This is a genomic window from Maribacter algarum (ex Zhang et al. 2020), from assembly GCF_005885635.1.
Classification (GTDB): domain Bacteria; phylum Bacteroidota; class Bacteroidia; order Flavobacteriales; family Flavobacteriaceae; genus Maribacter_C; species Maribacter_C algarum.
In genome coordinates, this window is sequence record NZ_VATY01000004.1 from 57,672 (window position 1) to 173,014 (window position 115,343).

The 115,343-nt window shown below is 38.1% G+C and carries 108 protein-coding genes and 1 riboswitch (2 of these 109 cut by a window edge); of the genes, 54 read left to right on the forward strand and 54 right to left on the reverse strand.

Annotated features, from left to right (window positions below; translation table 11 throughout):
* Both FEE95_RS17345 and FEE95_RS17350 read right to left on the reverse strand, forming a co-directional pair.
* Positions 1 to 429 carry the 5' portion of an SRPBCC family protein gene (locus FEE95_RS17345; protein ID WP_138659289.1) on the reverse strand. The gene continues 99 nt to the left of window position 1, outside the view, so only the first 429 of its 528 coding nucleotides appear in the window; the start codon lies at positions 427 to 429; its stop codon lies beyond the left edge, outside the window.
* Between the two features lie 44 nt (positions 430 to 473).
* Entirely contained in the window at positions 474 to 1,130 is a 657-nt protein-coding gene (locus FEE95_RS17350) for a TrmH family RNA methyltransferase (RefSeq protein WP_138659290.1), read from the reverse strand.
* Positions 1,131 to 1,166: 36 nt separating this feature from the next.
* Between FEE95_RS17350 and FEE95_RS17355 the strand changes: the two genes are divergently transcribed.
* On the forward strand, positions 1,167 to 1,862 hold the full coding sequence (locus tag FEE95_RS17355; RefSeq protein ID WP_138659291.1) for an SIR2 family NAD-dependent protein deacylase: 696 nt from the start codon (positions 1,167 to 1,169) through the stop codon (positions 1,860 to 1,862).
* On the opposite strand, the gene FEE95_RS17360 is transcribed toward FEE95_RS17355, so the two are convergent.
* Positions 1,825 to 2,298 (reverse strand): heme-binding domain-containing protein, encoded by a 474-nt coding sequence (locus FEE95_RS17360; protein ID WP_138659292.1) that lies wholly within the window; start codon positions 2,296 to 2,298, stop codon positions 1,825 to 1,827. The genes FEE95_RS17355 and FEE95_RS17360 overlap by 38 nt on opposite strands.
* 36 nt (positions 2,299 to 2,334) lie before the next feature.
* Here FEE95_RS17360 and FEE95_RS17365 point away from each other — a divergent pair, with 36 nt between their 5' ends.
* Entirely contained in the window at positions 2,335 to 2,898 is a 564-nt protein-coding gene (locus tag FEE95_RS17365; RefSeq protein WP_138659293.1) for an adenylosuccinate lyase, read from the forward strand.
* A 104-nt stretch (positions 2,899 to 3,002) separates the two neighbouring features.
* Complete coding sequence (gene purB, locus FEE95_RS17370; protein ID WP_138659294.1) at positions 3,003 to 4,346, forward strand: adenylosuccinate lyase; 1,344 nt, start codon at positions 3,003 to 3,005, stop codon at positions 4,344 to 4,346.
* Between the two features lie 73 nt (positions 4,347 to 4,419).
* Here purB and FEE95_RS17375 read toward each other — a convergent pair whose 3' ends face one another.
* The 6 genes from FEE95_RS17375 to FEE95_RS17400 all read right to left on the reverse strand — a co-directional run bounded on the left by FEE95_RS17375 (position 4,420) and on the right by FEE95_RS17400 (position 8,221).
* Complete coding sequence (locus FEE95_RS17375; protein WP_138659295.1) at positions 4,420 to 5,235, reverse strand: mechanosensitive ion channel family protein; 816 nt, start codon at positions 5,233 to 5,235, stop codon at positions 4,420 to 4,422.
* A 159-nt stretch (positions 5,236 to 5,394) separates the two neighbouring features.
* The gene (locus FEE95_RS17380; protein ID WP_238474612.1) at positions 5,395 to 5,952 is read right to left on the reverse strand and encodes a DUF4252 domain-containing protein; all 558 of its coding nucleotides are present in this window, start codon (positions 5,950 to 5,952) and stop codon (positions 5,395 to 5,397) included.
* Between the two features lie 77 nt (positions 5,953 to 6,029).
* On the reverse strand, positions 6,030 to 6,572 hold the full coding sequence (locus FEE95_RS17385) for a DUF4252 domain-containing protein (protein ID WP_138659296.1): 543 nt from the start codon (positions 6,570 to 6,572) through the stop codon (positions 6,030 to 6,032).
* 136 nt (positions 6,573 to 6,708) lie between these two features.
* A complete protein-coding gene (locus tag FEE95_RS17390) occupies positions 6,709 to 7,257 on the reverse strand; it encodes a DUF4252 domain-containing protein (protein WP_138659297.1) in 549 nt (182 codons plus the stop codon).
* A gap of 33 nt (positions 7,258 to 7,290) precedes the next feature.
* Positions 7,291 to 7,725: a hypothetical protein gene (locus tag FEE95_RS17395; protein ID WP_138659298.1), complete on the reverse strand. Its 435-nt coding sequence runs from the start codon at positions 7,723 to 7,725 to the stop codon at positions 7,291 to 7,293.
* On the reverse strand, positions 7,712 to 8,221 hold the full coding sequence (locus FEE95_RS17400) for an RNA polymerase sigma factor (protein WP_138659299.1): 510 nt from the start codon (positions 8,219 to 8,221) through the stop codon (positions 7,712 to 7,714). The genes FEE95_RS17395 and FEE95_RS17400 overlap by 14 nt, the downstream gene beginning before the upstream one ends.
* A gap of 276 nt (positions 8,222 to 8,497) precedes the next feature.
* Here FEE95_RS17400 and FEE95_RS17405 point away from each other — a divergent pair, with 276 nt between their 5' ends.
* The 3 genes from FEE95_RS17405 to FEE95_RS17415 all read left to right on the forward strand — a co-directional run bounded on the left by FEE95_RS17405 (position 8,498) and on the right by FEE95_RS17415 (position 13,306).
* Positions 8,498 to 10,072 carry a S41 family peptidase gene (locus FEE95_RS17405; protein ID WP_138659300.1) on the forward strand — a complete coding sequence of 525 codons (1,575 nt, stop codon included), beginning with the start codon at positions 8,498 to 8,500 and terminating at the stop codon, positions 10,070 to 10,072.
* Positions 10,073 to 10,220: 148 nt separating this feature from the next.
* Positions 10,221 to 11,759: a S41 family peptidase gene (locus FEE95_RS17410; RefSeq protein WP_138659301.1), complete on the forward strand. Its 1,539-nt coding sequence runs from the start codon at positions 10,221 to 10,223 to the stop codon at positions 11,757 to 11,759.
* Positions 11,760 to 11,809: 50 nt separating this feature from the next.
* Positions 11,810 to 13,306 (forward strand): S41 family peptidase, encoded by a 1,497-nt coding sequence (locus tag FEE95_RS17415; RefSeq protein ID WP_138659302.1) that lies wholly within the window; start codon positions 11,810 to 11,812, stop codon positions 13,304 to 13,306.
* Between the two features lie 78 nt (positions 13,307 to 13,384).
* On the opposite strand, the gene FEE95_RS17420 is transcribed toward FEE95_RS17415, so the two are convergent.
* Positions 13,385 to 14,443 (reverse strand): YncE family protein, encoded by a 1,059-nt coding sequence (locus FEE95_RS17420; RefSeq protein WP_138659303.1) that lies wholly within the window; start codon positions 14,441 to 14,443, stop codon positions 13,385 to 13,387.
* 3 nt (positions 14,444 to 14,446) lie between these two features.
* Positions 14,447 to 16,285, reverse strand: coding sequence for a TonB-dependent receptor plug domain-containing protein (locus FEE95_RS17425; protein WP_138659304.1), 1,839 nt, complete (start codon positions 16,283 to 16,285; stop codon positions 14,447 to 14,449).
* 34 nt (positions 16,286 to 16,319) lie between these two features.
* Positions 16,320 to 16,571, reverse strand: a riboswitch (cobalamin riboswitch).
* Between the two features lie 54 nt (positions 16,572 to 16,625).
* Between FEE95_RS17425 and FEE95_RS17430 the strand changes: the two genes are divergently transcribed.
* From FEE95_RS17430 to FEE95_RS17455, 6 genes are all read left to right on the forward strand, one after another.
* A complete protein-coding gene (locus tag FEE95_RS17430; RefSeq protein ID WP_138659305.1) occupies positions 16,626 to 17,789 on the forward strand; it encodes an ABC transporter substrate-binding protein in 1,164 nt (387 codons plus the stop codon).
* A gap of 2 nt (positions 17,790 to 17,791) precedes the next feature.
* Positions 17,792 to 18,823, forward strand: a complete 1,032-nt coding sequence (locus FEE95_RS17435) for a FecCD family ABC transporter permease (protein WP_138659306.1) — start codon at positions 17,792 to 17,794, stop codon at positions 18,821 to 18,823.
* Positions 18,820 to 19,602: an ABC transporter ATP-binding protein gene (locus tag FEE95_RS17440; protein ID WP_138659307.1), complete on the forward strand. Its 783-nt coding sequence runs from the start codon at positions 18,820 to 18,822 to the stop codon at positions 19,600 to 19,602. Before FEE95_RS17435 ends, FEE95_RS17440 begins: the two co-directional genes overlap by 4 nt.
* 65 nt (positions 19,603 to 19,667) lie before the next feature.
* Entirely contained in the window at positions 19,668 to 21,035 is a 1,368-nt protein-coding gene (locus tag FEE95_RS17445) for a DNA recombination protein RmuC (RefSeq protein ID WP_138659308.1), read from the forward strand.
* Positions 21,032 to 21,397 carry a 6-phosphogluconate dehydrogenase gene (locus tag FEE95_RS17450; protein WP_138659309.1) on the forward strand — a complete coding sequence of 122 codons (366 nt, stop codon included), beginning with the start codon at positions 21,032 to 21,034 and terminating at the stop codon, positions 21,395 to 21,397. Before FEE95_RS17445 ends, FEE95_RS17450 begins: the two co-directional genes overlap by 4 nt.
* A gap of 3 nt (positions 21,398 to 21,400) precedes the next feature.
* Positions 21,401 to 21,946, forward strand: coding sequence for an acyl-CoA thioesterase (locus tag FEE95_RS17455; protein ID WP_212748454.1), 546 nt, complete (start codon positions 21,401 to 21,403; stop codon positions 21,944 to 21,946).
* Here the strand turns inward: FEE95_RS17455 and pgl are convergent.
* On the reverse strand, positions 21,927 to 22,649 hold the full coding sequence (gene pgl / locus FEE95_RS17460; RefSeq protein WP_138659310.1) for a 6-phosphogluconolactonase: 723 nt from the start codon (positions 22,647 to 22,649) through the stop codon (positions 21,927 to 21,929). The two genes, FEE95_RS17455 and pgl, sit on opposite strands and share 20 nt — an antisense overlap.
* 79 nt (positions 22,650 to 22,728) lie before the next feature.
* On the reverse strand, positions 22,729 to 24,258 hold the full coding sequence (zwf, locus tag FEE95_RS17465) for a glucose-6-phosphate dehydrogenase (RefSeq protein WP_138659311.1): 1,530 nt from the start codon (positions 24,256 to 24,258) through the stop codon (positions 22,729 to 22,731).
* A 188-nt stretch (positions 24,259 to 24,446) separates the two neighbouring features.
* Between zwf and gndA the strand changes: the two genes are divergently transcribed.
* Together gndA and FEE95_RS17475 are read left to right on the forward strand one after the other, a co-directional pair.
* Positions 24,447 to 25,856 (forward strand): NADP-dependent phosphogluconate dehydrogenase, encoded by a 1,410-nt coding sequence (gene gndA, locus FEE95_RS17470; protein ID WP_138659312.1) that lies wholly within the window; start codon positions 24,447 to 24,449, stop codon positions 25,854 to 25,856.
* Positions 25,857 to 25,870: 14 nt separating this feature from the next.
* Positions 25,871 to 26,221, forward strand: coding sequence for a GIY-YIG nuclease family protein (locus FEE95_RS17475; RefSeq protein WP_138659313.1), 351 nt, complete (start codon positions 25,871 to 25,873; stop codon positions 26,219 to 26,221).
* A 75-nt stretch (positions 26,222 to 26,296) separates the two neighbouring features.
* Here the strand turns inward: FEE95_RS17475 and carB are convergent, their stop codons facing one another.
* Together carB and rpmH are read right to left on the reverse strand one after the other, a co-directional pair.
* Complete coding sequence (gene carB, locus FEE95_RS17480; protein WP_138659314.1) at positions 26,297 to 29,149, reverse strand: carbamoyl-phosphate synthase large subunit; 2,853 nt, start codon at positions 29,147 to 29,149, stop codon at positions 26,297 to 26,299.
* 116 nt (positions 29,150 to 29,265) lie between these two features.
* Positions 29,266 to 29,433, reverse strand: a complete 168-nt coding sequence (gene rpmH / locus FEE95_RS17485; RefSeq protein ID WP_138659571.1) for a 50S ribosomal protein L34 — start codon at positions 29,431 to 29,433, stop codon at positions 29,266 to 29,268.
* 181 nt (positions 29,434 to 29,614) lie between these two features.
* On the opposite strand from rpmH, the gene FEE95_RS17490 reads away from it, so the two are divergent.
* On the forward strand, positions 29,615 to 30,499 hold the full coding sequence (locus tag FEE95_RS17490; protein ID WP_138659315.1) for a DUF6263 family protein: 885 nt from the start codon (positions 29,615 to 29,617) through the stop codon (positions 30,497 to 30,499).
* A 3-nt stretch (positions 30,500 to 30,502) separates the two neighbouring features.
* Positions 30,503 to 31,018, forward strand: coding sequence for a DUF2892 domain-containing protein (locus FEE95_RS17495; protein WP_138659316.1), 516 nt, complete (start codon positions 30,503 to 30,505; stop codon positions 31,016 to 31,018).
* An 87-nt stretch (positions 31,019 to 31,105) separates the two neighbouring features.
* Here the strand turns inward: FEE95_RS17495 and FEE95_RS17500 are convergent, their stop codons facing one another.
* Entirely contained in the window at positions 31,106 to 32,053 is a 948-nt protein-coding gene (locus FEE95_RS17500) for a lytic transglycosylase domain-containing protein (protein WP_138659317.1), read from the reverse strand.
* 69 nt (positions 32,054 to 32,122) lie between these two features.
* Positions 32,123 to 32,785 (reverse strand): alpha/beta fold hydrolase, encoded by a 663-nt coding sequence (locus tag FEE95_RS17505; protein ID WP_138659318.1) that lies wholly within the window; start codon positions 32,783 to 32,785, stop codon positions 32,123 to 32,125.
* Between the two features lie 164 nt (positions 32,786 to 32,949).
* Here FEE95_RS17505 and FEE95_RS17510 point away from each other — a divergent pair, with 164 nt between their 5' ends.
* Positions 32,950 to 33,243, forward strand: coding sequence for an N-acetyltransferase (locus FEE95_RS17510; RefSeq protein ID WP_138659319.1), 294 nt, complete (start codon positions 32,950 to 32,952; stop codon positions 33,241 to 33,243).
* Positions 33,244 to 33,287: 44 nt separating this feature from the next.
* Here FEE95_RS17510 and mtaB read toward each other — a convergent pair whose 3' ends face one another.
* The 3 genes from mtaB to FEE95_RS17525 form a co-directional block, all read right to left on the reverse strand.
* Entirely contained in the window at positions 33,288 to 34,616 is a 1,329-nt protein-coding gene (gene mtaB, locus FEE95_RS17515; protein ID WP_138659320.1) for a tRNA (N(6)-L-threonylcarbamoyladenosine(37)-C(2))-methylthiotransferase MtaB, read from the reverse strand.
* A 9-nt stretch (positions 34,617 to 34,625) separates the two neighbouring features.
* A complete protein-coding gene (locus tag FEE95_RS17520) occupies positions 34,626 to 35,801 on the reverse strand; it encodes a GlmU family protein (protein WP_138659321.1) in 1,176 nt (391 codons plus the stop codon).
* Between the two features lie 88 nt (positions 35,802 to 35,889).
* Positions 35,890 to 36,222, reverse strand: coding sequence for a type B 50S ribosomal protein L31 (locus FEE95_RS17525; RefSeq protein WP_238474613.1), 333 nt, complete (start codon positions 36,220 to 36,222; stop codon positions 35,890 to 35,892).
* A 180-nt stretch (positions 36,223 to 36,402) separates the two neighbouring features.
* On the opposite strand from FEE95_RS17525, the gene FEE95_RS17530 reads away from it, so the two are divergent.
* From FEE95_RS17530 to FEE95_RS17565, 8 genes are all read left to right on the forward strand, one after another.
* Positions 36,403 to 36,927: a DUF4199 domain-containing protein gene (locus tag FEE95_RS17530; protein WP_138659322.1), complete on the forward strand. Its 525-nt coding sequence runs from the start codon at positions 36,403 to 36,405 to the stop codon at positions 36,925 to 36,927.
* Positions 36,928 to 36,961: 34 nt separating this feature from the next.
* Positions 36,962 to 37,936, forward strand: a complete 975-nt coding sequence (locus tag FEE95_RS17535) for a glycosyltransferase family 2 protein (protein ID WP_138659323.1) — start codon at positions 36,962 to 36,964, stop codon at positions 37,934 to 37,936.
* 31 nt (positions 37,937 to 37,967) lie between these two features.
* A complete protein-coding gene (locus FEE95_RS17540; protein WP_138659324.1) occupies positions 37,968 to 39,677 on the forward strand; it encodes a phospho-sugar mutase in 1,710 nt (569 codons plus the stop codon).
* Positions 39,677 to 41,500: an ABC transporter ATP-binding protein gene (locus FEE95_RS17545; protein ID WP_138659325.1), complete on the forward strand. Its 1,824-nt coding sequence runs from the start codon at positions 39,677 to 39,679 to the stop codon at positions 41,498 to 41,500. The genes FEE95_RS17540 and FEE95_RS17545 overlap by 1 nt, the downstream gene beginning before the upstream one ends.
* Positions 41,501 to 41,693: 193 nt before the next feature.
* Positions 41,694 to 42,236: an RNA polymerase sigma factor gene (locus FEE95_RS17550; protein WP_138659326.1), complete on the forward strand. Its 543-nt coding sequence runs from the start codon at positions 41,694 to 41,696 to the stop codon at positions 42,234 to 42,236.
* 33 nt (positions 42,237 to 42,269) lie between these two features.
* The gene (locus FEE95_RS17555; protein ID WP_138659327.1) at positions 42,270 to 42,782 is read left to right on the forward strand and encodes a hypothetical protein; all 513 of its coding nucleotides are present in this window, start codon (positions 42,270 to 42,272) and stop codon (positions 42,780 to 42,782) included.
* Complete coding sequence (locus tag FEE95_RS17560) at positions 42,775 to 43,230, forward strand: hypothetical protein (protein WP_138659328.1); 456 nt, start codon at positions 42,775 to 42,777, stop codon at positions 43,228 to 43,230. Before FEE95_RS17555 ends, FEE95_RS17560 begins: the two co-directional genes overlap by 8 nt.
* Before the next feature lie 110 nt (positions 43,231 to 43,340).
* Positions 43,341 to 43,694 carry a DUF6515 family protein gene (locus FEE95_RS17565; protein WP_138659329.1) on the forward strand — a complete coding sequence of 118 codons (354 nt, stop codon included), beginning with the start codon at positions 43,341 to 43,343 and terminating at the stop codon, positions 43,692 to 43,694.
* Positions 43,695 to 43,739: 45 nt separating this feature from the next.
* Here the strand turns inward: FEE95_RS17565 and FEE95_RS17570 are convergent, their stop codons facing one another.
* The 12 genes from FEE95_RS17570 to FEE95_RS17625 all read right to left on the reverse strand — a co-directional run bounded on the left by FEE95_RS17570 (position 43,740) and on the right by FEE95_RS17625 (position 52,361).
* Positions 43,740 to 44,765 (reverse strand): WD40/YVTN/BNR-like repeat-containing protein, encoded by a 1,026-nt coding sequence (locus FEE95_RS17570; RefSeq protein WP_138659330.1) that lies wholly within the window; start codon positions 44,763 to 44,765, stop codon positions 43,740 to 43,742.
* A gap of 21 nt (positions 44,766 to 44,786) precedes the next feature.
* The gene (locus tag FEE95_RS17575; protein WP_138659331.1) at positions 44,787 to 45,449 is read right to left on the reverse strand and encodes an SCO family protein; all 663 of its coding nucleotides are present in this window, start codon (positions 45,447 to 45,449) and stop codon (positions 44,787 to 44,789) included.
* Positions 45,436 to 45,996: a toxin-antitoxin system YwqK family antitoxin gene (locus FEE95_RS17580; protein ID WP_138659332.1), complete on the reverse strand. Its 561-nt coding sequence runs from the start codon at positions 45,994 to 45,996 to the stop codon at positions 45,436 to 45,438. Before FEE95_RS17580 ends, FEE95_RS17575 begins: the two co-directional genes overlap by 14 nt.
* 4 nt (positions 45,997 to 46,000) lie before the next feature.
* Positions 46,001 to 46,813, reverse strand: a complete 813-nt coding sequence (locus FEE95_RS17585) for a YHYH protein (protein ID WP_138659333.1) — start codon at positions 46,811 to 46,813, stop codon at positions 46,001 to 46,003.
* A 75-nt stretch (positions 46,814 to 46,888) separates the two neighbouring features.
* Positions 46,889 to 48,238 (reverse strand): sulfatase-like hydrolase/transferase, encoded by a 1,350-nt coding sequence (locus FEE95_RS17590; RefSeq protein ID WP_138659334.1) that lies wholly within the window; start codon positions 48,236 to 48,238, stop codon positions 46,889 to 46,891.
* Positions 48,239 to 48,347: 109 nt separating this feature from the next.
* Positions 48,348 to 49,043: an SCO family protein gene (locus FEE95_RS17595; RefSeq protein ID WP_138659335.1), complete on the reverse strand. Its 696-nt coding sequence runs from the start codon at positions 49,041 to 49,043 to the stop codon at positions 48,348 to 48,350.
* Positions 49,018 to 49,626, reverse strand: coding sequence for a toxin-antitoxin system YwqK family antitoxin (locus FEE95_RS17600; protein ID WP_138659336.1), 609 nt, complete (start codon positions 49,624 to 49,626; stop codon positions 49,018 to 49,020). The genes FEE95_RS17595 and FEE95_RS17600 overlap by 26 nt, the downstream gene beginning before the upstream one ends.
* Before the next feature lie 8 nt (positions 49,627 to 49,634).
* Positions 49,635 to 50,408: a YHYH protein gene (locus FEE95_RS17605; RefSeq protein ID WP_138659337.1), complete on the reverse strand. Its 774-nt coding sequence runs from the start codon at positions 50,406 to 50,408 to the stop codon at positions 49,635 to 49,637.
* Between the two features lie 55 nt (positions 50,409 to 50,463).
* Positions 50,464 to 50,754: an EF-hand domain-containing protein gene (locus tag FEE95_RS17610; protein ID WP_171037080.1), complete on the reverse strand. Its 291-nt coding sequence runs from the start codon at positions 50,752 to 50,754 to the stop codon at positions 50,464 to 50,466.
* Between the two features lie 127 nt (positions 50,755 to 50,881).
* Entirely contained in the window at positions 50,882 to 51,391 is a 510-nt protein-coding gene (locus tag FEE95_RS17615; protein ID WP_138659338.1) for a hypothetical protein, read from the reverse strand.
* Between the two features lie 5 nt (positions 51,392 to 51,396).
* A complete protein-coding gene (locus FEE95_RS17620; protein WP_138659339.1) occupies positions 51,397 to 51,726 on the reverse strand; it encodes a hypothetical protein in 330 nt (109 codons plus the stop codon).
* Positions 51,727 to 51,779: 53 nt separating this feature from the next.
* Complete coding sequence (locus FEE95_RS17625) at positions 51,780 to 52,361, reverse strand: RNA polymerase sigma factor (RefSeq protein WP_138659340.1); 582 nt, start codon at positions 52,359 to 52,361, stop codon at positions 51,780 to 51,782.
* Positions 52,362 to 52,438: 77 nt separating this feature from the next.
* On the opposite strand from FEE95_RS17625, the gene FEE95_RS17630 reads away from it, so the two are divergent.
* Positions 52,439 to 53,650, forward strand: coding sequence for an RsmB/NOP family class I SAM-dependent RNA methyltransferase (locus FEE95_RS17630; protein WP_138659341.1), 1,212 nt, complete (start codon positions 52,439 to 52,441; stop codon positions 53,648 to 53,650).
* A gap of 88 nt (positions 53,651 to 53,738) precedes the next feature.
* Here FEE95_RS17630 and FEE95_RS17635 read toward each other — a convergent pair whose 3' ends face one another.
* Positions 53,739 to 55,337, reverse strand: coding sequence for a zinc-binding metallopeptidase family protein (locus tag FEE95_RS17635; protein WP_138659342.1), 1,599 nt, complete (start codon positions 55,335 to 55,337; stop codon positions 53,739 to 53,741).
* 102 nt (positions 55,338 to 55,439) lie between these two features.
* Here FEE95_RS17635 and FEE95_RS17640 point away from each other — a divergent pair, with 102 nt between their 5' ends.
* The 9 genes from FEE95_RS17640 (at position 55,440) to purL (ending at position 65,739) form a co-directional block, all read left to right on the forward strand.
* Positions 55,440 to 56,252: an alpha/beta fold hydrolase gene (locus tag FEE95_RS17640; RefSeq protein WP_138659343.1), complete on the forward strand. Its 813-nt coding sequence runs from the start codon at positions 55,440 to 55,442 to the stop codon at positions 56,250 to 56,252.
* Between the two features lie 7 nt (positions 56,253 to 56,259).
* Positions 56,260 to 56,667: a hypothetical protein gene (locus FEE95_RS17645; protein ID WP_138659344.1), complete on the forward strand. Its 408-nt coding sequence runs from the start codon at positions 56,260 to 56,262 to the stop codon at positions 56,665 to 56,667.
* A 54-nt stretch (positions 56,668 to 56,721) separates the two neighbouring features.
* Complete coding sequence (locus FEE95_RS17650; protein ID WP_138659345.1) at positions 56,722 to 57,783, forward strand: serine hydrolase domain-containing protein; 1,062 nt, start codon at positions 56,722 to 56,724, stop codon at positions 57,781 to 57,783.
* 187 nt (positions 57,784 to 57,970) lie between these two features.
* Positions 57,971 to 58,300, forward strand: a complete 330-nt coding sequence (locus FEE95_RS17655) for an ArsR/SmtB family transcription factor (RefSeq protein WP_138659346.1) — start codon at positions 57,971 to 57,973, stop codon at positions 58,298 to 58,300.
* Positions 58,293 to 58,751, forward strand: coding sequence for an SRPBCC family protein (locus FEE95_RS17660; RefSeq protein ID WP_138659347.1), 459 nt, complete (start codon positions 58,293 to 58,295; stop codon positions 58,749 to 58,751). The genes FEE95_RS17655 and FEE95_RS17660 overlap by 8 nt, the downstream gene beginning before the upstream one ends.
* Before the next feature lie 218 nt (positions 58,752 to 58,969).
* Positions 58,970 to 60,994 carry a serine hydrolase gene (locus FEE95_RS17665; protein WP_138659348.1) on the forward strand — a complete coding sequence of 675 codons (2,025 nt, stop codon included), beginning with the start codon at positions 58,970 to 58,972 and terminating at the stop codon, positions 60,992 to 60,994.
* A gap of 25 nt (positions 60,995 to 61,019) precedes the next feature.
* On the forward strand, positions 61,020 to 61,586 hold the full coding sequence (locus tag FEE95_RS17670) for a hypothetical protein (protein WP_138659349.1): 567 nt from the start codon (positions 61,020 to 61,022) through the stop codon (positions 61,584 to 61,586).
* Positions 61,583 to 61,954 (forward strand): hypothetical protein, encoded by a 372-nt coding sequence (locus tag FEE95_RS17675; protein ID WP_138659350.1) that lies wholly within the window; start codon positions 61,583 to 61,585, stop codon positions 61,952 to 61,954. The genes FEE95_RS17670 and FEE95_RS17675 overlap by 4 nt, the downstream gene beginning before the upstream one ends.
* A 119-nt stretch (positions 61,955 to 62,073) precedes the next feature.
* Complete coding sequence (gene purL, locus FEE95_RS17680; protein WP_138659351.1) at positions 62,074 to 65,739, forward strand: phosphoribosylformylglycinamidine synthase; 3,666 nt, start codon at positions 62,074 to 62,076, stop codon at positions 65,737 to 65,739.
* A 60-nt stretch (positions 65,740 to 65,799) separates the two neighbouring features.
* On the opposite strand, the gene FEE95_RS17685 is transcribed toward purL, so the two are convergent.
* On the reverse strand, positions 65,800 to 68,406 hold the full coding sequence (locus FEE95_RS17685) for a T9SS type A sorting domain-containing protein (RefSeq protein ID WP_138659352.1): 2,607 nt from the start codon (positions 68,404 to 68,406) through the stop codon (positions 65,800 to 65,802).
* A gap of 153 nt (positions 68,407 to 68,559) precedes the next feature.
* Here FEE95_RS17685 and FEE95_RS17690 point away from each other — a divergent pair, with 153 nt between their 5' ends.
* Entirely contained in the window at positions 68,560 to 69,012 is a 453-nt protein-coding gene (locus tag FEE95_RS17690) for a GNAT family N-acetyltransferase (RefSeq protein WP_138659353.1), read from the forward strand.
* A 76-nt stretch (positions 69,013 to 69,088) separates the two neighbouring features.
* On the opposite strand, the gene FEE95_RS17695 is transcribed toward FEE95_RS17690, so the two are convergent.
* Both FEE95_RS17695 and FEE95_RS17700 read right to left on the reverse strand, forming a co-directional pair.
* Positions 69,089 to 70,399, reverse strand: coding sequence for a DUF6623 family protein (locus FEE95_RS17695; protein WP_138659354.1), 1,311 nt, complete (start codon positions 70,397 to 70,399; stop codon positions 69,089 to 69,091).
* A gap of 10 nt (positions 70,400 to 70,409) precedes the next feature.
* Positions 70,410 to 70,799 (reverse strand): hypothetical protein, encoded by a 390-nt coding sequence (locus FEE95_RS17700; protein WP_138659355.1) that lies wholly within the window; start codon positions 70,797 to 70,799, stop codon positions 70,410 to 70,412.
* Between the two features lie 334 nt (positions 70,800 to 71,133).
* On the opposite strand from FEE95_RS17700, the gene FEE95_RS17705 reads away from it, so the two are divergent.
* The 13 genes from FEE95_RS17705 (at position 71,134) to FEE95_RS17765 (ending at position 88,184) form a co-directional block, all read left to right on the forward strand.
* A complete protein-coding gene (locus tag FEE95_RS17705) occupies positions 71,134 to 72,906 on the forward strand; it encodes an AMP-dependent synthetase/ligase (protein ID WP_138659356.1) in 1,773 nt (590 codons plus the stop codon).
* Between the two features lie 106 nt (positions 72,907 to 73,012).
* Positions 73,013 to 73,417: a hypothetical protein gene (locus tag FEE95_RS17710; protein ID WP_138659357.1), complete on the forward strand. Its 405-nt coding sequence runs from the start codon at positions 73,013 to 73,015 to the stop codon at positions 73,415 to 73,417.
* A gap of 179 nt (positions 73,418 to 73,596) precedes the next feature.
* On the forward strand, positions 73,597 to 74,046 hold the full coding sequence (locus tag FEE95_RS17715; protein ID WP_138659358.1) for a MarR family winged helix-turn-helix transcriptional regulator: 450 nt from the start codon (positions 73,597 to 73,599) through the stop codon (positions 74,044 to 74,046).
* 14 nt (positions 74,047 to 74,060) lie between these two features.
* Entirely contained in the window at positions 74,061 to 76,466 is a 2,406-nt protein-coding gene (locus tag FEE95_RS17720) for a 3-hydroxyacyl-CoA dehydrogenase/enoyl-CoA hydratase family protein (RefSeq protein ID WP_138659359.1), read from the forward strand.
* A gap of 5 nt (positions 76,467 to 76,471) precedes the next feature.
* The gene (locus FEE95_RS17725) at positions 76,472 to 77,662 is read left to right on the forward strand and encodes an acetyl-CoA C-acyltransferase (protein WP_138659360.1); all 1,191 of its coding nucleotides are present in this window, start codon (positions 76,472 to 76,474) and stop codon (positions 77,660 to 77,662) included.
* A gap of 20 nt (positions 77,663 to 77,682) precedes the next feature.
* Entirely contained in the window at positions 77,683 to 79,494 is a 1,812-nt protein-coding gene (locus FEE95_RS17730) for an acyl-CoA dehydrogenase family protein (RefSeq protein WP_138659361.1), read from the forward strand.
* Positions 79,495 to 79,632: 138 nt separating this feature from the next.
* Positions 79,633 to 80,418 (forward strand): hypothetical protein, encoded by a 786-nt coding sequence (locus FEE95_RS17735; RefSeq protein WP_138659362.1) that lies wholly within the window; start codon positions 79,633 to 79,635, stop codon positions 80,416 to 80,418.
* A 63-nt stretch (positions 80,419 to 80,481) separates the two neighbouring features.
* Complete coding sequence (locus tag FEE95_RS17740) at positions 80,482 to 81,924, forward strand: pyridoxal phosphate-dependent decarboxylase family protein (protein WP_138659363.1); 1,443 nt, start codon at positions 80,482 to 80,484, stop codon at positions 81,922 to 81,924.
* 6 nt (positions 81,925 to 81,930) lie between these two features.
* Positions 81,931 to 83,454, forward strand: a complete 1,524-nt coding sequence (locus FEE95_RS17745; RefSeq protein WP_138659364.1) for a nuclear transport factor 2 family protein — start codon at positions 81,931 to 81,933, stop codon at positions 83,452 to 83,454.
* Entirely contained in the window at positions 83,420 to 84,622 is a 1,203-nt protein-coding gene (locus FEE95_RS17750) for an MFS transporter (RefSeq protein ID WP_138659365.1), read from the forward strand. Before FEE95_RS17745 ends, FEE95_RS17750 begins: the two co-directional genes overlap by 35 nt.
* A 62-nt stretch (positions 84,623 to 84,684) precedes the next feature.
* Positions 84,685 to 86,016, forward strand: a complete 1,332-nt coding sequence (locus FEE95_RS17755) for a M28 family metallopeptidase (protein ID WP_138659366.1) — start codon at positions 84,685 to 84,687, stop codon at positions 86,014 to 86,016.
* A gap of 104 nt (positions 86,017 to 86,120) precedes the next feature.
* Positions 86,121 to 87,734, forward strand: coding sequence for a M1 family metallopeptidase (locus tag FEE95_RS17760; protein ID WP_138659367.1), 1,614 nt, complete (start codon positions 86,121 to 86,123; stop codon positions 87,732 to 87,734).
* A 30-nt stretch (positions 87,735 to 87,764) separates the two neighbouring features.
* Positions 87,765 to 88,184 (forward strand): DUF2147 domain-containing protein, encoded by a 420-nt coding sequence (locus tag FEE95_RS17765; protein WP_138659368.1) that lies wholly within the window; start codon positions 87,765 to 87,767, stop codon positions 88,182 to 88,184.
* A gap of 11 nt (positions 88,185 to 88,195) precedes the next feature.
* Here the strand turns inward: FEE95_RS17765 and FEE95_RS17770 are convergent, their stop codons facing one another.
* Positions 88,196 to 89,149 (reverse strand): phosphoribosylaminoimidazolesuccinocarboxamide synthase, encoded by a 954-nt coding sequence (locus FEE95_RS17770; protein ID WP_138659369.1) that lies wholly within the window; start codon positions 89,147 to 89,149, stop codon positions 88,196 to 88,198.
* A gap of 100 nt (positions 89,150 to 89,249) precedes the next feature.
* Positions 89,250 to 90,203 (reverse strand): PhoH family protein, encoded by a 954-nt coding sequence (locus FEE95_RS17775; protein WP_138659370.1) that lies wholly within the window; start codon positions 90,201 to 90,203, stop codon positions 89,250 to 89,252.
* A gap of 138 nt (positions 90,204 to 90,341) precedes the next feature.
* Here FEE95_RS17775 and FEE95_RS17780 point away from each other — a divergent pair, with 138 nt between their 5' ends.
* The 3 genes from FEE95_RS17780 (at position 90,342) to dnaN (ending at position 92,889) form a co-directional block, all read left to right on the forward strand.
* On the forward strand, positions 90,342 to 91,172 hold the full coding sequence (locus FEE95_RS17780) for an SAM hydrolase/SAM-dependent halogenase family protein (RefSeq protein WP_138659371.1): 831 nt from the start codon (positions 90,342 to 90,344) through the stop codon (positions 91,170 to 91,172).
* Complete coding sequence (locus FEE95_RS17785) at positions 91,173 to 91,469, forward strand: putative quinol monooxygenase (protein ID WP_138659372.1); 297 nt, start codon at positions 91,173 to 91,175, stop codon at positions 91,467 to 91,469.
* A 301-nt stretch (positions 91,470 to 91,770) separates the two neighbouring features.
* Positions 91,771 to 92,889, forward strand: coding sequence for a DNA polymerase III subunit beta (dnaN, locus tag FEE95_RS17790; RefSeq protein WP_138659373.1), 1,119 nt, complete (start codon positions 91,771 to 91,773; stop codon positions 92,887 to 92,889).
* 71 nt (positions 92,890 to 92,960) lie between these two features.
* Here dnaN and FEE95_RS17795 read toward each other — a convergent pair whose 3' ends face one another.
* Both FEE95_RS17795 and FEE95_RS17800 read right to left on the reverse strand, forming a co-directional pair.
* Complete coding sequence (locus FEE95_RS17795) at positions 92,961 to 93,323, reverse strand: DUF4870 domain-containing protein (RefSeq protein ID WP_138659374.1); 363 nt, start codon at positions 93,321 to 93,323, stop codon at positions 92,961 to 92,963.
* A gap of 68 nt (positions 93,324 to 93,391) precedes the next feature.
* Complete coding sequence (locus tag FEE95_RS17800) at positions 93,392 to 93,838, reverse strand: hypothetical protein (protein WP_138659375.1); 447 nt, start codon at positions 93,836 to 93,838, stop codon at positions 93,392 to 93,394.
* Between the two features lie 68 nt (positions 93,839 to 93,906).
* Between FEE95_RS17800 and mnmE the strand changes: the two genes are divergently transcribed.
* Positions 93,907 to 95,304: a tRNA uridine-5-carboxymethylaminomethyl(34) synthesis GTPase MnmE gene (gene mnmE / locus FEE95_RS17805; RefSeq protein ID WP_138659376.1), complete on the forward strand. Its 1,398-nt coding sequence runs from the start codon at positions 93,907 to 93,909 to the stop codon at positions 95,302 to 95,304.
* Between the two features lie 5 nt (positions 95,305 to 95,309).
* Entirely contained in the window at positions 95,310 to 96,167 is an 858-nt protein-coding gene (locus tag FEE95_RS17810; RefSeq protein ID WP_138659377.1) for an aminotransferase class IV, read from the forward strand.
* Here FEE95_RS17810 and FEE95_RS17815 read toward each other — a convergent pair.
* From FEE95_RS17815 to FEE95_RS17880, 14 genes are all read right to left on the reverse strand, one after another.
* Complete coding sequence (locus FEE95_RS17815; RefSeq protein ID WP_138659378.1) at positions 96,145 to 96,528, reverse strand: pyruvate kinase; 384 nt, start codon at positions 96,526 to 96,528, stop codon at positions 96,145 to 96,147. The genes FEE95_RS17810 and FEE95_RS17815 overlap by 23 nt on opposite strands.
* Before the next feature lie 78 nt (positions 96,529 to 96,606).
* Positions 96,607 to 97,065: a COG2426 family protein gene (locus FEE95_RS17820; RefSeq protein ID WP_138659379.1), complete on the reverse strand. Its 459-nt coding sequence runs from the start codon at positions 97,063 to 97,065 to the stop codon at positions 96,607 to 96,609.
* A 121-nt stretch (positions 97,066 to 97,186) separates the two neighbouring features.
* Complete coding sequence (locus FEE95_RS17825; RefSeq protein ID WP_138659380.1) at positions 97,187 to 98,941, reverse strand: hypothetical protein; 1,755 nt, start codon at positions 98,939 to 98,941, stop codon at positions 97,187 to 97,189.
* Positions 98,934 to 101,159 (reverse strand): tryptophan-rich sensory protein, encoded by a 2,226-nt coding sequence (locus FEE95_RS17830; RefSeq protein WP_138659381.1) that lies wholly within the window; start codon positions 101,157 to 101,159, stop codon positions 98,934 to 98,936. Before FEE95_RS17830 ends, FEE95_RS17825 begins: the two co-directional genes overlap by 8 nt.
* Positions 101,156 to 102,442 carry a BatA domain-containing protein gene (locus tag FEE95_RS17835; RefSeq protein ID WP_138659382.1) on the reverse strand — a complete coding sequence of 429 codons (1,287 nt, stop codon included), beginning with the start codon at positions 102,440 to 102,442 and terminating at the stop codon, positions 101,156 to 101,158. The genes FEE95_RS17830 and FEE95_RS17835 overlap by 4 nt, the downstream gene beginning before the upstream one ends.
* The gene (locus tag FEE95_RS17840; RefSeq protein WP_138659383.1) at positions 102,443 to 103,339 is read right to left on the reverse strand and encodes a DUF58 domain-containing protein; all 897 of its coding nucleotides are present in this window, start codon (positions 103,337 to 103,339) and stop codon (positions 102,443 to 102,445) included.
* Positions 103,340 to 103,348: 9 nt separating this feature from the next.
* Positions 103,349 to 104,350, reverse strand: coding sequence for an AAA family ATPase (locus FEE95_RS17845; protein WP_138659384.1), 1,002 nt, complete (start codon positions 104,348 to 104,350; stop codon positions 103,349 to 103,351).
* A gap of 11 nt (positions 104,351 to 104,361) precedes the next feature.
* On the reverse strand, positions 104,362 to 104,982 hold the full coding sequence (locus FEE95_RS17850) for a DUF4159 domain-containing protein (protein ID WP_138659385.1): 621 nt from the start codon (positions 104,980 to 104,982) through the stop codon (positions 104,362 to 104,364).
* 101 nt (positions 104,983 to 105,083) lie between these two features.
* Positions 105,084 to 106,397 (reverse strand): TldD/PmbA family protein, encoded by a 1,314-nt coding sequence (locus FEE95_RS17855; RefSeq protein WP_138659386.1) that lies wholly within the window; start codon positions 106,395 to 106,397, stop codon positions 105,084 to 105,086.
* Between the two features lie 28 nt (positions 106,398 to 106,425).
* The gene (locus tag FEE95_RS17860) at positions 106,426 to 108,066 is read right to left on the reverse strand and encodes a TldD/PmbA family protein (protein WP_138659387.1); all 1,641 of its coding nucleotides are present in this window, start codon (positions 108,064 to 108,066) and stop codon (positions 106,426 to 106,428) included.
* Positions 108,067 to 108,191: 125 nt separating this feature from the next.
* The gene (locus tag FEE95_RS17865) at positions 108,192 to 108,914 is read right to left on the reverse strand and encodes a 4'-phosphopantetheinyl transferase family protein (protein ID WP_171037081.1); all 723 of its coding nucleotides are present in this window, start codon (positions 108,912 to 108,914) and stop codon (positions 108,192 to 108,194) included.
* Between the two features lie 8 nt (positions 108,915 to 108,922).
* A complete protein-coding gene (locus tag FEE95_RS17870) occupies positions 108,923 to 110,251 on the reverse strand; it encodes a nucleotide disphospho-sugar-binding domain-containing protein (protein WP_138659389.1) in 1,329 nt (442 codons plus the stop codon).
* A gap of 26 nt (positions 110,252 to 110,277) precedes the next feature.
* Positions 110,278 to 114,285 carry a non-ribosomal peptide synthetase gene (locus FEE95_RS17875; RefSeq protein WP_138659390.1) on the reverse strand — a complete coding sequence of 1,336 codons (4,008 nt, stop codon included), beginning with the start codon at positions 114,283 to 114,285 and terminating at the stop codon, positions 110,278 to 110,280.
* An 11-nt stretch (positions 114,286 to 114,296) separates the two neighbouring features.
* Positions 114,297 to 115,343, reverse strand: partial view of a HupE/UreJ family protein gene (locus FEE95_RS17880; protein ID WP_138659391.1) — the 3' portion only. 225 nt of this gene lie beyond the right edge of the window; only the last 1,047 of its 1,272 coding nucleotides appear in the window; its start codon lies off the right edge, out of view; the stop codon is at positions 114,297 to 114,299.

Here is a 115,343-nt window from a genome sequence, read left to right on the forward strand (position 1 = left end):
AAATTTATTCTGTCCAGAAAAACCCCAAATTACTTTTGTGCCGCTGACTCCAGCATCTTCAACTTTCATATAACAATCTGAAGTTGATTTAAACGGCTTAAAAAACCGCAATTCTGAATCTATACGCTCGCCATCTATAATCTTTTTTATTTCCTGCTCCCCTTCTCCAACATCCTTATTACCGTTCCAATAGCTAACGCAGCCTATTTCACCATCGGTTCCCGTAAATTTTTTTTCCATATTTGGGTCTTTTTTGGCCCAAGGCGACCAATCATCCATATTTTTTAAAGACCTTAAATAATTAAAAACCTCACTTTTAGGCTTTGAAATCTCAATAGAACGAAAGACATCATAAGTTTTAGGGGCAATAAGGGATAAAATAAGTACAAGAATAACTATCCCAGCTAGGATGTAAAGTAGTGTATACATTTGTTTATCAATTGATTGGTTGTCCTTAAATGTAATGAAAAAAATTATTCAGATGCTTCGTATCGTGTTAAAATATCATTGATACTTTTGATGCTTTTTTTAGACCAATCCAAACGTTTTTCCAATTTTTCAGCTGGAGTTAAACCCCAGTCTATATCAGTCTTTCTAAGTTTAGTGACCAATTGTTGTAATATAATAGCGGCTGAAACAGAAATATTCAAGCTCTCTGTAAAGCCATGCATTCCAATTTTAAGAAAACCATCGGCTTGCTTTAAAACGGATTCGCTGAGTCCATCTTTCTCCGTACCGAAAAACAATGCAGCTCTACCATCTATCTTGAAATCAGGTAATAAACAATCGTCAGCATGTGGTGTGGTGGCTATTATTTTATAACCCTGTTTTCGAAGTGTTTCGATACAACTGCCTGAATTGGGATAACTATACACATCAACCCATTTTTCCGCACCCATAGCAATTTCCTTGTCCAGTATTTTTGCATTTTTATTTTCGATAACATGGGCTTCCTGAATTCCGAAAACTTCACAACTTCGTATGACCGCACTAGTATTGTGTTTTTGATATACATCCTCAATAGCAACGGTAATGTATTTTGTGCGCTCCTCGAGAACCTCTAAAAATCGCTCTTTGCGCTCTTCAGAAATAAAACCTTCCAAATATGCCAAAAGTTGCTGGTCAATCATCTTTCGAATATAATCAAAATGGCTATTTTTAAACTAATGAAGAAAAAAATTGTAATACTTACTGGCGCTGGAATCAGTGCCGAAAGCGGAATCAACACATTTCGTGATGCTGGTGGTTTATGGGAAGGTCATGATGTGATGGAAGTTGCTTCACCGCAAGGGTTTTCTAGTAACCCAGAACTAGTACTTGACTTTTACAATCAAAGAAGAAAACAGTTATTCAAAGTAGAACCGAATCCCGGACATCAATCTTTAGTAAAACTAGAAGAACATTTTGATGTTCATATTGTGACTCAGAATGTAGATGATTTACATGAAAGGGCCGGCAGTTCAAATGTACTCCATCTGCATGGTGAGCTCCTCAAAGTCCGCAGTACAAAGAATGAAAACGAAATTCTAAGATGGAAAAAAGACTTAAAACTAGGTGACACTTGTTCGAATGGCCACCAATTGCGACCTCATATTGTTTGGTTTGGAGAACAAGTTCCTTTGTTAGACGAAGCTATTAAGATTACAGAGATCGCAGATATCCTAATTATTATTGGAACTTCAATGCAAGTATATCCTGCTGCGAGCTTGATAAATTTTGTTTCCTTAGAGACACCAATTTATTTCGTTGACCCTAAACCAAGCGTGAATGCATCCCAGTACCAGAACCTAAGCGTTATTGAAGAAACCGCTGCAAGGGGATTGCCTACTTTGGTTGCTGATTTAATTGGTACAAGGCTCTAGTTTGTTGAACCCAAGCTACTATTGCGTTTCGTTGCTCAGCTGTCAATTTGGCCTCCTCATGAGTCCAAGTATATTCTTTTAATGGCATTTCTTCTTCTTTCACCTCCTCGGCGATTTCCTCGAGCTTATGGTCCTTTTTCTTTATATCGTAAGTCTCCCAATCCGAAAAATTCAGATGTTTTTTACCATCTTTGATATGATTTGACAACCAATATGAAACTGGGGCTACATTGTTATACCATGGGTACTCCGTATGGTTACTATGACAATTATAACAAGTCTGTTGTAAAATAATTTTAATCTCAGCCGCAGGATTAGTTTCTGTTAAAAATTGAGCCGTATGATCGCCCTGTGCTTGATTTTTTTCAGGTCTGTAAAATTGCATCGCAATGAATGCAATCAAAAGAGCGACTGCCACTTTTTTTACTATTTTCATCTTTAAAATTTGAGGTGTTCTAAATTACAGATTTTTATGAACAAAGAACAATTGTATGATGCATTAGATTACGTAAACCATTCACGAGAAAAGCGAATGGAAATGGCAATGCTGATTTCAGAAAACCCACAATTAATAAAACCCTTATTGGAAATTGCTTTTGAGGACAAAAATCCGATTTCTTCAAAAGCCTGTTGGGTAATGGAGTTTACCGCTAAGGAGAACCTTCCTTATTTATTTCCGTATCTAAACCAATTTACAAAAGCTATCGGTTTACTTAAGCTAGACTCATCTGTGCGACCCATGGCTAAAATATGTGAGTATTTAATAAAAGGGTATTTTCAAAAAAAACATGAAGACGTTAGAACGGCCTTAAACGAAGTACATCTTGAAGAAATTACGAGCGCTTGTTTTGATTGGCTCATCGGAAATCATAAAGTCGCAGCACAAGCCTACTCCATGACTTGTTTACTTTTACTGGGGAGAAAATTCGACTGGATTCATCCTGAACTTAAAATGACTCTAGAGAAAAACTATGCAGCAGGAAGTGCCGCATATAAAGCCAGAGCAAGAATGACTTTAGAAAAGATTAAGAATTAGTAGTTATTTCAAGAGTTTTTAAAAGGTTAAACGAGCTTTTTAAACTTGAACTTTTTTTAATCCTTATCTTTGCATCTTTCGAAAAATAACCAATTCCGCATAAAATGTCATTAGACCCATTGAACGCTATTTCTCCTATTGATGGACGTTACCGCAGCAAAGTAGACAATTTGGCTCCTTTTTTTTCAGAGGAAGCTTTAATCAAATATCGGGTCAGGGTAGAGATTGAATATTTTATTGCGCTTTGCGAAATTCCATTACCTCAGCTTGAGACTTTTGACAATTCAAAATTTGGAGTATTACGAAAGATTTATGAAAATTTTAATTCTGAGGATGCGCAAGCCATAAAAGACATTGAAAAAGTGACCAATCATGATGTCAAAGCCGTAGAGTATTTTATCAAAGAAAAATTTGACGCTTTAGGATTTGAGAAATTCAAGGAATTTATTCATTTCGGATTGACTTCTCAAGACATTAATAATACCGCGATTCCTCTTTCTTTAAAGGAAGCAATGAACGAAGTTTACGTTCCTGCATATTTTCAAATTCTAGAAAAATTAAAAGAATTAGTTTCTGAATGGGCTGACGTTTCCATGCTGGCTCGCACACATGGCCAACCGGCATCCCCTACTCGATTAGGAAAGGAGATTGATGTTTACGTCCAGCGATTAATAGAACAATTCAATTTATTAAATGATATCCCAAGTGCTGCGAAATTTGGTGGGGCGACTGGCAACTATAATGCGCACAAAGTTGCTTATCCCAATATAGATTGGAAAGCTTTTGGTCAACAATTTGTTCAAGAGAAGTTAGGATTGCATCACTCCTTCCCTACCACACAAATTGAGCACTACGATCATATGGCCGCTTTGTTTGATACTTTAAAGCGTATTAATACCATTATTCTAGATTTAGACCGTGATTTCTGGACTTACGTTTCCATGGACTATTTTAAGCAAAAAATTAAAAAAGGAGAAGTTGGTTCTTCAGCCATGCCGCACAAGGTAAATCCGATTGATTTTGAGAATTCCGAGGGAAACCTTGGTTTGGCAAATGCTATTTTTGAACATTTATCAGCCAAACTACCTGTTTCAAGACTACAACGAGATTTAACGGACAGTACTGTTTTGCGTAATGTAGGTGTGCCCTTCGCCCATACTATGATTGCTTTCCAGTCAACTTTAAAAGGACTGAACAAACTGCTTCTGAATGAAGAAAAGTTCAAGCAAGATTTAGAGAATAACTGGGCCGTTGTAGCAGAGGCAATTCAAACTATCTTAAGAAGAGAAGGCTACCCTAATCCCTACGAAGCTTTGAAAGGGCTAACACGTACAAATTCAAAAATCAATCAAGATTCAATTGCAGATTTTATAGATACATTAGTGGTATCCGAGGAGATTAAAGCAGAGCTCAAAGTGATTACTCCGAGTAATTATACAGGTATATAGATTACTCAAATTCAAAAATAAAAAAGACCGCATCAAAGCGGTCTTTTCATTTTATATAAATTCATCAAGGTAATTATCCTTCTTTCTGAATTTCAACAGCATGTGGATAAGGAATTTCGATACCAGCTTTATCAAGGGCTAACTTGCTACCTTCAACTGTTGCGAAGAAAACATCCCAATAATCTTCTGGTTTACAAAAAGGCCGAACCGCTAAATCAACAGAGCTTTCGCCAAGGTTTGCTACATTTACAGAAGGCGCGGGGTCTTTGAGTACTTTAGGGTTTGAAGTAAGCACTTCTAGTAATACTTCTTTCGCTTTTTTCATATCCTCATCATACCCAATGCCTACCATCGTATCTACTCGAATTTTACCTTCTGCCGTGTAATTGACGATATTTCCATTACCCATTGCTCCATTCGGAATAATAGCCAATTTATTATCAGGTGTTGTCAACTTTGTAGTAAAGATTTCGATTTCTTTGACCACTCCTGTTACTCCTTGTGCCTCAATAAGGTCTCCAATTTTAAAAGGTTTGAAAATAATTAAGAGTACTCCTCCAGCAAAATTTGCCAAGGACCCTTGAAGTGCCAAACCAATAGCCAAACCTGCCGCGGCAATTATAGCAGCAAAACTAGTGGTTTCTACCCCAAGTTTGGAGATTACCATTATAATTAGGAAAATTTTAAGTGCCCAGCTTACTAGGTTTAACAGAAACTTTTGGAGCGCTTCATCGTATTCTTTTTTCAGCATGACCTTCCTCAATACTCCGGTTAATTTTTTGATTACCCATGAGCCAATAATGTAAATGAGAATTGCTCCAATAATTTTGGGGCCATATTCTGTTGCAAAATTAATTGCTTTGTCAATCCATACCTGTGTGTCTTTCATAATGAGGGAATATTAGTTAATGTTTATACCCACAATATAAGGATTAGATTGATTAATACTAAGCGTAAATGAATGTAATCTTCCCTAAAAAAAATTAAAACAGAAAAACCCGCCTACAGTATTCGCGACGGGTTCTTATTTTATTCTTATTTGATACTATTATCCTTTCAGCAAGCCTTCTAATTTTTCAAATCCTTCTCCTTTATAATCTGATTTTTGAATTGCCTGAAGTAATTGCATCATATTTGCCGGGTTCATGTCTTTGCCTAACACACGAATTAGGGCAAAGCCTTTTTCTTTATTGTCTCCATAGATGATTACTTCATCAATGGCATCTTCGTCACCTAAGTACTTTACTGTGGCCTTACCATAAGGCGTATTCATTTTCATAAGCTCTGTAAAGTCAGGGTTTTTCAAGATTGTCTTAACACTTGTTTTCTGCGCACTATACTCTGAAGTGTTTTCAGTTGTCTTTTTAAAAGCCAAAACATCTAATTTCTTTAAAGAGGATATCGCCTCTTTTTCTTTAGTGGATAATTCAACTTCTTCAAGATTCAGTAGACTGACTGGTACATCAAACGACAAAAAATTCGGATTTTCCGAATTGTCAACATAATATTCTTGAAGGCTTTGTGTGCTAGAACAACTGGCCATTGTCACTACTAGGGTCAACACTAATAATCGTACAATATTTTTCATCTTAATTCTTCTTTTCATTAGCAAACAGTTTGCAGTTGCAGTGCACAGTTTTTAATCTGTTTACTACAACTGTTAACTGAATATCTTATTAGTTTCTAATTACGTTCTGCTTTCTTCAAATCATCAGGCAAATTCATTTTATTGGTGATTGCCCCAATTTTGTTCAAATCGATATCACCCGTCATTGAAACTAAGACAGTTTCAAATTTTCTACCGTTGACATCTAAATCTACATCTTTCATGCCTGAAACGAACATCAATAACTCTCTAACGTGATCTTCATCTTTACCACTTTTGATATAGAACTTTACGTTTACATCTTTGTCTTTAACACGCATTAGTTCCTCCATTGAAGATGATTTCAAGTATTTTTTCACTGTAGATGCCATACTAGAGGAAACTCCTTTGTCTTCTGTGATAAATACCTTAATTCCATTGATACCTTTAGCTACCTCGGCAAATTCCCGTGCTTCTTCGTCATCAGTCATGCTTCCTATTTTGCTGACCAGGTCTATCATTCCTTTGTTGACCACTACTGTGCCTACATTATCCATATCCTCGTACTTGTCGAAGATAGATTGTGAAAATCCAAATAATGGTAAAATTGCGATTGCTACTACTAAACTAAGTTTTCTCATGACTGTTTTGTTTTTTGCCCTGCCCCGATGCTTCTGGGGTTTCAAGGTCTGATTAGGATTAAATTAGATGCCGAAACCAGTTCGGCATGAATTGATTGATGATAATTATATACTGCTCACAGCAGCTATTTACGGTTTACTTGTTATTCTTACCGGCTTTATTCAATTCTTCCGGAAGGTTCATTTTTTTGGTAAGTGACCCAATTTTATTCAAATCAATATCTCCCGTTAAGGATAATAATACAGTTTCGAACTTTCGCCCATTCACCTCAACATCTACATTCTTCATACCTGTAACGAACATCAATAATTCGCTTACATGATCTTCATCTTTTCCATTTCTTATGTAAAACTTGACATTGGCATCTTTGTCCTTTACACGCATTAACTCTTCCATCTTAGAAGATTTCAAATACTTCGTAACCTCGCCTTTCATATCTGCTGAAATCTTTGGGTTTTCAGTGATAAAAACTTTGAGACCACTTAAGCTTTGGGCCATATCCATATATTCTTGAGCTTCCGGATCGTCCACGTCAACATCCATCTTAGCTAAAAGATTGAACATGCTCTTACTTACTACCACGGCACTCACATCATCTAAATCTTCGTATTTATCGAAAATGCTCTGTGAGAACCCCGTTAAGGGGATAAAGGCCATCACTATTATTACTACTAACTTTTTCATTTTTTTAATTTTAATTGTTTCTGAGGGATTTTACTATTTGTTATATACTTTTTGTTTTGTTTCTTCAAATTGATTCAGGTATGCCACTTTTTCAGTACCACGATTGAAATTTTGTGCCAATAGGGTCATTGCCTTCTTTGTTTCTTGATAGGCATATTCTGCTTCTCGCTTTTCTTGGTAACTCTTACCAAAATAGATGCCAAACATGAGAAGCCCTACTGCAGCTACCGATAACCATTTATAGTTGAATCGTCTTTTTGTAACGCTAGCGATCGTATCTAAGGGGACTTGCTTGGTGAATTTCTCCTCTTTAGCATTAGAAAAATATTGAAACATGGGCACATACTGCTCTAACTCAGGAGTAACACCTCCTTTTGAGAAATAAGCCCGAAGTGTATCTTCTTCCGCAACCGTGGTAGTTGCTTCAAAATACTTTTCTACTAGTTCTTTAATGTTATCCGATTCCATAACTATGTTTTTGTGTCAATTTTTCTCTAACTGTTTTTCTTGCTCTAGATAAAGCTACTCGTACTGCTGTTGGTTGCATATCAAGCATTTCTGCAATCTCGTCATAATCATATTCCTCTACATCCCGCAATTGCAAAACCATTTTTTGTTGTTCAGGTAGCTCTTCCATAATCCGTTCTACCCAGCTTACACTGTCTTTTGCCTCTATTTGTTTTTGTAAAAGGCTTCCCTTTTCTTGGTAATTGCTATGAACTAATTTTAAATTCCCCGCTTGCTTAGATTTCAATCTGTCTAGGCAAAAGTTCTTTGTCATAGTCATTGCAAAAGCCTCAACGTTTTTATACTTCTCGAAAGAGGCGTTTTTGTTCCAGAGTTTCAACAGAATTTCTTGTGTTGCATCTTCAGCTTCCTCAGTAGAAACAAGCAGACGCTTTGCTAGCCTATAGAGCTTATCCTTAAAAGGCATTACTACATTTAAAAATTCTGACTGCTGCATTTTAGTTGGTATAGTTTTGCAAGCTGTTTTAACCGTTTACATAAGGAAGACGAAGTACAACGATTTTTGTTACAATAAATTTTTTATTCTTGTCAATGTCCCTATTTTAGGGACATATTATAACAATTCTAAAAGTACCTTTTGTAAAAACCAAAATCAAAATTAAGCATGAAGAAAATGTGGTAGGGTATTTGTTATGTAAATTGTTAATTTATTGAGTAAACCATAAGCTGCTTGTAATTTTTAGTCACAGTAGCGACTTAACTAAAAAAGAAAATGAAAAAGTACTTCCTCCTATTGTTGGCCTTGGGGCTTATTATTTTTAGCTGTGAAACAAATGATGATCCTATATCTCCTCCTGAAACTTCAGAGGAGATGCCAGAAGAAGAAACCCCGGTTGTAAAAACGGTCGCCGATTATCCTGTACAAGATTTTATGTGGAGAGCTATGAACATATATTATTTTTGGCAAGAAGATGTTGCTGATTTAGCTGACAATAGATTTACAGGTCCATCAGACCCGGCCTATGTTAATTTTCTAGGTTCATCAACAGACCCAGAGGACTTTTTTTTCAACAAACTATGTAATGAGCATGAGAATGTTGTTGGAGGTAACAACGCTGTAGATAGATTTAGCTTCTTAAGTGAAAATTACAAAGATATTGTTCAGGGGTTTGCAGGGGTGTCCAAAAGTAATGGTGTAGAATTCGGACTAGGTAGAATTACTGATTCAAGAGGTCTTTTTGGTTTCGTTAGATATATTGTGAAGGGCTCTGATGCAGATACTAAAGATATTAAACGTGGTGATATTTTCATTGGTGTAAATGGCACGGATTTAACCATAGACAATTACAGAGACCTTTTATTTGGGGAGGAAGATACCTATACCCTAAACTTTGCAACCCTGGCAAATGGTACGATTGCTCCAAACGGGAGAGAATTATCACTTACAAAACAAGAAGGTCTAGTTGAAAATCCAATTCTAGTAAATCAGGTTATTGAACACAATGGAATCAAAGTTGGCTATATGGTTTATAACCAATTTGCAGGGAATTCTGGCGAACCGTTAAACGAAGCTTTTGGAGAGCTAAAGGCGCAGGGTATCAATGAATTAGTACTAGACTTGAGATATAATCCCGGAGGCTTTGGATACATTACTCAAATCTTGGGAAGTCTAATCTATGAGGCTAATCCTGATAAAGTATTTTATAACAGAAGATTTAATAGCAGACTGGAAGAAGCTTGGGATGTAGTAGGCGGTGACAAAACCAATTTCGTTGCGGATACTGGCACCAATGATGGTAATAGTAATATTCCTTTAAATAGTCTTAATTTGAGCAAGGTTTATATTATAGCTACACGGAATTCTGCTTCAGCCAGCGAACTATTAATGAACGGTCTAAGACCTTATGTTGAAGTAGTTCATATTGGTGAAAGGACAGTCGGTAAGAACCAAGGGTCTCTCACCTTAGTTGATAGTCCATCTACTGGTTTTGGCTACGACCGTGATAGAGAAGATGAAATAAACCCCGATAATCAATGGGCTATTCAACCAATTGTAAGTCAAACTGAAAATTCAGAGGGCTTCGGGGATTACTCTGCAGGCCTTGTACCAAATGTTGAAATCAGTGAAGATCTTAGTCAACTGGGTAGTTTGGGTGATCCAAACGAACGCCTATTTGCTAGAGCTTTGGAAGAAATAGATGCGTCAACCAGTAAAAAAGATTTTACATCCGTGTATCCTGTGGACTTGTTTTCTAGCTCATCATTGCAAAAAGCAAAAGGTGGGGAGCTAATTTTTAAAAATATCCCACTCATATCAAAACAAAAGGCTGACACAGGCACCAAATAGGGTAGATTAAAATACTATTCTAAATGGTGTATGACCCTATCAAGGATTTTCGTGTACCATTATTTCAAATTTACCCTAACTTTGAAACATCGGAAAGTAGGGGTTTTGATTTGTATCGGACGGTATTTAGCATTACAAATTATCGAGAATGAAATATTTAAAAATAAGTACGCTCCTATTATGTTTTATTGCGTTCTCATGCAGTAAAAATGATGATAATGCTGTTGCAAACAACCCTGATAGCACGCCTCCTGCCACTCCTACTCCAGTTGTTAAGTCCGTTGCGGACTACCCAGTTCAAGATTTTATGTGGAAGGCCATGAATACCTACTATTTTTGGCAATCAGACGTTTCAGATTTAGCAGATACCAAAGACGATGTGACTTCTGATTATGTTGACTTTTTATCAAAGGAATCGAACCCGGCAGATTTTTTCTTTAAATTATGCAATCAGCATATTGATATTGTAGGAGAAGCAGCAGCAATTGACCGGTTCAGTTTTCTACGAGAAAACTACAAGGACTTAGTGAATGGATTTGCGGGCATTTCGAAAACCAATGGCGTTCGCTTCGGAACAGCTACATACGGTCCAACCAATAATGATGTTTTTGGCTTTGTACGATACATAATACCTGGGTCAAATGCCGATGGAAAAGATATTAAACGAGGTGACATTTTTACAGCAGTAAATGGCATAGACTTAACTCTTGACAACTATATCGATTTACTTGGTAATAGTGGTTCCGAAACCTATACTTTGAATTTTGCCGACTTGGTAGATAACACAATTGTGCCTAATGGGCGTGAACTAAGTTTAACCAAAGAGTCTGGTACACAGAGAGATCCTATTTTCATTAATAAAATTATTGAACAAAATGGATTGAAAATCGGATACTTCATGTACAATCAGTTTATTTCTGAATATAATGAACAATTAAATGAAGTTTTCGAAACCTTTAAAGCGGCTAATATTGATGAACTTATTCTTGATTTAAGGTACAACCCAGGAGGAGCAACAGACTCCGCCCTACAAATGGCTAGTTCAATATACTCTACTGATACGAGCCAATTATTTGCGAAGGACAGAACAAATTCCAAATTGGCAAACACTTTTTGGGCAAGCAGTTTTTATTTTGTGGATGAAACATCAAATGGAACACCTATAAATTCTCTAAACTTAAACCGGGTTTATGTGATTACTACTGGTTCCACAGCCTCTGCCAGCGAATTTTTAATCAATGGTTTAAATCCGTATATGGATGTAATCCAAATTGGAGACGCAACAGCTGGAAAAAATGAGTTTTCTTTCACCTTAGTTGATGATGCGGCATACGACTTCCTGTACAATCCAGATCGAGAATCCAATATCAATCCTAAAAATCAATGGGGTATACAACCTATTTTAGGCAGAGCTCAAAACGCAGCTGGATTCGAAGATTATACCGCTGGTCTAATACCAGATAAGCCAATTATTGAAGATATTGCCAATATGGGCATTCTTGGAGATCCCTCAGAGCGTTTGTTAAATTTTACTTTGAACGAAATTTCTGCAACGAGTTCTAAAACAAACTTCGATGCGGTTTTTCCTGCTAATATAATTAACAGTACTGAAGAAATGGAATATCCTGATGGTATGATGTCATTGAACGGACTAATTAATCCAAAATCAATTTCCGACAACAAATAGCTTTTTTAATTTCGTTACTAATCAAAAATAATTGCTCCAAATTACCAAGAATGAAAGATTTAAAAATTATTTCGCTTTTCTTCTGCTTACTTCTACTTTCCGCCTGTAGTAAAAAGGCTGATGATTTTGCAATCCCAGCAACCGTTGACGCAGAAGCAAACGCTGGTGTCGATGTACAGGATTTTATGTGGAAGGCTATGAATTACTGGTATTTTTGGCAAGAAGAAGTCCCTAATTTAGCGGATGACAAGTTTCCAATTTCTGAAGCTGGCACTAAAGCCTATACCGAATTTTTGAAATCAGAAGCTAACCCTGCCGATTTTCTCACCAATCAGCTACGGTTTTCTGAAGATCGCTTCACTTTCTTTTCAGATGATTATACTACCCTTACGAATTCCTTAGCGGGAATTTCTAAAAGTAACGGTTTAGAATTCGGGCTGATTAACTTCACAGGTAGTGACAGTGTTTTTGGCCTTGTTCGCTATATTATTCCAGGTTCTGATGCTGCAAATAAGGATATTAGTAGAGGTGAAATTTTCACAGCGGTAGATGGGCAAGCACTTACCACGACTAACTTTAGGGATTTGTTATTCGGAGACGTTACCACATATACCCTCAACATGGCAGATTTCGTAGATAATGAATTCACTTTGAATGGTAAGGAAGTTTCATTGACTAAAGAAGAGGGATTGGCCGAAGATCCCATTTTTTTGGATAAGATATTTGAAATCAGTGGCGAGAAAATCGGGTACTTGGTATACAATGGTTTTATAAATGAGTTCGACGAGCAGCTAAACGAGGTATTCAGTCGTTTTAAATCTGGTGGTGTTACAAATCTTGTATTGGATATGAGATATAATCCAGGGGGTGATGTGAATTCTTCCGCTCTTCTTTCAAGTATGGTATATGGTACCAATACCAATGATGTTTTCTTAAAAGCCAAGTACAACAATAAGTATCAAGCCGTTTTACAAAAAAACAATATAGATGTACGACGTTTTTTTAGAGACAAAACACCTGCTGGTACGGGTGTAAATACTTTAAACCTATCTAAGGTTTATATTTTAACAACAAAAGGATCTGCTTCTGCCACCGAGTTAGTTATAAATGGTCTAGAGCCTTACGTAGATGTTATTCAAATTGGCGATGTTACCAGAGGAAAGAACGAGTTCTCTGTAACACTAGTTGATGATCGTGCCAACAGATATATTTATAGTAGGGAAAGGGAAAATCAGATTAAAAGTTCCAATAATTGGGCATTACAACCCTTAGTCGGACGAAATGAAAATGCAGATGGCTTTTCAGAATATACAGCAGGTTTAACACCTGACTTTGAACTCAAAGAAGATCTGACAAATATGGGCGTATTGGGCGATCAAAATGAACCTCTACTTGCAAAAGCAATTGAGCTTATAACAGGAACAGTATCCGGTAAAAGAAATACTGGGGTTCAAGTGCCTGTAAGTGAATTTACTAACTCGAAGATGTTTACTCCAGTAAAGGACAATATGTATGTTACTGATGTGCCATTTATAGAGATTGAGTAGCTTAGACATACAAGGAACATGATAAAAAAAGGCTTGGTAGATCTGATTTACCAAGCCTTTTTTGTTTCATTGGATTTATTAGTTAAAATAAATTCCCCCAGGAATAATACCAAGTTCAAAAGTCTTCACTTCATCTTTTGTACTTAAATCATAAATACTCAAGCTCCCGTTACTAGCAAAATCTTTAGCATCTGTAGTATACAATCTGCCATCTCTAACAGTCATTGCGTAGGTACCTACTCCATCAAAAGTTTTTTCTGTGGGAAGCTGTGTTGCTGATGTAGCAATACTGTAAACTGCTCCGTCCAAAGTATAGTATAAATTAGTACCATCATACCCAAGATGGTTCGGATGTTCAGTAACACTGAAATCTATACTTGATTCAACCTCGTTTGTTGTTGTATTGATTTTCGATAATGAGCCAGCGGTTTCTTCTCCACTAAAAGAAGGCTTTCCAGAAGATAGTACCCAAAGATTTCCAACAGCGTCTAATTGCATAGCTTTAGGTACATCACCAATTTCAATGGTAGTGGAGACCTCATCTGTACTTCCATCAATTACCGAAACTTTGTTATTCTGACCGAAACCACCTTGATGAGCCACATAGATTGTCCTTTGTCGTGAAATAATTTCCTCTGGCCCAAAATCAACAGGAATCGTGCCCTCTACTGTATTGGTCATTAGGTTTATCATTGCAATAAAATCATCCGTGACATCATTCGGGTCTCCCCAATTCGTGACATAACCCTTACCATCAAGTGCTAAAAAGTAACGTGGATTATTTAATCCCTCAGAAATAACCGCAATTTTTCCAAAAGTACTTCGATCTACCACCGTAATCGTATTTGAAACATTTGCAACTACGTAAGCTCTATTTTCATCAAAGCCTATCGATTGTACCACGTTACCTAAATCTGTATTATTAACTTTTTTATAAATTGCATTTTCCGCGCTGCTCAAATCATTTGGGATGAAAGAAACTGTACCCGTTCCATTATTGAAAGGACCTTCATTGCTTACTAAAATGCCTGATGCATAATCTCCAATAAAAATAGGGTCCAAACTTTTAATTCCACTGTCACAAGCTCCGATAAGAAAACCGATAGCAATTACTGATACTACATTTTTAAATCGCATTCTTTAAAATTTAAAATTAAGGTTAAGGTGAATATTTCTGTTGGGCATGGGTCGAAATGCCACGTTTTGATAATTCTCGTTCAATAGATTGTTAATTACAACATGAACTTCTGTCTCAATACCCTTTTTCTTAGGAAAGCCATAGGTCAGTCCGGCATTGAGCACCAGATAAGCTGAAAGATTTTGATTGTTGTCGGTACTTGTAAAAACTTCTCCGTTATAAAGCCCTTGTGTAAAAGCACCCCACTTTTTATAGGAATAGGCAAGATTAGAAGTGATTTTGTGGTAAGGTACGTAAATCAATTGCTGCTTACTTTCATTGTCTATAGCTTTGGTATAAGCGTATCCATTCTTCCATTGCCATTGATGTTCCCCGGATTTCTTTAGGAATTCCGTTTCAAATTCAAGTCCGTAATGAGTGACGTCTTTTACATTAATGGGAGACCAATTACCAGAAACATCAGGTCGCCATTGAATTAAATCAATCGTGGAAATGTAAAACCCGTTTAAGGATAGACTATAATTTTTTCCACTTAAAGTTTGTCCTATTTCACCTTGTAATGAAGTTTCCGGAAGCAGTTCAGAATTTCCAACTGCACCTCCTCCTTCCCAATACAAATCATTAAAAGTGGGAATTCTAAAGTTCTTCGAAGTATTCAAATTGATCGTATAACTTTCTGTAGGCTCGTATTTTATATCTATAGAATACACAAAGGGACTCTCAAAATCACTCACCCAATCTTTTCGAATATCTATGCCGTAACTGAAATTATTAGAAGGTCTATGTGAAATCAATAAGATGCCGGCCAAACGATTTCTGCTTTCCTTATTGATGGATGAGCCTTGCGCATTTATCGTATTTGCTTCAATAATTCCGTTCAACTTCCACTTCTTGTAACGGTACAAATAATCATAGTTTAATAAGAAGCTTCCAGATGTTCCAAAACTAAATTCTTCGCGTTCTTTATTAGCATAATACCGATAGCGCTCCGATAGGTAAGCAGCTTTTACTCTTTGTATGTAATTGGTTTCAAAATTGGTCCACTCTACCAGTGAACGTGTATTTAGGTCGCGATAATTATCATTGGATGGGGCAGTCAGCGTTCCGGAAAAATCGCGATTACCGAAAAACGTATTCTGATACACCTTGAGTAGATTCGATTTTGAAAGCAACTGCCCGATAGCGATATCTAGGTTTTGATTCGAAAAAGCGCCATTTTCGTTTCTTCTATCTGTTCCTAAATATTTAAAATTATTTGTGGAACTAAAATGACCGATGCCTAGGCTGAATGAAGTTTTATTAGTTCCCCATTGAGATTGATACCCAATAGTATTCGTATCAAAACTACCATACCCAATTCGAAATCTATTTTCAAACGGACTGCCAAAGGCCAGATTCTGATTCAAATGAATACTTCCTCCGATAGCACCCGTCCCATACTGGGTGCTTCCGCCCCCACTTCTAACGAATACCTCGCTCAAGTTTTGCGCCATAACCGTATTAAAATCGGTTTGACCCGTAAGTTGTGAATTGATATTGATTCCATTCCAGACAACAGCAGTTTGTGAAGCGGAGGTCCCGCGAAAACTTGCCGATGAAACCATTCCATAGCCATTTTGCCTGAAATAAATGGGTGTATTGAATTGCAGATTATCGGTCAGCATGCCTTGATTTCTCTGCAACACGGAATCATTAAGCTGCGTTACTTTTATACCATCAGCGAACTCTTGTAGTTTACTATCAGATAGCACCACTTCTTGCAAGAAGATAACGGAGTCACGTTGCCCAAAAACCAGATTCACACCTAAAAATGTGAATAAAAGAAGGATTACATTTTTCATATCACGGAAGACCTTTTACCCGAAAGTCTATCGATTTTGGTTATGAATTAAGGCAGGTCTCCTGACTTGCATTTTGTTATTTAACCTTCCCATCCGCTAGCCGGCGGACAGTGGTACTGCAGTAAATAACAAATTCCCTTTTTGGGAGAGACGCTGAACTAAATCAACGTATGCTTACAGTTGCGGGAACAGCTCTGGATTCTCACCAGATTCCCTTTTAATTGACGAAGTCAATACTGAACTCGTTTCAGCATTTGTTCGTCAAACCAAAATTCAAGTCAAAAGTAAACATTTTGTTTAATCTTTCAGACGAAAGATTAAATAATACTACTTTTGAAAAATGCAGATTCTATTCCAATTGAAAAAACTTCTTTTTATTCTTTCACTAGTTTTTCTTTTTTCTTGTAAACAACAGAAAAAAGAAAAGTTTCCGGACATAACTCCCATAAAACAGGGAGAAATTGAATATGCAAAAGGGTTTTCCATAGAAAGGTCCACTAACGGAATTACCATAATAAAAATTACTTCTCCATGGCCTAATGCTGAGTCTGCTTTTACATATGCGCTAATTTCCCGTCAAAAATTGGCTAGTATTAGCTTAAACAAAGATGAATATGATGCCATTATTACTGTTCCAGTAGAAAAAGTCGTTGCTACTTCAACAACCCATATTCCTGCTTTGGAAGCTTTGGGCGTTGAAGACAAACTCATCGGTTTTCCTGATACCAAATATATTTCCTCACAAAAGACTAGAAAACGTATTGATAGCGGATTGATAAAAGAACTCGGTAACAACGAATCGATAAACACTGAAATGGTCTTGGAAATGAATCCTGATGTAGTGGTTGGTTTTAGTATCAACAATCAGAATAAAACATACGAAACCATACAACGCTCAAATATTCCCGTCGTTTATAATGGTGATTGGACGGAAGAAACTCCCTTAGGAAAAGCAGAATGGATTAAATTCTTCGCTCCCTTTTTTGAAAAAGAGGTAATGGCAGATAGCATCTTCAGTCAAATTAAAGATTCCTATCTAGAAGCAAAAATTTTAGCAAAAACAGCCAAACAGCCTCCAACGGTTTTGAGTGGAGCGATGTACAAAGACGTCTGGTACCTGCCCGCCGGAAAGAGCTGGGCGGCACAGTTTTTGGCAGATGCCAACGCCAATTACCTGTGGAAAAATACCTCAGGAACTGGTAGTCTCTCCCTAAGTTGGGAAACGGTTCTAGAAAAAAGTAAAACTGCAGATTTCTGGATTGGTCCTTCGCAGTTTACCACCTACAAAAGCATGTCCGAAGCTAGTCCACATTACCAACAGTTCGATGCTTTTCAAAATAAGAAAGTGTTCACTTTTTCAAGTACAAAGGGCGACACGGGAGGATTACTGTATTACGAACTTGCGCCACAGCGACCTGATTTGGTTTTAAAAGACCTTATACATATTTTTCATCCAGAGCTTTTACCAGAGTACCAAAATTTACTTTTTAAGCCCCTTGAATAAGATTGGAAAACACCACCAAATACCAAAATTCATTTGTACTATTGGGTATCACCTTAGTCATCTGTTTCATCTTGAATATTAGTCTGGGATCGGTTTCCATTCCTTTTAAAAGTACACTTAGCGAACTATTTTCGGGAAATATTGAAAACGAATCTTGGCACTATATTATCTGGAAATACAGAATACCCAAAGCCCTGACCGCAATCTTAGCTGGTAGCGCTTTGGCCTTAAGCGGGTTATTAATGCAAACCCTTTTTCGAAATCCTTTGGCCGGACCTTTTGTACTAGGTATTAGTTCTGGTGCCAGCCTAGGTGCAGCACTTCTCATCATGGGAGCCTCTATTTTTTCAGGCGTCGCTACTTTCGAAATTGCCAATAGTGTATCACTTGCCTTAGGAGCAAGTTTAGGAAGTTTTTTAGTCCTCTTAGCGGTCTTAACCGTCGCCTCAAGAGTAAAAGACACCATGGCCTTATTGATAATAGGTTTAATGTTCGGAAGCATTACGGCAGCCATTGTGAGTGTTCTCTCCTATTTCACCACCTCCGAAAAATTGCAACGCTATGTATATTGGTCTTTCGGTAGCCTTGGGGATTTATCCTGGTACCAACTATCGCTGTTAGGAGGAATAATCTTGATGGGAATACTACTGGGTATTGCTTCCATAAAATCATTAAATGCCTTGCTACTAGGCGAGAATTACGCACGCAGTATGGGCCTACAGTTGAAAAAATCAAGATATATCATCATCATCGCAACAGCGTTACTCGCAGGGAGCGTAACCGCTTTCGCAGGACCCATTGCCTTCGTCGGGCTTGCAGTACCACATTTAACGCGTCAAATATTCAATACAACAGACCATAAAGTTTTGATGCCTGCGGTGCTCCTGTACGGGGCAATTTTAATGTTGCTCTGTGACATCGTAGCACAAATACCAAGCTCGGCAAATGTGCTTCCTATCAATGCAATTACCAGTATAATCGGGGCGCCGGTCGTGATTTGGCTCCTCACCCGAAAAAGAAGAATGCTGTTTTGAGTTCGGATACCCAACATATCACCATTTCTACAAAGGACCTTACAATTGGTTACAAGAATGTTACGGTCGCTAATACCATTAATTTTGATTCCCTTTCAGGGGAATTCATAGGAATTGTTGGCATCAACGGAATCGGGAAATCAACCTTACTGCGCACATTAGCCAAAATTCAGCCTTCCTTATCCGGAAGTATTTCAATAGAAGGAAAAGCTTTAAATACGCTGGATACATCAGCCTTAGCCTCAGAAATCAGTATTGTTTTGACGGAACCCATCGCTTCGAAAAATCTAACGGTTCAGGAAGTAATCGCACTTGGCAGACAGCCCTACACAAATTGGATTGGCACTTTAACGGAACAGGATACATCAAAAATCAAGGAAGCTATTCAAATGCTGCAACTTGAAGATTTAGTCCATAAGAAGTGTTATGAATTGAGTGACGGACAATTGCAAAGGGTTATGATAGCACGGGCTTTAGCACAAGATACCTCCATCATTTTACTAGATGAACCTACCACTCATTTGGACTTATATCATAAAGTGCAAATTTTAAAACTCCTCAAATCCATAACTGAGGAAACGAAGAAAACCATTCTATTTACAAGTCATGAAATTGAAATGGTGATTCAACTCTGTGATAAGCTATTATTGTTAAAGGAAAGCGATAGTTCGTATGGAACGCCCAATGAACTAATAGAAAAAAGAGCTTTTGATACCCTATTCCCCTCTGATACGGTTATTTTTGATGCGAATACGGGTACTTTTCGCATTCAAAAGTAAACACCGTAGTTATTTTATTTTCTAAGGCATTCTTGTATATTTACTGGCTACACTTTTGAACGGGAATGAACGAATATTTGATATATCTTTTAGTAGGATTACTATGCCTTGCAGCTGGCTATTTTCTTGGGAATTACATCCAAAACCTAAAAACAAAATCAAGTCAAAGTGCCTTAGCAGAAAGGCAGCAGCAGCTCACTAATAACTTGGGTGTTCTAGAACAGCGTCTTCGAGATACCGAAGAACACAAAATGTATTTACAAACTGAGAAAGAACAATTAGGCAACCAAATCGTTCGTTACGAAGCAGATATGGAGAACCTCCATTTAAAAAATAAAGAACAAAAAGAGGAGGTTGAAAAACTTCAAGAAAAGTTCACCAAAGAGTTTGAAAACCTAGCAAATAAGATTTTAGAAGAAAAGAGTTTAAAATTTACTGAGCGAAACGAGAAGAACATCAAAGACATTCTTACACCCTTAAATGAAAAGATTCAATTATTCGAAAAGAAGGTTGAAGAAAGTCAAAAAGAGAATATTAGCATTCATTCTGCTTTGAAAGAGCAGCTTTTAAATCTTCAAACGCAAAATCTTAAAATAACCCAAGAGGCTGAAAATCTTACGAAAGCTTTAAAAGGTGATAGTAAAATGCAAGGAAATTGGGGTGAACTCGTCTTAGAACGTGTACTAGAAAAATCTGGACTAGAAAAAGACAGGGAATATTCCGTACAGCAGAGTTTCACGCTTGAAGATGGTTCTCGGGTTCTTCCTGATGTTATTATCAACCTTCCTGACGGAAAGAAGATGATTGTTGATTCGAAGGTTTCCCTAACCGACTATGAGCGTTTTGTAAATGCAGAAAATGATGATGAACAAGCAAAATACCTAAAAGACCATATCAATTCTCTCAGAAGACATGTAGATCAATTATCCGCTAAAAAATATGAGGATTTGTATGAAATGGAAAGTCCTGATTTTGTTTTGCTTTTCATCCCCATAGAACCTGCATTTGCTATTGCAATAAACAATGATAACTTACTGTACAACAAAGCATTCGAACAAAATATCGTCATCGTTACTCCATCTACCCTATTAGCAACATTACGTACGATAGATACCATGTGGAATAATGAAAAACAGCAAAGAAACGCTATTGAAATTGCTCGACAAGCCGGGGCACTTTATGACAAATTTGAAGGCTTTGTAAACGACCTAACCAAGGTGGGTAAAAAGATGGATGACGCCAAAAGTGAATATAAAGGCGCCATGAATAAATTGGTTGAAGGTCGCGGTAACATTATTACGAGTATTGAAAAGTTAAAGAAAATGGGGGCCAAGGCCAAGAAGTCAATTCCTGAACCTATTTTGAGAAGAGCACAAGAAGATGACCTATCTGCTGATGAGACAGGCTTCGAAGAACCGAAATTAAAATTATGAAAAAAACACTAATTAGTATCGTTCTAATAGTTGGCACTCTATTTACATTGGTATATGCCTTTGTTTATTTTGTGCCGTATAGCGAAGGTGCCCGCTCAGGGGAGTTAATTAAATTCAGTAATAAAGGTGTCGTTTTTAACACCTGGGAAGGTGAAATAAGCCAAGGTGTTTCTGGTGCACAGATATTCAAGTTTTCCGTACTGCAGAAAAACCAAGAGGTTATCAAAGATTTGAAAGACTATAACGGACAATATGTAAAACTTGAATACGTGGAACGTTACGCCACCTTCTTCTGGTTGGGCGATACAAAGTATTACATCACCAAGGTAACCAATGTGCCATCGCCACATATAAGAAACTGATTCGTGGAAAAGTTTAAAACAGCCCGAGAATCTCGTCTTTCTATTACGGAACTTATGCTTCCCTCCCATTCCAACTTTGGAGGTAAAATTCATGGAGGGCATATTTTAAATCTGATGGACCAAATTGCTTTTGCGTGTGCGTCAAAACACTCTCAAAAGTATTGTGTAACGGCCTCAGTGAATCGGGTTGATTTCAGGAGTCCAGTAGAAGTTGGTGAACTACTTACTTTAAAAGCTTCCATCAATTATACAGGCAGAACATCAATGGTAGTAGGCGTACGCGTAGAATCGCAAAATATCACCACAGGTAAGCGACGACATTGTAATTCCTCTTATTTTACCATGGTTGCCAAAACAGAAGAAGGCAAAAGTGCTGAAGTTCCTGGACTTCTTATTCAAGATGAGCAAGGTGTTCGCCGATTTGCTCGCAGTAAATTTCGTAAAGAGGCTGCCTTTCTAAGAGATACAAAGTTTGACGAAAGCAACTTTAAAGCCGAAGATTACTTAGATTCTTTATTTGATGATAACATCAAGATTGAGTTGAAGTAATTCCTGCGGCAGATTCATCTAAAAACCATAATAATCTTCCTGAGGATGGATTTACCAGACTTGCTGGGTAATCTTCATAAGCTCCCGATTTATTTTTGATTTCTTTAAACTTTTCAGCTTTACTTTCTCCTGTAACCAGAAATACCACGGTATCAGCATTATTAATGACTTGCCCTGTCAAGGAAACCCGCTTTTGTCCCGAATCTGCGTGGACTGCCACTTCGCAATACTTTTCCGAATGCCATAATTTTATTTCATGCGGAAAAATGGAAGCCGTGTGTCCATCATCGCCCATACCCAAAATAACCAAGTCGAATTTAGGAAGACCATTTGTCTTAGGTAAGTTTTCTTCAAGAAACGCTCCATAGCGCTTCGCCTCATATTCAGGTTCGTTTTCACCTTTAATACGATGTATATTTTCTTCCGGAATGGTAATCTTAGAAATCAAATGTTCCAAAGTCATTCTATAATTGCTTTGCTCAGCTGTAGGTTCAACGCAACGTTCATCACCCCAATACAAATGAACTCCGCTCCAATCAATGTCCGTTTGAAAATTCGCGGCCAATTCGTCAAAAACGATTTTCGGTGTGCTTCCACCTGAAAGTGCAATATGGACTTCTTCCATATTCGCTATCAAAATTGCAAGATACCTTGAAAAGTTCAGCGCTACTTCTTGTTTTGTTTTTGATATTTTAAGTTTCATTTCCTTTTACGCTTATGGCAATTCGCAATGTGCAATTCGCTTTTATATTTTAATTTAATTTTTCCTGACTTCCTAGAACCTAGCAAATCACACAAAACCCAGGATCGTCCGCCAAATTCGGCCCAGGATTTCGCCACATTCCGTAGCCTTCAATTAAGTCATCGGCGTTCTCAGGGCCCCATACTCCGGCGGAATATCCGTAAACCTTAGCTTCTGAATTCTTCCAATATTCTAAAATCGGGTTTACAAACTCCCAAGCGGCTTCCACTTCATCTGCTCTCGCATAAAGGGTCGCATCTCCTTGCATCGCGTCCAACAACAAACGCTCATACGCTTCCATAACATGCGTTTCTGTAAGTCCTGAATAATAAAAGTCTAGATTTGCTCGCTCAACTTTGAATCCCTGTCCCGGAACTTTTACACCAAACTTCACCAAGATTCCCTCATCAGGTTGAATTCGTATTATTAATTTGTTGTCTTTATTGAACATTCCAGAATCTTTAAAAATCTGATGATGAGGCGACTTAAAATGGATGACCACTTCAGTAACCTTAGTCGGCATTCGTTTTGCCGTTCTCACATAAAACGGCACATCTTTCCAACGCCAATTATCCACATAAAACTTAATCGCCGCATAGGTCTCTGTGGTAGATTCTGAATCTACACCATCTTCTTCACGATATCCTTTAACTACTTCTCCATTAATTTTCGAACTAACATACTGCGCTCGAATGGTATGGTCGTGAAGTGTTTTTTCATCTCGCATAATTCGAAGTGAACGCAGCGCCTTGACCTTCTCATTTCTAATTTCTTGTGCATTTGCATCTATGGGTGGTTCCATAACGATAAGCGATACTATTTGTAGTAAATGGTTCTGAAACATATCCCGTAGAGCACCCGACCCATCGTAATAACCACCACGCGAACCTACGCCCCCACTCTCTGCATTTGTAATCTCGACATGGTCTATATAGTTGCGATTCCACAAAGGTTCGAAAATACTATTCGCGAAACGAGTCACCAGGAGGTTTTGAACTGTTTCCTTACCCAAATAGTGATCTATGCGATAAATCTGCGATTCTTTAAAATATTGCTGCAGTCCTTTGTTCAAAGCTTTTGCAGTTTCTAAATCATAGCCAAAAGGTTTTTCCACAATTAAACGCTTACAACCGCTGGTCTCGTCGTTAAGACCTTGGTCAGTCAGGTTTTTTGCAATAGCCTCAAATAAACTAGGCGGAGTCGACAGGTAAAAAATATAATTATTTTCGGTTCGATATTTTGAGTTTAAATCTGAAATTCGTTTTTCCAAACGACTATAATTCACATCGTAGTTCGAACCTAAATCTTCGTAAAAAATTTGGTTTGCAAAATCCTCTACTAAACCAAAATCTTTAACCGTTGCTTGACTTTTTAAATGCTCGCTTTCAAGAGCCACTTTTTTTCGAAACTCAGCATCGGTCATATCACTTCTGCTCACGCCTAAGACCACAAAGTTTTTAGGAAGATGCTTTCCTTTGAAAAGGTTAAACAGGCCGGGGACGAGTTTTCGGGCGGTTAAATCTCCGGAAGCCCCGAAAATAATAAGCATTTGGTTTTCTGTTTTCGTCATGATACGAATATGCGTTTTCTAATGTTTTAAATATAACTATCCTAAGGGAGTTTCCAAGCCCAAGTAGAACCTAAACCGAATATTTTGATTTATTTTTGGGCATATGGAATTTAAATAGGTTTTTATTCAAATTTTATGACGGGAAAAGAGATTCCCTTCGTCAAGGGAATGAAAGTAAATTGATTTATATGAAGGATACATACGATTTCGGATTGGTAGGTTTAGGCGTCATGGGACGCAATTTTATTTTAAATGTAGCAGATAACGGATTTTCCGCTTTTGGTAATGACCTCGATTTAGACAAAGTAAATGCACTTATACAAGAAGGTGGTGACACGCAAAAGGTAAATGCCTCCGACGATGCTAAAACCTTTATTGAAGCTCTTTCTACGCCAAGGAAAATCATGTTGTTGGTCCCTGCTGGAAAAATTGTCGATGCTGTAATTGAGAATTTACTTCCCCTTTTGGATAAAGACGATATTATTATTGATGGAGGAAATTCTTACTTTACCGATACCGATAGACGGGATTCCTATTTAGCGGAAAAAGGAATCCATTTCTTTGGAGCGGGAGTTTCAGGCGGTGCCAGCGGAGCTCGCCTCGGGCCGAGTATCATGCCTGGTGGAAATCGCGAAGCGTATCAACACGTAAAACCGATTTTCGAAGCGGTTTCAGCAAAATATAAAGGTGAGCCCTGCGTAACCTATTTGGGTCCAAAATCTGCAGGAAACTATGTGAAAATGGTGCATAACGGTATTGAATACGGACTTATGCAATTGACCTCGGAAATCTATGATTTGCTTAAAAAAGGTGGAGATTTCAATAATAATGAATTACATCAAACCTATTCGAAATGGAACTCTGGAAGATTACAATCTTTTTTAGTTCAAATCACTTCTGAAATTTTTGCACAAGATGACGAATTAGGAGAAGGCAAGTTAGTCGATAAAATATTAGACAAAGCCAAACAAAAAGGTACGGGCAAATGGACAAGCCAAAATGCGATGGACTTAGGTATACCAGTACCTTCTATTGATATCGCGGTAAGTATGCGTGAGATATCTGCTTTAAAAGATGAACGTATTACTGCCGATAAATTGTATGACCGTCCTGCTATCGAGCATATGGATAAGATTACATTAGAAAAACTAGCGGAAGAAGCTTTGTATTTCTCATTCATCATCACTTATGCGCAAGGCTTGCATCAATTGGCAGATGCTTCTAACGAATATGGCTATGAATTGGAGATTGCCGAAATCGCTAAAATCTGGCGGGCAGGCTGTATTATTAGAGCAGGACTCCTAGCCGATATCACCGAAGCTTTTAATGCGGACAAGAATCTTCCAAATTTGTTGCTCTCCCCTTCTTTTATCAAAAAGGTGCAAAGTACAGTTGATTCAACCCGGAAGTTGGTAGCTTATGCTGCCAAAAATGGTATTCCTACCCCTGGGCTTTCAAATTCATTGACCTATTTTGATGCCTATACTTCCTCAAGATTGCCTTTAAACCTAATCCAGGCACAACGTGATTATTTTGGGTCGCATACCTATGAACGTTTAGACCGTGATGGAGTTTTTCATACGGAGTGGGAGAAATAGCTTAAACATCTAAAATGCCCAAAACCCAATATAAAGTCTATGTCATCGAACTCTATAAAAAGGTATACACAGAGAATAGAAAATTTCGTGAAGCTAATCCACAGTTCAATGGGGTACTGCAATGTTTGTATGTGGGTATAACGAGTAAAACTCCCAAAGAGCGTTTTGAACAGCACAAATCAGGCTATGTCAATAAAAAAGGTCATAAGCTTTCTGCCAACATCGTAGAGAAATATGGTTTGTATTTACGTGGAAGCCTTTTTCAACATATCGACCCCGTTACCAGTTGGGCTGAAGCACTAAAACTTGAGGAAAATTTAGCTCTGGAATTGCGTAGACAAGGTTATGCGGTTTGGTTTAATTGATTATAAAATCAAAATCCCAAATTCCAACAGCAAATTTTGGAATTTGGGATTTAAAATATGGAATTTCAATAAGCTCTACTTACTGAGATACATTTTACGTCTTGCATATAAGTTATAGAACTCATCATCCTTCAAACTATCAATAAACAAGATGCTTTCCCCCGTACTCTTCATTTCAGGTCCTAAGTTCTTATTTACATTAGGGAATTTGTTGAAAGAGAATACCGGCTGTTTAATCGCAAAACCTTCCAGCTCAGGGTTAAAATCGAAATCCTTCACTTTCTTTTCCCCTAACATCACCTTAGTAGCATAGTTCACATAAGGTTCCTTGTAAGCTTTTGCAATAAAAGGAACGGTTCTAGAAGCTCTCGGATTTGCTTCGATGATGTATACCTTATCGTCTTTAATCGCAAACTGAATATTAATTAGACCTACGGTATTGAGCTCTAAGGCAATCTTTTTCGTGTGATCTTTGATTTGCTGCATTACAAATTCCCCTAAGTTAAAAGGCGGAAGCGTTGCATTTGAATCTCCAGAGTGAATACCGCAAGGTTCGATATGCTCCATGATTCCGATAATGTAGACATCCTTTCCATCGCAAATAGCATCTGCTTCAGCCTCAATAGCTCCATCTAAGTAATGGTCTAAGAGTAATTTGTTATTTGGAATTTTACGAAGCAAGTCAACCACATGTGCTTCTAAATCCTCTTTATTAATTACGATTTTCATTCCTTGACCACCAAGAACATAAGAAGGTCTTACCAACAAAGGAAACCCAAGTTCGTCAGCCAAGTGTAAAGCTTCATCAGCAGTTTCGGCAACACCAAACTTCGGGTAAGGAATATCATTTTCTTTCAATAATTTTGAGAAACTTCCCCGGTCTTCCGCTAAATCCAAAGACTCAAAACTTGTACCTATAATTTTGATGCCGTACTTCGAAAGCTTTTCAGCTAACTTCAATGCGGTCTGTCCACCTAATTGCACAATAACTCCTTCTGGCTTTTCGTGACGGATAATATCATAAATATGTTCCCAGAATACGGGTTCAAAATAGAGTTTATCAGCAGTATCAAAATCTGTAGAAACCGTTTCTGGGTTGCAGTTAATCATGATTGTTTCATAACCACATTCCGCAGCAGCCAATACGCCGTGTACACAGCAGTAGTCAAATTCGATCCCCTGCCCAATTCGGTTCGGTCCGGAACCTAAAACGACAATCTTTTTCTTATCAGTAACGACACTATCATTCGCTACGTATCGTTCACCATCTGGCGTTTCAACTTCAGCCTCAAAGGTAGAGTAGTAGTATGGAGTAAGTGCTTCAAATTCCGCAGCACAAGTGTCCACCAATTTGTAAACGCGGTTCACGCTAAGTTCAGTACGTTTGTTATACACTTCACTTTCATAGCAATCCAGCATATGAGCAATCTGTCTATCGGCAAAACCCTTTTGCTTTGCTTCCAGCAGCAATTCTCTGGTAAGGCTAGCAATAGTATATTGTGAAATCTCTTTCTCTAATTGATATAGCTCTTCATATTGTTTTAAGAACCACATATCAATCTTAGTAATGTCATGAATGCGACTCAACGGAATTCCCATTTGAATAGCATCGTAAATCACAAAAACCCTATCCCAACTTGGGATAGTCAACTTGCTTATAATTTGGTCGTAATTCTTATATCCTTTTCCATCTGCTCCTAATCCATTTCTTTTGATTTCTAGGGATTGCGTGGCCTTATGAAGTGCTTCCTGAAAAGAACGACCAATCCCCATTACTTCTCCTACCGCTTTCATTTGAAGTCCTAAAGTTCTATCAGAACCCTCGAATTTATCAAAATTCCATCTTGGAATCTTTACAATTACATAATCCAAAGTTGGCTCGAACAAAGCCGATGTGGATTTCGTAATTTGATTTTCCAATTCGTCAAGCGTATAGCCAATTGCCAATTTGGTAGCGACTTTTGCTATAGGATATCCTGTAGCTTTTGAGGCCAAAGCTGAAGAACGAGAAACTCTAGGATTGATTTCAATAGCAATAATATCTTCATTCTCATCGGGACTAACAGCGAACTGCACATTACATCCCCCTTCAAAATCACCAATGCTGCGCATCATATGAATCGCCATATCTCGCATTTTCTGGTAAGTTTTATCAGAAAGGGTCATTGCGGGCGCTACGGTAATTGAGTCACCAGTATGAATTCCCATTGGGTCCATATTCTCGATAGCACAAATTATAACAACATTGTCGTTTTTATCACGAAGTAGTTCTAATTCAAACTCTTTCCAACCCATCATCGCTTTGTCAATCATTACTTCATGAATAGGCGATATTTCTAATCCCCTACTTAAAAGTTCGTCAAAATCTTCAGGTTTATAAACTATAGAAGCTCCCGCACCACCTAAAGTATACGAAGCTCGAATTACCAATGGAAAACCGAATTCTTGAGCGATTTCCTTTCCCTTTAAAAAAGAGGTTGCAGTCGCTTGAGGTGCCATACCAACACCAATTTTCAACATCAATTCCCTAAATTTTTCTCGATCTTCTGTAATATTGATTGCGTCGATATCAACACCTATCATATCAACCTCAAAGTCTTTCCAAATACCTTTTTCATCGGCTTCGATACATAGGTTCAAAGCAGTCTGCCCACCCATCGTTGGTAATACCGCATCAATTTGTGGATGTTCTTTTAAAATCTCAATGATTGATTTTGTCGTCAAAGGTTTCAAATACACATGATCGGCCATTGACGGATCAGTCATAATGGTTGCAGGGTTACTATTAATCAAGATGGTCTCAATTCCGTCTTCACGTAAGGAACGTAATGATTGTGAACCGGCATAGTCAAACTCGCAAGCTTGTCCAATAACAATTGGTCCTGAACCGATAATCAAAATGGATTTTAAATCTTCTCTTTTTGGCATGTTCTCTATTGTACTTTAATAGTTGATTTATATGGTGTTACGTATAATTACAGCATAAAAAAAAGGTGCTACTTTCGAAAAAGTAACACCTTAAATATTTTAAAAATATGCAATCATTATTTTTTGTGTCTTATCTCAGAGGATACACTTAATTTTTTTCTTCCTTTGGCTCTTCTTCTAGCGAGAACCTTTCTTCCGTTTACAGAAGCCATACGCTCTCTGAAACCATGCTTGTTTCTCCTCTTTCTTTTTGATGGCTGATATGTTCTCTTTTGACCTGGCATTGTTGAATCCTTTTCTTTTTTTGTATACGCTACAGAACGACCTGTAAAACTGGGCGCAAATATACGAAGAGTTTTTGCTTTGCCAAATACAAATGAAAAAATATTTTTACGCATCTCTCCTATCCCTTAAGATTCGTTTTTACTACTTTTGCCACAGCCTAATTTCAGTCAATAGAACACTATGAAACAAGCCATCATACTTTTATGTTTTGTTCTGAGCACATTGTCCTTGCCCGCTCAGACAACACTAGGTTACCATCTCAATACTGGTGATACTTTAATGGTTAAGCAACATGCGCAGCAAACCATTGTGCAAGAACTAGACGGAGCCACCCATGAATTAACCAATGACATGAATGGTATTCTTGAATTTATCGTCTTAGCAGAGAAAGATAGTACCTATGAAATCTCTCTTGCTTTTAAAGATTTAAATCTATTAATGAATTCTAGCATACAGGGTCAGTTAATGGAAGTAAAAGCAAAGGAAGTATCGGAAAATGATGTGCAATCTCAAATTTTTAATAGTCTGTTAAATAATCCTGTTAACTTGACGCTGGCAAAGACAGGAGATATTTTGGAGGTTATCGGTGGAGATAGTTTGGTAACCAAAATGGCTAATGCATCAGGATTAGAAGATGAGTTCTCTAAAAACATGATGAAAAAAGGGCTTGAAAAAGAATTTGGATCCGAAGCGCTTTCGAATAGCTATAAACAACTAACCTATATCTATAGTGACCGTACTGTTACGATAGGAGATTCTTGGCAAAATGAATATCAGGGAAAGCTAAATGCCAAAAATACTTGGACTTTAGAAGCAATCGATGAAACGAATGCCACCATAAGCGGTTCTGCAACTGTTCTTATGGAAACCAATGAATCTGGTACAGTGATGAATTTAGAAGGTACCCAGACCACCAAAATTTTAACGGACGTCCTTTCAGGCTTCATACTAAAAATGACTGTGGACGGTAAGGCCGAGGGCTCATCAACCATGGCCCAACTGGGAGATCAAAAAATACCGACCTCCATAACATCAAAAATTACCTACGAATTAATCAAAGACTAAAACATGTTTAATAAAATTTTCAAACTTATTATTGCCGGGTTGCTAATTGCTTATGCAGGGTATCAATTTTATGAAGGGGGAATTGGCAATGGTATTTTCCTGATACTTCTTTCATTCATATTTATTTTCCTGTATTTCAGAAATGAAATGATTTTATTGGCCTTTCTTCGAATGCGAAAACAGGATATGGTCGGCACCCAAAAATGGCTAAATAAAATCAATGACCCTGAAAAAGCATTGACCACCAAACAGCAAGGCTATTACAATTATTTGCATGGGATTATCTTTTCTCAAACCAACCTTACCCAAGCTGAAAAATACTTTAAAAAAGCCCTCAAATTAGGTTTAACAATGGATTATGATGTGGCCATGGCAAAATTGAGCTTAGCGGGTATAGCTATGCAAAAGCGTCGTAAACGAGAGGCTACTATGCTACTTCAGGAAGCAAAGAAGTTAGATAAGAACAAGATGCTCACTGAACAGATTAAGATGATGCAACAGCAGATGAAGAAGATTTAGTTGGCAATTGGTAAAAATTAGAAACAAAAAGCACTTCTACGTAGAAGTGCTTTTTGTTTTCTTTGTATTCAGCCGTCAGCCAATCACTTATTTGGAGTCTTTATAATATCCCTTGTTTGGTATTTGAATCGTATACTTCTTCCCAGACTGATTATTCAGGTGTGGTTCACGTAACCATGGATTATGTCTTTTCAATACCTTATAATTAATACCGTACTCTTTCGCAAAATCCGCAAAGTTCGCAACTGGCTTATCCACCTCGACGGTAAACGTTGGCACTGCTGAGTAGAGATCTTCCTTTTCAATATCAAAACCATACTTCTCAGGATTACTTAAAATCTCCTTAATAGCCATAATTCTGAAGACGTAACGACCTGTTTCTTGTCCTAATAACAAATCGTAGTAATCATTGACTTTTTGGATTCTTAAATATTTATCTACTGAGCCCGTGCCCGTATTGTAGGCGGCAGCGGCTAAGGTCCAAGAACCATACTTCTTTTTATACTTGTTCAAATATTGACAAGCTACCTCTGTAGATTTTTCTAAATGATAACGCTCATCTACGTTTTGATTGATTTCCAATCCGTATTCTTTACCTGTAGCTTTCATTATTTGCCAAAAACCTGTTGCTCTGGCGCTGGAAACTACATTTTGTAATCCGCTTTCTGCGACTGCTAAATATTTAAAGTCCTCAGGAATTCCGTTTTTTGCCAAAATTGGTTCAATAACAGGAAAATATTTGTGCGCTCTTTTCATTAACAACAAAGCATTTGACTGCCAGTAGGTGTTTACCAGAAACTCGCGGTCGACACGTTCCATAATCTCAGGGTCTTCTTGAGGCACCGGCTCGCCGGCAAAATTCAAATCTTCCGGAATATCAATAGCAGATATTTTATAGCCCTCCGAAACATTCTTCTCAGCTTCATTTTCGGCCAAATCATTTGCATCGTCGGCCTTTGATTGCATAGCAAACAATAAAGTGCTCACAACTAAAAGGACTCCAAGCCCCATTAAAATATTCTTTAAAATTTTCATTCGTATTGATTTAATCTGTTATTCAAAGGTATAGAACGCATTCTAAATTGCATCTTAAATACAACTCATTTATTCTAAAATAATTGCAGGCAAATGCTCATTAAACCACTTCGCACGGTGAATTATCATCGTATGTGTCCCATTTTTAACAGGAATGCAATTCTTGATGTTTCCAATTGGAAAAACGTTGTCCTTATCTCCATGTATATGCACTAGACAATCCGGACAGTAAGTCTGCTTCCAATTCACAATCTGATCTATAGACCAGTCGATGTAATACTTATCTTTTAAAGAGAGATATTCCTCATATAATTCCAAACGTTTATTAACGGTTTCCCCAAATGCATATTTTGCTAAAAGTTCCACATTATTTACCAAACCTGTCGGAAGTAATTTATGTACTTTGGTATACTTTGCAAAAAGCATACGTTTGGGTAATTCTGATTCGTGTTTCACACTTGAAACTACAATTACCTTTCTTGTTTTTATATTTCTCGCCATTTCTTGAACGAGCATTCCCCCGAAAGAAACCCCAACCAATATGATATTTTCGTGACTGATACTCTCGGTCATTTTCAAAGCATATTCTGCAAGTGTCATATTTTTATCAGGAACGAACCATGACAACAAATGCTGCTCAAATTGGTCCTCAGGAAGTTGTATATGCTTAAAAATTGATGGATTTGCTGCCATTCCTGGCATGAAGTAAACATGAATCTTATTGTCGGTCATATAATACAATGCAGGCTTTAACTAGGAAATTCGTAATTTTTTCAGTACTTTTGTATGCTGCTTTTAAAAAAGCCCCTAGAGTTAACTTTTGTAAAAGTATATAAAATTACGGTTCGAGAACCCCGTAATTTTTTTGTCTTAAACCAACTTTAAAATCAGACTATATGAATGAAGTAGAAATTAAAGACAACAGTTTCTTGCGTCAATTCGAAACTAGCGTGGAAGGACACCTTGCTAAAATCGAATATTCATCTCAAGAGCGTAAAGTCTTTTTAACCAAACTGGTAATTCCTGAAGCAATTACCAAAGATGCATTTAAAGAGGATTTTATCAAATCCGTTTTACATCACATTCAAGAGAAAAACCTTAGAGTTGTACCTACCAGCCCGCAGATTGCAGGTTTTCTAAGAAAAAACAGACAGTACAAAGAAATGTTACCAGTTGGAATTCGAATCTAACAAAACCTTTCTGAAAAAATCAACCTCCTTTTAAGGAGGTTTTTTTATGCCTTCACTGAACTTGAAACAAATTCAAATCGAACGACCCCATCTTCATCAATAGCTGTTAGCTCCACTTCGTGTAAAGTATTGACTAATTCAGGATTCCAAGGTGCTTTCACTTTAACATAGTTCTCAGTAAATCCGTGGATATACCCTTCTTTGTTCTCTCCTTCAAACAAAACTGTTCTTGAAGTACCCAATTGACTCTCGTAAAAAGCTCTTCTTTTCTTAACCGATAGTCCCCGTAACATTTTACTACGCTTGCTTCGCACATTTTTAGGTACCACACCAACCATTTCAGCCGCTGCAGTATTATCGCGTTCAGAATACGTAAAGACATGCAAATAAGAAATATCAAGTCCATTCAGGAAATGATAGGTTTCTAGAAAATGTTCATCGGTTTCACCCGGGAATCCGACAATAACATCAACCCCAATACAAGCATGAGGCATAGTTTCTTTGATACGCCTGACTCTATCAACATACAAATTGCTCAAATAGCGGCGACGCATGAGTTTGAGAATAGCATCACTCCCACTCTGCAAGGGAATATGAAAATGTGGCACAAATGAATTGCTATTCGACACAAATTCGATTGTCTCATTTTTAAGAAGGTTGGGCTCTACTGAGGATATACGCAATCGGTGAATACCTTCAACTTGATCCAAAGCCTTTACCAAATCTAAAAAAGTATGTTCGTGCTTCTTGTTTCCAAATTCACCCTTTCCGTAATCTCCTATATTAACTCCTGTTAGTACAATTTCCTTAATTCCTTTAGCAGATATTTCAGCTGCATTCTTCATAACATTTGCTACCGTATCACTTCTAGATATCCCCCTTGCTAAGGGAATCGTACAATAGGTACATTTGTAATCACAACCATCTTGCACCTTTAAAAAGGCCCTTGTTCTATCTCCTATTGCATAACTACCTACGTAGAAATCAGCATCTTCAATTTCACAAGAGTGTACTTCTCCCATGTCATTCTTTGAAAGGTCGTTGATGTAATCGGTAATCTTAAATTTTTCTGTAGCTCCTAAAACCAAATCTACTCCATCAACAGCAGCTAACTCCTCTGGCTTCAACTGTGCATAACAACCAATAGCTGCAACAAAAGCCTCAGGATTTACCTTCTGCGCTTGTTTCACTATGGTTTTGAAACGCTTGTCTGCATTTTCAGTGACTGAACAGGTATTAATCACATACATATCCGCATTTTCAGAAAAGTCCACACGCTCAAAACCTTCTTCTTGAAAACCTCTTGCAATAGTAGAAGTCTCTGAGAAGTTAAGCTTACAGCCCAATGTGTAAAATGCGACTTTCTTTTTCACAACAATTACCTAATAATTTCTCCATTTCTGGGTGAGTTCAAATACGTGCTCTAAAATCCTTGCCTCAACATCATTAAACTCCACTCCCCTTCTAGCCATCATCACTTTAGCAACTTCAAATGCCTTTCTAGGCAGATAACTTGAAAAGCCAGATGCACCGCCCCAGCTAAAACTAGGAACAAAATTTCTTGGAAACCCTGGCACATATATGTTGCAATTTACACCGATAACCGTACCCGTATTAAACATGGTATTGATTGCCGTCTTGCTATGGTCGCCCATCATGAGCCCACAGAATTGTAACCCAGTTTGGTCAAATTTTTCGGTGGCGTAATTCCATATTCGGACTTTCGCATAATTATTCTTTAGGTTAGAATTGTTAGAATCTGCCCCAATATTACACCATTCTCCCAAAACCGCATTTCCAAGATAGCCTTCATGACCTTTACTAGAATAGCCAAAAATTACGGTATTGCTCACTTCTCCACATACTTTCGAATGAGGGCCAATAGTTGTAGCGCCATACATCTTACCGCCCATTTTTACCGTTGCATTATCACAAAGAGCAAATGAACCTCGTATGAGACTTCCCTCCCAAACTTGAGCATCCTTGCCAATATAAATAGGTCCATCAGTAGCATTCAAAATACTAAACTCAACGCTTGCACCTTCTTCTAAAAAGATATTCTCCGGATTAATTAAATTATTGGTACTAGAAATGGGTTGACTTTTTCTTCCCTCGGTGATAAAATCAAAATCTGCCTGAAGTGCCACTTCATTCTTTGAAAAGATATCCCAGGTATATTCTATTCGAATAATATCCCCTGTATATTCCTTCTGATTAAAAGATGAAAGGTCAATATCATTTTGTGTTTCTTTGGAGTAGAAGGCAACTACATCATCTTCATAAAAAATAGCTTCATTCTCTCCAAGTGCCTTCACCATATCGACCAGTTCTGCATTCGGTAAAAACGATGCGTTTATCAAAACATTCTGCTCCATTTCTACCATCGGATACTTTTCAGACAGGTAGTCCTCAGTAATCGTTGTGGTTGTATTGCCTAAATATTTTTCCCATTTCTCTCGAATAGTTAAAATACCAATCCGAATATCAGCAACGGGCCTCGTAAATGTAAAGGGAAGCAGCGCTTCTCGAACGGGACCATCAAAAAGAATGTAATTCATCAATTCTAATTTTGAGCAAAATTAACAAAAAACGCCTCCGATACTAGGTATCAGAGGCGTAAGGTATATTTTATCTGTAAAATACGGTCTATTCTTCTTCTTTGCTAGCTTCAGCCTCAACTTTAGGAGCTTCTTCCACTTTAGGAGCCTCTTCAACAGCAGGGGCCGCCTTCTTTTTAAACTTGTCGTATTTGCTTTTGAACTTGTCAATTCGACCAGCAGTATCCAAAAATTTGGCTTTACCAGTGTAAAACGGATGTGAAGTTCTAGATATTTCTAATTTTACCAAAGGATACTCAACACCATCAACTTCTAATGTTTCCTTTGTATCAGCTGTAGATTTTGTCAAAAATACATCGTCATTAGACATGTCTTTGAAAGCTACCAATCTGTAATTCTCTGGGTGAATCCCTTTTTTCATTGTAATAAACTTTAACGCACCCATTCCGACAGGCACTAAATTCAGCCTGCAAATTTAATTCTTTTTATTTAATCCGCAATTTAAATTCTAAAAAAGAAAGCCTAAAAATTGTAACTTTAAGATGTAACAAAATTCCTTTTAAAACAACTAACCAAAACAACAACCTAAAAACATTATAAAATGGAAGAAAATCAACCTAAAACAGGAAAGTTTGCATTAACCTATGGAGTCATTCTAGGTGGTATTGGTATTGTATTTGCTTTAATGCTTTATTCAGTAGACATGCATTATCAAGGCGGATTCATGGTAATGTCTATATCGTTAGCCCTTACTATAGCGGCTATTGTCATTGGAATGATTCAATTTCGTAAAGCAAACAATGGTTTTTTATCTTTGGGAGAGGCCATGAAAGTTGGTGTAGGAATTGCTCTTGTCGGAGGAATTATTGGAATCTTGTTCAATCAGGTAATGGCTAATGTTATTGACCCAGAGATGATGACCAAAGCAATGGAATTTCAAAAAGCTGCATTAGCTGAAAGTACAAAGATGACACCGGACCAAATCGATCAGCAAATGGAGATGGGGAAAAAATTCTCTACCCCGGGAATACAGGTAGCTATTGGACTCGTATTTAGTTTAGTCTTTGGTCTTATAATTTCTTTGATTTCGGGATTGATTCTAAAAAGAACAGAAAACCTTAACTAATTTGTACTTTTGATAAGACAATCAGAAGTAACCAATGAATTTATCAGTAGTAATTCCTTTACTTAACGAAGAAGAATCGTTGAAAGAACTTCATGATTGGATTGCAAATGTTATGCAATCCAATCATTTTTTATACGAGATTCTTTTTATCGATGATGGTAGCACTGATGATTCGTGGAGTATTATTTCAAGTTTAGCCCAAAGAAATCCTTCAGTTAAAGGAATTCGATTTCAACGAAATTTCGGTAAGTCACAAGCACTTCATGCAGGTTTCAAGGCTGTAAAGGGTGATGTAGTAGTTACTATGGATGCCGATTTACAGGATAATCCTGAAGAGATTCCTGAACTCTATAAGATGATTCACGAAGAAGGCTTTGAATTGGTTTCTGGATGGAAGAAGAAACGTTACGACTCCATATTGTTCAAAAATCTACCTTCGAAACTATTTAACTGGGCCGCTCGAAGAACATCAGGTGTAAAACTTCATGATTTCAATTGTGGACTTAAAGCCTATGACAAAAAAGTGGTCAAGAATATTGAGGTTTCTGGAGAGATGCACCGCTACATTCCCGTACTGGCCAAAAATGCCGGCTTCTCGAACATAGGAGAAAAAGTAGTACAGCATCAGGCTCGTAAATATGGAAAAACCAAATTTGGAATGGAACGATTTATAAATGGATTTTTAGATTTAATTACCATTTGGTTTGTCTCCAAATTCGGAAAAAGACCTATGCATCTTTTTGGTGCTTGGGGCGTGTTAATGTTTGTTATCGGGTTCGGATTTGCTTTATATCTAGGAATTGACAAGCTCTTTATTAATCCCACCGGAAGACTTATAACATCGCGCCCTCAATTTTATATCGCATTAACCTCAATGCTCATCGGTTCACAGTTGTTTTTAGCCGGATTTTTAGGTGAAATGATTATCCGTTCTAAAAAGAATGAAGCTCGTTATACGGTTTCTGAGGAAATCAATCTCTCGAACCAAAAAGAGCAATATTCTTCTTAAATTTGTAGTACTAAACAGACAATAAACTTATATGAATGCCATTTTAAGAACTGCCCATAGTTGGCTTACTGATTTTTTTGATGAAAATATTAGAAAGGAAGTTCAAAATCTAATTGATACAGACCCTGAAGAGTTGAAAGACCGTTTCTATAAAAACATGGAATTCGGTACAGGTGGAATGCGCGGAATGATGGGTGCTGGCACTAATCGCATTAACAAATACACTTTAGGAAAAAGTACTCAAGGCCTAAGTAATTATCTTAGAAAAACTTATACCGAAGAAGAAATAAAGGTCGTAATCGCCTATGATTGCAGACACAATAGTGATACGCTTGCCAGGACAGTAGCAGAGGTTTTTGCGGCTAACGGTATCAAAGTCTTTCTCTTTTCAGAATTGCGTACTACTCCTGAACTGTCTTTTGCTGTGCGTCATTTAAATTGTCATGCGGGTATCGTTTTAACGGCCTCTCATAACCCTCCGGAATACAATGGATATAAAGTATATTGGACGGATGGCGGACAAATCGTACCACCACAAGACGGGGAAATTATTTCGGAAATCAATTCGCTTTCTTTTGAGGACATTAATTTTTCTTCGGATGATAGTTTGATTCAAATTATCGACAAGGATGTTGATGAGGCTTTCATATCACAATCTGTTGAAAAAGGAAGTTTTGGTGCGGCTGGGAAAGATGATTTTAAAATCGTTTTCACATCTTTACATGGCACCTCGATTACGGCTATTCCTGAAGTTTTAAAACGTGCTGGATACAACAATGTTACTGTAATTTCAGAGCAGGCAAAACCAGATGGTGCTTTTCCAACGGTAGTATCTCCAAACCCTGAGGAACCAGAGGCTTTATCAATGGCCGTAGCAAAAGCAGAAGAAATTGGTGCTGATATGGTAGTTGGCACTGACCCCGATAGTGATCGTTTGGGAATTGCCGTTCGTAACCTTTCAGGTAAGATGGAAATCGTAAACGGTAATCAAGCTATGGTTTTAATGACCAGGTTCCTCCTGGACAAACAAAAGGAAAAAGGTTTTGATGGAAATGAGTTTATAGCGACAACTATCGTTTCCACACCCATGATGGAAACGATGGCAAAGGCTTACGGGGTAGAATTCAAAACTGCTTTAACCGGATTTAAATGGATCGGTAAAATGATAAAGGACTTCCCACAATCCAAATTCGTGGGTGGCGGTGAAGAAAGTTTCGGTTATATGGTTGGTGATTTCGTTCGTGACAAGGATGCGGTTACTTCTACCCTACTCGCCTGTGAAATTGCGTCTCAGGCAAAAGCCAACGGAAGTTCTTTCTACAAAGATTTGATTGATTGTTATGTTGACTATGGATTTTACAAAGAACATCTAGTTGCCTTAACAAAAAAGGGCATGAGCGGCGCAGAGGAAATTAAACAAATGTTGAAGGATTTCAAGGAGAACCCAGTGGATTCTGTTGCAGGTTCCAAAGTAAAATGGATTGAAGATTATAATACTTCAATGGCGACAAATGTAATAACCGGAGAAGAAAAAACAATCGATTTACCAAAGTCCAATGTTTTAATTTACGAAACCGAGGATGGAACCCGAGTTGCCGCAAGACCTAGCGGAACAGAGCCTAAGGTTAAATTTTATATCACTACAAATGCTAGACTACAGAACGCTTCTGATTACAATAAGGTTAATGCACAACTTGACACGAAGATTCAAACCATCCTTTCGGAACTCCAATTGAGTTAATGGACTATTTTAAAAAAATTCTACGCTTTGCGAAACCATATGCTAAGTACGGTTATCTGAATATCTTTTTTAATATTCTTTATGCGCTTTTCAGTGCATTGTCATTTGCTGCCTTGATTCCGATGTTGAATGTTTTGTTTGAAAAAGACAAACCCGTAACTGAACTTCCTGTTTTTACTGGTATCGGTAATTCAATGGATTATATAGAGGGTTACCTCGGTTATCATGTTACCCAATATTCAGGAGGAGACAAAATGAAAGGTTTAGTTCTGGTAATAGGACTGATTTTAGTCCTATTCTTGCTTAAAAATCTTTTTAATTATCTAGCGATGTATTTTATCACCTTTCTTCGAAACGGTGTTTTAAAAGACATTCGGAATCAGATGTATGAGAAGATAACACAACTTCCCATTTCATATTATTCTGAAAAGCGAAAAGGAGATGTAATTGCTAGGATTACTTCTGATGTCTTGGAAATTCAACACTCTTTCCTTTCTATTTTGGAATTAATCGTGCGTGAACCCTTAACTATTCTTTTCACGATTCTCATCATGTTTGGCATTAGTGGTAAGTTGACACTGTTCGTTTTTATTTTTATTCCTTTAGCTGGTGGAATCATTTCATGGATTGGAAAATCTCTAAAGAAACAATCAGACGATGTTCAATCAGAGCAAGGTCAATTCCTTTCTATTGTTGAGGAAACATTGGGCGGTTTGCGAGTAGTGAAGGCATTTAATGCTGAGTCGAAATTTTTCAAAACCTTTTCCAGTTCAACTAAACGTTTTTTTGATTTTAGCAATAAACTACTTAACCGTCAAAACTTAGCCTCACCCTCAGGTGAATTTCTAGGAATCTTGGTCATAGGTGTTTTATTATGGTTTGGAGGCAAAATGGTTATCGTAGATAAAACGCTCGATGCTTCTCAATTCATTGCCTATATGGGATTAGCCTATAACATTCTAACACCTGCAAAATCAATTAGTAAAGCTTCTTACGGGGTGAAAAAAGGAAACGCCGCAGCGGAACGTGTTTTGGAAATTCTAGAAACTATAAATCCGATTTCGGAAATTGAGAATGCCATAGACAAATCCGATTTTGATTCGGAAATAGAATTAAAAAACATCTCTTTCAAATATGAAGACGATTATGTTTTGAAGAACTTCAACCTGAAGGTACCAAAAGGCCATGCTGTGGCATTGGTCGGGCAGTCGGGCAGTGGCAAAAGTACGATTGCGAATCTAGCAACCCGTTTTTACGATGTAAACGATGGAACAATCGAAATTGATGGTATCAATATAAAAGACATGACGAAAAAATCCCTACGAGATCTTATGGGATTAGTCACGCAAGATTCTATCCTCTTCAACGACACCGTTAAAAAAAATATCGGATTAGGAAAAGAGAACGCTTCTGAAGAAGAAATAATAGAAGCAGCAAAGATTGCCAATGCGCACGAATTTATTTCTGAGTTGCCTGAAGGTTATGACACCAATATTGGTGATAGCGGCAATAAGTTAAGTGGTGGACAAAAACAACGTCTCTCTATTGCTAGAGCGGTTTTGAAGAATCCCCCGATAATGATTTTAGACGAAGCTACTTCCGCCTTAGACACTGAAAGTGAGCGTTTAGTACAAGATGCTTTGGAGAAGATGATGTTGAACAGAACATCAATTGTGATTGCCCATCGTCTGTCCACCATTCAGAATGCAAATACCATTGTTGTACTTCAAAAAGGAGTGATTGTTGAGCAAGGTTCTCACGAGGAGCTACTTGCAAAGAATGGCACCTATAGAAAACTGGTGGAGATGCAATCTCTAGGTTAAATACAAAGTAAGAAGTACGAGGTTTCCATTCCTAAACTATTTTTGTCAAAAAAACTTAAAGGTCGAAGGAAACGCATTTGCAAAGGTATCTTCTGACTTATTTATTTCGTATTTCGTTTTCGTATTTCGAACCTATCAAATTAAACCTTTTAGTAACTTTAGAGTCAAAGCTAAGAACTCAAACTAACAATTTTTGATAGCTGAAGCCGATTTAGTAAATCAGTTAAAAGACCCGAATGCCCAATCAAAGGCTTTTGAGGTGTTGGTGAACACCTATAAACAAAGGCTTTATTGGCATATTCGAAGGATTGTATTGAATCATGATGATGCTGACGATGTGTTACAAAACACATTTATTAAGGTATACCGGAATATTGAAGGATTCAAAGGAGATAGTAAATTATATTCTTGGATGTATCGCATTGCAACCAATGAAGCGTTAAGTTTTTTAAAGGCCAAATCAAAGAAGCAAGGCATCGGAAATGAGGAATTACAAAACCAGCTATTAGATAATTTGCAAGCAGATGTGTATTTTGAAGGCGATGAAATACAATTAAAACTGCAAAAGGCTATTGCAACTTTGCCTGAGAAGCAGAAATTGATTTTTAATATGAAGTATTTTCAAGAATTGAAATATGAAGAGATATCTGAAATTCTGGAAACCTCGGTCGGGGGATTGAAAGCTTCGTATCATCTTGCAACAAAGAAAATTGAAGCGTATTTGAAAGACGATTAAACCTTTTAAAGTATTGACAGTCAAATAAAAGTAATGAAAGCGTCAAATAAAAATAATCCATTCAAAACACCTGAAGGTTACTTCGAGAACTTCACAGACGGGCTCATGGATAAATTGAACGAAGAAAAGTTCAACTTGCCCAAAGAAGATGGTTTTGTCGTTCCTGAGCATTATTTAGAGGGATTACATAAAAACATTCAGGAAAAACTGAATTCTGAAGAAACTAAAGTAGTTCAACTAAATCCGTACAGAAAGTATTATTTAACCGCAGCTTCAATAGCAGCCATTATTTTAATTTTCTTTGGATTCAATTGGAACACTCCAGGAGAAATTACCTTTGAAGATTTAGCAAGTACGGACATTGAGAATTACTTTGAATCCAATGAATTAGGGTTGACCACCTATGAGATTGCAGAATTACTGCCTGTAGATGAATTGGAAATCAACGATATATTAGAAAATCAATTCAATGAAGAAAACGTTATCGATTATTTAAATGATAACATAGATGATATCGAAGACCTAAACCTTGAAGATTATGAATAAAAAAATACTCATACTGATAGCCTTTTTGGCGTTGACGGCTAATTTTTATGGCCAACGACGACCAGACCGTGAGAAGATTAAATCGCTCAAAGTAGCTTTCTTCACGGAAAGATTAAGCTTAACCAGTCAAGAAGCGCAAGACTTTTGGCCCATATACAATGAATATGAGAACAAAAGAGAAGCCCTAAGAAAAAAAGAAAGAACTGAGATTCGAAGTAAAATAAAAAATGCTGACGGACTTTCTGAAAAAGATGCGGAAAAACTGTTGGAACAATACATCAGTTTCGAAGACGAGGAAGAAGTTTTAGATAAAACATTTTTAAATGATGTAAGCAAAGTTATTTCGGCAAAAAAAACACTTCTGCTTTTGCGAGCTGAGGAAGAATTCAAAAGAAGATTGATTAAGCAATATCGGGAGAGGCGTCAAGGCGGCGGCGGGTTTAGATAACATCCAAAATTCGATGAAATACATAAAAAAGAGGCTTTTTAGCCTCTTTTTCTATTAAACCTTGTGCAGAACTCATAGTCAAAATAGTATAACCCTTAAATTTTAAACCTATGAAAAATTTAAAATTAGTATTCGTTCTTATGTTGATGTTTGGAATAGTATCATCTGCTACTGCTCAGCGAAAAGTCGTAAAAGTATATCCGAAACATGGTACGGTTGTGACCAAGATTCACAAACCAAAAGTCGTAGTACATAATACAGTAAACTTTCGTTTCGCTGATGGAGTTTGGTACAAGCCAAGAGGTAACAAATTTGTTGTTTGTGCTGCCCCTGTGGGAATCCAAATAAGACATTTACCAAGAGGAAACAAAGTGGTAAAACTTAGAAACGGAAGAAAAGTTTACAAATACAAAGGTATTTGGTATAAAAAACAAGGGCGAGGTTATGTTGTCGTAAATGTATAAGCCATATCCAAAATATCAAAAAGGGAAGCGTAATTGCTTCCTTTTTTACTTAAAGACAAGTTTCGCTATTCTGTTTTTTCCAGCAGCATAAGCAATAGAATCATTTAAAAATCGGATGGTGTAGAACGATTCATCTGAAAGTTGTTTCCAAGAATCTCCTTGGTCACTTGAATACGATATTCCGGTAAAACCTACAGCAACAATTTCTTTACCGCTAGTATTAGGAACGAATTGGACGCAGCTTTTGTATGGTGGGTTTTGTCCATCAGCAATAAGTTCCCATGTTTTTCCACCATCGAAAGTCATTGCCTTGTTTGCACTATTCCCATCGGGATTGGTATAATCGCCTCCTATGGCTATTCCTAAATCCTCATCCCAGAAATCGATGGAATAAATACCTTCTGCCTCGCCTTGATTTAAAATAGGAGTCTCAAAAGCTTCCCAAGTATTTCCTTTATCGGGAGAAAATAAGATACGCTTCGTCGTTGCAATCCAAGTTTTGTTGCCAATAGTTTTGATATTGGTATCACTCGCTGCGAAAGCACCTTCGCCTTCAATCATTTTCGGGAGTACATTACAAGATAGCTTGTTCCAGGTATTCCCGCCATCTCGAGTAATTATAATGGAAATACAGCCGTCTAGGGTATCTCCGACTGCGATTCCTTCTTGGTCATCCCAAAAAGTCATGGCATCGTAGAATACACCATCGCCTTCTTCCATATATACTAAGTCCATAGTCCCTCCATTGCCTGTTTTATAGAGCAATGCAGGGTTTCCCACTGAAAGCATAAAAAAGTCCGTTGAAGAATGTGTGATGGCCCTGAACTCAGGAATACTAGTTTGGTATTTTTGAATTCCTTCCATAATCTTACCCGTCTTTAAATCGATATTGCCAAAAGTTCCTTTATTTGCGGCATATCTCAAGGTATTCCCAACAATATCAATCGCTCGAATACTCAACGTATCTTCATAAATGGGTTCAATTTCTACTGAAGTAAATGGAAGTCTGCTCTCTTTTTCCATACAAGAGAATACAGCGGTAAAAATTAGAAGTAATAAGAGTTTGCGCATACTCAAAAGTAGCACAAAAAATCAGAGCTCTTTTTTAAGAATCTCAATATGTCGCATCAAACGCTTTACTTCTAGAGGCAGTGTACCGTTATAAACACCTCTAATATATCCTTGTTTATCTACCAAAATAAAGTTTTCGGTATGAATAAAATTAGAAGGCTTTTGGGTTTTTGTAAAATCTTCATCTGCAAAATATCCGTTTCGCGCAATATCATAAATTGCCTCGGTATCACCTGTGACCAAATGCCACTGTGGTAGTTTTACACCATTTTGTTTGGCATATACGTTCAATTTATCCACGGTATCGTTCCAAGGCATCACAGAATGCGATAAAAGCTTGATATCTGGGTCGTCTTGATATGCCGCTTGAAGCATCCCCATATTCTTTGTGAGTTTGGGACAGATACCTGGGCAAATCGTAAAGAAGAAATCTGCCACATATATCTTACCCACAAAAGTTTCGTTGTTAACTAGCTCTCCATTCTGATTACGAAAAGAAAACTCTGGAATCTTGTGATTTCCTTTATCCCATTCAGGAGTGAAAATAGCGGAATTGAAATACGGCAATGTAGTCGCACTTTCCTTGTTATTAGTAACTAAGTCACTCTTATTCTTATCCACCTCAACACAAGAAACAAGCTGAAGTAAAATGGCAATCAAGAAGGCATACTTATTCCAGTTCATTTGAATCTACGTTTACCGTGTAACATTTCTTTAGACCAATCAGACCAAATCGTTCTCCATTCTTAACCTCGTAATTTGCTCTTATTTTTCCGTTATCGGTCCACATACGTTGACTTCCTGTCTCTTTTCCTTTGGAGTAATTAAAGTCTCGTACGAGTTGTCCGTTTTGGTACCATTCTTTCCTATTCCCTTCGTACTCCCCTTTCTCGTTGAAGTGATAGTCGAATTTTTTGCTTCCATCTTCCCACCAACCTAAATGATTGCCAACTTTTACACCTTTAGAATACAAACGATGCTGTGCAAGTTCTCCATTCGGATACCATTGCTTTTCGTATCCATCTTTACGTCCTTCTTTATACTCTAATTTCATTTTGAAGGATGAAGGGTTGTACATACTGACGAGTTCCCCTGTAAAGGGTTCACCTTGATACTCCAAGACACCATTGTTCAGTTGGAGTTCGTTACTGGATTTATCAACAGCCAAAAGCTCACTTTCACAAGAAAGAAGGCAAAGAGAGGAACATAGGATGAAAACAAAAATTCGCATGTATTTACATACTTACATTCCCTGGTGTACCATAATAACCATTCCCGTTCAAATAAGGGTCGGCATCGGTAATGTGATAGTGGTAAATACCATCGGGAAATTCTGTAGTAGCAGAAGTATGTCCGTGAAAATCATCTAAATCAGCATTTGTGATTTCAGCACCATTCTCCATGGGGCCATAAACCGGAAAACCATCGGAAAGTAATCCTAAGAACGCATCGGCTCCATATTCCCCAGTGAGAAAAGTAGGTTCGATATGGTAGTGGTAAGTACCAGCATTTTGTGGATGCCCTAAATATTGGTCAAAAGAATTTATCTCACTCGTTAAAGGCTGATTGTTAGGGCCGGCATATTGATTAAAAAATACAATCCCGTTTCTAGAAATACCTATAGGACCGAGTCCTGTTTCTTCATTGGTACTTGCAGCACTAGGAGCTAAAGGAATCGTAAAAACAATATTCTGTTCAGATATCCGATTCGGATTCAAATTAAAAGAACTATTATCACCGTTGTAGGCCTCATAAAGTTCGTGCGAAGTATCCCAATACGGGCTCTTGTGATTCGGAAGGTCCGTGGTGGTGAAGATTACATTACCTCCGCTCACTTCGTAAGACAAGTCAGTTCCGTCGAATAAACTTAAAACAGGAGTGATATCATAAGAAGTCTCATCGGTAACATCATCGTCAGCATCCTGGTCTTCTCCTTGTGTAATTTCTGTAGTAGGCGTATCATTATCATCTGATGAACACGAACTGATGCTAAAACTTAAAAAGACTACACTTAAGATAAAGTGGAAAATTGATTTTAAACTTTTCATACAATTTGTTTTAATGTTTTGTAATTATAAGATTTAGGACTAAAAAACAATCAAGCCCAAAAAGACGATTTGTAATTAATTTCTAATCGCCTCTGAGGCTTCTATTAGTTTATCCAACTCAGCACTGTTCTCTTCGCTTAGCGGTAATTGATTTGTATTTAATAAATTTGGCTGCTCTAGCGGGTTTTCAATAAGATTATAAAGTGCTTCAGAGCCATCAGCGAATTTGATGTACTTATGCGTTGCGTTTCTGATGGTATAATCCGAAGTACCCAAATCATTCCCTACCTCGGTATACACAAATTCCCTAAAGGATGTATTCGTAGTACTCAATAATCCCTTAAAACTTCTGCTATCATGAATTTCGGTTGTACCGCTACCAGCTAAATCAGCGATAGTGGCAAATAAATCCGTAGTATTGATAAGAGCATCCTCGGTCTCATTTTGACGAGTTACATCTGCACCTGAGATGATCATGGGGGCGTTTACACCACCTTGATATACTTTTCCTTTTGCCCTTTGGCTATTGTATTCTTGCACAACTTGACCGGGAGTTCCATTATCGCCTACAAAGATGATAATGGTATTTTCTCTCTCCTCTACTGACAAAGAAGCCAAAAGTCTTCCCATTTCGGTATCCACAGCTTCAAGAGCAGCCATATAATATGGAGTTGGATTATTGCTTATACTAGCATCATCAGTGGGCAAACTACCTTGGGAATGCAAATCCGACGGAGGTACATGAAAAGGAGTATGTGGCGCATTATATGCCAACCATAAAAACCAAGGTTTTGTTTGGTCATCAACCCAGTCAATGGCCAAATCAGTGAATTTTGTAGTAGTATATTCTGTGGAATTCGTTGAGTTTCCATCTTCTACTAGCGTCCAGTTCGAGTAATCTTGAACCCCTCCGCTTAGAAATCCGGCATATTTGCCAACACCCATATTGGTTGCATGATTTACATCTCTTGACAAATGCCATTTTCCAATAACCGCATGACTATAGGCTTCGTTTGTGTTCTCGTCCAAATACTTTTGAATGGAAGTTTCTGTGGTGGATAGTTCATCATCAACTTTCATCACATTCGTTCGAAAACCATATTTACCGGTAATTATACTCGCCCGAGTAGGTGTACAAGTTGGATACGACCAAACATTATTAAAGATCAATCCCGAACTAATCATATTCTGTAAATTGGGCATATTCGGCTTGATACTTCCAAGAGCGTATCCCGGACTAGCATCCAGACCCATATCATCGGCGATAATTAAAAGAATATTGGGGTTCTCGTTCGTCGATTCTTCCATCGTTTCCTCGACTACATCTTCTTCTATAGCATCAATAACTTCATCGAGTTCTTTATCAGTACTGCAGCTGAAAAATAAAAACACAAAAAAGAGCAAAAGGAGTTTGAAGATTTTCATATTAGACTTGGGGTTTAATTGTCAATTGGACTTCTTAAAACTAAAAAGGTTTAAAAAGAACCCTAATTTGTTGGTTTTATTGTGTAAAATGGGTAGGTATCCGGTAAACTCAACTTTCATTTTTCAGGGCCTTGACATCTATAATCAATTGAGCAATTGACGCTCTATTAAGTCCATTATAGATACCTCTGATATGTTTGTCCTTATCAATAAGCAGGAAGTTTTCAGTATGTAAAAAATCATTAATGTCTTTCGGGATACCTAAATCATTTTCAACGAAATATTGATTTCTTCCTAGGTTGTAAATTTCTGTTTTGTCTCCGGTTACCAAATGCCATTTACCGTCGATAATAGCATTCTTTTTTGCATATTTTTTAAGTACAGATACTGAATCTATGGAAGGTGTAACGGAATGGGACAAGAAGAGAATTTCATCATCATTTTGAAACTCTTTTTGTAGTTTTAGCATATTCCCGGTCATTTTCAAGCAAATGCCTGGACAGCTGGTAAAAAAGAAATCGGTAATATAAATTTTGTTGTCAAAAGTGTTTTGAGTGATGGTATCCCCTAACTGATTAACCAGTTTGAAATTGGGAATCTTATGAAATTGCTTCTCAGCATCACTATTGGGAGTTAACCAATTGGGCGTAAAAGAGGCATCACCATAGTAGGGTAAATAATCAACCCTACTGGTTTCAACCACCTTAGCCTTCTCTTTCTTTATTTCTTGTTTACAACTTGTAGAAAGTGCAAAACAAAAAATCAGAAATATGCCTAAATTATTTGATTTGAACAACTGTTTCATCTTCTAATTGATAACATGAATTTGCGCGGCGCATTCCAAAAATCCGTCCATTTTTTGACTCGTAGTTAACATATAGTGTTCCGTTTTTTAGCCAAGCTTTTTGTAACCCTTCTTCTTTTCCATTTACCATTTGCCGCTCCTTAGCGAGCTGACCGGTGGGATACCACTTCTTCTCCACTCCACTAAGCTTTCCATTCCGATACTTTGCTTCAGAAGCTAGTACTCCGTTTTCCCACCAGCTTTTGTAGCTTCCATCTAAGCGGTTTTGCTTGTAGTACGATTCAATTTGAAGTTCGTCCTTTTGAGACCACCGCTTTGCAATGCCTTCTCGCTTTCCATTATAGAAACCAAGTCTTTCTGCTAAAGTGTCGTTTGAATGGTATTTTAGGGAATATCCGTTGTACGGTTCTCCTTCATAGTACCACCGGCCTTCTACCTGATTGAGTACCAAATCATTTTTCGACACCTCAACACTGTTGATAATGATTTGTGCATCAACAGTGCTTTGGGCATCGGAGGTTTTTTTGCAACTAAAGCTAGTGCAAGAAAGCAGGACTAAGACTATGAGATGAATCGTTTTCATAGAGTGTATTAAAAGCCTTGAAAGGGGCCTGCGAAAGCGATATAAGAACCTGTTGTGGAATAAATTTCATTGATAATATGGTAGTGATACTCTTCTTCGCCATCCGAGTACTGCGTACTGCTCGTGTGTCCTCCGGAGGAATCTAAATCTGTAGGATAGCCTCCTGTTGCGTTGCATTTTCTTCCGTAAAGAAAAACACCATCCAACAAAATACCAGCTAATTCATCATCGTCATCCGTAAATGCTTTTGGTTCTAGATGATAGTGATAAACACTTGGTCCGATATGGGCTCCGGTCCAGTCTAAACTACCTGCAGCTTGATCTAAAGTCCCATTTCCCTCTTGGTCATTAAAAATATACGAGCCACTCACTGCAACCCCTATAATACCTAATTCTGTTGCGACTGTACTTCCTGTCAAATTAGGAGTTGCATCAACCATTATGGTTTGTGCTTGGTCACGGTCAGGGATTCTAGTTGGCGTAAGACGTACATCAGGTTCTTCTCGATAAAGGTCATTGTCATCACCCCAATACACGGTCTCATGATTCGGTAATCCTGTAGTTTCTATAACTACATTTGAACCGTCCAAAAATATAGTCGTTGCGTCTTCGTTAAATGCAGCAAAGGCCGCGTGAAGTTCGGTTACTGTTTCATCATCATCTGTTCCTTCCTCATCTAAAGGCACATCGGAAACACTATCGCTGCTACAAGCAACAAATCCGATTAATGCAAAAAGAAGTGCTGGAAGTAGAACGGGTAAACTTTTATATCTCTTTATCATGGTAGTATATTTTTTTTTAGATCTATTATTTCTTAAAAACTTGTGCCTAACTTCTTTAATTTCTTCTTTCCCTTCTTTTAGGTCTTGGCGCCTTTTCAAATTCTTCTGCTGTGATAAAGCCATCTTCATCGGTATCGATTTTTGCAAAATCCTTTTTTAGCCGTCCTTTTATTTCATCCGCTGAAAGTTTACCATCTTCATTCGAATCCATCTCCTCGATTAGTTCTTCAAATGTGGGTGGCTTTTGTCTTTCCTGCCTATTTTGAGATTGCCCAAAAGCACTTCCAATAAATAATACCGTCACCCCAAAGGCCATTAAAACTGTTTTGATCGTCTTATTTTCCATCTTTTTATTTTTACATATTTGATGGTTTAGATGACATCGTTTCTATAAACTTGTGCACGCATCTGTTAAAAAAAGCACAAAAAAACCCTGACTTTTAATCAGGGTCTATCACGGTAAAACTGGAATATCAATGTCTTGGTGGAGGTGGTCTGCCTTCTTCACCCGGACTTCTGCGGGGAGGTCCATTTCGCCCTGGAGGTCCTTGTCTGCCTAAAGCATCTTTTATAATAGATTTCAGTAGTTCCTTTTGATTATCATTACATAACTCCCCTACGGCTTTGAAAAATCGAAAGGTTTCCAATTCTTTCGTTTTCTCTTTATTGGCAATTTGGGAAGCAATTGCATTAATTTCCGAATCATCAACAGTTTCATCTGACAGTCTATCAAACAGGGAATCTTTTAATTCCCGAATGTCCGCTAGAAGCATGTTTATATTTTCTCGATGCTCCATATCCAATTTTTCAAACTTTTGCGTTTGTGAGTCATCAAATTCTAACTGTTTGGCAATAAAGTTACCTGGACGTGGTCCTCGACCACGTTCATCGTTATCTCCCGCACTAAAATGCTTGAACAAAAAGAAGCTATTCACCAACACGAGAAAACCCAATAAAATATACAGGAGTAAATTATTCTTCATATAGGCTATTTTTGGTACAGGAACGAATCGGTGGTTGTTTCTGAAAATCCATAGACTTCAGCGAAATTCTCTACATTCTCGTCGTTGCCGCTATCGGCGTTATTCGATAACAAAGCGAATGCATTTAAAATCACAAAACAAACCAGTGCCGCAGCTTGATATCTCGGGGTAAACCAATCTAAATAACGCACTCTTTTTACCTCTTCAACATCTTGCTCTGCCATTCTGTTGAGCACTTTTTCTTTAAAGAAAGGTGGTGTTTTAACCATGTTAATATTTGAAACACTATCCAATGTGTCTTCAACTAGCTGGTCGATATTTGGTTTACTTTTCATGTGTTTAGTACTTTGGTCTTCTATTTAGATGCACAACTTTCTAAAAACTTGCGTCAATTTCCTTCTTTTTTATAATAGTCGTGCAACAACTTCTGCAAATTCTTTTTGGCCCTGAATAGCAAAGATTCAATGGATGAGACAGTCTTATTGGTTATCTCACTAACTTCTTGATAACTTAAATCATCTATTTTATTCAAGGTATATACAATCCGTTGGGTTTCTGGCAACTGGTTTATCGCTGCGAACAGAATTTCACTTTTCTCTTTATTCTCCAATTGGATACCAGGATGTTTGAACTCCGTGAAATATGAACTCCGGTCTATTGGTAAATCATTTCCCAAAAGCGACTGCCTAAAACCAAAGCGTTTTTTAGTATTTTTCTTTCGAATGAATTCCAAGCTCTTGTTTACCGAAATGCGGTAAATCCATGTCGTTAGTTTTGAATCACCTTTAAACTTACCAATTGAATTAAAAACTTCCACAAAAACTTCCTGTGCAATATCTTCAGCATCTTCTTGATTAGGTACAAAGGAAATACAAGTGCCGAATACCTTTTGCTTATATTCATCAAGCAATTGCCCATAGGCTTGGTTGTTTCCTTCCCGTAAAGCTTCAACGAAGTTTTGTTCTTCCAATAGCAAGATTTGTGTCCCAAATTACATAAATTAAACGATTTCAAAACCCTACCTTTGCAGCCCTAATTAAGGAACAGATGAAATTACATAGGAACTTGGTATTTGCTGTAATCGACGGATTAGATCTCATCTTCAATGAAGGGGAATATGCCGATAAGGTGGTACAGAAAGTTTTGAAAATCGATAAGCGTTGGGGCAAACGTGACCGCGGATTTATCGCCGAAACCATTTATGAAATGGTGCGCTACAAAAGGTTGTATGCGGAAATTGCAGATGTTCGTGCGCCTTACAGAAGACAAGATTTATTTCGTATGTGGGCGGTTTGGGCTGTTTTAAAAGGATACAAGTTACCAGACTGGAAACAAATCGAACCTACCCCAGAACGCCGTATCAAAGGGAAATTCGACGAGCTTTCAAAAATCAGAAAGTTCCGGGAATCTGTTCCCGATTGGATAGATGAGTTGGGAGAGAAAGCTTTAGGAGATAAGCGTTGGACAGAAGAATTGGCCAAGCTCAACGAACCTGCTGAAGTAATTTTAAGAACGAACACCTTAAAAACAACTAAAGAGAAGCTTCGCAAAACTTTACTCGAAGAAGGTATTGATGTAGAACCCATCAAAGGCTATTCATCCGCTTTACGATTACCAGAACGGGCGAACGTCTTTCAAACAGAAGCCTTTAAAAAAGGATATTTCGAAGTCCAAGATGCTTCTTCACAGCTTGTAGCTGAAATGCTAGATATCAAACCTGGACAAAGGGTTGTAGACACTTGTGCAGGAGCCGGTGGAAAATCATTACACCTAGCTGCGTTAATGGAAAACAAAGGTCAATTAGTGGCTATGGATATCTACGGTAGTAAATTGAAAGAACTTAAACGTCGCGCCAGAAGAAACGCTGCACACAATATAGAAACGCGGGAAATCACCTCCACAAAAGTTTTCAAAAAACTCTACGGAAGTGCAGACCGCGTCCTAGTCGACGCCCCTTGTACGGGATTGGGCGTATTGCGTAGGAACCCGGATTCCAAATGGAAGATGCAACCTGAATTTTTAGAGAAAATCATCAAAGTACAACACGACATCATTCGTTCCTACAGTAAGATTGTAAAATCTGGTGGTAAGATGGTTTATGCAACTTGCTCCATTCTTTCACAAGAAAACAACGACCAAGTCATTTCTTTTTTATCCTCAGAAGAAGGTAAAGATTTTACCTTAGTGAAAGAAAAGAAGATTTACGCTTCTAAAAGCGGGTATGATGGATTTTATATGGCCTTGTTGGATAAAAAGTAATAAGCATGTCACATCGAGCGGAGTCGAGATGCTACACGTTATGGTTCTCGACTCCGCTCGAACTGACAGTAGTTATTTAGAATACATCTTACTCCTCCCCTTTCAAAGTAGGATACTCCACCCCCAACTGCTCTAGGTACGAATCAAACTTCGTTTCATCATAATAGAATTTCTCCAATTCCGCACGGAACTGCCCTTGCTTGTCGGTGTTCAAATAAACAGGTGGTAAATCATCTGATGAAATCATAGGTTCGTACTTGTCTTCTTTACTTTGGACGTCATTGAAGTAGGTCCAAGCGTCTTTTAGGAGTTGTGGTTTTAAAAGGAAGTCCAGAATGGTCATGGCTTCTGCTTTTGCACCTGCAGTCACTCCTTTATGAGCGATGGGAGTAGCCATTGCGATGGCATTGCTCCAATGATGTCCCTGCAGTCCGGGAATGTTGGAAGGGTAACGCATCGTTATTGTGGGAATCTTCCATGAAATATCCCCAATATCATCGGAACCGCCACTAATAGGCTCAACTTGTGGCAAGCCCAACTTCATTAACTCTGTGGCCAAACCTTCAATTTTATTTGAATTCACTTCAGTCTGAACCGCTTTTGCCAAAGCTTGGTCTTCTCCAGACCATTGCGGGAGTCCCACTTTTTTGATGTTCTCGTACATGGTTTCTGCTATGACTTTGTTGAAATGTCTTGGCCATGCAGCTCCTAAAATACGTGAGGTCATTTTTGTTCCGGTCATCAAGGCTGCGCCTTTGGCCATATCATTGGCTTCCGCATACATTTCCATGATGCCTTTGTATTTGATATCCCTGAAATAGAACCAAATGGCTGCTTTTGATGGTACTACGTTTGGTTGGTCTCCCGCATCCGTAAAGATGGAATGGGAGCGTTTTAATGGATGCAAATGCTCTCTTTTATAGTTCCAACCGATATTCATGAGTTCGGCAGCATCGAGAGCGCTTCTTCCGCGCCACGGTGCTCCGGCGGAATGTGCCGCTTCCCCTTCGAACATGTACTCAACTGAAATCAATCCTGTACCTCTAGTTGGTCCGTAGGATACACCAAGGTTGCTGCTCACATGGGTAAAGATGCACATGTCGATTTTATCGAAAAGTCCGTCGCGTACATACCATGCTTTTGAACCCAATAACTCCTCCGCAATTCCTGGCCATACCAAAAGTGTTCCTCCAATATTCTCCCGTTCCATGATTTGTTTTACGGCCAACACCGCAGTAATATTCATAGGGATTCCCGAATTATGCCCTTCTCCATGCCCTGGCGCTCCTTCTACCATTGGTTTGTGATACGCCACTCCCGGATATTGCGATGCCTTCGGAATACAGTCTACATCACTACCAATGGCAATTACCGGACCGTCTCCATTACTCCATTTGGCAAACCATGCCGTTGGAATACCTGAAATGGAATTCTCTATGGCAAATCCGTTTTCTTCTAAGATTCCCGTAAGGTATTTCGAAGATTCGAATTCTTGAAAACCGAGTTCAGCAAAACTGAAGATTTTATCCACCATCACTTGCGATTGCTTGTGGTTCGCCTGAACGATAGCAGCTACTTCGGTTTTCAATTTTTCAATCTGTTTGTTTGATTTTTTCTTTTGGGCAAATACACTTGCAGTAAAAAAGAGCATAAAGCTCATCATCACTAAAATTCTGGACATTTTCATACGGTTGGATTTTTTAGAGTTCGCTATCTCCTAAAAGTAGGAAAACAATTGGAAAGTTGTTACCACGAATTCCCTAACTTAGTACAAGCGCAATATCCTTTTATGAAAAAACTTCTAGTTCGAATCGCCTCAACACTATTTCCAGCGGCAATCACTTCTTATGCATACAAACAATTAACCAACCCACAAATTCGAAAATTACGCGAAAGTGAATTGGGTATTTTAGATAAAGCGGATACGGAAAAGCTTCGATTTAAAGATTTTGACATTCAGCTGTACACTTGGCGGGGCGGTGATAAAAAGATCCTTCTTATCCATGGATGGGAAGGCCAAGCTGGTAATTTTTCTGATTTGATTACACCCCTTTTACATGCCGGATACACCGTATATTCCTTTGACGCTCCGTCGCATGGTTTTAGCAGCAAAGGTGAAACCAGTCTATTTGAGTTTACTGAATTGGTAGGCCTCTTAATACGTAAATATGAAGTTAGCACTTTAATAAGCCATTCATTTGGCGGTGTCGCAACAACCTATGCACTTTTTGAAAACCAAGATCTACAGATTGACAAGTATGTGCTACTTACCACTCCCGATAAGTTTAGTGAGCGTATAGATGACGTTGCCGATATGGTGGGGATTACCGAAAAAGTAAAAAGTAGATTAATCCGCCGTCTAGAAAAAGAAACAGGAATGGACCTTAAAATATTGAATGTCAGTAAATTTGTGCAATCCATCAAAGTGAAAAGCGCTTTGATAATTCACGATACTAAGGACAAGGTCATTCCGATTGCGCGTTCTAAAAATGTCTATCAAAATTGGCCCGAAGCTGAATTTAAAGAAATTGAAGGAACGGGACATTTTCGTATTTTAAGAACAGCTTCTGTCATTAAGGACGTAATCGCCTATCTAAATTAAATCAAAAATGAAGCCCCGTATCGCAGTAAAAATACTTTTAGGCATAGTTATCGCAGTGACCCTATTTCATTTGTGCATTCTTCTAAAAGTTATTCCCTATGATATTACTTGGGGTGGACGCTTGACTAATGATACTGAGATGTATGTTTTCGAGACCTTTTCGATAGGGTTGAATTTGATTTTAGGTATGGTTTTGCTTTTTAAAGGGAATCTAATCAAACCCTTGTTGCCCATAAAAATGGTGAATGTTGTTCTATGGGTATTTCTTATTCTTTTTGCAGTAAATACAGTTGGTAATCTTTTCGCGGAAACTAATTTTGAAAAAGGTCTTAGCGTGATTACCCTCGCATGTTCCCTGTTCCTTTGGATAATTTTAAGATCAAAAGGAGCCAAAAAAATTAAATCCAAATCGTAACGATTTCTATTTTTCAGACTCTATACTACAAAGCCTTAGCTAAAATCGAATAACATGGTACGGATACTCATCGCAATAAGTTTTTTGTTCTTAAAAGGAATTCACGGCAACGCACAACTAGATACAGCCCGAATTGATAGTATTGTTCAAAAATCAGTATCCTCAGATGCATTTGAGGGAACCGTCTTAATTGCAGATAAAGGAAATATAGTTTACCAAGAATCCTTCGGTTTTAACGACAGCGATAACCGCACTCCCGTAACTAATACTTCTCATTTTTCTATCGCATCGGTTACAAAGCTATTTACCGCTATCGCCATTATGCAATTGATTGAGAAAGATAAATTTCAGTTGACTGATAATCTCGAAACACTTTTACCTGAATTGGACATCCCGAAAGGGAAAAAGATTACAGTACACCATTTGTTGTTGCACATTTCAGGTTTGCCGAATGAGAATGATGCCATATACCTTAAGGCGAAAACACCCAAAGTATTCATTTCAGAAACCTTGGCTCAAAAAGGGAGTCGCTTTGGTTCTTTCAATTATGCCAATATCGATTATGTTTTATTGGGATTGCTCATAGAGAAATATGATAAAACATCTTGGGAAGAGTCCATCAAGAATCGAATTCTAGGACCCCTCAAAATGGAAAATTCAGGTTTTTTAAAGAAGGACGTCTATCCCGAAGACTTTGCCTACCCTTTCTCCTATAATGCCGAAGGCAAACGCCAAAAAGACCCATTGTTTTTTATAGAAAATTTTTATGCGGCAGGGTGCATGTATGCAACTTCGGAAGATTTGTTGAAGTTGGATCAAGGACTATATGGCAATCAACTACTTTCTGAAAAGAGTAAAGAACTCATGTACACATCCTATCCAGAGTATAACTATTCCGGCTATAGTGTCTGGACTTACAACTATCCATTTTCAGAATCTCAACCACGAATTATGGAACGAAGAGGCGGCATTTTAGGCGCAAATTCTGTCTTGATTCGAATGCTCGACACCAACAAAACCATTATCATTCTAAGCAACAACAACAAATTCAATCCCGATTCTTTTGGGAATAAAGAAAGTCTGAAAGAGGCCCTGACGATTGAAGTGGCAAAATAAAATCGCAATTCACCATAACAGTTTCAGAAACGCCTCCCCTCTTGGGAGGGCATTAAGGGGTGAGCAAACGTAAAACAGTAAAACCAAACCTCTACACCAAAACTACTCACATCCAACAAATAGTTCAAAAAATTTGTGTAACCAAACGATTACATTTATATTTGTAACCAATTAGTTACCTAATAAAATGCGAAGAGATGTTTTTCAGGCGATTTCCGACCCGGTTAGAAGAGATATTATTGAACTCTTGGCCGAAGAAACCCTTACTGTTAATGCAATTGCAGAAAAATTCGAAATCAGCCGTCCCGCAATTTCCAAACATCTGAGAATATTGAACGAGTGCGAAATCATCGATTTTAAGAAGGAAGGTAGAGAGCGCTATTGCTTTATTCGACCGAAAAACTTGATTCCAGCGTTTTTATGGATTGAGCAATACCGAGCCTTATGGGAAGACAAGCTGGACTCTTTCGACAAGTACCTAAGCAAATTACAAGCTAAAAACAATACGAATGAATAAATCTAATGAAATGGACAGTAAAACAATAACCATACAACGAACCTTCAACGCACCAATAGCACTAGTCTGGGAGGCATGGACACAATCAGAACATATAGCGGAATGGTGGAGCCCAAAAGGCATACAAACAAAAGTCGTGGAGCACGATTTCAAAGTTGGTGGAAAATGGAAATACCTTATGCCCATGCCCAATGGTCAAGAATTTACGGCCGAAGGTGAATACGCCGAGATTGTTGAAATGGAGAAAATTGTTTCATCAGCAAACTTCAAACCGATGACCGAAGGCGTTGAAATACAAGCCTTATTTCAAGCAAATGGAGACAAAACCGACTTCACTTTTCATGTCGTACACCCTACTGAGGAATATAAGATACAACAAGAGAAAATGGGTATCATGAACGGTTGGGGTTCTGTGTTCGATAGACTTGCCGAGCTTCTAAAAAACATGTAAGTAAAACCTACAGCCTAAACACCATATTTATTAATGAATATTAAAAAAGCCTCAATTGAGGCTTTTTATTTTTTAAGTGTTGAAGGAATACCTACTTTTATTGATAATCAGTCTTCCTCCGCTGACATGGTCAGATAACCAGACCTTTATCAAATATTAGATAAAAAGAAATTTTCAGTTCTCCTATTACAAGTTGTATACACTTAAATAATAATACCATGAATCAATCATCAATCAAATTTTTAGCCCTGCTTTTGTTGCTTACGCCAATAGGTATAATAAAGGCACAAACCCAAAAGGAAAAATTATTCAAAGGCAAATTGACTTCTGCAGAAATTAGTCCGAATGAGAAACACCGGTATAGTATTAATTTGGGAAAAGACCAGTTTGCACTTTTTAAGTTAATGCAAAAAGGTGTTGATATGAAAATTACCACCTACGACCCCCAAGGTGAGAAACTTGAAGACTTTGATAGTCCCAATGGAAAAAATGGACCTGAACTATTTACCATAATTTCTAGCAAAAAAGGCGCATACGTCGTTGAAATATCTCCGTTTGATGAAAAGGAACCTGCTGGTATTTATGAAGTAACGCTTGAAATTATAAGACCCAAGGCCACTTTACCGAATGACCAAGTTGATGAAGTTTTTGCCCCTTGGAACCGTAATGATAGCCCCGGAGCTGCTGTGGCTGTAGTTAAAAATGGAGCGATTATCTATAAGAAAGGCTATGGCTTGGCCAATATGGAATATGACATTCCCATAAATCCCTCTTCCATATTTCACATTGCTTCTGTTTCAAAACAGTTTACGGTTTTCTCCATTCTATTGTTGGAGAAACAAGGTAAACTAAGTTTAGACGATGATATCCGAAAATATATCCCTGAAGTACCTGATTTTGGTAAGACAATAACATTAAGACACTTAGCATCCCATACCAGTGGATTAAGAGACCAATGGAATTTATTGGCGATGGCGGGTTGGCGAATGGATGATGTTATTACCAAAGAACATGTTTTAAAATTAGTAAGCAAGCAAAAGGAACTGAACTTTAGTCCCGGTGATGAATATGCGTATTGTAATACCGGATTCACTCTTCTGGCAGAGGTAGTAGCTAGATTATCGGATATGCCTTTCGCAGAATTTACGAATGCAAACATTTTTGGGCCTTTAAAAATGAATAATACCCTATTTTATGATGACCATCAAAAGATTGTTAAAAATAGGGCCTACTCTTACTATGCAGACAGCACGGGATTTAAAAAAAGCGTTTTGAGTTACGCGAATGTGGGCGCAACTAGTCTTTTTACCACAGTTGAAGATTTAAGTCTTTGGTCAATGAATTTTTCAAACTTAAAAGTTGGAGATTCGACGATAGTGAATAAAATGAACACACCTGCAACTCTAAATAGTGGAAAAACCATTGGTGGTGCCCTAGGTCAATTTGTAGGGAAATATAAGGGTTTGAATGAAATTCAACATGGAGGTGCTGATGCGGGTTATCGTTCTTACCTGACACGTTTTCCAGATGAAAATTTTTCTGTTATGGTATTTAGTAATTCTGCTGAATTTAACCCAGGTGCAATCGCTCATAAAGTTGTGGATATTTATCTTAAAGATAAAATTGAAACTAAACCCGAGCCCGAAAAGGAAGAGAAAGAGGAAGAGGAAACAGATGAAAAATCAAATGAACCGATTTCAGTCAGTCCAAGTATTTTAAGTACCTACTTAGGCGATTTTGAACTGCAACCGGGCTTTATCATAAATATTGCAGAAAGCGAAGGCAAATTGTCGGCAACAGCAACAGGTCAACCGACGGTTTCACTTATTCCCTTATCAAACACCGAATTTGAAGTCGTCGGTGTGGGGGCTAAAGTTGAATTTATACCCAATGGAGGTGAAAATATTAAATTGTTAAAGCTGCATCAAGGCGGACAAGTAATGGATGCCCCAAGAATAAAAACTTTTGACAAAACAAGCGTTATGCTCGCAGATTTCTCTGGAGAATTTCATAGCGAAGAGTTATCAACTACCTATAGTTTTTCCGTTGTTGACGGTAAATTAATAGCAAAACACCGTAAGTTGGCTGATTTTAATTTAAGTCCCATTAAACAAGACGTGTTTTCTAGTGATGCCTGGTTTTTCGGACAAATTGAATTTGTAAGAGATGCCGATGGAAACATTACCGGATGTAAAGTTTCAAATGGCAGGGTTCGAAACCTCTATTTTAAAAAAGTAATCTAAGCCAGAGGGTAGCGTATCCCATAAGATGAAAAGATTCACGGACTTCATAGAACGAAATCTATCCGGAAAAAAGGTTTTAGCACTTTTCGTTCTGACCAATATCTTTTACGTCTTTATGTTGACAGTTACCATTCCCCAAACGATGAATTTCTCAAACGGAATGGCACTGTTAGATATGATGCCCACAGGATACGACCTAGGCTACGTAAGCGAATTATTCAGTTCGCTCGGTGAAGAAGGACGTAACACCTATCTCACCAACCAAGTACCGGTGGATATGCTTTATCCGTTTCTATTTGGGTTTTCATACAGTTTGCTCCTGGCCTATTTTTTAAAAAAACTGGGCAAACTCAAAACGCCATTTACGTATTTATGCCTACTACCAATAATTGCGGGAATAGCAGATTACGCGGAGAATTTCGGAATCATCAACCTTCTGAAAAGCTATCCGGACTTGACAGAAACCGCGGTAAAAACAACAAGTGCTTTTTCGCTCGTAAAAAGTATTTCAACAAGTGCATTTTTTATAGTTCTAATACTGGTTCTAATGGTATTGGGCATTAAAACCATAGGTAGAAAAAAGCGAATATGAATAAAGCAGCGTTCGTATTACTTCTTATCACAATCTGCTCTTGTAATTTTACAAAAGAAAAAGGAATTGCCTTTAAAATCAAAAATTCGTCTGATGCTACAATTACAGCGGTAAAAATCTCCACTTCTGAAGATTTTGAAAGTATCACTTTCGATAGTATTCAAAAAAATAAAAGCAAAGAAGGTTTTTTGTCCATGAAAAACAACAAGATGGATGGTGATTATACCCTATCTTACATTCGCAAAAATGGAAGTGCTGCAGGAATTTCCGGAGGCTACTATACCAATGGACGCCCTTTGGATAGCTATATTCATTTTGAAATAACAAATGATAACACCTTGGTGAAATTTGGGGAATTCCCCCACTAAGATTATCAGCTAGCATTTTATCAACATTGCCCGTTCAAAACTGTTTCAAATCCTTCAAAAAAAAGCTAGAAAAAGATGTAAATTTGTGCCTTTATTAATCATTCCAATTCAGGTATTCAATGATTCACTTTTTCGGGGAGCTCAGCAACAAAGTTTTTGCAGTACAAACCCCTCAAGAACTTTCTCAGGAAGACACAAAAAAATTAACATGGTTATTCGGCAACCTATCTCAAATCAACGCAGCGTCTCTAGACGCTTTTTTTATTGGTCCACGTGCGGCCATGATTACACCATGGAGTACCAATGCCTCAGAAATTACCCAAAACATGGGCATTTCAGGTATCGTACGAATTGAAGAGTTTAAAAGCGTTGAAGAGAACTTTAGCGATTTCGACCCGATGATTTCGCAAAAATATAATGGGTTAACACAAGATATTTATACCATTGACGTAAAACCTGAGTCCATTTTGGAGATTGATAATGTAGCCTCCTATAACAAACAAGAAGGTTTAGCGTTGAGTGATGATGAAGTAGACTATTTGAATTCACTTTCCGAGAAAATGGGTCGTAAACTGACCGATTCCGAAGTCTTTGGTTTTAGTCAAGTGAACTCTGAGCACTGTCGCCATAAAATATTCAATGGCACCTTTGTAATCGACGGAGAAGAAAAACCAACATCGCTGTTTAAATTAATCAAAGAGACTTCAAAGCAACACCCGAACGATATTGTTTCCGCCTATAAAGACAATGTGGCCTTTGTAAAAGGTCCGAAAGTGGTGCAATTTGCGCCCCAAAGAGCTGATATTCCAGACTTCTACCAAGAAGAAGAATTTGTATCGGTGATTTCCTTAAAAGCAGAAACCCACAACTTTCCTACCACTGTAGAGCCCTTCAATGGCGCCGCAACCGGTTCAGGAGGAGAAATACGAGACCGACTGGCTGGTGGAAAAGGTTCGTTGCCGCTGGCAGGTACTGCAGTATATATGACGGCCTATTCAAGACTTGAAGCCGAAAGACCATGGGAAAACGGTATGCCAGCCCGAGAATGGCTCTACCAAACCCCCATGGATATTTTAATAAAGGCATCCAACGGAGCATCCGATTTCGGGAATAAATTCGGACAGCCCTTAATTACAGGTTCAGTGTTGACCTTTGAACATGCCGAAGAAGATAGACGGGTGGCGTACGACAAAGTCATTATGCAAGCGGGTGGCATCGGCTACGGCAAAGCAGACCAAGCGCTTAAAGACAAACCTGAAACAGGAGATAAAATCGTCATTCTGGGCGGTGACAACTACCGCATTGGAATGGGCGGTGCAGCCGTTTCCAGTGCCGATACTGGCGAATTTAGTTCATCTATTGAATTGAATGCGGTACAACGTTCGAATCCTGAAATGCAGAAAAGAGCCGCCAATGCTATTCGTGGTATGGTAGAGAGCGATGTGAATCCCATCGTGTCTATTCATGACCATGGTGCAGGCGGACATCTCAATTGCCTTTCCGAATTGGTGGAAGAAACAGGTGGAAAAATAGATTTGGACAAACTCCCCGTCGGTGACCCTACTCTGTCCGCAAAAGAAATTATTGGAAATGAATCTCAAGAACGTATGGGCTTGGTCATCGGAAAAGACGATGCTGCTTTACTTGGTAGAATCGCAGAGCGCGAACGTTCACCGATGTATGAAGTCGGAGATGTAACAGGAGACGACCGTTTTACTTTCGAATCAAGTACCACAGGTGAAAAACCAATGGATGTGAATCTTTCGGATATCTTCGGAAGCTCCCCTAAAACCATATTGACCGATAAAACGGTAGAAAGAACCTATGCAGACGCTGAATATTCGCTGGAATTCTTCCATGTCTATTTGGAGCAAGTATTGCAATTGGAAGCCGTTGCCTGTAAAGATTGGCTTACCAACAAAGTCGATAGATGTGTTGGTGGTCGCGTTGCCAAGCAGCAATGTGCAGGGCCTTTACAATTGCCTTTGAACAATGTCGGTGTGATGGCTTTAGACTTTAAAGGAAAAGAAGGCATCGCTACCAGTATCGGCCACTCCCCCATTTCAGGACTCATTGACCCATCCGCAGGAAGTAAAAACAGTATTGCGGAAGCCTTGACTAATATCATCTGGGCACCTTTGAAAGACGGATTACAATCCGTTTCCCTCTCCGCCAACTGGATGTGGCCATGCAAGAACGAAGGTGAAGATGCCAGACTCTACGAAGCGGTACAAGCCATTTCAGATTTTGCCATTAATCTTGGCATCAACGTTCCAACAGGAAAGGATTCCCTTTCCATGAAACAGAAGTATAAAGATGGGGATGTAATTAGTCCAGGTACGGTGATAATTTCCGCTGCCGGAAATTGCAATGATATCACCAAAGTAGTAGAACCAGTTCTCCGAAAAGATGGAGGCAACATCTACTATATCAACCTCAGCAAAGATGATTATAAGTTAGGTGGAAGTTCTTTCGGACAGGTTTTAAATGCCGTTGGAAGTGAAGCACCGACCATAAAAGACGGTTCCAATTTCAAAAAGGTATTTAATTTAATTCAAACTTTAATTAAAGACAATCAAATTACTGGTGGACACGATGTTGCATCAGGAGGATTAATTACTACTTTATTGGAATTATGCTTCGCAGATACTGATTTAGGAGCTGAATTGGACCTTTCCAATTTGGGGGAAGAGGACACCATAAAACTCTTATTTTCTGAGAATGCGGGAATCGTTTTTCAATCCAAAGATGCTTCTATTGAAGCGACATTGGCCAAAGCAAATATCGATTTCAAAAAAATCGGAAAGGTAGTTTCCGAGTCCACACTAACCATCAGAAATGGAGGTATGGAAATGGGATTAAATGTTTCTTCGCTACGAGATACTTGGTTCAAGACTTCTTATTTGCTAGATAATAAACAAACAGCAAATGGTTTGGCGAAAGATAGGTTTGAGAATTATAAGGAACAGGCTTTACAATACGAGTTTCCTAAGAACTTTACGGGACGCATCTCGACTCCGCTCGATGTGACAGATAGGCCGAAGGCAGCCATCCTACGCGAAAAAGGAAGTAACTCCGAGCGCGAAATGGCAAATGCCATGTACTTGGCAGGATTTGATGTAAAGGATGTCCATATGACGGATTTGATATCTGGAAGGGAAACTTTGGAAGACATTCAATTCCTAGGTGCCGTTGGGGGCTTCTCGAACTCCGATGTACTCGGAAGTGCAAAAGGATGGGCAGGCGCTATCAAATACAATGAAAAGGCAAACAAAGTAATCAACGATTTCTTCGCACGACCTGACACCTTATCTATCGGAATATGTAACGGTTGCCAATTGTTTATGGAATTGGACCTCATCAATCCCGAGCACGAAACCCATGGAAAAATGACCTATAATGATTCCGGGAAGCATGAGAGCAATTTTACATCTGTTAAGGTTCAGGAAAACAATTCTGTAATGCTATCGAGTTTAGCAGGAACAACACTTGGTGTTTGGATATCCCACGGAGAAGGGAAGTTCAGTCTCCCACATTCCGAAGACAACTATGATATCGTTGCCAAATATGGCTATGAAGGTTATCCTGCAAATCCGAATGGCAGTGATTTCAATACCGCTATGCTTTGCGATTCCACAGGAAGACACCTGGTCACCATGCCACATATCGAACGCTCCACATTCCCTTGGAACTGGGCTCACTACCCTGTCGATAGAAACGATGAAGTATCGCCTTGGTTGGAGGCTTTTGTGAATGCAAGAAATTGGGTGTTACAAACAAAATAATAGGCCAACAGTAACCAGCTGTTGACCTATTCGCCTAACTAAAATGAAAAACTTTACTTCTTATTTTATCATCAATCTTCCACTCCAAGTTTTATCCGTAGAGCTTTTTAGACTATAAAAGTATAATCCGGGAGGGAGTGATTTTCTATCTATGGTAATGGTATTTTGTCCAGAAAAGCTATCGCCTTCTAGGTGGTGTCCATTTAATCTTCTACCTGCTAAATTGAATAGTTCGAACGTATATTCTCCCGCTTGGTCTTCATAAAAGTAAAGCGTAGAAGTTGTCACTAAAGGGTTTGGATTAATTATCGCTTTATCGGTATCGGCATCCACAAATTTTGATACCTCAGCTTTATTATTAAAATCAATATTAGATAAGTCCATAGACTTCTCTTCAGCATACGAATTCTTCGCAACCAAATTAAACACTAGTGCTTTGATATCTGAAAAATCAGTTTCATTACCATCTTGGTCTTTAAAAACATTGTTTTTCAAATTGAATTCTTGTTCTTCTATGGTCAAAGTCACCACTGTAGAAAAAGATTCGCCATTACCCTTTAAAAGCTTTACTTCCAAGACACCTGTTCCGCTCGCTTCAAAACCTAGTTTATCGTAATCACTAAGATCCACGGCAGAAAATCTAGGACTCAGGGCACGGTAAACGCCAAGGTAATTTTCTGTGGTACCTTTTAAACTTATATTTCTTTCAATAGGATATCCATCGCCCATATATGGGCCTTCAGTTGGTAAAACCTCATAGGTCTCCACTACTGTACCATTTGAAGAGTCATCTAGGCCCCATGGCGCATCCGCAACAAATAAATCATCTGGGGTATCGCCCAATCCTGCACTGATTCGGAAACCTAGATCAAATAGATTCCCTGTATCAACAGATATCGTTTGCAAATACCCATTGACCACTGTCGTCAGTTCAATATTTTCGGTAGCGCTAGTTTCCGTTTTCTTCATACCACCTTCCATTCGCACATTCTTACTGTCATTGTTATTAACAAGGTTAAGTAAAACTTTCCCGTTTTGATAGCGAGCAGATTTCACAAAGACCGGAGGTGGTGGGGAAGCCGCATACCCATCAATTGGACTATTCACCTCCAAAAGCGACAACACCTCTTCACCCAACAATAGCAAGTCGTCAATTGAGTTAGCCCAAATTTGAAAATTATAATAGAGCGCATCTTTTTTATAGGCATCTATATTCCAATGTGATTCAATAACAAATTGATTATTTGTGTTCAAACGCGCTGAAAATGTCAATGCAAACTCCAATTCTCCATTGGGTTGTTTTATGATTGACTTTATAAAGTTCTGCTCACGCAGTTGAATCGATGATACCGACAATAGTTCTGCACCCAAGAAACGATCACAAATAAACTTACTATGCTCATATACTTGATTCTCTGTTTTGATAACCATTAAGGCAGCCACCGAAGCATTATCTTTTAAATAATCGACAGAATAGATATCACTTGCATTGGTAAGATCTAACAAATCAGCCGCTGATGATTCTATGATTTCACTTTCATCTATTACGCCCAAAGGTGTTAAAGCACTAAGTGAGATATTGTTTTTAGCTGTGGTGCCCTTCTTCATATAGGAAGCATTCTTCTTTACTCTTTTCGCGCTAGCACTATTAAATTCGTACCCTTCTTTAGCCCGCATATAGTTTCTTCTACCAATCTGCTCTGCCAGGCGGTCATTACTTTCTAACCCACCACTATTCGCCGAAGAAGCGGTATAGGTCACAGGGCATTCACTAATGCCAGAACATGCTGGATCATCACAGTCTGCTAAGCCATCGCCATCGTCGTCCTTACCGTTTGAACAATCTTCTTGGGGAACGGGTGCGGTAGGACACCTTGCACCATCATTACTAGCACTTGCGGGACCATAAGCAAATATGTTGGACTTCATGTTGCCTTGTGCAACATTCTGAACTTCATTAATAATATATACCGAACCAGATTGATTTGCAGAAACATAAAAATTTCCGCTAGCGTCAAAATAAACCGCCCCATAGGTGTAATTCAATCCCGCCAAAATAGGTACCACACCTAAATCTTCCATGGCACCGGTTTCAGGTGTAATACGATAAAGTTTATTCGTATTCTTTTCTACAGAATACAATTTGTTATCAACGGCATTAAAAGCCCAGTCATGAATACTTATTTTTTGAGGTAGGTTTTGAGCACCCAGATATTTCAAATAATTATCAGATGAAGGATTCAAATCAATGGAATAGTATGTGGCACTGCCTGACCGAAAATAGTAAATACCTTTAGAGTTGATGGCACCAACATATTTGTTACCTGTAGTCAATTCAGGTATGGTATAAGTTTCGGTAGCGAAGTCTTTCCCTATCCGAGTTATTGATTTAGACGGTTCAGAGCGATACCCCCATATATAACCGTCTGTGGGGTTGTAAGCCGTCGCATTTATCTTACCGGACACAATCTCTTCAGCTACTAAATAAGACCTTCCTGATGCCAAGTCAATAGCATAAACGTCGGCATACTGAAAAAGATAAGCACTGTAATCACAATTAAAAGGTTCAGATTGTGCATTTAACTGGAAACTACTGGGTATTAATGTACTTAGAATTAGTAGGTTTATAAGGTATTTCAATTTTTTGGTAAAGTAGATTTGTTTCATAACCTGGGATTTAGGACATATTCGAGACAAATGTAGAAAATATCATATAAGATTTTTCTTTCATTTCGATGAGCTTGAAACTACAACACGTCAGAAAGCCATTTATTGTAGACGAACGGTAAACTACACAGATTTTTAACAAAAAAACACGTAATGACAATTCGAAGAGCTAAAACCAAAGACATCACAAAAATTGTCGAAATGCTTGCCAATGATAAACTAGGTGAGCTACGCGAAGATTTTCAAAGTCCGTTGGCCGATTCCTATTTTGAAGCTTTCAGGAATATTAACAACGATCAAAATCAAGAATTGATGGTTATTACAGATGAGTTGGACAAGGTCATCGGAACATTGCAATTATCCTTTATTCAGTATTTGACCTATCAAGGCGGTATTCGAGCCCAAATTGAAGCGGTTCGTATTCATAAGGACTTTCGTGGCAAGGGTGTTGGGCAAAAACTTTTCGAATGGGCCATTGAAAGAGCGAAGGAAAAAGGAGCACATGTTGTACAATTAACCACTGATAAGAAACGTCCAGAAGCTCTAAATTTTTATGAAAAATTAGGGTTTAAAGCCAGTCATGAAGGAATGAAACTCCACTTGTAAAAGAAAATAATTCCCAAAAAAATGGGTGGGACTTTCGCCAGTCCCACCCGTTTGATTTGAGGCAAAATCGAATTAATTAAATCAAATCAGCTCCTGCGGATACGAAATCCATTCTTCGCTGATTTGCAGTTCCTGCCTTAAACGATACTCCAATTGAAATACCAAGTCCCCAATAGAGATGAGGCTTATGAGCAACGCCGAACTTCTTAAACCAGTTGTTTCCTGATAAGTTGATGTTATTATGGCTTGCAATTTTGGAATAGCCATCATAGATATGAACATGGTTTACAACGGCCTTGTCAGAAAAAGTTCTAAACCTTAGAATTGCACATACCACTTTTAAACGCTTCTTGTCCTGAATCACCGGACTCGGAATCGCAAAATGGAACCAATTCGTCGTATTTGGCTTTCCGTACAGATAGGTATAGAAACCAGCTCGCGTAATGCGCTCCAAACGGTCTGGATACTCCACTTGAATACTGGTACCATGAATCCACGGAGCACTGGCAATACTATAACCGCCATAAATATTTCGGATTCCTGCTATATCATCGGCATGCAGATACCGTTTCGCTCCAGAATAACTTGGAAACATCATAGAGCCGTTGACATTTGAATGTCTTAAGCCCAATGAGTGTCCGAATTCATGGGCAGCCACAGTTACCAAATCTATTTTTCCTGCTCCCGTCGGAATATTTATAGTCCAGTTTTCAGCTTCATCAAAATGGGCGTCACCGGCCAAGGCCCCACTATTTGGTGGTGGATAGTATGCATGGGCAAGAACACCTCCACGGCCGTCAAACGGCGAACCATCACCATGACTACCTGATTCAAACTTGATTCTTATATCCGGATTTGCACTTGCATTCACACGTCTAAAGCTCAGAGGGGTTTCCGCGGCCCACATGGCAAATGCTTGTGCAAAAGCAGAATGTATTTTTGTAGGTGTAAGTCCGTTGTCACTGGTATAATTATCAAAACCATAAGTTAGGCTGGTCTTGTTCCATTTATTGCTATGTGTTGAAAATTCGCCTAAGTCGGGCATCCCACAGCGTTTACAGTCTAGCTCCTCAAGAGTGGCCGTGTCAAGCTTCCCTGTGGATTTTAATCCATGGAATTCTTGGTACTTTTTCAGTGCCCCTACCGTTGCCTCATCCATCTCCCCAGGAGTGATAAAGCTCGATTTGAGTGATTCCAAGGCATCTCCTTCTGGCTGTGGCACTTGCTCATCTGCTGTTCCAAATGCGCTGTCTATCGGGTCTAAATACCCGAACAGTTCCAAGTGTTTTTGTAATTGTTTGATGTCTGACGACTTTTTCGGAATATAGTCTGCTTTTTTAACTTTCTGTACTTTAGATTTTTTAGGTTTTTCTATTGTTTCGCTCATGATTACATTTTTAATTGTTGTTAAATGATTTGATTTCGTCTAGTTCTACTAGAAGAAAAACTTGTTCCCCTCCCATACGGGCGGGGGGTAGTTGGGCATCTTTCGTTATGGTGCCGCTGAAAATGATCTGCGCACCAGCTGTTCTTAATTCTTCAGGAACCATCTTGGACTCTGGCACAACACATGTAAACTGACCATCGATAGTGTTCTCTTGATAAAATGATATGGTGTATTTGCCCAAATCATCCCAGTAGCCTACAATTCCTTTTTTTTTCTCTACTTTTTGTCTTTCCATAGATTTAAATTTGTTGTGGGTGTTACTATCTATTTGTGTGGTAGCACGAGTTGCGCAACCAAAGAGTAGTCCGGTTAGAAGTAATAAGGGAATGAATAGTTTCATTTCCAATTACATTGAAATATTCGAATTTTTGCGTGTAGGGAAACGATAAGGTTTATACAAACCGTTGAATGGAGAGAACTAGCAATCAAGTAGAGTGATTGCTTCTGATAAGGAGCAATACAAAAATAGTAGGATTTACCTTGCTACTTATGTTAAATAGTACAGAATGAATGGATTAGCGTATGGATTGCATGAAATTGCATTTTTTTGAATTTTAATATCCCATTCCCTTTCCTTATTTTGCGGTTACCAATTTGAAACCAAGTATAATACCAGTGCTTATTAGAAGGCACATAGCATGGTCTAGCTTAATTAGACTTAACAGGATACACTTATGCAAAATATCACGAGACTCTTTGATTTTCCGTATTACCAATTAGAAAAATACAATATGCCCAACTGTTTTGTGGATAAGCGAAACGGCGAATGGGTAAATACGTCTACCCAAGAATATGTAGACAAGGCAAATGCTATTAGTCGTGGTTTGCTAAGACTGGGAGTTCAGGCAAACGATAAGATCGCCCTAATTTCAATGACCAACCGTTCAGAATGGAATGTTATGGACACAGGCATTTTGCAATTGGGCGCACAAAACGTTCCTATTTATCCAACGATTTCTGAAGAAGACTATGCTTATGTGCTCAATCATTCTGAATCAAAATATTGCTTTGTCTCCTGTTCTGAAGTATATGCGAAGGTAAAATCGGTTCAAGACCAAGTACCGAGTTTGCAAGAAGTCTATTCTTTTGATGAATTGAATAATTGTAAAAACTGGAGCGAAGTGCTTGAACTGGGAGCGGATACCTCTAACCAAGATGTTGTGGAAGACCGAAAGGCCAGTGTGAAACCAGAAACCTTGGCCACACTGATTTATACATCAGGAACGACTGGAAGACCCAAAGGAGTTATGCTTTCCCATGAAAATGTAGTTTTTAATGCCTTAACAAGTTCAGAGCGTTTACCGATTGAAAAAGGGAAATCCCGTTGCTTGAGTTTTCTACCTGTGTGTCATATTTATGAGCGTATGATGGTGTACTTATACATGTATAACGGAGTCAGCATCTATTATGCAGAGTCCATGGAAAAAATAACCGACAATCTAAAGGAATCCTCGCCACATGTAATGACTGCTGTTCCGCGATTGTTGGAGAAAGTATATGACAGTATTTTAACAAAAGGAAGTGACCTTAGCGGATTAAAAAAGAAAATTTTCTTTTGGGCAGTTGATTTAGGATTGAAATATGAACCTTATGGACAAAATGGATGGTGGTATGAAAAAAAATTAGGTATCGCCAAAAAATTGATTTTTAGTAAATGGAAAGAAGCACTTGGAGGAGAACTTCAAGTCATATCTTCCGGTAGTGCCGCACTTCAACCACGTCTTGCTCGCATCTTCAACGCCGCCGGACTTGGTGTTATGGAAGGATACGGTCTAACGGAAACTTCTCCTGTAGTCTCAGTAAATGATATGCGCAAGGGCGGATTTAAAATTGGAACCGTTGGAAAGTTACTACCAGGTGTCGAAGTAAAAATTGCGGATGATGGTGAAATTTGTGTTAAGGCACCTAGTGTGATGCAGGGTTATTACAAGGATGCGGAAAAAACGGCCGAAGTAATGAAGGACGGTTATTTTCATACTGGGGATATCGGTGAGATAGATACAGATGGTTTCTTGAAAATCACCGACCGTAAAAAAGAAATGTTCAAAACTTCAGGCGGTAAATATGTGGCTCCACAGTTATTGGAAAATAGATTTAAACAATCCCGATTTATCGAGCAATTAATGGTCGTAGGTGAAGGTGAGAAAATGCCGGCAGCTTTAATTCAGCCCGACTTTGCCTACCTCTTCGATTGGGCCAAAGAAAACGGAATTACCATAAGTGAAAATTCTGATATTGTTACTAATGAAAAGGTTTTGGCTAAATATCAGGAGGAGGTAGATTTGGCGAATGAGTCTTTTGCCAAATGGGAAAAAGTGAAGCAGTTTCGTTTGACTCCGGATGTATGGAGTATCAATGAGGGGCACCTCACCCCTACTATGAAATTGCGTCGTAAGATTATCAAAGAGAAGTACATGGCATTGTACAATGATATTTACGGGCATTAGTGGTTTTTCCCAATAAACCGTTTTTGTACTTTCCCCTTTTTCAGGGATATCGACTATTGTCTCTTTAGATAAGTTTGTACCATAATAACAAACAAAATCTAAAATCATGAAAAAAGTATTTTTAACTTGTGCTGTAATAGCTGCACTTGTAATTTTGTCTTGCAAAGACAAGTCAACGACAAGTTCTGATTCTGAAACCAGAACGGAAACTTCTTCAAAAGAAACAACAACTGAAACATCTAGCTCAGAAAACGGGGTTCCCAGTTTTGGTGATGCCGATGTACAGGCTTACGTAGAAAGCTATGAGTCCTATTTAGAGGACTATAAAAAAGCCGTTGAGAGTAAAGACATGGCTGCTTTTCCCAATTTAGCAACTAAAGGCCAAGACTTGGCTACAAAAGCGCAAGAGGTTAGTGGAAAGGTTTCTGGTGCAGATGCTGAGAAACTTACGGCATATATGATGAAAAAGGCCGAAGAGCTTCAAGAACTTTCCAAAAAGATGATGGAATAAAATAAAAATGTACAGTACTTAGAACCGTCTCAGCACCTGCGCTTTGACGGTTTTCTTTTTGCTATATATTTCATATCATCTCAATTCATCGAATTTAAAGAAGTAATGTTCCTTTTTATTAAAATTTATTATGCATGCATAATAAATTTCTTTATATTTGGTCACCCACAACCAAATTTATGAAAGACGTTACGATAGATTATGTTCTCCGAGCTACTTGGCAAGCGGTTGCCAGAATGTATAATGAAGAGGCCAAGGAATTCGATTCAACTATGGCCGTTGGCTTTACCTTATTAAGTATAGATCCGAAAACTGGAACGCCATCAACCGCCTTAGGCCCCAAAATGGGGATGGAAGCGACGAGTTTATCCCGAATACTGAAAAGTATGGAGGAAAAAGGATTGATTGTACGTAAACCTAACCCGAAAGACGGAAGAGGGGTTTTGATTCACCTGACGGAATTTGGCTTAGAAAAAAGAAATTATTCAAAGGATGTGGTACTTCGGTTTGATGATGCTGTAAAGGAAAATGTCTCTGAAGAAAAACTGAAACATTTTTTTGAAGTCATGAATACGATTAACGGCCTAATCGCAGAAAAAAGAATATATACTAAAGAAACAACTAATTAACAGGAATCCCATACATGAACAAGCACATTAAAAAAGTAGCGGTAGTCGGTTCAGGTATTATGGGAAGCGGCATCGCGTGTCACTTCGCAAATATCGGAGTCGAAGTCTTACTCTTAGATATTGTTCCACGAGAACTTAATGATAAGGAGAAAGCAAAAGGACTTACCCTAGAAGACAAAGTAGTTCGAAATCGTTTGGTAAACGATTCATTGAAGGCGGCTTTAAAATCAAAACCCTCTCCTATTTACAATCAAAAGTTCGCAGGTAGAATTTCTACTGGAAACCTAGAAGATGATATTTCAAAAATCTCAGAAGTAGATTGGATTATCGAAGTTGTGGTTGAGCGTTTGGATATCAAAAAGACTGTTTTTGAAAATATAGAGAAGCATAGAACTCCAGGTACTTTGATTACCTCAAATACTTCTGGTATCCCTATCAAATTCATGAGCGAAGGTAGAAGTGATGATTTCCAGAAGCATTTCTGCGGAACGCATTTCTTCAACCCTGCGCGCTACTTAAAATTGTTTGAAATAATTCCTGGTCCGAAAACTTCTTCTGAAGTATTGGATTTCTTAAATGGATATGGCGAGAAGTTCTTAGGAAAGACATCTGTTGTTGCTAAGGACACACCCGCTTTTATAGGAAACCGTATTGGTATTTTCAGCATTCAAAGTCTCTTTCATGCCGTTAAGGATATGGGAATGACCGTTGAAGAGGTTGATAAGCTTACCGGTCCGTTAATCGGGCGACCAAAATCGGCTACCTTCAGAACAGTTGATGTGGTTGGTTTGGACACTTTGGTTCATACCGCTAACGGAGTATACGAGAATTGTCCTGATGATGAAAAGCGCGATGTATTCAAATTACCAGATTTCATCAATACCATGATGGAAAACAAATGGTTAGGAAGCAAAACAAAACAGGGCTTTTATAAGAAGACAGTTGGCGAAGGTGGCAAGAAAGAAATCTTGACATTGGATTTGGATACGATGGAATATCGGTCTAAAAAAAGTGCCAAGTTCGCTACGCTGGAATTAACAAAACCTATAGATAAGGTTGTGGACCGTTTTCCTGTACTAATTGACGGGAAAGATAAAGCCGGAGAATTCTTCAGAAAGAGTTTCGCAGCTTTGTTCGCTTACGTTTCGCACCGAATTCCTGAAATCACGGATGATATTTATAAAATTGACGACGCTACAAAAGCTGGTTTCGGTTGGGAGCATGGGCCTTTTCAAATCTGGGATGCAATTGGTGTCGAAAAAGGTCTGGAAATCATGAAGGCAGAGGGTGAAGTTGCTGCTCAATGGGTGGCAGAGATGTTAGCCTCTGGTCAGAAATCTTTCTATGCTGTAAAAGACGGTGCTACGTACTGCTACGATATTCCAAAAAAATCCGTGGAGAAAATCCCGGGACAAGATTCCTTTATTATTCTAGATAACATCCGTAAATCAAAAGAAGTATTTAAAAATGCCGGAGTCGTTGTTGAAGATTTAGGTGATGGTATTTTAAATGTGGAATTCCAATCTAAAATGAACACTATCGGTGGTGATGTTCTAGCGGGATTAAATAAAGCCATCGATATGGCTGAAAAAGATTTCCAAGGTTTGGTTGTCGGTAATCAAGCTGCTAACTTCTCTGTAGGTGCAAACATCGGAATGATTTTCATGATGGCCGTAGAGCAAGAATATGATGAGCTGAACATGGCGATTAAAATGTTCCAAGATACCATGATGCGCATGCGGTATTCATCCATCCCAACTGTTGCCGCTCCTCACGGAATGTCTTTAGGTGGCGGTTGTGAAATATCACTGCACGCGGATAAAGTTGTCGCAGCAGCTGAAACCTATATGGGGCTCGTTGAGTTCGGAGTTGGGGTGATTCCTGGTGGTGGTGGTTCCAAAGAAATGGCACTACGCGCTCAGGATACTTTCCTTAAAGGTGATGTAGAACTGAATGTTTTACAGGAGTATTTCTTGACCATTGGAATGGCAAAAGTATCTACATCAGCCTATGAAGCTTTTGATTTAGGATTGCTTCAAAAAGGAAAAGATATCGTAGTGGTAAACAAGGACAGACAAATTGCTACGGCGAAAGCACATGCTAAGTTAATGGCAGAGGCGGGTTACACGCAACCACCGATGCGAAAAGATATCAAAGTTTTAGGTAAACAAGCTTTAGGAATGTTTGTCGTAGGGACTGATTCTATGGAAGCCAGTCACTATATCAGTGAACATGACAAGAAAATTGCCAACAAACTAGCCTACGTAATGGCTGGGGGTGATTTGTCTGAACCAACGCGAGTATCCGAGCAATATTTGTTAGATATCGAACGTGAAGCTTTCCTTTCCCTTTGCTCTGAGAAAAAGACTTTGGAAAGAATACAGCACATGCTTAAAACAGGTAAACCATTAAGAAACTAAGACACATGAAAACTGCATATATAGTTAAAGGATATCGAACTGCTGTTGGAAAAGCGCCAAGAGGTGTTTTCCGTTTTAAGCGAACAGACGAACTGGCCGCGGAGACCATCGAACATATGATGAAGGAACTGCCTAATTTCGACAAAAAGCGTATTGACGATGTTATCGTTGGAAATGCAATGCCTGAAGGAGCTCAGGGTTTAAATATGGCCCGTTTGATTTCATTGATGGGACTAGATATTGTTGATGTACCAGGAGTAACGGTAAATCGATTTTGCGCCTCAGGTCTAGAAACCATAGGTATTGCAGCTGCAAAAGTGCAAGCTGGAATGGCAGATTGTATCATCGCTGGTGGTGCAGAAAGTATGAGTGCTGTTCCTATGACCGGAAATAAACCAGAGTTGAATTATGATTTGGCAAAACAAGGTCATGAGGACTACTATTGGGGCATGGGAAATACCGCGGAGGCAGTTGCCAACGAATACAAAGTATCTCGTGAAGACCAAGATGAGTTTGCGTATAATTCGCATATGAAAGCTTTGAAAGCACAGGCAGAAGACCGTTTTCAAAGTCAAATCGCACCCATCGAAGTTGAACAAACGTATTTAGATGCCAATGGTAAAAGAGCTGAAAAAAAATATACCGTGACCAAAGATGAAGGACCAAGAAAAGGGACTTCTGTCGAAGTTCTAAATAAATTAAGACCTGTATTCGCCGCTGGTGGGAGTGTTACTGCTGGTAACTCTTCGCAAATGAGTGATGGTGCGGCTTTTGTTTTAATCATGAGCGAAGACATGGTCAAAGAATTAAATCTTGAACCTATCGCACGTTTGGTAAATTATGCTGCTGCTGGTGTACCCCCAAGAATTATGGGTATCGGTCCGGTTGCGGCTATTCCGAAGGCGTTAAAACAAGCAGGTTTGAAACAAGATGATATTGAGTTGATAGAGTTGAATGAAGCTTTTGCTTCACAATCTTTAGCCGTAATGCGCGAGCTGGATTTGAACCAAGACATCGTCAATGTAAATGGGGGTGCAATTGCTTTAGGACACCCTTTAGGATGTACCGGAGCTAAGTTATCCGTACAGTTGTTTGACGAAATGCGTAAGCGTGATATGAAAGGAAAATATGGTATGGTTACCATGTGCGTGGGCACAGGACAAGGTGCTGCCGGTATTTTTGAATTTTTAAATTAGAATAGAATAAGAGTATAGCTATGAGCACAGAAACAATTGACAAAGAAATATTAAGAGGCGGACAGTTTCTTGTAAAAGAAACCAAATGCGACGACGTTTTTACCTTGGAGGATTTATCCGAAGAGCAAAAAATGATGCGTGATAGCACCAAAGAATTCGTAGACAGAGAGATTTGGGCACATTGGGAACGTTTCGAAGGTAAAGATTATGCTTTCACTGCGGAAACCATGCGTAAAGCTGGTGAGTTAGGACTTTTGGGGATTGCAGTACCAGAAGAATACGGAGGAATGGGAATGGGCTTTGTGTCTACTATGTTAGTGTGTGATTATATTTCAGGAGCTACAGGTTCTTTTAGTACTTCTTTCGGGGCACACACAGGAATTGGGACAATGCCAATTACTCTTTATGGAAACGAAGAGCAAAAGAAAAAATACGTCCCTAAACTAGCTTCAGGTGAGTGGTTAGGTTCCTATTGCTTGACGGAACCTGGAGCTGGTTCTGATGCAAATTCTGGAAAAACAAAAGCCGTTTTATCTGATGACGGTAAATACTATAGTATTACCGGTCAGAAAATGTGGATTTCAAACGCAGGTTTCTGTAATTTATTAATCGTTTTCGCCAGAATTGAGGATGATAAAAATATCACAGGGTTTATCGTAGAGAATGACCCTGATAACGGAATCACAATGGGTGATGAGGAGAAGAAATTAGGAATTCATTCTTCATCAACACGTCAGGTTTTCTTTAATGAAACAAAAGTTCCTGTTGAGGACATGCTTTCTGAAAGAGGAAACGGATTCAAAATTGCAATGAACGCCCTGAACGTTGGTCGTATCAAATTGGCTGCTGCTTGTTTAGATGCGCAAAGAAGAGTAATTAATGAAGCTGTTAATTATGCAAATGAGCGTATTCAGTTTAAGACGCCCATCATAAACTTTGGTGCAATCAAGGCAAAAATTGCTGAGATGGCTACAAACACTTATGTTGGAGAATCAGGAAGCTATAGAGCTGCTAAAAACATTGAAGATAGAATTGCAATCCGTGTAGCGGAAGGTAACTCACACCAAGAAGCCGAATTGAAAGGGGTTGAAGAATATGCTATTGAATGTTCTATATTAAAAGTAGCCGTTTCCGAACATGTACAGTTTACTTCAGATGAAGGTTTACAGATTTATGGTGGTATGGGTTATAGCGCTGAAGCACCTATGGAATCTGCTTGGAGAGATTCTCGTATCGGTCGTATTTATGAGGGTACGAACGAAATCAACCGTATGCTGGCGGTTGGTATGTTGGTGAAGAAAGCCATGAAAGGCCATGTTGATTTATTAGGCCCTGCGACAGCAGTTGGTGAAGAGTTAATGGGAATTCCGTCGTTTGACGCTCCTGATTTCTCAGAGTTATTCGCTGAAGAAAAAGACTTGGTAGCTAGGTTGAAGAAAGTGTTTTTAATGGTTGCCGGTTCTGCAGTCCAGAAATTTGGTCCGGAATTGGAAAAGCACCAACAATTAATGATGGCAGCTTCGAATATTTTGATTGAAGTCTATATGGCCGAAAGTACCATCTTAAGAACAGAGAAAAACGCAAAACGTTTTGGTGAGGAATCACAAGCTACTCAGATAGCTATGGCTAAATTGAACTTGTACAATGCTGTTGATGTTATCCTTAAAAACGGAAAGGAAGCCATTGTTTCTTTTGCTGAAGGTGACGAGCAACGTATTATGCTTATGGGCTTGAAACGTTTTACAAAATATACCAACAACCCTAACGTAGTGGCTTTACGCACACAAATTGCGGACAAAGTAGCTGCTGATAACGGGTATACCTTTGACTAATTCAGATTGAAACTTTTGTTGAGACAGAAGTGGAAACCGCTCCAAATTGGAGCGGTTTTTTTGTATCCTTTTTCACGGTAAACAGGGATTAAAAAAAACAAAGTATGTTTTACCTTATAAGCAAACAGAACTGAATTTATGAACAACAAACCAAAGAAGAATAAATTAAGCTTAAAGGTCTTGGTCTTTCTTTTTTTAGGAAGCCTGGCTTACGCTGTTTATGATTATTTCAAACCATTCAAAGTTCAAGAAGGTGTTGTAGTTGCAAAAACATCCACCCCTGAATACTTTGATTATGGGTCGGTTACGGACAGTATCTATTGTAATGATTTCTTTAAATTTCGCATTCCCATTCTAAAAGGTCATGAAGCCCAGTATAAGCAGTATGACTATATTGAAAAGACCATTTATGAACGTGACTCTGTACCCGCGCAGCCTCTACTAGCTTCGGAAGTAAATGACAATGATTTACTTTTCGTGATTCCGGAATTGGAAAAAATTGATATAGTAAAAAGCTACAAAGAAGAAGGTAGCTTTGAAAAGTGGCAAAGTTACCAATCAGAAAAGTCAAAGAGAGAACGATTTGGTGCAGACTATCAATTAATTATTAGGGTACATAATCTTTCTGGAAGTTCAATGCATGGATACCTTAATCAGTTTGGGAATTTACATAACCCAAATTATGGTTCCCCAAATACGAAAGAAATTTCGGGAGTTTTTTTCAAAGAACTACACGGTGTTGAAAATAATGGAGATGGTAGTCCTGGAAAGGTGATGTTTCAAATGTTAGGTGGGAAAAACAAAAATATTATCACCTACAGTACTGAAATAAAAGGGTTTGCAGTAAGCATCGAACTATTCTATCTCAATGAAGAACAAAAAGATGTTCTGTTAGAAATGGTAGATGGTATTCATTTTCATTAGAGATTAATTTAACCAAAAGATATTCGAGTTTTAAATCCTCCTAAAATCGGTTAACTTTATCCGATGGAAATATCCCTACTTAAAAAAGCCTATTCTCCAGAAGAATTTAGAAAAAGAGGACATGAATTGATAGACCAACTGGTCGACCATCTGAGTAGCCATATCCATACCGAAGACAACCAAACTTTAGATTGGCATATTCCTGAGGATGAACGAACTTTTTGGAATAATTTTCTTGAAAATGGAGATGAAAACGAACTCTTCGCACAGATTCTAAAACGTACAACTTCAGTCCACAATCCCAAATGCATTGGACATCAAGTCACCCCCACTGCCCCAATTACAGCACTTACAGCCATGATGAGCGGTTTGTTAAACAATGGAATGGCGATTTACGAAATGGGGATGGCACCTTCGGCGATGGAGCGTATCGTTACCGATTTGATTTGCAAAAAAATAGGATATAATTCCGATTCCAGAGGATTTTTAACCTCTGGAGGAACACTGGCGAATTTAACCGCGTTATTATCTGCCAGAAAAGCAAAAGTCGCAAATGACATTTGGAATGAAGGGTATCAACAATCCTTAGGAATTATGGTTTCAGAGGAAGCGCACTATTGTGTGGATAGAGCTGCAAAGATTATGGGCTTGGGTGAAAAGGGAATTATTAAAATTCCAGCTACGGAAGATTTTCAAATGAATACTGCTCTTCTGGAAAACGAACTTCAAAAGGCAGAAGCAAACGGAATACAAGTATTTGTCATAGTCGGAAGCGCTCCTTCCACAGCAACCGGTGTTTACGATGATTTAACAGCGATTGCAAAGTTTGCTGAAAAGCACGATTTATGGTTTCATGTTGACGGGGCACATGGTGGAGCGGCAATTTTCTCCGAAAAGTACAAATACACAGTAAGCGGAATTGAACATGCAGATTCTGTTGTAATAGACGGTCATAAAATGATGATGCTTCCCACCATCACTACTGCCCTCCTCTTTAAAGACGGTAATCATTCCTATGCAACGTTCAGTCAAAAAGCGGATTATCTTTTGGCGCAGTCCGATGAAGAGGACTGGTACAACAAGGCCAAACGGACTTTTGAATGCACCAAAACGATGATGAGCGTCCATTGGTTCACCATGCTAAAAACTTACGGAGAAGGGGTTTTCGATGAATATGTGACCCAATTATATGATATGGGAAAGGCTTTTGGAAAGCTTGTTCAAAAGGAAGCCAACTTCGAATTGGCCATAGAACCAGATTCAAACATCATTTGCTTTCGATATGTTGATACTAATTTAAATTTGAATACCTTAAACGAAATAAATGCAAACATCCGTCAACAAATACTAGAAGAAGGAGAATTCTATATCGTACAAACCAAGCTTAGGGGAATTCATTATTTACGGTGTACGACGATGAATCCTTTTACAACAGAAAAACATTTTAGAATTCTGCTTGAGAAAGTCAAAGAGAAATTGGAAGTTCTATTACCCATAAAAAACTAAGAACCTATGAAAAATATACTTACACTTACTTTGTTTTTAATAAGCATTCAACTTTTCGCTCAACCAAACACAGAAGTTTACCTGCTGGACATCAACAACGCTGATGGAAGATTAAAGCTAAGCAACCTTCGAAACATTTCAAACAATGAAGGATATGACAACCAACCTTCATTTTATGATGAGAATACCATCTTGTTTGCAAGTACAAGAAACGAACAAACTGATATTGCCCAATACAATATTAAATCAAGTAGCATTTCATGGGTCAACGACACTGCCGGAGGTGGAGAATATTCACCTCTAAGAATTCCGAATTCAACTGCTATTTCTGCGGTACGTTTAGACACAACAGGATTGCAACGTTTATATCAATATGATACCTCTAATGGGGTTTCTAAAGTGATACGAAAAGATGCTAAAGTCGGATATCATGTTTGGTACTCCGATGAGATTCTTATAAATACCATATTAGTGGAGAATAGAATGGATTTGGTAATTTCTCATCTAAAAGACGGTACCAATACTGTGGCTGCTAAAAATGTCGGTAGGTCTTTGCATAAAATTCCAAACACAGAATTGGTAAGCTATATAGCTAAAGAACAGGGAAATTGGTTTATCAAATCCCTACATCCTATTTCGGGAGCAACCGAAATAATTTCTCAATTACCTCCAAAAACAGAGGACATGGCTTGGATGGCCGATGGTAGCGTTCTGGTTCCTGCTGGTAATATACTTTACAGGTTTAAACCAGAATCCAAAGAAAACCCTGAATCAATTATCCTCTCCGAATATGAAGAAATTAATTCTATTTCCAGGATGGCAATAAGCCCCGATGGAAAATATTTAGCGCTAGTTTCTCAAGAGCCACCAAGTAAAATTGTACAGAAACAAGTCGATTCTTACAATGCAGGTGATTTAAATGCATTTGTAAATTGTTATTCAGAAAATGTTTTAGTTACAAATTTTCCATCTGATACGCTATATGTCGGGCATGAGAAGATGCGGAGGAACTACAGCAGTCTTTCACCAGACAACAAGGTATATGAAGTGGAAGTTGTTAATAGAATCACTATCGGAAACAAAGTAATCGACCAAGAAAAGGTTACAAAAAAAGGCGTATTTCAACAATTTCAAGTGGCACTTTACGAGGTCGAAAATGATGACATTTCTAGTATGAGATTTATTTTTGATGATAACACTACACCAAATCCAGAGACTATTGTCCAAAAACAATTGGATGAATATAATACTAGGGACATTGATGGTTTTTTACAAACCTATACTGAAGATGTTGAGTTGTTTAATTTTCCAGAACAAAAGAGGTCAAAAGGACAAGAGGAAATGCGAAAAGGTTATGCAGGGTTTTTCGAGTCCACACCCGATTTGCATTGTGAGATAAAAAATAGAATTACCATTCGCAATATTGTGATTGATGAAGAATACATTACCGCAAATGGAAATAATTTTAGTGCTGTAGCCATTTACGAAGTAGAAAATGGTAAGATTTCCAAGGTTACCTTTGTGCGATAACTCTTTGACACCAAAACCACATATTCTCCCAATAATCATCATTTCCCAGTTTGCCTGTACCTCATTATGGTTTGCAGGCAATGCCATTGTAGACGAATTGACCATAAAGACCGGACTTGGAACTGAAATTATCGGCTATGTACTCTCTTCGGTACAGCTTGGTTTTATTACAGGAACTTTAGTTTTCGCCATACTAATGATAGCTGATAGGTTTTCACCTTCCCGTGTTTTTATGGTTTGTGCTTTACTTGCGGCGGCTTGTAATTTGGTTTTATTATCCGAAGAAATTTCTAAATGGACTTTGCTTTCCGCTCGTTTTGGAACTGGTTTTTTCTTAGCAGGAATTTATCCGGTAGGAATGAAAATCGCAGCTGATTACTATGAAAAAGGATTAGGAAAGGCGCTTGGATTTTTAGTAGGGGCTCTTGTTTTCGGAACCGCACTACCCTATTTAGTAAGCGGTACGGACTTAGGAAGCAATCCAGATGCTGTTATAAAAACAGTATCGATGCTATCTGTTTTAGGGGGAGTTTTACTTTGGATTTCAGTCCCTAATGGACCCTTTCTCAAACCAAGCACCGAGCTACAATTAGACACAGGCTCCCAACTTTTTAAAATATCTGGATATCGAAAAGCTGCTTTTGGATATTTCGGTCATATGTGGGAACTCTATGCTTTTTGGGCATTTACTCCCTTGGCCATTAAAACCTTTAACCTCCTGAATTCAGAAACACTTTCTGTACCCCTATGGACAGGCATAATTATTTTCCTAGGGGGATTATCATGTAGTATTGGAGGAATTATCGCTCAAAAAACTGGAAGTCACAAAGTTGCCTCCAGAGCCCTTGCCTTGTCGGGATTATTATGTCTTCTTTCACCCCTACTCTTTCAATTACCAACTTCAATATTCTTATTAGGGTGGTGCCTTTGGGGAATGGCCGTCACGGCAGATTCGCCTCAGTTTTCTAATTTGGTAGCAAGCTCAATTCCTGCAGAACTTAAAGGAACTGGTTTGACATTAGTCAATTGTATCGGTTTTGCGATTAGCATTGTTAGTATTCAATTGCTGTCTTATTTATCAGAAAGTATCAATCCGAAACACTTGTTTTTAATCCTCGCAATAGGACCTTTACTTGGCTTAGTCAGTCTTGGAAGGAAATCTTCTTAGAAACCGTTTTAATGATTAAACTCAAAGAATTACCGTATTTTAGAACGGACAAAATATGTATCATGAAAAAAAATCTTTTACTATCAATTTTACTGGTTTCGACCTATTCATTTTCTCAAACCGACCAACGTATTTATGACATCATTGATGCGGTTTCTGCAGAACGAATAGAAAAAGACATTACGACCTTAGCAAACTTCGGTACACGGCATACCTTAAGCGATACCGTTTCAAATACCCGTGGAATAGGCGCTGCAAGACGATGGATTAAAAGTGAATTTGATAAAATTTCAACGGACTGTGATAATTGCTTAGATGTTTCCTTCCAAAGAGACCTGGTAGAAAAGGGAAGGAATAATCGCATTGTAAAAGATGTATATATCGTAAATGTAGTAGCGATTCAAAAAGGAACAAAATATCCCAATCGCTACATTATCATGAGCGGGGATATTGATTCAAGAGTAAGCGATCCAACGAACTTCACAGATGATTCTCCTGGTGCAAACGACAATGCCAGCGGAATGGCGGGTACCATAGAAGCAGCGAGAGTACTCTCTAAATACAAATTTGAAAGTAGTATCATTTATTTGGGACTTTCAGGAGAAGAGCAAGGTTTATTCGGCGGTCAAGGTTTAGTAAAACAAATGAAAGCAAACGGTTGGGAAATCACTGGGATTTTTAATAATGACATGATAGGAAACATCACTGGTGTTGATGGCGTCATTAGCAATCGTGATTTTAGAATTTTCTCAGAACCTGTTCCTGCTACAGAAACAGAAAAACAAAGAAAGGCTAGACGTTTTTATGGTGGAGAAGTTGATGGCGTTTCGCGTCAATTAGCTCGTTATGTGGATAAAACTACCAAAACTTATATGCCTGAAATGAATCCCATGATGATTTATCGTTTGGATAGATTTGGTCGTGGTGGTCACCACCGCCCTTTCAATGATGCCGGTTATGCAGGTATCCGTATTATGGAAGCGCACGAAAACTATACGCAACAACATCAAGATATTCGCACGGAAAACGGAATCAATTATGGCGATGTTTTAGAACATGTCAATTTTGATTACGCCAAAAAGTTAACTGCCGTGAATGCTATCAATATGGCATCTTTGGCTTGGGCACCGGCAGCTCCAGAAAAAGTGGAAATCGGCGGAATCGTAGAACCTTCGGCCAAATTTAAATGGACTAAAGTTGATGATGCCGTCGGTTATAAAATCTATTGGAGAGATACCACTTCCCCAACCTGGGATAACAGCCGATTTGTTGGCGATGTATCTGAATATACGTTAGATGGCATCGTTATTGATAATTTCTTTTTCGGAGTTTCCGCAGTAGGGAAAGATGGATTTGAAAGTCCGGTTGTTTTTCCCAATGCGGTTTTTCGTTGAAAAATAAATACCAACTCTTCAACTCCAATTTCCAAAAAGAGATTTTGGAAATTGTTGCTTGCTATTTGGGATTTTAAATTTTTGACTTACTTGAAATCATAACCATGAAGAACACTTTATTAATTCTAATACTGACATTCACTACGAGCTTGTTTAGTCAACAATTTTCCAAACAAGATACCCTTCGTGGAAGCATCACACCAGAACGTGCTTGGTGGGATTTGAATTATTACCACCTCGATATTGAAGTGAATCCCGATGAGAAGTATATTTCGGGTACCAATACCATTCGTTACAAGGTTTTGAAAAAAAAGAATAAGGTGTTGCAAGTAGATTTGCAACCTCCACTAAAGATTGAAAAAGTAACACAAAACGGGAAAATATTAGACGTAGTTTCAAATGGAAACGCACATTTTGTTCACTTAAAGAAAAAGCAAAAAAAAGGGAGGTATTACGAAATTATCATCCATTATTCCGGGTATCCCAAAGAAGCAGTTCGAGCCCCGTGGGACGGAGGTTTTTCATGGAAAAAAGATGCCAACGGAAAACATTTTGTAGCAACCTCTTGCCAAGGGTTGGGTGCAAGTGTCTGGTGGCCCAACAAAGACCATATGTACGACGAAGTGGACAGCATGGCAGTTAGTGTGAAAGTGCCGAAAGGTTTAATGAACGTTTCAAACGGTAGATTGCGAAAAGTGGATAAAGAAACAAATACCTACCACTGGTTTGTTAAGAACCCAATCAACAATTACGGTGTTAATGTCAATATTGGTGACTATGTTCACTTTGGAGAGAAGTACCAAGGCGAAAAAGGGGAACTCGATATGGACTATTATGTCCTCCGTGATGATTTGGAGAAAGCAAAAGAGCAATTCAAAGATGCTCCTAAGATGATGAAGGCCTTTGAGCATTGGTTTGGACCTTATCCCTTTTATGAGGATAGCTTTAAGTTGGTACAAGTGCCTTATTTAGGTATGGAACACCAAAGTTCAGTCACCTACGGAAACCAATGGCAGCAAGGCTATTTAGGAAGGGATTTATCCAGCACCGGTTGGGGACTAAAATTTGATTTTATCATTATACATGAAGCAGGTCATGAGTGGTTTGCCAATAATATCACATATAAAGATGCAGCAGATATGTGGGTGCATGAAGGGTTTACCTCGTATTCTGAGAACATCTTCTTGGACTATCATTACGGTAAAGAGGCTGCGGAAGATTATGTTATTGGACTACGTCAAAACATAGTTAATGATAAACCTGTTATTGGTCCTTACGATGTCAATCAAGAAGGCAGTAAGGATATGTATTATAAAGGTTCAAATCTTTTACACACTATCCGTCAACTGATAAATGATGATGAGAAATGGCGGCAAATCCTTCGAGGACTTAATAAAGATTTCTACCATCAAACGGTGACAACACAGGAAATTGAAAATTATATTTCAGAGAAAGCAGGAATGGATTTATCCATGGTCTTTGACCAATACTTACGAACTGCCGATATTCCAGTTTTGGAATATGAACTGAGTGACAATGTTTTAAAATATAGGTATACCAATGTTATCGACGGTTTTGATATGCCATTGCAGGTATTTTTGGGGGATAAAGCACATGCACTTAAACCAAGTACGGAATGGAATACGGATAAAATAGAAGGATTACCAGAATTTAAGGTAGACCGCAATTATTACATAAACAGCAAAAAATTAAATTAATATTATTCTTTAATTCTTAACTAAAACCTTATGAAATATATATCGCTACTAGTTCTGTTTTTTATGTCTGGGCTATCCTATGGTCAAGGAATTATTGGGCAATGGGAAACCTATGATGATGAAACCAACCAAAAGAAAGCACTTATAGAAATCTATCAAACCAATGATAGTTTCTACGCAAAAATAGTTGAGAGCTACGTCAAAGGTACCAGTGGTATTTGCGAAAAATGTGAGGGAGCCAAAAAAGACCAACCCATAGCGGGCCTCGTTATTATAGAAGACCTAAAGGAAGATGATGATGAATTTAATGGAGGGACTATTCTGGACCCCGAAAATGGCAAAACATACAAGTGCTATTTACAACTTTTAGAAACCAATAAACTAAAAGTAAGAGGTTATCTAGGCTTTTCACTGCTTGGTCGAACACAATATTGGCGCAGAAAAGAGTAAATAAAACGCGCTTAACTTTTCAAATACTCCAAAACGTTATTCTCAATACGTTCCTGAATATTTGAAATATCTGCTTTTTCAAATGTCTCTCCAGTTATATTCTCGTATAACTCAATATAGCGTTCGGAAACAGATTCTATGTATTCATCGGACATATAAGGTACGTTTTGTCCTTCCAATCCCTGAAAGTTGTTTGCAATTAACCATTGGCGAACAAACTCCTTCGAAAGTTGCTTTTGAGCTTCTCCTCTATCTTGGCGTACTTCATAGCCATCCGCATAGAAATAACGCGAAGAATCTGGCGTGTGGATTTCATCTATTAATACAATCTTACCGTCCTTGGTTTTTCCGAATTCGTATTTCGTATCTACTAAAATTAGTCCTCTTTCAGCGGCGATTTCGGTCCCACGTTGAAATAAGGCTTTGGTATACTTTTCAAGAACTCCATAATCCTCCACAGAAACGATTCCTCTTTTTAAAATATCTTCTTTCGAAATATCCTCATCATGGTCTCCTTGCTCAGCTTTGGTTGCAGGTGTAATAATAGGTTCAGGGAATTTGTCATTCTCCTGCATTCCTTCGGGCATCGGTACACCGCATAACATTCTTTGTCCTGCTTTGTACTCACGTGCAGCATGTCCTGACATGTATCCTCGGATAACCATTTCGACCATAAATGGTTCGCACGCAGCACCAACTGCCACATTTGGGTCGGGAGTAGCACTTAACCAGTTCGGTACGATATCTTCCGTAGCTGCCATCATTTTAGTGGCTATCTGATTTAATATTTGTCCTTTAAAGGGAATCCCTTTTGGCATGACAACATCAAAAGCTGAAAGCCTATCTGTGGCTATCATTACAAGGACATCATCTTCTAAAGCATATACTTCTCTGACCTTTCCTTTGTAAACACTTTTTTGATTTGGGAAATTGAAATTGGTATCGGTTATTGTATTACTACTCATAATTGATTTTACTTGTGACCATCCGATTTTTGTGGACACGAATTTCACTAATTTTCACGAATGAATTACTTTTCGGCTACTGCTAACTGCCTACTAAAAACTAATTTTGGTGCTCTATACTTTTATACGCCGAAATAACCTTTTTGACTAGTTTGTGACGAATAACGTCCTTGTCATCCAAATGAATCACTGAAATTCCTTCTACATTTTGCAAAACAAGTATCGCCTCTTTTAATCCTGAAATAACCCGCCTAGGCAAATCTATCTGTCCCGGGTCTCCGGTTATTAAAAATTTTGCATTTTTCCCCATACGCGTCAAGAACATTTTCATCTGGGCGTGGGTTGTATTCTGTGCTTCATCTAGAATTACAAAAGCATTGTCCAATGTCCGTCCTCGCATAAAGGCCATGGGCGCAATTTGAATGGTTCCATTTTCTATATAATGGGTCAGTTTTTCTGGAGAAATCATATCCCGTAAGGCATCATAAAGCGGTTGCATGTAGGGGTCTAATTTTTCCTTTAAATCCCCAGGAAGAAATCCTAAATTCTCTCCAGCTTCAACCGCAGGCCTTGTTAAAATAATTCGTTTTACCTGCTTCTCTTTTAATGCTTTAACTGCTAAAGCAACTCCGGTATATGTTTTTCCGGTTCCTGCAGGACCAATGGCAAAAACCATATCGTTTTTCTTCGCTGCATCGACCAATTTTCGTTGGTTGGCCGTCTGCGCTTTTATCAATCTACCAGCTACACCATGAACCAAGGTTTCACCAGCTTTTTCCGAAGATTTAGTCTCATCAGCACCCGTTGAAGTAAGTACACGTTCTATGGAATTTTCATCAATCTTATTGTACTTAATGAAGTGATTTGCCAACATATCAAAGCGCTTGTCAAATTCTTCAAGTAGTTCTTCATCGCCGTAGGCTTTTATCTTGCTACCGCGGGCAACAATCTTGAGTTTCGGAAAATATTTTTTGATTAAGTTGATATTCTCGTTTCCCTGACCAAAAAATTCTCTGGGACTGATATCTGTGAGTTCTAGTATAAGTTCGTTCAAAAAGTGAGGTGTTTGTGTTATGCCGAGAAATATAATTTCGCTAGGCTGTTTTTTTGATTAATTTTACAGTACAAATTCGTTCGATAAAAGTAATCAAATTATACCTTTTATTAACCAAAAACATATCAACATTGCTGCATGGCAATCATCACCCTTACTACTGATTTCGGACTCAAAGACCACTTCGTAGGCGCCCTAAAAGGCAGTATCTACAAAGAACTGCCCGATGCCAAAATTGTTGATATTTCGCATGGTATTAGTCCGTTCAATATTCAAGAATGCGCTTATATTTTAGAGAACTCGTATAAAAGCTTTCCTGATGGTACCATTCATATTATCGGAGTGGATTCAGAACCAACTCAGGAGAATCAGCATATTGCGGTACTACTTGATGGTCATTACTTTATTACATCGAACAATGGCGTAATTGGTTTGTTGACCTCAGAAATCAATCCAGAGAAAGTTGTGGAAATTAATATTCCCAATCCGCTTCATGGTTCTTTTCCGGTAATGGACGTTTTTATTCAAGTTGCCTGTCATATTGCCCGTGGTGGTACCTTAGAGGTTGTTGGCAAAGCCTTTGACCAATTGAAAGACCTTACCGGATTTCAGCCTATGGTAACGGATAGCGGGAACAAAATCATTGGGAGTGTGATATATATTGATAATTACGGCAACGTGGTTACCAATATTCGAAAGAAGTTCTTTGATGCCTACAGGAAAGGAAGGGATTTCGAACTAAATGCACGAACAACCAAAATCAAACAGATTCATAATAAATACAGCGACATTATCAATTTTAGCCTTGAAAAAGAGAAACGCAAAGGAGCTGGTGATTTACTGGCGCTGTTTAATTCATCAGAATATATCGAGCTTGCCATTTATAAAAGTGATTTGAATACAGTGGGAGGAGCCTCTTCCTTACTCGGTCTCGACTATAGAGATACCATAACCATAAACTTCCTTTAAATGTTTGTTCGTATTGTAAAAATGAAGTTTGTAAAGGAAAATATTCCTTTGTTTAAAGCGGTTTTCGAAGAAAGCAAACAAACTATTAGAAGCTCTGAAGGATGCACTTTTCTTGAATTGTATCAGGATAAAAAAGACAAAACCATATTTTTCACCTACAGTTACTGGGAAGAAGAAGCAAACCTCGAGACGTATAGAAATTCAGACTTCTTCAAATTAGTTTGGGCTCGTACTAAAGTTCTATTTTCCGCTAAGCCGGAAGCTTGGAGTGTAAACAAGGTTGAAAGCTTGCCATGAGACTTTCTCCCGAAGGGAATAATCCACAGTTATAAACATTTCAGTTTTGAAATAAAACCTCGTATCTACAGCGATTCTCTGTCTCACCCAATATTCTCATTGGAAATCCTAGTATTTCAAAGCATTACCTCCCATTTACATACTAAGATTCCGTATTTTTAAGCTTTCGAAAAAAGCTCAGAAGTGTTAATAAGTTTGTTTCGATAAAAACCCGAATTCAAATATCTTTGTTTGTCTGGGAGACGTAGTGTACTGCATCTCTTTTGTATCAAAAAAACGAACTCTACTAAATAAAACGCACATGAAGTTTATAGTATCCAGCACTTATTTATTGAAACAGCTACAAGTTTTAGGCGGTGTTATCAATAATAGCAACACCTTGCCTATTTTGGATAATTTCTTGTTCGATTTAAAACAAAATAAACTGACCGTTTCAGCATCGGATTTAGAAACTACTATGAGTTCCGTTCTGAATGTAGACTCTGATAATGAAGGAGTTATCGCGGTTCCGGCACGTTTGTTATTGGAAACTTTAAAGACTTTTCCTGAGCAACCTTTGACTTTTGTTGTTGAAGATAACAATACAGTTGAAATAAGCTCTAACCATGGTAAATATGCTTTGGCATATGCGGATGGAGCAGAATTCCCGAAAGCTGTAGAATTAGCGAATCCAAGTTCGACAACAATTTTAGGGGATATTCTTGCCACTGCTATAAATAAAACAATTTTTGCTGCCGGCAACGATGATTTACGCCCCGTAATGAGTGGTGTTTTTTTTCAGTTTTCTCCGGAAAACTTAACCTTCGTTGCAACGGATGCACATAAATTGGTGAAGTACCAACGCGAAGATGTTTCTGCATCACAGGTTGCAGAGTTTATAATGCCTAAAAAACCTTTGAATCTTTTAAAGGGAATTTTAGCAGGAAGCGAATCTGATGTAGTAATTGAATATAACGATAGTAATGCCAAATTCAGTTTTGATGATACGGAATTGATTTGTCGTTTGATTGATGGGAAATACCCTAACTATGAAGCGGTGATTCCGAAGGAAAATCCAAATATGCTTACGATTTCAAGAAACCAGTTTTTGAGTTCTGTACGTAGGGTTTCTATATTTTCAAATAAAACCACGCATCAAATCCGTTTGAAGATTGCTGGTGCTGAATTAAATATATCCGCAGAGGATATAGATTACAGCAACAGAGCAGAAGAACGTCTGACTTGCGCCTACCAAGGTGATGATATGCAAATCGGATTCAACTCACGCTTCTTAACTGAAATGCTGAACAACCTAACTTCGGATGAAGTTTCGTTAGAAATGAGTTTACCCAATAGAGCGGGAATCTTAACGCCCTCTGACGGTTTGGATGAAGGTGAACATGTTACTATGCTCGTAATGCCAGTGATGCTAAATAGCTAGAAACACTTTATACTATAGAAAAACCCTGAAGCAAATGCTTCAGGGTTTTATATTTGAAATACTATTGTATTCTAGATAAATTTAATCGTTGAGAAGTAACTTGGTGCTTCTCCGTTTGCAGCTCTTACTGCATTTACAATAGGAAGTATAAAACCTATAATCCCCACATAAATAAAGCCTAGAATTCCAAGTCCGAACAACAAGATTGCCGGGAAACTTAACACGAATAACAAAATCATAGTCAACTGAAAGTTGATGATTGACCTACCGTGTTCGTCCATTCCATGAACGGAATCCTTTGAGCTTAACCAAATTACTAGTGGTACTATTAATCCACCGAAACCGGTAAGGTATGTTAATAATTGAGATGCATGTGTTAAGGCTAACAATTGGTTGTCAGTCCTTTGAATTGATTTTTGATTGATGATTTCCATAATATCTATTTTAGGGGTTCTTACTAATATGACGGGTTTTATGGAAATTTGTTACACTTTCTAAATAATTATTGTTTTTGTTGAAGTTTGGTAAGCTTCTCTTTGTCTTTGGCAATCGACAATTCAAGCTTTTTAATCTTTTGATTAATTTTCATTTCATCTGACGGAGCTATCTTTCCTTTGCTTCTTCCTTTGGCTAATTTACTTTGCAATTTTCGGATTTTCATTTGGTTTTTCTCAATCCCTTTTTTCTTAGCGCTTATTGTGGAAATTAGCTTTTCTTGCTTTTTTACAGCTTTTTCGGCTTTTTTTTGCGCCTTTTCGGCTTTTTTTTGGGCTTTTTCGGCCTTATCGATTTCTTTCTGCGCTTCTTTGGCTTCTTTCAAATCTTGTTTCTGCTTCTCAATTTGTTGTTGTGCAACCAAAACAGAATCAGAAGCTTGTTCAGTTTCCTGAGCATTTCCAAAATAGACAAAACCAACAAGTAAGGTAAGTGTTAAGAGGGATTTTTTCATAATATCAAATCTATGTATTGTGCCCCTAAGATATAAAATAATCAAACCTATTTTAGCTATTTTTGCCTATGCTTTTAAAAGACACTATTATCGCCTTGGCCACTCCCTCAGGAGCTGGGGCAATCGCCGTTATTCGTGTTTCAGGTGTAGATGCCATATCAATTGTTGGTGATTTCTTTAAATCCATCCATGGAAAAAATCTAACCAAGCAAAAAAGCCATACCATCATGTTAGGTCATATTGTGGAAGGCAATAAAACATATGACCAAGTTTTGGTGTCTTTATTTAAAAATCCGCATTCCTATACAGGAGAAGATGTTGTCGAGATATCCTGTCATGGTTCTCAATACATACAACAACAAATCATTCAATTATTTCTCCGGAATGGCTGCCGTATGGCAGATGCAGGTGAATTTACACTACGTGCATTCTTAAACGGAAAACTAGATTTAAGTCAAGCAGAAGCAGTGGCGGATTTAATTGCATCCGACAATGAAGCAAGTCATCAAATTGCTATTCAGCAAATGCGAGGCGGTTTTAGCAATGAAATTAAGACCCTGCGAGATGAACTTTTAAACTTTGCATCACTTATTGAGCTAGAACTAGATTTCACAGAAGAAGATGTTGAATTTGCAAATCGTGACCAATTCAAAGATTTATTGCATCGGATTCAAAACGTACTCAGAAGACTAATCGATTCATTTGCGGTCGGAAATGTTATTAAGAATGGAATTCCCGTAGCCATTGTAGGTGAGCCCAATGTTGGTAAATCCACCTTATTGAATGCCCTTCTAAATGAGGAAAGAGCCATAGTATCAGAAATTGCAGGAACTACCAGAGATACCATTGAAGATGAAATCTCAATTGGAGGCCTAGGTTTCCGCTTTATAGATACTGCTGGAATTCGAGAAACCGAAGATGTGGTTGAAGGAATAGGAATTCGAAAGACCTTTGAGAAAATAGAACAGGCTCAGGTTGTTTTCTATTTGGTTGATGGTTGTTCGTTGTTCGTTGATGGTAATCATCTGGAAAACTTAAAAGTAGAGATTGAGAAAGTAAAAAATCAATACCCTTTAAAACAACTCTTGGTTGTAATAAATAAAAAAGATATGCTTTCTGAAGTAAATCTATCAACTATCAACCTGCAACTAGCAACGGCTTTACTCCTATCAGCTAAAACAGGTGAAGGAGTCGAAGAATTAAAAAATCAACTCTTACAATTCGTTAACACTGGAACATTGCGCAACAATGAAACCATCGTCACAAATACGAGACACTATGATTCTTTAATTAAGGCTTTAGAATCCGTTGAAAAAGTAAATTTTGGCATGGATGATGGCGTTTCCAGTGATTTACTTTCTTTGGATATTCGGGAAGCTCTCAATCACTTTGGCGAGATAACTGGAGAAATCACTTCCGATGATTTGTTGGGGAATATTTTTGCTAATTTTTGTATCGGGAAATAAAAGCGATGGCCCATTATCCAAAAAAAGTATATTTAAACGGCGAGATTCTAGACGCTGAGAATGCCAAAATATCGGTCTTTGACAGAGGCTTTTTGTTTGGCGATGGCATTTATGAAGTAATGCTCCAAATCAATAGCAATTTCTTCTACGGTGCAGAACATCTAAAGAGACTCGCAGAGTGTCTTGAGAAAATTAATATTAAATTTGATGTTTCGAGCCTACCAGATACAATTGAACAATTACTGCAGACCTGTGAATTAGAGGACAAAGACTGTTTACTCTATATACAGGTAACTCGTGGTATTGCACCCAGAAAGCATTCGTTTCCTACCAACATTGAGCCTACACTATTGATGTATGCCATACCCTTTATTTTGCCGGACATAAACGAAAAACCTATATCAGTAGTCATAGCCAAAGATTTTCGCTGGCACCGCTGCGATATTAAAATGACCTCCCTATTGGGGAATGTTATGGCCAATGATGTCGCTATCAAAGGAGGACATTACGAAACAGTCTTTTATAGGGATGGAAAAGTGACCGAAGCTTCCCATTCTAATATCTTTTTTGTGAAGGATGGAATTGTTTATACGCATCCAGCGGATGAAAATATTCTAAATGGCATTACTCGAGAAATCGTCATTCAGTTGTGTCGTGAAAGTAATATTCCCATTCAGGAAAAAGGAATATTGGAGCAAGATATCAACGAAATGGATGAAGCCTTCTTGACCGGAACCTCAACTCAAATCGCCTCAATTCAAAAAATTGATGAGCACGCCTATTACGAGGGGAATGAACCTGGGGTAATCACCAAAAAATTGCAATTGCTTTTTCTTGAGCTTAAGAATAGTTATGTGTCTTAGCCGCAGTAGATTCTTCAGCTAATTTTTTAAACTGTTCGTAGATATACATTTTCTCTTTTAAAGTAAACTCCTTAGATTCAAACCAATCGTAGGCCGCAATTTTTTCATTCTCGATTTGTGCTTTTCGAATTGCCTTTAGTGATAATAAATGCCAATGCACACCTTTCTGTCTTGAAACGCAATAACCCACATCTTCAATAATATAGGAGGCTCTAGGCTGATTGTAGAGACGTACACCATTCTTTAAAATCGCCAATGTCTTTGTTAATTTTACCACTTCGGAAAAAGAATAACGGGCAAAATCACCAAAACCGTCTTGTTTGACATTGTATACTTTATCACCAACTTCAAGTTCTCTCATACGCTTAAAAGCCCGCTAAAATAATGGGACTTATACGTTAAAAAAAAGAAGTGATTTAGTACTTATCAACAAAATGAATTATTGAATGACACCCATTGTTATAAGTGTTGTTACCCAGACAATTACTGAAGAAATAAAAATACCAATCGTATTGGCGATAAAGGCTTTCTGTCGTTCAAATTTAAATATATAGCTTGCGATACTGCCCGCATATACACCAGTGCCGGGTATAGGCAACATAACGAAGAATATTAGTCCGAAAAATCCGTATTTTTTGATTTTTTCCCCGGAGCCAAGTTTTGCTTTCTTAGCAACATAAACTGCTGCTTTTTTATAAAACCTTAGACGCAAAAGGTAGGTGTTGATATGCTCTAAGAAAAAAAACATCAAAGGAAAAACAAGGACGTTTGCCACGAAGCAAAAAAAGAATACCCAATAGATATTAGCGCCTGAATACATGCCATAGGGAATACCAACCTTGGCTTCTCCAAATGGGGAAATACTCCATAACATGGCAATTAAAATATCGTGAATCAAAGCAACTTTTTAATTTGTAAAACTAACGCCCAAATCTGGCTTGTAGTGTTAAAGAAGCGCCAAAAAAGTTAAATAGTTCATTTATTCCCTAGAATGTTTATCTGCGGGAAAATTATACCATTCAATTCTGGAATACTTTTGGGTATACCCATAAATATCCAAAACCAAATAAAGCCACAAGAAAGAACCAAATTGGATGTATTGAGGCAGTAATAGTCCTTTCTACAAAACTGTCAGATATTGCAGTAAAAAACCTTCTATTTGCTTTCTGCCGTCTTTTAGTTCTTAAAGACTGCCAAGTAGTACTATCTACAACAAAAAAATCCAAACCTACATGAGTTTTATCTTTAAGAAGAAGGGAATTCCATCCTTTATTTTTGGGGTAGGTTGTACTGCTCCAAAGTGAAGGAATATCTACATGTTGTCTCAATGCAATTTGATATTTATCAGTACTGAACACTTGAGGTTTTTCGATGGATGTTCGAAGTTCAAATTGAAAAGGGTGGTTTTCCAAAGGGAAATTGTTAGTTACCTCCCAATCTGTTAGCAGAGTTTTTTTCTTGGAGAGCTTATTTACAATTTCAGACCAAAATTGACGATAGATCCCTGTTTTACCATCTAGTTGGAGCTGATAGGTGTTTTGGATTACAGAAGCCCCTATCCTACCCTGCTGTATCCGTTTATATGCTGTTACAAGATTTCCCTTAGAAGTATGAATTTCTTCTATTCCATCAACATCCTTAAATCGAAATGTGAATTTCTCCAATAATACCTTCGGAAATTCATTCAAGGTCGCCTTGGGAATTCCATCCTTCTCAAATTCTAATCCGTGTCTTTTAGAAGACCTGTCAAATAAGCTAGCTTCTGACTGGACAAACAATCCCATTCCTTTATGCTGTATTGTTTTTTCAATAGATGTCCAGGACCTGGTGGATAAGTTTCTAAAGGAAGTTCCGTCAATGAAAAGCAAATCAAAGTTTTCCAATTCTTTTTCCCCAAAACGATAGATAGGAATTCTTTTCGTATTGAAATACTCGAACTTATAGCGCCCACGAGTTAATTGACTTCTTACTACTACCTCATGCCCCATTTCTGCTAAATAGTTTTTCAAATATTTCGTCTCAAAAGTTGGGAAGCTATTGACCAAAAGTATTTTAAGGCTATTTTTATCTATCACTTTGAAGGGCAAGGGTTCTTTCAAAATCGCTTCTCCTAAGGAGTCCTTTTCAACCAATTGAAAAACAAAGTTCCCAATTGCTTTTAAGGGAGTAGAAAGTTCAAACGCCTGAATCGTTTCAGAATTGAACTCGAGCGAATCCAGGCCTTGCGAATTGCCATCCTGAAGGACAAGCCTATGAGAAGCTCTTGCGTTATGATATCTGCCTTCAATTTTCAAAGGCTCGCCCAAAACATTTTCCTGGGTATATTTTAAATCTATTATTCCGGAGGGTACCTCAGCTCCCAAATAGCGCACAGAACGATTTTCAAATTGCCAAAAATCATAGGAGGCAACGCCATTCCCCAAGACAAACAAATTACCCAATGAATCTAAGACTTGACCTATTTGAGCATTCTCCTGATAATCAAGAATTGTAATCCCTTTTATGCTCTTTTTTAAACTATCTAGATGTTTTTGACTGTAACCGTTTGTTAGCAGTACTCCTGCATTTGATTGCACTACCCTTTTACTCAGCGGCTTAAGGGCCAACATAGCAAGCGAAAGGATGGTTATCAGGGAAATCAAACTATGAAAATAGAATCGTTTTTTTATGGGGGTACTCCATTCTTTCCAAACAAATAAAATCCATAATACCGATGCCGCAATAGCAACTGGCCAAAGTAAATAAGAGTTTTGAAAAAGATCTGTATCAATCATTGATTTCCAATTCTTTTAGCATCAATGTATTCATCTCGTCTTGAAAAAAGGTTCTTTTGGAAGGGTTGGCTTCAATAGTGGGCAATGCCCGTAATAATCCGGATTGCACTTCAAGTAATTCTTGCACAGTTATTTGCTCCTTTTCAGATATCCATTTTAAGCGTTGTAGTGTATTGAGGTATTTACTTGGGTTTTTAATTGCTAAAACGGCCAACTCATTTCCAGCAGCATCGAAAAGTCCTCTATCTGTATCTACTAGTTTAGATTGATTAGCAACAATCTCGGTAATTCTAGTAACAGCTTCCCGCATTGCGGAAAAATCATCTTCCTTGACTACATCATCAACCTTCTGTAAAGTTTTGATGTCTTTAATTTCTCCGCTTAATCGTTTGTCTTCCTTTATGGGCGGTGGGTCGAAGCCAATGCGATGCACATAAATTCGAGAGCTGTTTTTAATCTCTTGAATCAACTTCAAGGCCCGATATTGGTAAGGCAAAGAGTTTTCGGGAGTATACAAACGAAGATGTAATTCTGCATCCCACATTTCAGCCATCGCCTGTCGTAGTTTACTTTTTAAAGATTGTGTGAAAAGAGTTGATTCTTCGGGGTCATCATGGTTGTGTAAATAATTGCTGAGCGGGTCTTCCTCTTCATCAGTCTCTTCTTCTTCATGGTCGAGATCTGCAAGGTTATGCTCATTGTCGTGGTCATGGTCATGTGTGTACGCTCCCAATGGGTCATCTTCTTCCTGTTCACCTTCTGGCAATGCCTCTGGTTCAATTTCTTCAGTAACCTGAATCCCCGAATCCGCTTCATCACCCATAAATTCCCCATATTTTAATCGGAGCGCCTTTTGGTCATAACCCAATTCGTTGCTGGTAAAATTGAATTCCTTTTCAGTAAGCTTGTTTTTATCGGCAATCAATTTCTCAGTGTCGATAATTAGCTGTCGTTGACTTCTAAAGTAATCCGGCATTAAATCAACACCCATGGTACCTTCCACGGCAAATCGATTCGAAACTGTATCACGTATTACCGCGAAAAAAGTTTCACTGCGGGCTCGGTTGGGTTTGGGCTGCTTTGTATCTATAGCTTCTATATAGAAATACAATTCGTCACCGGCCTCCATTTTTAGTGCAGCCAAATCTATCGTCTTCTTCAAATTCAGTTTTTTACTTCTGGAATTAAGGGCACCAAAAGACAATCGCTCTTCTCTAAACTTAACGGATTCTCCCTCACCCTTGGTTACTGTTGCAATAATGTAAACATCTGAAATTCCGTAATCATCAGAGATTAAAGTATTGAAATTCAGTATTTTATCATCTTTCGCGTCAAATGAGCTAAACTGCTTTAGCTGTTGTATTTCAATTTCAGGAATCTCATCTTTTACCACTTCTATTGAATACAAGTCTGACAAATAGTTCGTGCCTCCTAAATCCTTAAACTTGAAATTGTAAAATCCTGATTGCGCTAACTGGATGCTTTTTATATATTTTGTGCCCTTCAATTTCATGGAATTACTTTCTCCATTTCTTTCCATAAAAACACTATCCACAACTTTATCGAATTGAATGCTCCAAAAGATAGTTGAACCTTCCAAAGCTTTGATATTCATATTCGTTGTTGTTTTGGGAGGGAGCCCTGTGTAAGCAGGATATTTAATAGTAAGCCTTTGTTCCTTGATACTTGGGGGATTTGATTCGGACACCACAGAATCCAAAGCTTGAAAAACAATGGCTTCCTTAGTTGCGGGACTATTATTACTAGTATTCAGATTTCCAAACAAATTGAAATAGTACAGAAAAAAAGCAGCTACTCCGAAAACCAATAACCAAAGAAGCGCCCTTTTCAAAGGGACTTTAGGTTCCACTTTGCCAATTTCAGTTTTCAACCGCTCTTCTATCCTATGCCTTTGCAATAAAGCTATATCAGAAAGTTCAGTTTTTGGAGTTAGAAATAATCCTGTGCTGTTCTCCATTCCTCCCAAGCTTTGATCCAAAAAGCTAGAAGCTTTGTTAAGGTTAATTTGCCAAGGCTTTCTGATTAAAAGTAATACCAGTCCACAAACGACAAAGCCACACATTGTTGCCATGAGATTAAAGCTTACAGCAAAAACCAACAAAGCAAAACCCAAAGCGTATGCACAGACCTCAACGACGAGCAGAAATTGCCATCGTTTTGTAAACTGAATGACTATATGTTTTCCAGTCATACTCATTGCTTTCTCAATTTGGATACAATACGTTCTAAAATGATAACCAGAATCAAAGCCAACCATAGCCAAGAAGTCATTTGAACTAGACCAGCTGTATTTTTTATCAGTTTTACTTCTGATTTTAAGGGCTGGAGTTCATTTTCAGCCACTGTTCTTACATCGCTCATACGTATTGTGCGTTCAAGTCCCGCTCTTTGATTCAGAAGTTTTAATAGCTTTTCAGGAAGATGTTCTTTAACAATATTTTCACTATTCAATAATTCTGTAAGATGAAAAAGGTTTTGGGTTGGGCCTTCTGTAATTAATTGACTTGCGAAGGTATCAGGTTGATAGCTAATAACATTTGCTTGCGTTTCAAGAGTTAGCGTATGATCAAACGTAATAAGTGTATTAAAATCCTCGATATCCTTTATATCGTTTAAAACTTCAATCTTCAGTGGTCTATCCAAAAATCGGGAAATACCACGATAGGCCGCTTGAATAAATTGGACTTGGTTGCTTAAAGAATCATTTTCAAGAATGCCTATTTTAATTGGAATGTCTTTTTTGAGGGCAATCCAGTCTTTTGAATCGGATGTCAATAAACGTATGCTATCCTTTTGAGTATTAAACTCAATCAAATCACTATCAAAAGAGATACTGTCCTTTTTAAAGGAAAGTGAATTAGTGTTGCTTGACATGGTAAGCACTTCAGCATAAGCATCTTTCTCTTTTGCCTCAGTTAGATTTTGATTGATTTCATTGGACTCAACAACTATCCAATGTGTATTTGTTTTAATTTTTGGACGCTTACCTTTCAAACCTTTTCTAAATCCTCTGGAAAAAATGACAATACTATCCGAAGGAATGAATTGCATTTCTCGCGCTAATTGCCAATAGGAAGGTGTATTTGAAAGCTTCGAAAAATCATAATCATTCCATTTAGGAAATCCACTTTCTAGGATTCGAACAGATTCCTTCGAAATCGTATCCAAAATAGAACGCATCCGTTCATCGTTAACTAAGCTAGACTCAACCAAATAGCTGATAGCCGTATTTTCTTCCATCGAGGTAATACTGGGTTCTGCCATGATAAAAACCAACAATAGAATGGTAAGCAGTCGTAAAAGTAATAACCACAATTCGTTAAGTTTGATACTACTCGTTTGCTTTGGTTCAGATGCTTCGAGCAGTTTTGTACTACCTACCTTTATCGTTTTTACCTTTTTACGGCTCCATAAATGTATTGCAATTGGGATTAGCAATCCCAATAACCCCCATAGATATATAGCGTTTGCGAATACCATTTACAATAGATAGGTTCTTTGTTTTAGAAATAGGTTTAAAGCTTCACCAATGGGATCGTCAAGGGTAAACAAATGATGCGCTATACCATTTGAGAGTAAATTGTTTTTTGTCTCAACCATAGTTTCCTTAAACACTTTGAGGTAATTCCTTTTTGCAGATTTCGTATCAACTTTAACTTTCGCACCGGTTTCTAAATCTTCAAAAACCACATATCCCCTATAGTTGAATTCAAGTTCGTTTTCTCCCATAATCTGTAACACGATGACTTCATTTCGAGCGGTTTTTAATCCTTTTATTTTAGAGGTCAATTCGGCTGTATCCTCATGTAAATCGGTAATAAAAAACAGAAGTTCCTTGCGACTCCGGTCATGCAACTTTTCAAATTCTAAAGATTGTTCAGGCCATTTGCCTTTGCCTTTGATAGTTGCTAATTCATGTAAAAATCGAGTGTATTGCTGCTTTTGTAATACAGGAGGTACGGATTTCAAGCTTTCGTCATTTAAGGCAAACAGACCAATTCTATCGCCTTGATTTTGAGCTAAAGTGGCCAAGGAGGCAATCAATACTTTTGCATATTCCAATTTCGTGATGGTATTCTCTTTATGTAGCATGGACTTACTGGCATCTAGAATAAACTTGACGGTTATATGGGTATCTATTTCCGATTGTTTAATGTAATACCGTCCAGAACGAGCCAACATCTTCCAATCCAATAAACGTAAATCATCCCCAGCTTCGTAACCCCTGTATTGACTGAACTCCAAACCAGCCCCTACTCGTTTACTACGATTTAGACCTGAGAGATATCCATTTACAACGACCCTTGCTATCAATGAAAGTCCTGATAGACTATTGATAATTTTGGGTTGCAATAATTGTCGATAATCTTGTTTCACAGCAAATTTTTAAGAGGATAACTTAATCGTATCTAACAGGTGCTTGGTAACCTCATCTGAAGTAACCCCTTCTGCTTCAGCTTTAAAATTTACAATTACACGATGTCGAAGTACTGGATACGCCACATGCTTTAAATCATCAAGCGTTACCGCTAATCGCCCTGCTTGCAAAGCGCGTGCCTTTGCAGTAAGAATCATTGCCTGACCAGCTCTTGGACCTGCACCCCAATTCACCCACTCCTTTACATAATCATCTGTAGTTGAATCCGGTCTGGTTGCACGAACAATTTTGCTCGTAAAATCAATAAGCTCATCACTAATAGGTATTTCTCGCACTAAAGCTTGGAGCCTTTGGATTTCTTTTCCAGTTACGACACTTTTGACTTTTTCCTTTTTGATACCTGTCGTACTTTTTAGAATACTATTTTCTTCGGATGCACTCGGATATCCTATTTTGATATATAACAAGAATCTATCTTGCTGTGCTTCCGGCAAAGGAAATGTTCCCGACTGTTCTATAGGGTTCTGCGTAGCCAAAATAAAAAAAGGTTTGTCCAATTCGTAGGTCTTTCCGGAATAGGTAACCTCAAATTCTTGCATAGCTTCCAAGAGCGCAGCTTGGGTTTTTGGAGGTGTTCTGTTTATCTCATCGGCAAGTATGATATTCGCGAAAATCGGACCTTTATTAAATTCAAAAAACTTCTTACCTGTTGTATGATCTTCTTCTAGAATTTCTGTCCCAATAATATCCGAAGGCATTAAATCTGGTGTAAACTGTATTCTGCTAAAGTCTAAATCAATGGTCTGCGCTAAGGTTTTAATCATCAAAGTCTTCGCAAGACCAGGAACTCCTTCTAAAAGAGCATGACCACCAGCTAAAAAAGTAATCAACAAATGTTCGATGGTTTCTTCTTGACCTACAATGACTTTCGCCATTTCCTTTTTTAAGTCAGTAAGTTTTCCCGTTAGGGTTTCAACTTCCTGTTGTACTTCCATTAAATGTTTATCCATTCAAATTTTATTTACGAAGTAAGCGCATACATTACGATGTTTACAGCAAATCTTGTATTGTCTATTTTGTACCAACGTTTGTTTCTAAAATCATAATCCCATTCGCACCCATAGTCCTTGTTACTATATAAAACCCCGATTCTTCCATTGATTTCAATGGCTTTCAGGTATTCATGCACCAAATCATCTCCCCAGCCATTTAGTTCTTGAGATGTGGTTGGCGGTCCATCTTCAAATTTGAAGAAGATATTGTACAATTCATGATTGTTTGGGATTTTCTTCAATTTTCCTTCCCCAAAAATCTCATCCATTTGCCTTTCAAAAGATTTTGCAAATAATCCATCTATATCGTGATTACAGTCATCTACAAAAACAAAACCACCATTGTTGACGTACTTCTCAAAGTTCTCTCTTTCCTGTTTGGTAAACTGCACCAACTTATGACCTGAAAGATAACAGAAGGGTGATTTGAAAATATCATCACTCGCCAAAGTGATAATCTTCTCCTGCTTATCAACCGCCAGAGTTGTATATTCTACCAATGAATTCAAAAGGTTTGAGGGCATTCGTTGGTCTACATCCCAATCACCAGATTCATATTGTAATCGTGTAAAGAAAAATTCGTTGTTCAAGTTCTAAATCTAAAATGATTTTTGATATGTGCCTTTTCTGTTATAAAAAAGAATCTCCGACGTCATAAAACATCGGAGATTCGAATACATTTCAAAATTGATTATACGGCATCAGATAAACTGGTGAAAGTGAAATCCCGAATTTTCATATACGGAATCAAATTACCATCAACCCTCTCTTGTTTCCCAAGGGTTTCCAAGTTATTCAGCATAATAATCGGGCTTTCATTAAATCTCAAATTCTTGATAGGATATTTGATAGCACCATTCTCAATATAGAAAGTTCCGTCTCTTGTAAGTCCCGTATAAAGTAATGTTTGTGGATCTACCGAACGGATATACCATAAGCGTGTCACCAAAATTCCTTTTTTAGTGCTTTTGATTAAATCATCCAAGGAATCATCACCTCCTGCCATGATAAAGTTGCTTGGAAACGGGACTGGGTCTACGCCCTTTTCCTTGGCCCAAAATCTGCCATAGGCTAAGTTTTTGACGACTCCATTTTCAATCCAACTAGTTTTCTTTAAAGGTTGACCTGCACCATTCCAGGTAGCACTAGGCACCTCAATATTCAATGGGTCTGACCAAAGTTGTACTCGTTCATCAACAATTTTATCGCCGAGTTTATTTCCGCCTTCTTTGGACATGAAACTTCTTCCTTCATCTGCTGAACGCGCACTAATAGCTCGCCCAAGTCCATTTAGTAGACCTAATCCGGCCGATGGTTCTAAGATTACGGTGTATTTACCTGGTTCGATTGCTTTTGCCTCCCTTGACATAACCGCTTTGTCAATTGCGACTTTTGACGCTTCCTTCGCATCAAATTTGCTTACATCATTTACATCTCTAGTTACCCAACCAGAACCTGTACCATCGTTTGTACGCATGGTAACCGTAAATTCAAGATTAGTCTCTTTATTGTAAGCGAAAAGTCCTTTGGAGTTCATCATTGCACTGAATCCTGCAGAATCATCTAAAAACCCTGCCGCTGTAACATCTTTGGCTACAGCAGGTTCAATACTGCTATTTGCAACCTCAGCACGAAACTCAGGAGTAATATTAGCCGTTGATTCGACATAGGTAATTGAATTGTCATACACCTGCGGACCCAATGGGCCCATAAACTCAGGATTCTCCGGAGAAAGCTTTGCAAGCTCCTCTGATCTAGCCACCACTCTTTTCAAAGATTCATCATCGAATTCGTCTATTGTTGCGGTACCCATTTGCTTACCAAAATTGGATTGTACCACCAAGGTCTGATTTGAACGATGCCCAGCGGTAGAAACTGAATTTCGAGCATAGCGGATATTCCCACTTTCGCTCCCTTCTAAATTAACTTCGCAAGCATCAGCTTTGGAAAGGCTAAGTGCCTTTTCCATTATCTTTCTTGCTTCTTCTTCTGTATATATTGCCATTGTAATTATCTTTTAATGAAACTGGAGATTACACCGTTCTACCCGTATTAATAACATTGATGCCATTAAATCGTGTGGTAGAACTACCATGGGAAACCGCACTTACCTGTGGCGGTTGACCTTTTCCGTCAAAGAACGAACCGAACAAACGGTAATCGCTCTGATCACATATTTTGGCGCATGAATTCCAGAATTCTTGCGTGTTTGATTGATAAGCAACGTCGTTTAACATGCCTACAATCTCGCCATCTTTAATTTCATAAAATACAGTTCCTCCAAATTGGAAGTTGTATCGCTGTTGGTCAATAGAATACGAACCTCTGCCAGCTATGTAAATTCCTTTTTCAACATCTTTAATCATTTGTTGAACAGAATAGGCCTCCTTGCCAGCTTCTAATGAAATATTTGGCATTCTTTGGAACTGTACATCATTCCAACTCTGTGCATAACAACAACCGTGTGATTCATTTTGGTCAATCATTTTCACCTGATCCCGAATAGCCTGATAGTTCACCAAAACACCATTCCGAATGATATCCCATTGTTTGCAAGGAACACCTTCGTCATCATAACCAACAGCACCTAACGAACCTACTTGAGTTTTGTCTGCAACGATGTTCACGATATCACTACCATATTTAAAGTCTTTGGATTCCCATTTATCAATGGTAGCAAAGCTTGTACCTGCATAATTGGCTTCGTAACCCAATACACGATCCAATTCCGTGGGATGCCCTACAGATTCATGTATCGTCAAACCTAGGTGATTTGGTTCTAGAACTAGGTCATATTTACCTGGATCAACCGATTTAGCCGTTAGCATTTCTTTGGCTTGTTTGGCTGCAGTGGTTGCGTCTTCAACCATATCGTAACTATTGCGATATAATTTAAGTCCGGCTGCACCATCTAGTTTTTCGGACGCTAGTCCATCCATATATTCATACCCCATTCCCATGGGTGCACTCATTGCTTGTCTTGTTTTGAATTTACCGGCAGCTTGATCCACTGCGGTTACTCCAAATGTTGGCCAAATACGATGAACATCTTGGTCGATATAGGAACCGTCGGTTGAAGCAAAATACTTTTGCTCGTTGACCATAAATAAAGCGGAGTTCACAAAGTTTGCACCATTCTCAAGTGCAGCAGCATTTGCGTTAAGTAACAAATCAACCTTTTCAGAAACTGGAACATCTTTGAAATCTTTTTTAATAGGAGTCTTCCATGAAACCTCCCCTTGACCCGATACTGGAGCCAAAACAACGGGTTCTTTTTGAAATTTAGAATTCGCTTTCGCAATAGCAACAGCCTGCTGCGTAGCTTTTTGGATTCCGTCTTCGGTAACATTGTTGGTTGAAGCAAAACCCCAAGTACCATTTGCAATCACTCGAATTCCGATTCCGAAAGATTCGGTATTTACTACATTTTGAACCTTATCTTCACGTGTGAATACATATTGGTTCAAATACCTACCAATACGGGCATCAGCATAGGTGGCACCCATGGACTTTGCCGTATTAAGGGCAACATCAGCCATGCGTTTTTTAACAATAACATCCATACCAGGGGCTAGCAATGCCTCAGCTGCAATAGAATTGCCCATCATTGTTGTGGGTAACAATAGTGCACCTGCCCCTAATCCGGACATTTGAACAAAATCTCTTCTTTTCATGTGTGTTTGTTTTTTGATTTTTGAAATCTTCTTGTAATATAGTTAAAAGCATCAATTCCACGAACTGAAAACAGTACCATGGGAATAGTTTTAAGATAATTTTAAGAAGAAGTTGTGAGCGAGGTTTATGAACTCAATTCATCCCAATCGTAATATGAGATTTTCGTAACATGATTTCTGACCGCCACTGCAGCAATATAATCCGAAGCTGGTTTAAAGGAAAACAAGTTCCATTCGACTTTCTCTTTTAAATTCCATTGAGTTTCTAATAGTTTTGCCTCTTCATCATTTTCTAAGGAAACGGCAAACTTATCCAAGGGAAATGAGAGTCCGCTGCCTTCTGCTTTGATAAATGATTCTTTTCGTGTCCAACAGCGAAAGAAAGCCGCGGGCAAATTTTCTTCGGATTGTCTCTCTAAGACTTCAATCTCTTTTTTAGAGAAGAAATTCTGTGCTAATTCCAAAACATCGAAATCATATTTTATTTTTTCAATGTCAACTCCTATTTCAGTGTTCCTGAAGAAGGCAAAAGCAGCCCTATTTCCTGAATGGGATACGTTGAACTTTAAGTTACTTTCAAAATCAAGGATTGGCTTTCCATAGGAGGTGTATTTAAACTTTATATCCTTTGCCTTCATATCCAGATAACTTCCTAATAAAAGTCTTAGAATCCCGCGGGAAATAATATAGCAATCTCTGTCCTTTTCAAATTTGAATTTTCCACTGCGAGCGCGTTCATCAGTCGAAAGTATGGAATGAAAAGAGTCAAGCCTGTTCTTATTTTGATTGAAATCACAATACCAGAAATGGATTGTTTTATCAGTAAGGCTTTTTTTCTTTAATTCCATTTCCTCCATTAATTTAGAAAAGGAGTTATTTCTCTTTGACGATACTCTTGATAGAGCTCATTCATTTCAATCATCTTGCTCTTGAATGAAGCTTCAGTCAAAATTCGTACTATATTATGCCGTATCGTTTCACTTGTGTCCATATCCTTATCTCCCCGAAGGCCCATTCCTTGGTAAGCTATCCTAGCAGCGTTGCCATTTTGATCAAAAAACTTTCCTGAATAGGCTAAAATAGGCACCGCGAAATGCAAGCATTCATTAATACTATTTATTCCGGCATGATTAATACTGCAATCTGATTTTTCTAGTACCTTGAGTTGCGGCACCCAACTAAACAAAAATATGTTCTCAGGAATTGCTCCTAATAATTCTGGATTTATATTACCACCCAAGGTCATTATCAAAAGCCAATTCTCCTCATCACTTACAGCTTCAATTACTTTTTTCAAAAAGGATACATCACCTTTGACAAAACTACTTACAGAGCAATAAATAAGTTTTTTGCTTGAGTTTTCTTTTAGTGCTAAAACTTTCGATATCCGGTTTTCTGTATCCAGATTCGAATTTATACCTATCCTATTTTCAAACACCATGGGACCTAAATACCTAAGATTATTTGCTGGCGTATGAGGAAATTCCATTTCTTGCATCGCCAAAGTCAAAATGGGTAATTTGTTAAAACTATACAACGGTGGAAGCGTATTGAGCAATAGGTTATTTCTCGAAAATCCAATTTCCTTGGCATATTTTCGAAAGACCTCTCTTCGGTAGTTGTTAAAAGTGAGTTTGTTAATCCATAATCTACCGTAAACCATTAATCTCATCTTAACCCAAGAAAGGGATATACCCAGCTTGCTTCCACTAAATCCTTGACCGGGAATAATTGAAGTACGAATTGAGGGTAATTTCACATCAATTTTATCTGAAAACCAAGTATGGCACAATATGACAGGAATTTTAGTCGCCAGTGCGGGGAAAATAATGTCATGCAATTCCACATCTATAATAATCCTATCCGGATTGAGCTCGATAATAATCTTTTTATATTCCTCGAGATGTAATATTCTCTTTCCTCTTTTGTAATGTTTGCCCAAATTCATGAAATGGAATTTGAATCTGGCAAACAATGAATACTGCACAACTTGCTCGGAATCATCAAAGTAGAAATTGATTTCTGGGATTTCAACGTAGCTAAATCCCTGTTTATGTACTTTTTTAGCAATTTCAGCGGAACAAAGGTAGGTAACCTTATGACCTTCTATCTCCAACCTCGAAACCAAAGCGAAGGTTGAATGAAGCCGACCTGTTAAACTTGGTGCTGCAACCGCTATATGCATTTATTAATTTTAGAAATGATATTCTTTTAAACCGAGAACTCGTCTATTCTGGCAGAAACCTCTTTAACGTCTGGTTCTTCAAATAAATTTATGTGAGCCCCCTTCGTTCGAGCTACCTTGACTTCTCCGGATACCAAAGTCTGCCATGATTCTACAATCTCGGTATTTATGCTTTCTTCTTCTTTATCGGTAAGTATGATTGCCACCTGACCACTTACTGGATTCCAGTCATATACTTTACAAATCTTTCCTAAGTTAGCATTCATTTCTAGCAGTGCCTTTTCTTCAGGAGTTGCCCTAGCTTTGGAAAACCTTGATTTGTAGTGGACCCATCTCGTTGAAACCATAGCAACAAGGGTTTTAACAGGATTCCTTAAAGAGCGCTTCAAAAAGCCTTTGACGCGCATTTTCAAACGTTTGGGGGTATTCAAGTTCCAGGGGTCAGCCATAGTGTCCATTACAATCAAATTGGCAACCTGCCCTTGTTCACTTAGCTGCTTGGCCATTTGGTGACCTACAGCGACACTGAAACAATACACCATAATATTATAAGGCCCCTCAGGCTGTAAATTACGCATTGCTCTGAGATAGTCAGTGGCCATTTGCTCTATACTTTCATGAATACCTTTTTCAGCGTAAACACCCGAGGCTTGAATAGCATAGATGGGGCGATTTGCATCTATATGCTTAGTTAAGACATTATAGAAGAAAATATGCCCTCCTCCGGCATGAATACAAAAGAGAGGATTCTTCGAGCCTTCTTTACGCAAAGCAACTAAATAATCCCATTCTTGGTCTTGGGTTTTCTTGGAAGCTAAGAAATCTGCTAATTTCGAAATGGTCTGATAATCAAATATTTGATTGGGGGAAAGCAGCATTCCCTCCTTTTTGGCTTTTGAAATGAACTGAATACTTAGAATAGAATCTCCCCCTAAATCAAAAAAGTTATCATCTGTACTAATAGTATCCATTTGGAGTACTTCTTTCCAAAGATCCAATAATTTCGATTCCAAATCATTGGCTGGTAAAATCAATTCTTCAGAGTTCAGTACTGATTCTTCAATTCGAAGCTTTTGTAAACCGAGTTTATCGATTTTTCCATTCGGTAAAGTGGTAATTTCTTCAACCTGAATTATTAAGCTAGGAACCATATAATCTGGCAATCGGTCCTTTAGATATGTTTTGAGTTCTTTGACATCCAAATTAACATCAGCTGTCACATAACCTGCTAAACGTTTCGAATCGTTGTCTCCAAAGGTCTCCACCAGTACAACAACCCGCTTCAGATCATTATATTCTTGAATGGTCCTTTCGATTTCATCGATTTCAATGCGATAACCACGTATTTTGACCTGTTGGTCCGACCTCCCTAAAAATTCGATGGTGCCATCTGAACGATATCTTCCTAAATCCCCAGTCTTATACAATTTATCTTTGGGAGAATTCCCAAAAGGATTTTCCACATATGCTTTTAACGTTAATTCTGGTCTCTTATAATATTCTCCAGAAAGCCCAACTCCACCAACATATATTTCACCTACGGCACCGAGGGGAACCCTGTTCAAAAATTCATCTAAAAGATAGATTTCTGCATTTGCCACGGCTTTTCCTAACGGGACAGTTGCCGTTAAATGTTCTTTCACAATTTTATGAGCAATACACCAAACAGTAGCCTCAGTAGGGCCGTATTCATTATACAATTCAACAGCATCGAATTTTTCAAAATGTGCTGCGCACAAGGATACTGGACATGCTTCACCAGCAACCATAACAGTGTCTAAACTTTTCAGTTTAGAAGTATTTCCATGTTCTAAAATTAAATTATAAAGCGACGGCAGCATTAGCGTATGACTCACGCCATTTTGAGCAATCACTTCTTCTATTCTAGAAATATCTTGTTCAATACGGTTTTCCGCGATTATTAGGTTTCCTCCTGTACAAAGTGTCCAAAAGATACCCGCTTTTGAGCTATCAAAGGAAATGGAGGACATCAGCAAAAATACCTCCGGATTTGTATTGTAAAATTCCAATCTACCACCCGTGGAATTGATGATGTTCTTATGTGTTATGGGAACGCCTTTAGGGTTTCCTGTACTCCCAGAAGTATAAATCATATATGCCAAATCGTTCTCCTCCACTTTCGGAAGCTCTTCCTGGATACCATCAATACTATCCGAAGAATCAATCGATATCAAATGACTATCAAAATTCGAGAACAAATGGCATAGTTCTGAATGCGTAACAACAATATTCACCTCAGCATCAGTAAGCATGAAATCAATGCGCTGAGCGGGGTATTTTGGATCTATTGGCACGTACGCACAACCTGCCTTTAATATGGCAAGCATACCTACAATCATGTCAAGAGAGCGGTCAATACATAAGCCAACAATCTCGTTCCTATTTTTAGTTTTATTGAGGATTTTTTTCGCCTGTAAAGCTGCCTTATCATTCAGTTTTTTATAGCTCATCTTATCATCCATGTAGCTAACAGCTATATTTTCAGGATGTTTAGAACTTATATCAGAAATGATATCATGAATACCGGAATAATCGGCGAAAGGATTTTCAACTTTAGAATGCTGAAGGTTAAAAAACTTACTTTCCTTTTCAGTAAGCATAGGGACTTCAGAAATAGATCGATTTGAGTTTTTAACGATTCCCTCCAAAAGATTTTTAAAATGCTCTTGAAATCTATCGATGGAAGTTGCCTCAAACAAATCACTGGTATACTCAAAAGTGGAGGATAGTATTCCTTCTTCCTCAGAAATATAAAGTGTAAGGTCAAACTTTGATACTCCTGCATCAAAAAATCCGTGTTCTAAAGTAAGTTCAGCTCCAAAGGAGGGCGTTTTGGGTACCGCATGGTACAAAAACATTACCTGGAAAAAAGGATTTATCGAAAGTGAACGTTCTTGTTTCAGTTCTTTTACCAAGGTATCAAAGGGCACATCCTTGTTTGAAAAGGCGTCCAATGTGGTTTGCTTTACCTGTTTCACTAATTCTTTGAAAGGCATGTTTGGAGAAAGGTCTGTTCTCAGAACCACGGTATCATTGAAAAATCCGATAAGATTTTCAAGTGCCTTTTGATCCCGGCTAGCAACAGGGGAGCCTATAAGAATATCTTTTTGACCACTATATCTAAAAAGTAAGGTGTAATAAACGGAAAGAAATAAGACATAAGGTGTTACTTCTAACTCTTTTGCTAATTCGAGGATGGAAGTAGATAATTCTTTAGTAAAGAACTGTGTTGGACTCGCCCCCCCCTTAAAACTTGGTTCAGCTGGTTTTGGGAAATCCGTAGGAAGATTGATATATGGAATATCACCGGACAACTTTTCTTTCCAGTAGTTCAGTTGATTCGAATCTATATCTTGATTTTGTTGCCAGTACGTAAAGTCCGAATATTTAATACTCGAATTCAAGTGATCCATTACAGCATCTGAACATAATGACTTGTAATGTTCTGCCCATTCTTTTCGTAACACCCCCATTGACCACTTATCAGTAGAAATATGATGTAAGGTTAGCAACAAAGCATGTTTTGTTGCATGAATCTTAATCAAAGAAACAAGAACCATCGGATGTTTGGAAAGGTTGAAAGAATACTGCGCATCTGTTAACATAAGCTCCTTCGCGGATTCCTCTGCTTCCGTTTCATCCAGATTGCTTAGGTCATGGTGCGTAACCTTAATGTTAGCTGAAGGCTCAACTTTGAGAAAAAGTTCACCATCCTCCATATGATATGTTGAACGGAGTATATCATGATTATCACATACCAGCTCTAATGCTTTCAAGAGCTTTTCCGTATCTAATTTTCCTTTAAAAACATAACGTTCTGAATAATTGTAAAATGGACTTTCGGGATATAACTGTTGTAAAAACCACAATCTTCGCTGACCATGGGATAAAGGAATGACAGCATCAACCGGCGCTTTAAGTATCTTAGGGGAACCAGCTTCAGATTTATTCTTCGACTTCCATTGACTTAGCAATGAAGCCTTGTCTTTTTGTAATTCTTTTTCTTTTTTCAAGTAGCAAACTTTTATTCCACGGGGCTTCTGAGTCCTAAGGCCCTTAAAATATCACCACCAAAAGTTCGAATACTTTCGTCCAATGGTAAATCGATGTCAAAAGCACGTTCAAATAGCCAGTACAGCGAAATTATGATTAGAAGTCCAGACAAATAGACTAGAAGTTTTGGGTATAATTTCAATTTTCTTAAGAAATAAAGTACAGGGAAAATCAGAGCGATAATTAATACTTGACCTATTTCAACTCCGATATTAAATCCTAATAAAGTGAGGGTCAAAAACTCTCCTTTAAATCCTAACTCGCCCATAACGCTAGCAAATCCGAAGCCATGAAAAAGACCGAATACAAAAGCAATCAACCAGTCTTTTCCTTTAAATATGGGTTTTATATTGTGATAGGCTGCCAAACCAATTGACAAGGCGATAATTGACTCTACCAATCGAGAAGGCAAAACAATTATATTCAACGCGGCCAAGCTCAGCGTAATGGTATGCGCAATTGTGAAGAACGTAACGATTTTTAAAATGTACATAAAGGCTGGTCTAAATTTCTTGACTGGTTCCCAGCCCCATATATTAAATTTACTTTCACCAACCTCAATATCGCCACCTACCAACGCAGGTTTTGAGCGGCGCACAACAGATGGTAAAATCAAGGCAAGTAAAAAGAGTATATGGTCTAAACCTATCCAAATATGCCAAATCCCCTGTTCCACCATGGCAACAAAGCCTTTCCAATAAGACTTTTCAGTTAAATCAAGTGTTTTAGTAACCTTACCTTTTGTAAAATCCAAAGCGAACATTGTTTCGTTGTTCACTAAGCCTGCTTTCCAATTATACTCCATGGTTAGCAAATTTCTTGTATTCGGTATTTCATTGATAAAAGCAGAATACGTCACGACTAAGTCATCAGGCAAAGTCTCAGAGTTCTCCAAATGGAAAGGAATTTTTACAAAAAAACCAAAACTGGTCCAAACCATGGACGTATCATCTTCCGTAAAAATAATTTTGTGCTTCCCATATTTGGATGAAAATGAACTTGTCTTCAACAAATAGGT

Coding starts and splice junctions, on each gene's coding strand:
- FEE95_RS17350 (WP_138659290.1), bottom strand. CDS start 1,130: ATGATTGACCAGCAACTTTTGGCATATTTGGAAGGTTTTATTTCTGAA.
- FEE95_RS17355 (WP_138659291.1), top strand. CDS start 1,167: ATGAAGAAAAAAATTGTAATACTTACTGGCGCTGGAATCAGTGCCGAA.
- FEE95_RS17360 (WP_138659292.1), bottom strand. CDS start 2,298: ATGAAAATAGTAAAAAAAGTGGCAGTCGCTCTTTTGATTGCATTCATT.
- FEE95_RS17365 (WP_138659293.1), top strand. CDS start 2,335: ATGAACAAAGAACAATTGTATGATGCATTAGATTACGTAAACCATTCA.
- purB (WP_138659294.1), top strand. CDS start 3,003: ATGTCATTAGACCCATTGAACGCTATTTCTCCTATTGATGGACGTTAC.
- FEE95_RS17375 (WP_138659295.1), bottom strand. CDS start 5,235: ATGAAAGACACACAGGTATGGATTGACAAAGCAATTAATTTTGCAACA.
- FEE95_RS17380 (WP_238474612.1), bottom strand. CDS start 5,952: ATGAAAAGAAGAATTAAGATGAAAAATATTGTACGATTATTAGTGTTG.
- FEE95_RS17385 (WP_138659296.1), bottom strand. CDS start 6,572: ATGAGAAAACTTAGTTTAGTAGTAGCAATCGCAATTTTACCATTATTT.
- FEE95_RS17390 (WP_138659297.1), bottom strand. CDS start 7,257: ATGAAAAAGTTAGTAGTAATAATAGTGATGGCCTTTATCCCCTTAACG.
- FEE95_RS17395 (WP_138659298.1), bottom strand. CDS start 7,725: ATGGAATCGGATAACATTAAAGAACTAGTAGAAAAGTATTTTGAAGCA.
- FEE95_RS17400 (WP_138659299.1), bottom strand. CDS start 8,221: ATGCAGCAGTCAGAATTTTTAAATGTAGTAATGCCTTTTAAGGATAAG.
- FEE95_RS17405 (WP_138659300.1), top strand. CDS start 8,498: ATGAAAAAGTACTTCCTCCTATTGTTGGCCTTGGGGCTTATTATTTTT.
- FEE95_RS17410 (WP_138659301.1), top strand. CDS start 10,221: ATGAAATATTTAAAAATAAGTACGCTCCTATTATGTTTTATTGCGTTC.
- FEE95_RS17415 (WP_138659302.1), top strand. CDS start 11,810: ATGAAAGATTTAAAAATTATTTCGCTTTTCTTCTGCTTACTTCTACTT.
- FEE95_RS17420 (WP_138659303.1), bottom strand. CDS start 14,443: ATGCGATTTAAAAATGTAGTATCAGTAATTGCTATCGGTTTTCTTATC.
- FEE95_RS17425 (WP_138659304.1), bottom strand. CDS start 16,285: ATGAAAAATGTAATCCTTCTTTTATTCACATTTTTAGGTGTGAATCTG.
- FEE95_RS17430 (WP_138659305.1), top strand. CDS start 16,626: ATGCAGATTCTATTCCAATTGAAAAAACTTCTTTTTATTCTTTCACTA.
- FEE95_RS17445 (WP_138659308.1), top strand. CDS start 19,668: ATGAACGAATATTTGATATATCTTTTAGTAGGATTACTATGCCTTGCA.
- FEE95_RS17450 (WP_138659309.1), top strand. CDS start 21,032: ATGAAAAAAACACTAATTAGTATCGTTCTAATAGTTGGCACTCTATTT.
- pgl (WP_138659310.1), bottom strand. CDS start 22,649: ATGAAACTTAAAATATCAAAAACAAAACAAGAAGTAGCGCTGAACTTT.
- zwf (WP_138659311.1), bottom strand. CDS start 24,258: ATGACGAAAACAGAAAACCAAATGCTTATTATTTTCGGGGCTTCCGGA.
- gndA (WP_138659312.1), top strand. CDS start 24,447: ATGAAGGATACATACGATTTCGGATTGGTAGGTTTAGGCGTCATGGGA.
- FEE95_RS17475 (WP_138659313.1), top strand. CDS start 25,871: ATGCCCAAAACCCAATATAAAGTCTATGTCATCGAACTCTATAAAAAG.
- carB (WP_138659314.1), bottom strand. CDS start 29,149: ATGCCAAAAAGAGAAGATTTAAAATCCATTTTGATTATCGGTTCAGGA.
- rpmH (WP_138659571.1), bottom strand. CDS start 29,433: ATGCCAGGTCAAAAGAGAACATATCAGCCATCAAAAAGAAAGAGGAGA.
- FEE95_RS17490 (WP_138659315.1), top strand. CDS start 29,615: ATGAAACAAGCCATCATACTTTTATGTTTTGTTCTGAGCACATTGTCC.
- FEE95_RS17495 (WP_138659316.1), top strand. CDS start 30,503: ATGTTTAATAAAATTTTCAAACTTATTATTGCCGGGTTGCTAATTGCT.
- FEE95_RS17500 (WP_138659317.1), bottom strand. CDS start 32,053: ATGAAAATTTTAAAGAATATTTTAATGGGGCTTGGAGTCCTTTTAGTT.
- FEE95_RS17505 (WP_138659318.1), bottom strand. CDS start 32,785: ATGACCGACAATAAGATTCATGTTTACTTCATGCCAGGAATGGCAGCA.
- FEE95_RS17510 (WP_138659319.1), top strand. CDS start 32,950: ATGAATGAAGTAGAAATTAAAGACAACAGTTTCTTGCGTCAATTCGAA.
- FEE95_RS17520 (WP_138659321.1), bottom strand. CDS start 35,801: ATGAATTACATTCTTTTTGATGGTCCCGTTCGAGAAGCGCTGCTTCCC.
- FEE95_RS17525 (WP_238474613.1), bottom strand. CDS start 36,222: ATGAAAAAAGGGATTCACCCAGAGAATTACAGATTGGTAGCTTTCAAA.
- FEE95_RS17530 (WP_138659322.1), top strand. CDS start 36,403: ATGGAAGAAAATCAACCTAAAACAGGAAAGTTTGCATTAACCTATGGA.
- FEE95_RS17535 (WP_138659323.1), top strand. CDS start 36,962: ATGAATTTATCAGTAGTAATTCCTTTACTTAACGAAGAAGAATCGTTG.
- FEE95_RS17540 (WP_138659324.1), top strand. CDS start 37,968: ATGAATGCCATTTTAAGAACTGCCCATAGTTGGCTTACTGATTTTTTT.
- FEE95_RS17545 (WP_138659325.1), top strand. CDS start 39,677: ATGGACTATTTTAAAAAAATTCTACGCTTTGCGAAACCATATGCTAAG.
- FEE95_RS17555 (WP_138659327.1), top strand. CDS start 42,270: ATGAAAGCGTCAAATAAAAATAATCCATTCAAAACACCTGAAGGTTAC.
- FEE95_RS17560 (WP_138659328.1), top strand. CDS start 42,775: ATGAATAAAAAAATACTCATACTGATAGCCTTTTTGGCGTTGACGGCT.
- FEE95_RS17565 (WP_138659329.1), top strand. CDS start 43,341: ATGAAAAATTTAAAATTAGTATTCGTTCTTATGTTGATGTTTGGAATA.
- FEE95_RS17570 (WP_138659330.1), bottom strand. CDS start 44,765: ATGCGCAAACTCTTATTACTTCTAATTTTTACCGCTGTATTCTCTTGT.
- FEE95_RS17575 (WP_138659331.1), bottom strand. CDS start 45,449: ATGAACTGGAATAAGTATGCCTTCTTGATTGCCATTTTACTTCAGCTT.
- FEE95_RS17580 (WP_138659332.1), bottom strand. CDS start 45,996: ATGCGAATTTTTGTTTTCATCCTATGTTCCTCTCTTTGCCTTCTTTCT.
- FEE95_RS17585 (WP_138659333.1), bottom strand. CDS start 46,813: ATGAAAAGTTTAAAATCAATTTTCCACTTTATCTTAAGTGTAGTCTTT.
- FEE95_RS17590 (WP_138659334.1), bottom strand. CDS start 48,238: ATGAAAATCTTCAAACTCCTTTTGCTCTTTTTTGTGTTTTTATTTTTC.
- FEE95_RS17595 (WP_138659335.1), bottom strand. CDS start 49,043: ATGAAACAGTTGTTCAAATCAAATAATTTAGGCATATTTCTGATTTTT.
- FEE95_RS17600 (WP_138659336.1), bottom strand. CDS start 49,626: ATGAAAACGATTCATCTCATAGTCTTAGTCCTGCTTTCTTGCACTAGC.
- FEE95_RS17605 (WP_138659337.1), bottom strand. CDS start 50,408: ATGATAAAGAGATATAAAAGTTTACCCGTTCTACTTCCAGCACTTCTT.
- FEE95_RS17610 (WP_171037080.1), bottom strand. CDS start 50,754: ATGGAAAATAAGACGATCAAAACAGTTTTAATGGCCTTTGGGGTGACG.
- FEE95_RS17615 (WP_138659338.1), bottom strand. CDS start 51,391: ATGAAGAATAATTTACTCCTGTATATTTTATTGGGTTTTCTCGTGTTG.
- FEE95_RS17620 (WP_138659339.1), bottom strand. CDS start 51,726: ATGAAAAGTAAACCAAATATCGACCAGCTAGTTGAAGACACATTGGAT.
- FEE95_RS17630 (WP_138659341.1), top strand. CDS start 52,439: ATGAAATTACATAGGAACTTGGTATTTGCTGTAATCGACGGATTAGAT.
- FEE95_RS17635 (WP_138659342.1), bottom strand. CDS start 55,337: ATGAAAATGTCCAGAATTTTAGTGATGATGAGCTTTATGCTCTTTTTT.
- FEE95_RS17640 (WP_138659343.1), top strand. CDS start 55,440: ATGAAAAAACTTCTAGTTCGAATCGCCTCAACACTATTTCCAGCGGCA.
- FEE95_RS17645 (WP_138659344.1), top strand. CDS start 56,260: ATGAAGCCCCGTATCGCAGTAAAAATACTTTTAGGCATAGTTATCGCA.
- FEE95_RS17650 (WP_138659345.1), top strand. CDS start 56,722: ATGGTACGGATACTCATCGCAATAAGTTTTTTGTTCTTAAAAGGAATT.
- FEE95_RS17655 (WP_138659346.1), top strand. CDS start 57,971: ATGCGAAGAGATGTTTTTCAGGCGATTTCCGACCCGGTTAGAAGAGAT.
- FEE95_RS17660 (WP_138659347.1), top strand. CDS start 58,293: ATGAATAAATCTAATGAAATGGACAGTAAAACAATAACCATACAACGA.
- FEE95_RS17665 (WP_138659348.1), top strand. CDS start 58,970: ATGAATCAATCATCAATCAAATTTTTAGCCCTGCTTTTGTTGCTTACG.
- FEE95_RS17670 (WP_138659349.1), top strand. CDS start 61,020: ATGAAAAGATTCACGGACTTCATAGAACGAAATCTATCCGGAAAAAAG.
- FEE95_RS17675 (WP_138659350.1), top strand. CDS start 61,583: ATGAATAAAGCAGCGTTCGTATTACTTCTTATCACAATCTGCTCTTGT.
- purL (WP_138659351.1), top strand. CDS start 62,074: ATGATTCACTTTTTCGGGGAGCTCAGCAACAAAGTTTTTGCAGTACAA.
- FEE95_RS17685 (WP_138659352.1), bottom strand. CDS start 68,406: ATGAAACAAATCTACTTTACCAAAAAATTGAAATACCTTATAAACCTA.
- FEE95_RS17690 (WP_138659353.1), top strand. CDS start 68,560: ATGACAATTCGAAGAGCTAAAACCAAAGACATCACAAAAATTGTCGAA.
- FEE95_RS17695 (WP_138659354.1), bottom strand. CDS start 70,399: ATGAGCGAAACAATAGAAAAACCTAAAAAATCTAAAGTACAGAAAGTT.
- FEE95_RS17700 (WP_138659355.1), bottom strand. CDS start 70,799: ATGAAACTATTCATTCCCTTATTACTTCTAACCGGACTACTCTTTGGT.
- FEE95_RS17705 (WP_138659356.1), top strand. CDS start 71,134: ATGCAAAATATCACGAGACTCTTTGATTTTCCGTATTACCAATTAGAA.
- FEE95_RS17710 (WP_138659357.1), top strand. CDS start 73,013: ATGAAAAAAGTATTTTTAACTTGTGCTGTAATAGCTGCACTTGTAATT.
- FEE95_RS17715 (WP_138659358.1), top strand. CDS start 73,597: ATGAAAGACGTTACGATAGATTATGTTCTCCGAGCTACTTGGCAAGCG.
- FEE95_RS17720 (WP_138659359.1), top strand. CDS start 74,061: ATGAACAAGCACATTAAAAAAGTAGCGGTAGTCGGTTCAGGTATTATG.
- FEE95_RS17725 (WP_138659360.1), top strand. CDS start 76,472: ATGAAAACTGCATATATAGTTAAAGGATATCGAACTGCTGTTGGAAAA.
- FEE95_RS17730 (WP_138659361.1), top strand. CDS start 77,683: ATGAGCACAGAAACAATTGACAAAGAAATATTAAGAGGCGGACAGTTT.
- FEE95_RS17735 (WP_138659362.1), top strand. CDS start 79,633: ATGAACAACAAACCAAAGAAGAATAAATTAAGCTTAAAGGTCTTGGTC.
- FEE95_RS17740 (WP_138659363.1), top strand. CDS start 80,482: ATGGAAATATCCCTACTTAAAAAAGCCTATTCTCCAGAAGAATTTAGA.
- FEE95_RS17745 (WP_138659364.1), top strand. CDS start 81,931: ATGAAAAATATACTTACACTTACTTTGTTTTTAATAAGCATTCAACTT.
- FEE95_RS17750 (WP_138659365.1), top strand. CDS start 83,420: ATGGTAAGATTTCCAAGGTTACCTTTGTGCGATAACTCTTTGACACCA.
- FEE95_RS17755 (WP_138659366.1), top strand. CDS start 84,685: ATGAAAAAAAATCTTTTACTATCAATTTTACTGGTTTCGACCTATTCA.
- FEE95_RS17760 (WP_138659367.1), top strand. CDS start 86,121: ATGAAGAACACTTTATTAATTCTAATACTGACATTCACTACGAGCTTG.
- FEE95_RS17765 (WP_138659368.1), top strand. CDS start 87,765: ATGAAATATATATCGCTACTAGTTCTGTTTTTTATGTCTGGGCTATCC.
- FEE95_RS17770 (WP_138659369.1), bottom strand. CDS start 89,149: ATGAGTAGTAATACAATAACCGATACCAATTTCAATTTCCCAAATCAA.
- FEE95_RS17780 (WP_138659371.1), top strand. CDS start 90,342: ATGGCAATCATCACCCTTACTACTGATTTCGGACTCAAAGACCACTTC.
- FEE95_RS17785 (WP_138659372.1), top strand. CDS start 91,173: ATGTTTGTTCGTATTGTAAAAATGAAGTTTGTAAAGGAAAATATTCCT.
- dnaN (WP_138659373.1), top strand. CDS start 91,771: ATGAAGTTTATAGTATCCAGCACTTATTTATTGAAACAGCTACAAGTT.
- FEE95_RS17795 (WP_138659374.1), bottom strand. CDS start 93,323: ATGGAAATCATCAATCAAAAATCAATTCAAAGGACTGACAACCAATTG.
- FEE95_RS17800 (WP_138659375.1), bottom strand. CDS start 93,838: ATGAAAAAATCCCTCTTAACACTTACCTTACTTGTTGGTTTTGTCTAT.
- mnmE (WP_138659376.1), top strand. CDS start 93,907: ATGCTTTTAAAAGACACTATTATCGCCTTGGCCACTCCCTCAGGAGCT.
- FEE95_RS17810 (WP_138659377.1), top strand. CDS start 95,310: ATGGCCCATTATCCAAAAAAAGTATATTTAAACGGCGAGATTCTAGAC.
- FEE95_RS17815 (WP_138659378.1), bottom strand. CDS start 96,528: ATGAGAGAACTTGAAGTTGGTGATAAAGTATACAATGTCAAACAAGAC.
- FEE95_RS17825 (WP_138659380.1), bottom strand. CDS start 98,941: ATGATTGATACAGATCTTTTTCAAAACTCTTATTTACTTTGGCCAGTT.
- FEE95_RS17830 (WP_138659381.1), bottom strand. CDS start 101,159: ATGAGTATGACTGGAAAACATATAGTCATTCAGTTTACAAAACGATGG.
- FEE95_RS17835 (WP_138659382.1), bottom strand. CDS start 102,442: ATGGTATTCGCAAACGCTATATATCTATGGGGGTTATTGGGATTGCTA.
- FEE95_RS17845 (WP_138659384.1), bottom strand. CDS start 104,350: ATGGATAAACATTTAATGGAAGTACAACAGGAAGTTGAAACCCTAACG.
- FEE95_RS17855 (WP_138659386.1), bottom strand. CDS start 106,397: ATGGCAATATATACAGAAGAAGAAGCAAGAAAGATAATGGAAAAGGCA.
- FEE95_RS17860 (WP_138659387.1), bottom strand. CDS start 108,066: ATGAAAAGAAGAGATTTTGTTCAAATGTCCGGATTAGGGGCAGGTGCA.
- FEE95_RS17865 (WP_171037081.1), bottom strand. CDS start 108,914: ATGGAATTAAAGAAAAAAAGCCTTACTGATAAAACAATCCATTTCTGG.
- FEE95_RS17870 (WP_138659389.1), bottom strand. CDS start 110,251: ATGCATATAGCGGTTGCAGCACCAAGTTTAACAGGTCGGCTTCATTCA.